Annotated in this window: 78 protein-coding genes (2 of these 78 cut by a window edge); 59 read left to right on the top strand and 19 right to left on the bottom strand. The window is 48.3% G+C overall.

Annotation, left to right across the window (positions count from 1 at the left end):
- The 3 genes in view from HB364_RS12880 to HB364_RS12890 are tightly spaced (at most 33 nt apart) and all read right to left on the bottom strand, a layout consistent with a single transcriptional unit that may run on beyond the window.
- Nucleotides 1–458, bottom strand: partial view of a nucleotidyltransferase family protein gene (locus HB364_RS12880; protein ID WP_167288380.1) — the 5' portion only. It extends 133 nt beyond the left edge of the window; the window shows 458 of its 591 coding nt (coding positions 1–458); it begins with the start codon at nt 456–458; its stop codon lies beyond the left edge, outside the window.
- Nucleotides 455–1,681 carry an XdhC family protein gene (locus HB364_RS12885; protein ID WP_167288381.1) on the bottom strand — a complete coding sequence of 409 codons (1,227 nt, stop codon included), beginning with the start codon at nt 1,679–1,681 and terminating at the stop codon, nt 455–457. Before HB364_RS12885 ends, HB364_RS12880 begins: the two co-directional genes overlap by 4 nt.
- Nucleotides 1,682–1,714: 33 nt before the next feature.
- The gene (locus HB364_RS12890) at nt 1,715–2,182 is read right to left on the bottom strand and encodes an NUDIX domain-containing protein (protein ID WP_167288382.1); all 468 of its coding nucleotides are present in this window, start codon (nt 2,180–2,182) and stop codon (nt 1,715–1,717) included.
- A 678-nt stretch (nt 2,183–2,860) separates the two neighbouring features.
- On the opposite strand from HB364_RS12890, the gene HB364_RS12895 reads away from it, so the two are divergent.
- A complete protein-coding gene (locus HB364_RS12895; RefSeq protein ID WP_167288383.1) occupies nt 2,861–7,189 on the top strand; it encodes an InlB B-repeat-containing protein in 4,329 nt (1,442 codons plus the stop codon).
- A gap of 86 nt (nt 7,190–7,275) precedes the next feature.
- Here the strand turns inward: HB364_RS12895 and HB364_RS12900 are convergent, their stop codons facing one another.
- From HB364_RS12900 to HB364_RS12910, 3 genes are all read right to left on the bottom strand, one after another.
- Entirely contained in the window at nt 7,276–7,449 is a 174-nt protein-coding gene (locus HB364_RS12900) for a hypothetical protein (protein ID WP_167288384.1), read from the bottom strand.
- Nucleotides 7,450–7,463: 14 nt separating this feature from the next.
- A complete protein-coding gene (locus HB364_RS12905; protein WP_167288385.1) occupies nt 7,464–7,910 on the bottom strand; it encodes a DUF6934 family protein in 447 nt (148 codons plus the stop codon).
- A 169-nt stretch (nt 7,911–8,079) separates the two neighbouring features.
- Nucleotides 8,080–8,814, bottom strand: coding sequence for an SDR family NAD(P)-dependent oxidoreductase (locus HB364_RS12910; RefSeq protein ID WP_167288386.1), 735 nt, complete (start codon nt 8,812–8,814; stop codon nt 8,080–8,082).
- A gap of 107 nt (nt 8,815–8,921) precedes the next feature.
- Between HB364_RS12910 and HB364_RS12915 the strand changes: the two genes are divergently transcribed.
- Both HB364_RS12915 and HB364_RS12920 read left to right on the top strand, forming a co-directional pair.
- Nucleotides 8,922–9,917: a Gfo/Idh/MocA family protein gene (locus HB364_RS12915; RefSeq protein WP_167288387.1), complete on the top strand. Its 996-nt coding sequence runs from the start codon at nt 8,922–8,924 to the stop codon at nt 9,915–9,917.
- 50 nt (nt 9,918–9,967) lie between these two features.
- Nucleotides 9,968–10,804, top strand: a complete 837-nt coding sequence (locus HB364_RS12920) for a CvfB family protein (RefSeq protein ID WP_167288388.1) — start codon at nt 9,968–9,970, stop codon at nt 10,802–10,804.
- On the opposite strand, the gene fabF is transcribed toward HB364_RS12920, so the two are convergent.
- Nucleotides 10,805–12,043, bottom strand: a complete 1,239-nt coding sequence (gene fabF, locus HB364_RS12925; RefSeq protein WP_167288389.1) for a beta-ketoacyl-ACP synthase II — start codon at nt 12,041–12,043, stop codon at nt 10,805–10,807.
- 160 nt (nt 12,044–12,203) lie between these two features.
- Here fabF and HB364_RS12930 point away from each other — a divergent pair, with 160 nt between their 5' ends.
- The 38 genes from HB364_RS12930 to HB364_RS13115 all read left to right on the top strand — a co-directional run bounded on the left by HB364_RS12930 (nt 12,204) and on the right by HB364_RS13115 (nt 75,619).
- The gene (locus HB364_RS12930) at nt 12,204–13,238 is read left to right on the top strand and encodes a hypothetical protein (RefSeq protein WP_167288390.1); all 1,035 of its coding nucleotides are present in this window, start codon (nt 12,204–12,206) and stop codon (nt 13,236–13,238) included.
- Nucleotides 13,239–13,275: 37 nt separating this feature from the next.
- Nucleotides 13,276–16,302, top strand: a complete 3,027-nt coding sequence (locus HB364_RS12935; protein ID WP_167288391.1) for a sensor histidine kinase — start codon at nt 13,276–13,278, stop codon at nt 16,300–16,302.
- Between the two features lie 2 nt (nt 16,303–16,304).
- Nucleotides 16,305–17,060, top strand: a complete 756-nt coding sequence (locus HB364_RS12940; RefSeq protein WP_167288392.1) for a LytR/AlgR family response regulator transcription factor — start codon at nt 16,305–16,307, stop codon at nt 17,058–17,060.
- A 122-nt stretch (nt 17,061–17,182) separates the two neighbouring features.
- Nucleotides 17,183–17,938, top strand: coding sequence for a hypothetical protein (locus HB364_RS12945; RefSeq protein ID WP_167288393.1), 756 nt, complete (start codon nt 17,183–17,185; stop codon nt 17,936–17,938).
- A 269-nt stretch (nt 17,939–18,207) separates the two neighbouring features.
- Nucleotides 18,208–18,651 (top strand): MaoC family dehydratase, encoded by a 444-nt coding sequence (locus HB364_RS12950; RefSeq protein ID WP_167288394.1) that lies wholly within the window; start codon nt 18,208–18,210, stop codon nt 18,649–18,651.
- A 5-nt stretch (nt 18,652–18,656) separates the two neighbouring features.
- A complete protein-coding gene (locus HB364_RS12955) occupies nt 18,657–19,823 on the top strand; it encodes an ABC transporter substrate-binding protein (protein ID WP_167288395.1) in 1,167 nt (388 codons plus the stop codon).
- Nucleotides 19,820–20,968 carry a CaiB/BaiF CoA transferase family protein gene (locus HB364_RS12960; protein WP_167288396.1) on the top strand — a complete coding sequence of 383 codons (1,149 nt, stop codon included), beginning with the start codon at nt 19,820–19,822 and terminating at the stop codon, nt 20,966–20,968. Before HB364_RS12955 ends, HB364_RS12960 begins: the two co-directional genes overlap by 4 nt.
- A 3-nt stretch (nt 20,969–20,971) precedes the next feature.
- Nucleotides 20,972–22,135, top strand: coding sequence for a CaiB/BaiF CoA transferase family protein (locus HB364_RS12965; RefSeq protein ID WP_167288397.1), 1,164 nt, complete (start codon nt 20,972–20,974; stop codon nt 22,133–22,135).
- Between the two features lie 42 nt (nt 22,136–22,177).
- A complete protein-coding gene (locus HB364_RS12970; RefSeq protein ID WP_167288398.1) occupies nt 22,178–23,032 on the top strand; it encodes an amidohydrolase family protein in 855 nt (284 codons plus the stop codon).
- A gap of 53 nt (nt 23,033–23,085) precedes the next feature.
- The gene (locus HB364_RS12975) at nt 23,086–24,138 is read left to right on the top strand and encodes an L-rhamnose/proton symporter RhaT (RefSeq protein WP_167288399.1); all 1,053 of its coding nucleotides are present in this window, start codon (nt 23,086–23,088) and stop codon (nt 24,136–24,138) included.
- A 14-nt stretch (nt 24,139–24,152) separates the two neighbouring features.
- Nucleotides 24,153–25,211, top strand: a complete 1,059-nt coding sequence (locus tag HB364_RS12980) for a Gfo/Idh/MocA family protein (protein WP_167288400.1) — start codon at nt 24,153–24,155, stop codon at nt 25,209–25,211.
- Between the two features lie 7 nt (nt 25,212–25,218).
- A complete protein-coding gene (locus tag HB364_RS12985; RefSeq protein ID WP_167288401.1) occupies nt 25,219–27,969 on the top strand; it encodes an alpha-d-galacturonidase in 2,751 nt (916 codons plus the stop codon).
- A 196-nt stretch (nt 27,970–28,165) separates the two neighbouring features.
- Entirely contained in the window at nt 28,166–28,714 is a 549-nt protein-coding gene (locus HB364_RS12990) for a hypothetical protein (protein WP_167288402.1), read from the top strand.
- A 409-nt stretch (nt 28,715–29,123) separates the two neighbouring features.
- Nucleotides 29,124–32,087, top strand: a complete 2,964-nt coding sequence (locus HB364_RS12995) for a SusC/RagA family TonB-linked outer membrane protein (protein WP_167288403.1) — start codon at nt 29,124–29,126, stop codon at nt 32,085–32,087.
- Nucleotides 32,088–32,120: 33 nt separating this feature from the next.
- A complete protein-coding gene (locus tag HB364_RS13000) occupies nt 32,121–33,614 on the top strand; it encodes a RagB/SusD family nutrient uptake outer membrane protein (RefSeq protein ID WP_167288404.1) in 1,494 nt (497 codons plus the stop codon).
- A 183-nt stretch (nt 33,615–33,797) separates the two neighbouring features.
- Entirely contained in the window at nt 33,798–35,006 is a 1,209-nt protein-coding gene (locus HB364_RS13005; RefSeq protein WP_167288405.1) for a di-heme oxidoredictase family protein, read from the top strand.
- Nucleotides 35,007–35,019: 13 nt separating this feature from the next.
- The gene (locus tag HB364_RS13010; protein WP_167288406.1) at nt 35,020–35,463 is read left to right on the top strand and encodes a QcrA and Rieske domain-containing protein; all 444 of its coding nucleotides are present in this window, start codon (nt 35,020–35,022) and stop codon (nt 35,461–35,463) included.
- Nucleotides 35,460–36,686, top strand: a complete 1,227-nt coding sequence (locus HB364_RS13015; protein ID WP_167288407.1) for a hypothetical protein — start codon at nt 35,460–35,462, stop codon at nt 36,684–36,686. The genes HB364_RS13010 and HB364_RS13015 overlap by 4 nt, the downstream gene beginning before the upstream one ends.
- Before the next feature lie 94 nt (nt 36,687–36,780).
- Nucleotides 36,781–38,187, top strand: a complete 1,407-nt coding sequence (locus tag HB364_RS13020; RefSeq protein WP_167288408.1) for a glycoside hydrolase family 28 protein — start codon at nt 36,781–36,783, stop codon at nt 38,185–38,187.
- 9 nt (nt 38,188–38,196) lie between these two features.
- Nucleotides 38,197–39,300, top strand: coding sequence for a glycoside hydrolase family protein (locus HB364_RS13025; protein ID WP_167288409.1), 1,104 nt, complete (start codon nt 38,197–38,199; stop codon nt 39,298–39,300).
- A gap of 69 nt (nt 39,301–39,369) precedes the next feature.
- Entirely contained in the window at nt 39,370–41,793 is a 2,424-nt protein-coding gene (locus HB364_RS13030; protein ID WP_167288410.1) for a glycoside hydrolase family 2 TIM barrel-domain containing protein, read from the top strand.
- Nucleotides 41,794–41,962: 169 nt separating this feature from the next.
- On the top strand, nt 41,963–42,718 hold the full coding sequence (locus HB364_RS13035; protein WP_167288411.1) for a DUF3826 domain-containing protein: 756 nt from the start codon (nt 41,963–41,965) through the stop codon (nt 42,716–42,718).
- Nucleotides 42,719–42,776: 58 nt separating this feature from the next.
- Complete coding sequence (locus tag HB364_RS13040) at nt 42,777–45,947, top strand: SusC/RagA family TonB-linked outer membrane protein (RefSeq protein ID WP_167288412.1); 3,171 nt, start codon at nt 42,777–42,779, stop codon at nt 45,945–45,947.
- Between the two features lie 18 nt (nt 45,948–45,965).
- Nucleotides 45,966–47,813 (top strand): RagB/SusD family nutrient uptake outer membrane protein, encoded by a 1,848-nt coding sequence (locus tag HB364_RS13045; protein ID WP_208419944.1) that lies wholly within the window; start codon nt 45,966–45,968, stop codon nt 47,811–47,813.
- Between the two features lie 41 nt (nt 47,814–47,854).
- Complete coding sequence (locus HB364_RS13050) at nt 47,855–49,516, top strand: pectate lyase family protein (RefSeq protein WP_167288413.1); 1,662 nt, start codon at nt 47,855–47,857, stop codon at nt 49,514–49,516.
- A 164-nt stretch (nt 49,517–49,680) separates the two neighbouring features.
- The gene (locus HB364_RS13055; protein WP_208419945.1) at nt 49,681–52,818 is read left to right on the top strand and encodes a DUF6298 domain-containing protein; all 3,138 of its coding nucleotides are present in this window, start codon (nt 49,681–49,683) and stop codon (nt 52,816–52,818) included.
- 5 nt (nt 52,819–52,823) lie between these two features.
- Nucleotides 52,824–54,218, top strand: a complete 1,395-nt coding sequence (locus HB364_RS13060) for a glycoside hydrolase family 140 protein (protein WP_167288414.1) — start codon at nt 52,824–52,826, stop codon at nt 54,216–54,218.
- A 66-nt stretch (nt 54,219–54,284) separates the two neighbouring features.
- Entirely contained in the window at nt 54,285–55,187 is a 903-nt protein-coding gene (locus HB364_RS13065) for a glycoside hydrolase family 43 protein (protein WP_208419946.1), read from the top strand.
- A 2-nt stretch (nt 55,188–55,189) separates the two neighbouring features.
- A complete protein-coding gene (locus HB364_RS13070) occupies nt 55,190–57,031 on the top strand; it encodes a sialidase family protein (RefSeq protein ID WP_208419947.1) in 1,842 nt (613 codons plus the stop codon).
- Between the two features lie 81 nt (nt 57,032–57,112).
- On the top strand, nt 57,113–58,660 hold the full coding sequence (locus HB364_RS13075; RefSeq protein ID WP_167288416.1) for an MGH1-like glycoside hydrolase domain-containing protein: 1,548 nt from the start codon (nt 57,113–57,115) through the stop codon (nt 58,658–58,660).
- Nucleotides 58,661–58,692: 32 nt separating this feature from the next.
- Entirely contained in the window at nt 58,693–61,479 is a 2,787-nt protein-coding gene (locus tag HB364_RS13080; RefSeq protein ID WP_167288417.1) for a glycoside hydrolase family 2 protein, read from the top strand.
- Nucleotides 61,479–65,297 carry a family 78 glycoside hydrolase catalytic domain gene (locus HB364_RS13085; RefSeq protein WP_167288418.1) on the top strand — a complete coding sequence of 1,273 codons (3,819 nt, stop codon included), beginning with the start codon at nt 61,479–61,481 and terminating at the stop codon, nt 65,295–65,297. Before HB364_RS13080 ends, HB364_RS13085 begins: the two co-directional genes overlap by 1 nt.
- An 85-nt stretch (nt 65,298–65,382) precedes the next feature.
- Complete coding sequence (locus HB364_RS13090) at nt 65,383–66,216, top strand: sugar phosphate isomerase/epimerase family protein (protein ID WP_317170713.1); 834 nt, start codon at nt 65,383–65,385, stop codon at nt 66,214–66,216.
- On the top strand, nt 66,213–68,729 hold the full coding sequence (locus HB364_RS13095) for an L-rhamnose mutarotase (RefSeq protein ID WP_167288420.1): 2,517 nt from the start codon (nt 66,213–66,215) through the stop codon (nt 68,727–68,729). The genes HB364_RS13090 and HB364_RS13095 overlap by 4 nt, the downstream gene beginning before the upstream one ends.
- Nucleotides 68,730–68,773: 44 nt before the next feature.
- Entirely contained in the window at nt 68,774–69,826 is a 1,053-nt protein-coding gene (locus tag HB364_RS13100; RefSeq protein ID WP_167288421.1) for a Gfo/Idh/MocA family protein, read from the top strand.
- A 17-nt stretch (nt 69,827–69,843) separates the two neighbouring features.
- Nucleotides 69,844–71,424, top strand: a complete 1,581-nt coding sequence (locus HB364_RS13105; protein WP_167288422.1) for a sodium:solute symporter family transporter — start codon at nt 69,844–69,846, stop codon at nt 71,422–71,424.
- Between the two features lie 11 nt (nt 71,425–71,435).
- A complete protein-coding gene (locus HB364_RS13110) occupies nt 71,436–73,598 on the top strand; it encodes an alpha-L-rhamnosidase-related protein (RefSeq protein WP_167288423.1) in 2,163 nt (720 codons plus the stop codon).
- A 2-nt stretch (nt 73,599–73,600) separates the two neighbouring features.
- Nucleotides 73,601–75,619 carry an aceric acid hydrolase gene (locus HB364_RS13115; RefSeq protein WP_167288424.1) on the top strand — a complete coding sequence of 673 codons (2,019 nt, stop codon included), beginning with the start codon at nt 73,601–73,603 and terminating at the stop codon, nt 75,617–75,619.
- 35 nt (nt 75,620–75,654) lie between these two features.
- Here the strand turns inward: HB364_RS13115 and HB364_RS13120 are convergent, their stop codons facing one another.
- Entirely contained in the window at nt 75,655–76,197 is a 543-nt protein-coding gene (locus HB364_RS13120) for a methyltransferase family protein (RefSeq protein ID WP_246228485.1), read from the bottom strand.
- A gap of 107 nt (nt 76,198–76,304) precedes the next feature.
- Here HB364_RS13120 and HB364_RS13125 point away from each other — a divergent pair, with 107 nt between their 5' ends.
- From HB364_RS13125 to HB364_RS13150, 6 genes are all read left to right on the top strand, one after another.
- Nucleotides 76,305–77,912, top strand: a complete 1,608-nt coding sequence (locus tag HB364_RS13125) for a sensor histidine kinase (protein WP_167288425.1) — start codon at nt 76,305–76,307, stop codon at nt 77,910–77,912.
- Nucleotides 77,913–78,033: 121 nt separating this feature from the next.
- Nucleotides 78,034–79,437 carry a serine hydrolase gene (locus tag HB364_RS13130; RefSeq protein ID WP_167288426.1) on the top strand — a complete coding sequence of 468 codons (1,404 nt, stop codon included), beginning with the start codon at nt 78,034–78,036 and terminating at the stop codon, nt 79,435–79,437.
- Between the two features lie 17 nt (nt 79,438–79,454).
- Nucleotides 79,455–80,150: a LytR/AlgR family response regulator transcription factor gene (locus HB364_RS13135; protein ID WP_167288427.1), complete on the top strand. Its 696-nt coding sequence runs from the start codon at nt 79,455–79,457 to the stop codon at nt 80,148–80,150.
- A gap of 277 nt (nt 80,151–80,427) precedes the next feature.
- On the top strand, nt 80,428–83,946 hold the full coding sequence (locus HB364_RS13140; protein ID WP_246228486.1) for a glycosyl hydrolase: 3,519 nt from the start codon (nt 80,428–80,430) through the stop codon (nt 83,944–83,946).
- A 38-nt stretch (nt 83,947–83,984) separates the two neighbouring features.
- Nucleotides 83,985–86,300, top strand: a complete 2,316-nt coding sequence (locus HB364_RS13145) for a DUF5703 domain-containing protein (protein ID WP_167288428.1) — start codon at nt 83,985–83,987, stop codon at nt 86,298–86,300.
- A gap of 32 nt (nt 86,301–86,332) precedes the next feature.
- The gene (locus HB364_RS13150) at nt 86,333–87,241 is read left to right on the top strand and encodes an AraC family transcriptional regulator (RefSeq protein ID WP_167288429.1); all 909 of its coding nucleotides are present in this window, start codon (nt 86,333–86,335) and stop codon (nt 87,239–87,241) included.
- A 132-nt stretch (nt 87,242–87,373) separates the two neighbouring features.
- Here HB364_RS13150 and HB364_RS13155 read toward each other — a convergent pair whose 3' ends face one another.
- Nucleotides 87,374–88,114: an SDR family NAD(P)-dependent oxidoreductase gene (locus HB364_RS13155; RefSeq protein ID WP_167288430.1), complete on the bottom strand. Its 741-nt coding sequence runs from the start codon at nt 88,112–88,114 to the stop codon at nt 87,374–87,376.
- 94 nt (nt 88,115–88,208) lie between these two features.
- On the opposite strand from HB364_RS13155, the gene HB364_RS13160 reads away from it, so the two are divergent.
- The 5 genes from HB364_RS13160 to HB364_RS13180 all read left to right on the top strand — a co-directional run bounded on the left by HB364_RS13160 (nt 88,209) and on the right by HB364_RS13180 (nt 92,036).
- A complete protein-coding gene (locus HB364_RS13160; RefSeq protein WP_167288431.1) occupies nt 88,209–88,586 on the top strand; it encodes a winged helix-turn-helix transcriptional regulator in 378 nt (125 codons plus the stop codon).
- A gap of 39 nt (nt 88,587–88,625) precedes the next feature.
- Nucleotides 88,626–89,105, top strand: a complete 480-nt coding sequence (locus tag HB364_RS13165; protein WP_167288432.1) for a GNAT family N-acetyltransferase — start codon at nt 88,626–88,628, stop codon at nt 89,103–89,105.
- A 10-nt stretch (nt 89,106–89,115) separates the two neighbouring features.
- Nucleotides 89,116–89,373, top strand: a complete 258-nt coding sequence (locus tag HB364_RS13170) for a CBU_0592 family membrane protein (protein WP_208419948.1) — start codon at nt 89,116–89,118, stop codon at nt 89,371–89,373.
- A gap of 163 nt (nt 89,374–89,536) precedes the next feature.
- On the top strand, nt 89,537–90,541 hold the full coding sequence (locus HB364_RS13175) for a T9SS type A sorting domain-containing protein (RefSeq protein ID WP_167288433.1): 1,005 nt from the start codon (nt 89,537–89,539) through the stop codon (nt 90,539–90,541).
- Between the two features lie 34 nt (nt 90,542–90,575).
- Nucleotides 90,576–92,036 (top strand): tail fiber domain-containing protein, encoded by a 1,461-nt coding sequence (locus HB364_RS13180; protein ID WP_167288434.1) that lies wholly within the window; start codon nt 90,576–90,578, stop codon nt 92,034–92,036.
- 59 nt (nt 92,037–92,095) lie between these two features.
- Here HB364_RS13180 and HB364_RS13185 read toward each other — a convergent pair whose 3' ends face one another.
- A complete protein-coding gene (locus HB364_RS13185; RefSeq protein ID WP_167288435.1) occupies nt 92,096–92,992 on the bottom strand; it encodes a serine hydrolase in 897 nt (298 codons plus the stop codon).
- A gap of 104 nt (nt 92,993–93,096) precedes the next feature.
- On the opposite strand from HB364_RS13185, the gene HB364_RS13190 reads away from it, so the two are divergent.
- Nucleotides 93,097–93,801, top strand: a complete 705-nt coding sequence (locus tag HB364_RS13190; RefSeq protein WP_167288436.1) for an NUDIX hydrolase — start codon at nt 93,097–93,099, stop codon at nt 93,799–93,801.
- 158 nt (nt 93,802–93,959) lie between these two features.
- On the top strand, nt 93,960–94,577 hold the full coding sequence (locus HB364_RS13195; protein WP_167288437.1) for an NYN domain-containing protein: 618 nt from the start codon (nt 93,960–93,962) through the stop codon (nt 94,575–94,577).
- A gap of 14 nt (nt 94,578–94,591) precedes the next feature.
- Here the strand turns inward: HB364_RS13195 and HB364_RS13200 are convergent, their stop codons facing one another.
- The 7 genes from HB364_RS13200 to HB364_RS13230 form a co-directional block, all read right to left on the bottom strand.
- Nucleotides 94,592–95,563, bottom strand: a complete 972-nt coding sequence (locus HB364_RS13200; protein ID WP_167288438.1) for an arabinan endo-1,5-alpha-L-arabinosidase — start codon at nt 95,561–95,563, stop codon at nt 94,592–94,594.
- 88 nt (nt 95,564–95,651) lie between these two features.
- Complete coding sequence (locus tag HB364_RS13205; RefSeq protein WP_167288439.1) at nt 95,652–97,616, bottom strand: alpha-L-arabinofuranosidase C-terminal domain-containing protein; 1,965 nt, start codon at nt 97,614–97,616, stop codon at nt 95,652–95,654.
- Nucleotides 97,617–97,637: 21 nt separating this feature from the next.
- Nucleotides 97,638–99,170, bottom strand: coding sequence for an alpha-N-arabinofuranosidase (locus HB364_RS13210; RefSeq protein WP_167288440.1), 1,533 nt, complete (start codon nt 99,168–99,170; stop codon nt 97,638–97,640).
- A gap of 135 nt (nt 99,171–99,305) precedes the next feature.
- Nucleotides 99,306–99,983 carry a DUF3823 domain-containing protein gene (locus tag HB364_RS13215; protein WP_246228487.1) on the bottom strand — a complete coding sequence of 226 codons (678 nt, stop codon included), beginning with the start codon at nt 99,981–99,983 and terminating at the stop codon, nt 99,306–99,308.
- Nucleotides 99,984–99,996: 13 nt separating this feature from the next.
- Nucleotides 99,997–101,892 (bottom strand): RagB/SusD family nutrient uptake outer membrane protein, encoded by a 1,896-nt coding sequence (locus HB364_RS13220; RefSeq protein WP_167288442.1) that lies wholly within the window; start codon nt 101,890–101,892, stop codon nt 99,997–99,999.
- A gap of 94 nt (nt 101,893–101,986) precedes the next feature.
- Nucleotides 101,987–105,154, bottom strand: coding sequence for a SusC/RagA family TonB-linked outer membrane protein (locus HB364_RS13225; protein ID WP_167288443.1), 3,168 nt, complete (start codon nt 105,152–105,154; stop codon nt 101,987–101,989).
- Nucleotides 105,155–105,312: 158 nt separating this feature from the next.
- Nucleotides 105,313–105,561: a hypothetical protein gene (locus HB364_RS13230; protein ID WP_167288444.1), complete on the bottom strand. Its 249-nt coding sequence runs from the start codon at nt 105,559–105,561 to the stop codon at nt 105,313–105,315.
- 426 nt (nt 105,562–105,987) lie between these two features.
- Here HB364_RS13230 and HB364_RS13235 point away from each other — a divergent pair, with 426 nt between their 5' ends.
- The 4 genes from HB364_RS13235 to HB364_RS13250 all read left to right on the top strand — a co-directional run bounded on the left by HB364_RS13235 (nt 105,988) and on the right by HB364_RS13250 (nt 111,971).
- On the top strand, nt 105,988–107,658 hold the full coding sequence (locus HB364_RS13235) for a ribulokinase (RefSeq protein WP_167288445.1): 1,671 nt from the start codon (nt 105,988–105,990) through the stop codon (nt 107,656–107,658).
- An 8-nt stretch (nt 107,659–107,666) separates the two neighbouring features.
- Nucleotides 107,667–108,368, top strand: coding sequence for an L-ribulose-5-phosphate 4-epimerase (locus HB364_RS13240; RefSeq protein ID WP_167288446.1), 702 nt, complete (start codon nt 107,667–107,669; stop codon nt 108,366–108,368).
- Between the two features lie 26 nt (nt 108,369–108,394).
- Nucleotides 108,395–109,885: an L-arabinose isomerase gene (gene araA, locus HB364_RS13245; protein ID WP_167288447.1), complete on the top strand. Its 1,491-nt coding sequence runs from the start codon at nt 108,395–108,397 to the stop codon at nt 109,883–109,885.
- Between the two features lie 361 nt (nt 109,886–110,246).
- A complete protein-coding gene (locus tag HB364_RS13250; protein ID WP_167288448.1) occupies nt 110,247–111,971 on the top strand; it encodes a sodium:solute symporter family transporter in 1,725 nt (574 codons plus the stop codon).
- 400 nt (nt 111,972–112,371) lie between these two features.
- Here the strand turns inward: HB364_RS13250 and HB364_RS13255 are convergent, their stop codons facing one another.
- Entirely contained in the window at nt 112,372–113,031 is a 660-nt protein-coding gene (locus tag HB364_RS13255; protein ID WP_167288449.1) for an HAD family hydrolase, read from the bottom strand.
- Nucleotides 113,032–113,269: 238 nt separating this feature from the next.
- Here HB364_RS13255 and HB364_RS13260 point away from each other — a divergent pair, with 238 nt between their 5' ends.
- Nucleotides 113,270–114,955 carry a GH39 family glycosyl hydrolase gene (locus HB364_RS13260; protein WP_167288450.1) on the top strand — a complete coding sequence of 562 codons (1,686 nt, stop codon included), beginning with the start codon at nt 113,270–113,272 and terminating at the stop codon, nt 114,953–114,955.
- Between the two features lie 57 nt (nt 114,956–115,012).
- Here HB364_RS13260 and HB364_RS13265 read toward each other — a convergent pair whose 3' ends face one another.
- On the bottom strand, nt 115,013–115,343 hold the end of the coding sequence (locus HB364_RS13265) for a M61 family metallopeptidase (protein ID WP_167288451.1). 1,205 nt of this gene lie beyond the right edge of the window; only the last 331 of its 1,536 coding nucleotides appear in the window; its start codon lies off the right edge, out of view; its stop codon occupies nt 115,013–115,015.

The raw sequence follows: 115,343 nt of genomic DNA on the forward strand, positions 1-115,343 counted from the left end.
AGTTGTTGCAAGGCCGGAAAGTACTGCTTATCAAATAGTACCGGCGTGCCAATCGTATTGTCATAGCTGCAGCCTACTATTCCTTTGCCCGACCTTTCTTTTTCAGCGATCATTTGCTGCAACAGTTCAGTAGTAATAAAAGGCTGATCGCACACCGCAATGATAAGGGCATCCGGCGTAAATCCTGCCTGTGTCATGCCGGTTACACCTGCAGCCACAGAGGTGCCCATGCCTTCCTGCCATTGTTCATTGGGTATTAACTGTACTTCGTAGTGTTGTAAGGCTGTTGCAATAGCGCGGGTATGTTCGCCGGTGACCACAAAAACAGGTTTGCTGATGGCAGCCGCAGCCGATACCGTATGCTCCAGGAAAGTTTTGCCCTGCCAGGTCAGGAACATCTTGGGCTGTCCCATGCGCGAGGAAGCGCCCGCCGCCAGTAATAGCAGGGCAGTGGTCATACAGTAGATGTATTGTTATTGGATAGTTGTTCCGTGATGGTGCAGCTTACCGGGTCAGTAGTAGGATTGGTAGCTTTAGGATGCTGCAACAGGTATTGCTCATGTTGATGGATAGAACCTTTTTTATCACGCAGGGAATTGCCAACCCTGGCAGACAACACCATTTTTATTTCGGCCATGATGGATAAAGCGATCTCTTCGGCAGTCTCTGAGCCAATATCAAGTCCGGTGGGGCCATAAATGTTGCTGAGCATAGCATCGGTGACGGCGATGCCTGTTTCTTCTTCCAGTTCTTTGAGCATACGCTCCAGTTTTCTGCCCGGCCCCAATACACCTATATAATCGTAAGGCTGCCCGAGCAGTAATTGCAGCATGGACTTATCGTAGTTGTAGTTGTGCGTCATGAGCACAAAGGCTGTTTGAGCGCCTGGCCGTATTTGTTCCATAGCAACGGCAGGCTTGCCGGTAATGATATACCGTGCATCGGGAAACCGCTGCCGGTTGGCATGTCCCGGCCTGCCATCCACGATGGTAGTATGCCACCCAAGTGTGTTGGCCATTTTTACCAGGGGTAAGGCATCATTTCCCGCGCCCACAATGATGAGCGATACCGGTGGCTTTACTAACTCAATCAGCCCGCTGGTAATATTTTCATCCAGCTTGTATTCACGCAATAGGGAGGTGTTGGTATGTAACACTTCCTGTATATCGTTGCCGGTAACTTTTTCCCAAACAGGATTAGCCAGGCTGCTGTGAACAACGCCATTGGCATGCAGTAAACAGGTGCCGGGTTGAATACCATCATAAGCGGCGAGGGAGAACAGCGTTACTATGACAGTCTCCTTTCCTGTTGACATCGCTTTTTCCAGCAACGCTACCGGGTGATTGGTGATCGCCGGATCAATAGGCTCAAAGAGGATGTGTACAATACCATTACAGCCCAACTGTACGCCGAACTGTATATCATCTTCATCGGTGGTATCGTAGGTAACGAGTTTGTTCTGCTGTTGTGAGATGGCCAGTAATGCTTTCCGGAGCGCATCACCTTCCAGGCAGCCGCCACTGATAGCGCCGGTAAGCTCACCATCTTCTGTTACCAGCATCCGGGCGCCCGGCCTGCGGTAAGAGGAGCCTTCCACATGCACTACGGTAGCCAGGGCAGTTTTTTTGCCGGCCTCCTGCGCCTTTTTCCAGGATTGTATAATGTCTTCTATTTCTTTCATAACCTGCCGGTAAATTACTAAAATTAAACAAGGTTAAGCATGCATTAGCTGTTGTAGTTCATCCAGTAAGGCGATCTGCCGTTCATTGATCTTTTCTTTGGCCGCCTGGATGGAGAACCAGGCCGCTTTGGCTATTTCGGGGAATGTTTTCTTTTTACCCGATTTGGGCGGCCATTCCAGCTCAAAGGTATTGCTTACAATGGTGGTGATATCCAGGTCACCTTCTACTACCCAACAATGAACAATCTTACCGCTTTTTTGTTTAATCGGGGTCAGGGAAATGAATTCCCCTTCCGGGCGAAAGCCTGTTTCTTCCTCCATTTCCCGTATGGCCGCCTGTAAAGGCTCTTCTTCTTCTTCGGTAAATTCACCTTTGGGTATTGTCCATTTGCCTGCATCATTTTTCCCGGAGAAGAAAGGACCGCCAGGATATACCAGGAGCACTTCTGTCGCTTTGTGGACTTTCCTGTACAGCAGGATGCCCGCGCTCTGTTTCGCCATTACCTAAAGTTAAAAAATTCCAAAGCAACGAAGCGCATAGTTGTTTTTCCCTAACTTTATATTTCCCACTCACCAAAGAAAAGGAGGTATTCATGAAATCTACAGATCATTCATGGACACTCCAGGTTGGTATCGTCTAACCGGGGTATGATCCATCAAAATATCTGCTGACCAAGGGGTCAGGAAAGCCATCCCGCCATTGCCGGATGGCTTTTTTATTGGGATCCTGTTACAAACTAAGGTGAGCCGCCCTCCTGCGCTGCTTTTGCCACGCTGCAGGGCGACCCACCTTATTACTATTTAGGCTATGGGTTGCCGGGAACGATTGCGTAAATAAAGAACTGGCAATTCCGTATTCCGGTGTTGTTTCTGTCTAACTTAATATTCGTTTTTATTTCCTGCCGGCATTGCCTGGTAAGCGGTGTATCTTATCAGGTAAACGCGACAGGAACCCGATAGCAAACCCCTCCATCCGGTTTATGGTCTCATAGCGATTGCTTGTCCCGTTCCATCCGGAACAGGATTAATCCTCTTATTTGTTTCCCGCTATTGAGCCGCATTTTTTACTGGCATTGAAATACCAGCAGCAAACTGTTTTGCAGAACATTTTGCCCTTGGATGCTCATGCAGACAGGCTGCCTGTATACTTATTTTCTTAACCTTAAAACAGCTTGTCGCATGAAAAAAAATCTATGTCTCTTGTCATGCCTGTTGTTTGCCGTCATGGCTTCATTTGCCCGGCAAACACTTTATGTATCTCCTTCGGGAAGCGCTTCCAACAGCGGTACTTCCATTTCTGCTCCCACCACCTTACAGAATGCCATTGCTACGATTGCTGCCGGTGGTACTATTTATATGCGGGGGGGCACTTATAACATTACTTCCACCATTGTTATTGCAGAATCCAACAGCGGCACTTCCGGCGCTACGAAAAAGATCTTTGCTTATAATGGAGAAGTACCGGTGATCAGTTTTGCCGGTATGGCCATCTCCACTTCCAACAGAGGGATTGTATTGGATGGCAGCTACTGGCATTTTAGAGGTATCATTATTGAAAGCGCCGGCGATAACGGCCTGTTGCTTTCGGGGGATAACAATACTATTGAAAGCTGCATTTTCCGGAGGAATGCCGACAGCGGCTTGCAGTTAAGCCGTTACAACACGTCGTACAATTCTATCAGTCAGTGGCCTTCCAATAACCTCATCCTGAATTGTGAGGCGTATGACAACAAAGACCCGGACAATGAGGATGCGGATGGCTTTGCCGCCAAGCTTACCAGCGGTAATGGCAATGTGTTCCGCAACTGTGTATCCCACCACAATATTGATGACGGGTGGGACCTCTACACTAAATCGGATACCGGTCCTATCGGCGCTGTCACGCTGGAAGGATGTATTGCCCACTCCAATGGTGTACTTACAGATGGCTCTTCTTCCGGCAATGGTGATAAGAACGGATTCAAGCTGGGTGGAGAGGATATCTCCGTGAATCACATTGTGCGGCGGTGCATTGCTTTCAATAACGGGAAGCATGGCTTTACGTACAATAGAAACCTGGGTACTATTGAAGTAACCAACAATACCGGTTACAACAATACAGAGCGCAACTTTAATTTTGACGGAGGTACCAGTGTATTTAAAAATAACCTGTCGTACCTCAGCGGTTCCAACGACAGGATCATTGGCACCGCTACAGCGCCCAATGCTTTCCAGGGGGCTTCCGGCTCCTTCACTGTAACGGCAGCCGATTTTGTAAGCTTGTCGCCAGGTGCTAATGCCAGCCCTGTAAGCAGTGGGTTTCTCAACCTGGCCAATGGCAGTGACCTCATCAACAGTGGTGTAACTTCTACTGGCATTACCTACAATGGTGCTGCTCCTGATCTTGGCGCTATAGAATCCGGCGCTACCACCACTACCTATACCCTTACTACCAGCGCCTCACCTGCAGCAGGTGGCAGCGTAACCCGTAGTCCCAATGCCACTACCTATAATTCCGGCACCGTAGTAACCTTAACCGCTGCTGCGGCTTCCGGCTATACCTTTACCGGTTGGAGTGGTGATGCTACGGGCACATCCACTTCGGTAACAGTTACCATGAACAGTAATAAAACGGTTACTGCCAATTTCACCAACAGTACCGGTGGTACCTATACCTTAACCACTACTGCCAATCCGGCTGCCGGTGGTACCATTGCCCGTAGTCCCAATACGAGTTCTTATGCAGCAGGTACGGTGGTGACTTTAACAGCTACACCCGCCAGTGGTTACTCCTTCAGCAACTGGAGTGGGGGAGCCAGTGGCACCAGCACTACTACCACAGTTACTATGAATGCCAATACCAGTGTAACGGCTAATTTCAGCACCAACTCTGGCGGTACTACTTTGCGTATCAATGATAAGTCTGGCACGGGTACTGGTTATTGCAGTGCGGATGGCTCCAGGCAAAATACCTATACAGGCGCCGATGGTGGTTATTATGTGAACCTCAGCAATTCCAGCGGCAAGGGTATTACCTGGGCCGTGAGGGCCGGAGCAGCAGGTACCTACACCTTGCGCTGGCGTTATGCCAATGCCGGTTCAGCCAGTGCAACTTCCGCACGGGTATTGGTGAATGGCGTACAGGTCATTGCCAGTGTTGCCTTCCCCAAAACAACCACCTGGAGTACCTGGGTCAATACGGCTGATGTAACAATAACCTTAGTAGCCGGTACCAATAAAATACGATTGGAAACAACCGTCGCTGCAGAATTTGCCAATATTGATTGGATTGAGATCGTTGGTAACAATCCTACAGAAGCTTTGTGTAGTGGCGCCGTGGGTAGCAAGCTGATGGTAGCGAATGAGGCGCCGGAAAATGCCTTGCTGGCAGCCGCCGACGCATGCGCTCCTGTTGGCTGGGCTACCCAGAATGGGGGCACTACCGGCGGTGGCAATGCTACACCGGTTACTGTGAGCACGCTTGCCAACCTTACTTCCCAGGCCAATGGTTCCGGGTCAAGGGTGATCTATGTAAGTGGTACCCTGGGTGCAGGCGTGGGAACGCGTGTACGTGTAGCAGCGAATACCACCATTATCGGGTTGCCAGGTGCTACTTTGTACGGCGGTTTTGATGTAAGAGGAAACAATGTGATCATCAGGAACATGATCGTTCGCGGTCCCGGTGCAGTGGATGTGGATGGCGTGGATTGCATCAATATTGATGGTTCGGGCACGACCAATGTGTGGATCGATCACTGTGATATCTATGATGGGCAGGATGGTAACCTGGATATCACCAATGGCGCCAGCTATATTAGTGTCACCTGGACAAAATTCCATTATACCGGCGCTTCCAGTAATCACCAGTTCTGTAACCTGATCGGTAATTCAGACAGCAAGACCAGTGACCGTGGCCGCCTCAAGGTGACGATGATGTACAACTGGTGGACAACAGGCTGCGTGGAACGCATGCCCCGTGTTCGTTTTGGTGAAGTACATGTGGTCAATAATTTATTCGATAGTCCGCAGGCCGATTATTGTGTGCGGGCAGGCATAGAGGCCAACCTGCTGGTGGAGAGTAATTATTTTGATGGCGTTAATCAGCCCATTGACTTTTTTGAAAATGATTTTACGGCTATTACCGCCCGGAACAATGTATTTAATAACACTACAGGCAATACGGCCGGCAGCGGCACTTCCTTTACGCCTCCTTATTCCCTGACCATTGCTCCTGCTGCAGAGGTGAAAGCAGCCGTTACGGCCAGTTGTGGCGCCGGTGCTACTTTGCCATCACCCACTACCTGTGGTTGTGGTACGAATCCTACCACTTATACATTGACCACTACAGCCAACCCGTCAGCAGGTGGTAGCATTACCCGCAGTCCGAATGCCACTACTTATAATGCCGGCACTGTGGTAACACTTACGGCTGTTCCGGCGAGTGGTTATACTTTCGTTAACTGGAGTGGTGGCGCCAGTGGCACCAGTACTACGACTACGGTTACCATGAATGCCAATACCAGCGTAACTGCCAACTTTACCAACAGCACAGGTGGCACTTATACCTTAACTACCACTGCCAATCCGGCTGCCGGTGGCACCATTACCCGTAGCCCCAATGCGAGTTCTTATACAGCGGGTACGGTAGTGACTTTAACAGCTACACCTGCCAGTGGTTACTCCTTCAGCAATTGGAGTGGGGGAGCCAGTGGCACCAGCACTACCACTACCGTTACCATGAATGCCAATACCAGTGTGACGGCTAACTTCGGCACCAGCTCTGGCGGTACTACTTTGCGCATCAATGATAAATCCGGCACCGGCACCGGTTATTGCAGTGCCGATGGATCAAGGCAAAATACCTATACGGGCGCCGATGGCGGTTATTATGTAAATCTCAGCAATTCCAGTGGTAAAGGCATTACCTGGGCCGTAAGGGCCGGCGCAGCGGGTACGTATACCTTGCGTTGGCGTTATGCCAATGCCGGTTCAGCCAGTGCTACTGTTGCACGGGTATTGGTGAATGGTGCGCAGGTCATTGCCAGTGTTGCCTTCCCCAAAACCACTACCTGGAGTACCTGGGTAAATACGGCTGATGTAACAGTAAGCTTGGTAGCCGGTACCAATAAAATAAGACTGGAAACAACGGTTGCCGCAGAATTTGCCAATATAGACTGGATTGAGATCGTTGGTAACAATCCTACGGAAGCTTTGTGTAGTGGTGGAGTAGGCAGCAGAGTTGCTTCACAGGGGGCGACTATTCCGCTGGTGGATGAAGCGCCGGTAGTATTGCCCAACCCATCCCGTGGACAATCATCCCTGAAGCTCACGTTGGCTACGCAGCAGCAAATACGAGTGAACATCTATGCGACTGATGGCCGTATGGTGCAGCAACTGGTCAACAGGTTATTTGCAGCGGGTGTTCATTACCTGCCAATCTCCTATAAAGGATTGAAGGCGGGTGTGTACTTCATATCCGTGAACAATGGAACAAAATCAGATGTGGTGCAGAACCTGGTGATACAATAGTTCCTGTACAAGTGTCTATAAACTTTGAGGGTTTAGCCTGGCTGTTGTGCCGGGCTAAACCCTCAATATTTAATACAGAATGCTCTTTATTTTTTTGTTACAGGAGGAAGCAACTTTGCTTTTTTCAGAATTTCATTAGCCCTGGCGAGTTTCTGGGGAAAGTTGTACGTGGCGTCATCTAAAATGCCTTTAAAAACGATCTTTTCCTCATCCGTAAGATGAATGCGTTTTGCAAAAGATGTTATTTTCTTTTTCTTCATTGGCATACGTAAAGTTAAGTAATTCTTTGAATAAAGTAAAGATTGTATATGTAGAGCTCGTTTGGATTAAACGGCTCTTCTACTAACGAATCTATTCTAAAGCCTGTGATTTTGAAGTGGTTAGAGAACTCATGGTAATAATTTTTTAAGATTCTTCCATAGAGTCTTGTCCTTCCTTCGGTGCTGCCTTCAAAGAAAATTTTGATATTGGGGCGGGAAAGCGTGTATTCCTCTATGATTTTTATTATTGTGGACATCACCATGCCCATATCTCCATTATTGGAGTTTGCCTGATCACTAAGAGTTCCATCCGCTAATAAATCACCAAAGCCAAGGGCGACAATATTCTTTATTTCTGTTTGAATGAATTCTACACGTTTTACAATGTTGTTATTGCCTATACTTACAAATTCGTAGGTTGACTCACCGCATTTACGATACGGATACGCTGGTTTTCTCATACGCTGATTTTCGCAATAGTTAGATTGGTTCAATACCATGCTACTATCGGATCAATCAGAGCCAGTTAAATAATGTATCCGGAGGTAATAAACGTTATATGGACGTGTGTAGATGTTTGAAAGCAATATATTTTAAAGCCAAGTGTTCACGACTACCAGTTGCCATGTTTTATGGCAATTTCGCTACCAATCCTTCCGGCAGCAAGCGCAGGATATTGTAAATGATCTTCCATTTGAAGCCGGGTACTATGGTAAAGCGGTTGGGCGGCTGTACAATGGTCTTTGCAATAAAGATGGGTTCCAGCATCAGGGATTGAGGAAGATCGAGGTGGGCAGTCATTTTGCTGCGGATATAACCGGCTACAATGGCATTGACCCTAATCTTGCGGGTGGAGAGATGTTGGCGCAGTCCGGCCAGGTAAGTAGTAAACGCAGCTTTGGTGCTGCCATATACAAAATTGCTTTTCCTGCCACGTACACCCGATAAGGAACTAAGGCCAATGATCCTTTCCAGGTGATGATTGGAGGCATCCATAGCAATGATGTTCAAAATAGATACCGCACCACAATAATGCACCTGCATCATTTGATAAGCGCCTTTCCAGTTCACCAACGCTTCCTCATTGGTAACCTGGAAGCCGGCGGCATACACAACGATGTGTGGCTTGGCCGGCAGGCTATCATAAAATGCCTGGTGTGTATCAAAGGCTACTGCATCAAAATGCCGAACCTGCACCTGTTCCCCGGCGGTAATATTGTCCCTGACAAAACGCTCCAGCTCACCGGTACTGCGGGAGGCGGCTACTACTGTATGGCCTTGCGCTACGTATAACTTTATAGCTTGTTTCGCCACATCGGAATTGGCGCCCAGGATGAGAATGTGCTTGCGTGCTGGTGTGTGCATGGGCGCAAAGATAATGTTCCGGCAGCTTGCGGCCGGGACCCTGAAAAACTCCCTGTTGCATTCATGACTTCTTTCCTATTTTTAGGGCTTGTACTAAAACAATTACAATGGGCAAGGTTATACGCTGGGGAATATTGGGTAGTGGACATATCGCTAAAAAATTTGCTGCCGATCTTATGCTGGTAAAAGATGCCCGGCTGGTGGCTGTGGGCTCCAGGAGCATGGTAAAAGCCACTGCTTTTGCAGACGCTTTCCCGGTAGATCATCAGCACGATAGTTATGAGGCGCTGGCAGCCGACCCCGAAGTGGATGTTATATACATTGCTACGCCGCATAGCCTGCATTATGAAAATGTTTTATTGTGCCTGCAGCATGGCAAGGCTGTATTGTGTGAGAAACCTTTTGCCCTCAACAGCCGGCAAACCAGGGCCATGATTGAGCTGGCGAGGGAAAAGAAAGTATTCCTGATGGAGGCCCTGTGGTCTGCCTTCCTGCCGCAGTACATCAAAGTGCAGGAGTTGCTGCGTGCAGGTAAATTGGGCACAGTAAAGAGTGTATTGGCCAGCTTTGGCTTCAGGCCCGGTACATCTCCCAACGCACGGCTGTATGATCCTGCATTAGGGGGTGGTTCGTTGCTGGATATTGGCATCTACAATGTTTTCATGGCTATGAGTGTGCTGGGCAGGCCGGATGTTATAGAAGCCAGTATGACGCCTGCGGCTACCGGGGTGGATGAACAATGTGCTGTATTGTTCAAATACAAGGATGGCGCCATGGCCCAGTTGTTCTCCACTTTTGCTACCGACCTGGCCACAGAAGCAGACATTTGCGGCACTGCAGGACGCCTGAAGCTGACTACCCGCTTTTTTGATACCGCTGCCCGTATCGAGTTTTACCCGGGCAGACTGGATACCCTTGAAGTGATAGAAGTACCCAAAGAAGAAGGTTTTGGCTACCAGTATGAAGCCAGGCATGTGAATGAATGCCTGCAAAAAGGGCTTACCGAAAGTCCTGTCAGGAGCCTGGATGATACACTGGCATTGATGGAGGTGCTGGATGCCATCCGGCAGGCGGCCGGAATAAAATATGCTGCTGATGAATAAGAATTACCTTTGACCAGTATTGAAGATTACATTGTAACAGTTAACAGAATATGATAAAGGTAGGGGAGTATAATACATTAAAAGTAATCCGGACAGTTGATTTTGGCGTGTACCTCGAAGATGGGGGCGATGGCATCCTGCTGCCCAAACGTTTTGTGCCACGGGGTACCAAAGAGGGAGATGAATTGGAGGTATTTGTGTACCATGATTCAGAGCAGCGGTTGATCGCCACCACGCAAAAACCTTTGGGGGTAGTAGGCGATATCGTGATGCTGGAAGTAGTATCTGTTACACCCCAGGGCGCCTTTATGGACTGGGGACTGATGAAAGACATCTTCGTTCCCAAATCCAAGCAACTGATGGGCATGCGGCCCGGTGGCAGGTACCTGGTGAAAATATACATTGATGAACAAACAGGCCGTGTGGCTGCCACGGAGAAACTGGAACCCTTTCTCAGTAATGAGGAACTTACCGTGAAGGAAATGGATATGGTTGACCTTACGGTATGGCGGCGTACGGATATTGGCTATGTGATGATCATTAACCACCGGCATACCGGTGTATTGCACTTCAATGAGATCTACCGCCACATTTCGGAAGGCTATGTTTTCAAAGGATATATCAAGCAAATCTCTGCGGATAATAAGATTGATGTGGTAATTGGCAAGCCCGGCTACCAGCGGGTGGAAGATGAGGCGACCAAAGTAATGCGCCTGCTGAAAGAAAACAATGGTTACCTGCCGTATAATGATAAGTCATCGCCCGATGAGATATACAGCTTCTTCGGTATGAGCAAGAAGACCTTTAAAATGACTACCGGTGGACTGTACAAACAACGCAAGATTGAGTTTACCTCCACCGGTATTAAAGCTACAGAAGGAGATTGATTATATTTTCTTAAATACCACGATCCCATTATGGCCGCCGAAGCCAAAGGTGTTGCTCATGGCTACATCCACCTTCTTTTCGATGGCCTTACCACTCACAATCTGCATCCAGCCAGGTATGGCAGGATCCGGATCAGTAAGATTGATCGTAGGCGGCACCAGGGAATTCTTAATGCTCAGGATAGCGGCAATAGCTTCTATGGCACCGGCGCCTCCCAGCAAATGTCCGGTCATAGACTTGGTGGCGCTGATGGATAAATTGTCTTTATCGGTAAACAAACGGGCAACGGCTGCTACTTCACTCAGGTCGCCTACAGGAGTAGACGTTGCATGCGTGTTGAGGTAGTCCACATCGCCAGTATTCAACTCCGCATCTTCCAGCGCGAATTTCATGGCCATATAGGCGCCCAGCCCTTCGGGGTGAGTGGCTGTCATGTGATAAGCATCGGCTGTCATGGCAGCGCCGGCCAGCTCTGCATGGATGGTGGCGCCTCTTTGTTTGGCATGCTCATATTCTTCCAGCACCAGGGCGCCGGCGCCTTCACCCATTACAAATCCATCCCTGTTCACATCAAAAGGACGCGAGGCCGCAGAAGGATCATCATTGCGGGTAGACAATGCTTTCATGGAACTGAACCCACCTATGGAGGCTTCGGTAATGGGCGCTTCTGAACCACCGGTGATCATCACTTTGGCTTTGCCCCAGCGGATATAATTAAAAGCATCCATGATCGCTGTATTGGAAGTGGCGCAGGCCGATACGGTGGCATAATTGATGCCCATTAACCCGTATTTCATGGAGATGAGCCCGGCTGCTATGTTCACAATGATCTTGGGACAGAAATAAGGACTGAAACGGGGTGTGAAATTGCCGGTTGCATATTCCTTCACCTGCTCTTCGAATGTTTGCATGCCGCCATTCCCGGAACCCCAGATAACGCCGGTGGCAAAAGGGTCCATCTTGCTGAAATCAATGCCGGCATCCTTGATTGCCTGGTCGGCTGCCACCAGGGCATATTGGGTAAAAGGGTCTGTTTTACGAATGTCTGCTTTGTCCAGGAAGTCAGCGGCGTTAAAGCCCTTGAGCTCACAGGCAAATTTCGTTTTGAAGAGCGTAGGATCGAAGCGGGTAATGCCTCCTGCGCCACTCTTTCCATCAAATAAATTACGGCCAAAGGTGGCCACATCATTGCCCAGGGGAGTAAGGGCGCCCAGGCCGGTAATCACGACTCTTTTCATAAATTAAACCACCTGTATTTTACAAGTGAATAGCGAATGTACAAAATAAGAAATAGATCTGTTGCCTGACTCTATTTCCGATAGATTTGTAATTATACGGCCGGTACATTATTTTCGTCTTTAACAGGTATCCCTAAGGTAGACCCCTAAAACGATTGATATGTACTTATCCTGCAAATTGATGGCTGTTGCTATATGTCTGCTCTGCACTTTAGCTGCCAATTCCCAACGTCATAAAGAAGACTTTTCCATTGTGCCGCCCGAGCAAAAAGTGGCCAATAGCCTGTACAATCATTGCCGGTTTATTGACGGCCGGAGGGATACTGCTGATATGGGCATCGTACAACTGGGCGCTTTTAACAGGAAGGCCAGGGTGCAGCCGGAGAAGCCCATTGGTCAGCAGGTACAAACTGTTTTTGACCAGCTTATTGATTCGTCTGCGAAAGAAGGGGAGTTCGTTTTTTTACTGCGCAACCTGAGCTTTGCCGAAGTGACGAAGGCCACCAGCGAAAAAGGCTATGTTTACCTGCGGGCAAATGCATTTGCCCAAACCGCTGAAGGGTACAAGCCTCTGGGCAGGATAGATACCGTTGTTTTGGTGAAGTCATTCGATGTTACCCGTGCTATGTTCAGGCGGGGAAGTAAAGCCATTACTGAGTTCATCGGCCAGCATATGGTGCAGACGCCTGACAGCGGACTATTGTATAACCTGGCAGAAGTAATGGCCCTGGACAGTTTGGAGAAGCGCCAGTTGCCTGTTTACAATACCGTTACTTATACAGAAGGGGTTTATAAAAGTTTTGCTGCTTTTTTACAACAACAACCGGAGATCACGAATGCAGCCATCAAGGTAAACAAAGAAGCTGTCCCTGCAACGGTGAAAATAATGAATGAAGCAGGTAAGCAGGAAAAGATAAAATCAAAAGAACTGTATGCACTGGTGTACCAGGGTAAACCTTATATCGCTACAGATTATGGGTATTACCCGCTGGAGAAAAAAGAGGATGATTTTTATTTTACAGGCAAGGCCAAAGTGAATGCCAATAGTGGTGATATTATGATGGCCAGCTTTTTCTTTGGTATCATTGGTGGGTTGCTGGCCTCTTCTGGCCACGATGCACTGTTTTATATGAAAGTTGACCATGTGGGAGGTGGCTTTGTGCGCATCAGGGAGATACCGGTGCCTGTACAGTAAGTACGGCAGAAAAGCATAATCTCGTTATATTTAGGGCATGATTAACCGCTACAGGCAATGTTTTTTGTGCCAGCTCTATTTCCATCCCTGTTGTTGGCTGATCTGTTTCCTGTCATGCTTTTTATCATTATCTACCCGCGCCCAGGATCTCTCTTACCGGCAATATACCATTAAAGATGGACTGCCCGGCGCTGTTGTATACCATAGTGTACAGGATAAAGACGGCTTTATCTGGTTTGCCACCAACCAGGGGGTAAGCCGTTTTGATGGCCGGTCTTTTAAAAACTTTACCAAAAAGGATGGGCTGCCTGATAACGATGTTTTCAAGCTGTATATTGACAAGCACAATACCATCTGGTTTATTTCATTATCCGGTGTGCCGGCTGTTTATTATAAGGGTGTTATCAGGAGTCTGAATTGCCAGGGCGTATCTTCTATTTCGGAAGATAAGGTGGCAGACTCCATATACCTGATAGGACGTTATGGAAAGAACAATGAACATTGGTACGGATATTATAAAGCCGCGAACGTGCCTGGTAAATGGGATTTTGTTAATTGTTTCAGGAAGGCGACCTATATAGAAGGGAGCTTTAACCTTCCTGTATTACGGGCTTCGGTTGCTGAAACCCGGTTTTATTACGCTGTAGTAAATCGTCAGCAAAGCGCACTCCATATAAAAACAACACATGGATATAAAATAAACTTGTTTGACCATGGCGACTTAATTGATCTTGCACCATTCAAGTCCCGGTCTTTCGTGTCAGTAATACCCGGTAAAAAGGCTATTGTATTTTATGACCTGAATTACTTGTATTATGCGGATTCCAATGGTATACAAACATTGCTTTCGTTGAAAAAAATAGGAGTCAATGTAAGCAGGGTCACAGATATGAATTATGTCTATTGTGAAAGTGATAGCATTTTATGGCTATGTGCGCGTGATAAAGGGCTTATAAAAGTGGCCGGTTTTATGAAACCGGAGAAGATCTGCCAGCGTTTCTTTCCCAATAGCTATTGTACCTCTATCCTCAAAGATGCGGAAGCAGGCTATTGGATAACTACCTATGAGGGAATCTATTACCTGCCCAATCTTAACTTTTATACCTTGTCAGACTATAAGGATATTGGAACAAAAGATGTCAGGTGTATAGACGCTTTTGACGACCAAACACTCATTGCCGGATTTACAGACGGGACTATTGCAAAAATTAATCATGCTACAGCAAAACCGGCGATTTTATCGACCTGGAGTTCCCAAAACAAATACAATCGTGTGTTGAATATTAAACGCCGGGGCAAGGAAATATTGGCTGTCACAGATGGTGGACTGTATGCTATTTCACCCAATGAGTCATATAAAAAAATACCCAAGGCTGTCGGTATCAAAGGATTTATAATAGAATCCGACTCTTCTTTTATTATCGCGTCAGCTACAGGCGTACATAAACTTAACCCGGGCACAGAAAAGGTAATAGATATTTATACAAACCGGGCCACCAGTATAACCGGTAGCCATGGGCAATACTTCTGGGGTTCATTGCAGGGCGTGTTCAGTTATACAGGCGATTCCGTGACCGGGCTGGGCAAATATTATCCTGCTTTATCAGGGATCATTAATTATCTAATCCTGTCGCCCGATACTGCTTTATGGGTCGCTACCCAGCAGGGAGTAGCTGTTCTTAAGCATAACGTTACTAATGTCATAAAAGAGGAAAACGGACTGCCAAGTAATAATTGTCGTCATGTTTTGGTGGAAAGTAACAGGGTCTGGGTGTCGACTGATAAAGGCATTGCCAGGATAAACTATCACTGGCAAGGGGAAAAGCTGGTGTATACGGTGTTGAATATTACAGAAAATGATGGTCTTATTTCGGATGATGTGAACCAGGTGGCAAAGGGAGGAGCTTATATCTGGGCTGCTACCAACCGGGGCATTTCTTTTTTTCCTGTGTCCTATAATGGATATTCCATGATACCTCCTTTCATCGCAATTAACAGTGTGAGGGCAGGAAACATCATGATGCCCTCATCGGATACCGTATACCTGGATTATCATAAAAATAACCTCACTGTTGAGATTTCCGGTGTTGCTTTCCACAATGCCAGGAACATGCATTATCAATACCGGTTAAACGGCGTAGACAGTACCTGGTATCCTGCCATCAATAATACGATCTCTTTTTCTGCTTTGCCTTATGGGGAGTATGTATTGGAGATCGGGGCTTTTAATAAAGAATGCAATTTGATAGGTGCTGCCAGGAAAATGGTCATCATTAATGAACCGCCCATCTGGAAATCCACCTGGTTTATGGTGCTTGCTTATATGGGCAGTATTTTATTAGTAGCGTTGTCCTTCTATCTATATTACCGCAGGCGGCAACGAAAGAAAGAACAACTCTATCAGGTAAACAAGAAGGTGCACGAGCTGGAGGTAATGGCTTTGCGGGCGCAGATGAACCCGCATTTCATTTTCAATTGTCTCAACTCGATACAGCATTATATTCTGCAGGCCGATGTGGTCAATGCCAACCTGTACCTGCACCGGTTTTCCCTGCTCATCCGGAAAATATTGCAATTGAGCCCTTCTTCTACGATCTCCCTGCGGGAAGAGATTGAAATGCTGGAATTGTACCTTGAACTGGAACAGATGCGCCTGGAAGACCGGATGCAATACCGGATTAAGATGTCCGGTAACCTGAATCCCGATGATATTTTTATTCCTTCCATGATCATCCAGCCTTATGTTGAGAACGCCATTAAACATGGCATTGCTCCCCTGCGCGACAGGAAAGGAATGATCACTGTTGAGTTCAGCCTAAACGGCGATAACCTGGAATGTTTCATTGAAGATAATGGCATCGGCATCAATACGGCTTTGCAGCATAAGCATGCCGGGAACTACCAGCATATTTCGATGGGCAGTAATATTACAGAAAGCCGTATCCAGGCCATCAACAGCATCCGGGAAAATAAGATTATACTGCACATTACCGACAGGCAAACGATGAATGCATCAACCACAGGTACCCTTGTTCAAATAATATTTCCAGGCCAAAATGAATAACCATGCGTATTAAAACCGTTATCATTGAAGACGAAGAAAAAAGCTTATCGGTGTTAACCGGACTTATCAAACGGCTGGCTGATGACCTGGACATTACAGGTTCTGCCGGTCATGTGCAGGAAGCTGTACAATTATTGGAAGAGACAGAGCCCGACCTGGTATTTATGGATGTGCGTATTGCCGATGGCACCAGTTTTGATGTGCTGCGGAAATTGTCGTACCGCAATTTTGCATTGATCATTGTTACGGCCTATGATAGCTATGCACTGGATGCTATCCGGTTCTCTGCCATTGATTATTTGCTGAAACCTATAGGCATTCCCCCTTTTGAGGAAGCGCTTGGGAGGGCCAGGAAAATGCTTTCCCTGAAAGTACGCCACCATACCATAGAAACATTATTGCACAATGTAGGACAGCAGGGAGGACAGGATAAGAAAATAAGTATTCCCACTATTAACGGGTATGAGTTCGTACCACTTAATGACATCATCTGGTGCCAGTCAGAAGGATCTTATACCATCTTCTACCTGGTTGGTAAATCAAAGGTTGTTTCCTCCCGTAATATTGGTTTTTATGAAGACCTGTTGAATAACCACAATTGCTGCCGTATTCATCATGGCACTATTATCCATATGCGTCACCTGAAAAGCTACCGGAAAGGAAAAGCGGGCTCTGTGATTATGTCGGATGGTACTGAATTGGAGATCGCACAGCGCCGTAAAAATCTCTTTCTCGAGAAGCTTCCCCTTTTAGAGTAGGTCTTTAGGGCAGCACTTATTGCCTGTACGCTATCAATTATTGGTAACTGGCTGCAGTTATCAAATAGAGCTATCGTGCGTATTCTTTGCGATTAAATTGCTGTCAAATCAAAACCATTTTTATGAACAAGCATCTCACAACCTTATTCTTTGGTTCTCTATTGCTGTTGACATTTTCCTGCAAAAAAAGCGACCTGGCCGCTCCCCAGGCAGCAGAAGCCGCCCGTGAAACACCTACAAAGAATGCAAACAGATCAGTAACGCAAGGCCGTTTTAACGGTACGTATGTTGATACCTGGCACTATAGCACGCCTCAATTGTATATTTTTAAGGACAGCCTGTACGCACGTTATGATATTTTGACCAACACCTTCATGGGTACCAATACGATCGCTGCCGGTTACGCCGGTGTTCCGTTTGCTACCATTGATGCCGCTTATGTGGATACCTGGCATTACAGCACACCCCAGTTGTACCTGTTCAGCGGCAATCAGTATGCCCGTTATGATATTTTAACCAACACCTTTATGGGGACCGGTCCGCTCTCCGCTTATACTGGCGTGCCCTTTAGCTCCATCGATGCGGCTTATGTGGATACCTGGCACTATAGCACACCCCAGCTATACCTGTTCAAGGGCAGCCAGTATGCCCGTTATGATATTCTAACCAACACGTTTATGGGGACCAATTCGATCGCTGCCGGTTATGCTGGTGTTCCCTTTAGCTCCATCGATGCCACTTACGTGGATACCTGGCACTATAGTACGCCTCAATTATACCTGTTCAGCGGCAATGATTATGCCCGCTACGATATATTGTCCAATACCTTTATGGGGACCAATTCGATCTCCGCTGGTTATGCGGGTGTTCCGTTTTAGTGTATAGATATAAACGTTCAGGCATAAAAAAGACCGTCTCAATTACTTTTGAGGCGGTCTTTTTTTATTTTTAACCCATTGGTTGTTACCCATTAACTACCCCATATAGTAAAATATTCCATCATTTCAGTAAGACCTGACATTGGCTGCCGGGCCATGTGCTGCTAACTTCATTGTGCCGGAAAACGGGCGTTTTGCAGCCCTTTGGAGCCGGCATGTACGGCTAAACGATTGCATTCATTTAAACACCTTTTCGTACACACCCCAATATGTTCCTGAAAAAATACTTTGAAGCGTTTGAAATTGGTGAGCTGCGTAAAACCTTTGGCAGAACCATTACTGAAACTGATATCGTATTGCATGCCGGTCAGTCCGGCGATTTCTTTCCGCACCACATGGATGAAGAGTGGTGCAAAACCCAGCCCTTTAAAAAAAGGATCGCGCATGGCACCCTCATCTTTACCGTAGCTATCGGGCTCACGGCGCAGGTGATCAATGAAGTGTCTATGACCTATGGTTACGAGCGGCTCCGTTTTACGCGGCCTGTTTTTATTGGTGATACCATTACTGCAAGGGTCTCCATCAAAGCCAAAGGCGATCACAAGAAGCCGGCTTATGGACTGGTGACGGAACTGGTAGAAGTATTCAACCAGCACAATGAGCTGGTGATGGTTTGTGAGCATCTATTATTGGTAGAAAAAGAAGTAAAATAAACAGTATGGCAAGGAAAACGCTGAAAGGTATTACATGGGCGCACAGCCGGGGTATTACCCCCTTACTGGCGGCCGCACAGCGTTATAATGAACTATTCCCGGATACGGAGATTGTGTGGGAGAAAAGAAGCCTGCAACATTTTGCTGATTATCCTTTGGAAAAACTCACTGGTCATTATGACCTGTTGATCATTGACCATCCCTGGGTGGGCTGCGCTGCTGCTACCGGTTGTGTGCTGCCACTGGATGAGTACCTCTCCAAAGACTATCTCGATGAGCAGGCCCGCCATAGCGTAGGGCTTTCCCATGTCAGTTATAACTATGAAGGCCACCAATGGGCGCTGGCCATAGATGCTGCTACACCAGCCGCCAGCTACCGGGCCGACCTGCTGGCCGCTCATGGTGTACCGGTACCGCAAACCTGGCAGGAAGTAATTGCCCTGGCGGCAAAGGGCAGGGTAGCTGTACCGGCCATTCCTATTGACCTGCTCATGAACTTTTATACCTTCTGCATCGCCTGTGGACAGGTTCCCTTTCAGCAGGAGGATGCAGTGATTGATAAAGCCACCGGCCTGCAGGCGTTGGCCGTGATGCAGCAACTGTACAGCCAGGTGAACCCGGTGTTTTTCTCCAGTAATCCCATTGCCGTAGCTGAGCTGATGAGCCGTACCCATGATTACTGGTACTGCCCGTTTGCCTACTGCTACTCCAACTATGCCCGTACCGGCTATGCCAATCACTTATTGCAGTATACCGATGTGGTGCAATTCGGGCTGGGGGAGAAACTGCGTACGACCATTGGGGGAACAGGTCTGGCGGTATCGGCATTCAGTGAGCACCGGGAGGAGGCCATCCGCTTTGCGGAAATGACCGTATCCCCTTCCTGGCAATCGACCCTATATGTGCAGCATGGGGGACAGCCGGGGCATTTACTGGCCTGGCAGGATGAACAGGCCAACCAGCTTACAAACCGGTTCTTCCGGAATGTGCTGCCCGCGATGCAACGGGGCTATATGCGGCCGCGCTATAACGGTTACCTGTATTTCCAGGACCACGCGGGTGATCCTTTGCATCAATACCTCCGGGAGGGTGGCAACCCTGTATCCGTACTGGAATCCATGAATAAACTGTACAGGCAAAGCCTGGCTCAACATGAAACCGTGGCAATATGAAAATACTTCCCTTAGAGGGGCTGATCGTGCTTGAACTGAGTCAATACCTTTCCGGACCTTCTGCCGGATTAAGGCTGGCCGACCTGGGCGCCCGGGTGATCAAAATAGAACGTCCCCAGGGGGGCGACGCCTGCCGCAAGCTATCTATCAAAAACCTGTGGGCAGATGATAATTCCCTGTTGTTCCATACCATCAACCGCAATAAAGAAAGCTTTACGGCCGATCTCCGCAAACAGGAAGACCTGGAACTGGTAAAGCGGCTGATACAAAAAGCAGATGTCATCACCCATAACTTCAGGCCGGGTGTTATGCAACGCATCGGGCTGGATTATAAAGGGGTTCAACAGATCAATCCCCGTATTGTGTATGGGGAAATCACTGGTTATGGCACTGCCGGCCCCTGGAAGGATAAACCCGGACAGGACCTGCTGGTGCAATCGCTGGCAGGATTGATGTATACCACCGGCAATGATGAAAGTGATCCCGTGCCTTTTGGATTGTCCATTGCCGATAGTCTCTGCGGGGCTCAATTGGTGCAGGGCATCCTGGCGGCGCTCATCAGGCGGCATAAAACAGGAAAAGGCGCACTGGTGGAGATCAGCTTGCTGGAGTCCCTGCTGGATTTCCAGTTTGAGCTGCTTACGACGTATCATAACGGCGGACTGCTGCCCAGGCGCAGCAGCGTTAATAACGGGCATCCTTTATTAAGCGCGCCTTATGGCCTGTATGCTACGGCCAATGGCTTTATTGCCATTGCTATGGCCGATCTTACTACCCTGGCTACAGCCCTGCATTGTACAGCACTTTCCCGTTATACAGCAGCGCATGCTTTTGTGAACAGGGATGAGATCAAACAGATCATCTCTTCCCATTTACTGCAGCACAGCTCGCAGGTATGGCTGGCCAAACTGCATGAACATCATTTGTGGGCCATTGAAGTGCTGGACTGGAAGAAGCTGACCAGTCATACCGGCTACCAGAGCCTGCACATGGAACAATCCATTTATGCAGCCAACCACAAAGAGATACGCACTACCCGTTGCCCTATCCGTATCAATGGTAAAATATTAACTTCCGGAAAAGCGGCGCCTGCACTGGGAGCGCATAATGAGGAAATTACCAATAACTTACTCAACGAAAACTGACACATGCAATTATTGCAGGATATTATAGTGCTTGATTTCAGCCAGTTCCTCTCGGGCCCTTCCGCGGCACTGAGACTGGCCGATATGGGTGCGCAGGTGATCAAGATTGAAAAACCAGGTACCGGCGATATCTGCCGTAACCTCTATGTATCGGATGTGATGATGGAAGGGGAGTCTACCATCTTTCATGCCATCAACCGCAACAAACAGAGTTATGCTGCCGATCTCAAGAACGCGGAAGACCTGGAGAAAGTAAAACTATTGATCGCAAAGGCCGATGTGATGATGCACAATTTCAGGCCGGGTGTGATGGAAAGGATAGGGCTGGATTATGAGACGGTAAAGCGCTTCAATCCCTCTATCATTTATGCAGAGGTAAATGGCTATGGAGCAGAAGGACCCTGGAACCACCTGCCGGGACAGGACCTGTTGTTGCAGGCCGTTTCGGGACTTACCTGGCTTAGCAATAATGACAATGAAAACCCTACTCCGATGGGAGTGGCCGTGGTAGATATTTTTGCCGGCACTCATATAGCACAGGGCATACTGGCCTGTCTTTACCGCCGTACCATCAGTGGCGAAGGCGCCCTGGTACAGGTAAGTATGCTGGAAAGCATTCTTGATTTCCAGTTTGAAGTACTGACTGCTTACTACAATGATGGCCGGCAGTTGCCGGTACGCAGCGCGGTGAATGCAGCGCATGCATACATCGCGGCGCCTTATGGCGTATACAAAACAGCCGATGGTTATCTTTCACTGGCTATGGGTAATATCCTTACATTGGCCGGCCTGCTGGGTTGTAAACCCCTGGAGCAGTTTGCCGATCCGCAGGATTGGTTTACCCGCCGGGATGAGATCAAGTCGCTGCTGGCAGCTCATTTATTGACTCAAACAACAGCTCATTGGCTGGGCATACTGGAACCTGCTGATATATGGTGCGCCCGCGTATTGAACTATGAAGAGCTGATGCAGGAAGAAGGGTACAGGGTATTGAACATGGAAATGGTGGTGAAAACCAGCAATGGTTTGTCTGTCACCACTACCCGTTGCCCGCTGCGGATTGATGGGCACATATTATCTTCTGATATAGGAGCGCCTGTATTGGGCGAGCACAATGAAGAAATAGAACGGCAATTTGGCCTGGCGCAGGAAGCCCTGAATGTGTGAGTGTTTGAAGCGACTACTGGCTACATTGCATTATATTGCCATATGAACATTATAGACACGCATATTCATATCTGGAATTTTACCAAAGCCCGGTACCAATGGCTGGAGCATAATACCACCCTGCTCAACAGGCAGTATGAAATAGACGAATTAGCCCCTGCCCGTGTGGAAGCCGGTATTACCGGTGGCGTGTTGGTGCAGGCGGCCAACAATACAGAAGATACCGATTACATGCTGGAAACAGCGGTGGCCACTCCCTGGTTGCAGGGCGTGGTAGGCTGGTTGCCGCTCACCGATCCGGCCCGCACACAACAACTACTGCAGGAGAAATACGCCGCTAACCCTTACTTCAAAGGTGTACGTCACCTCATACATGATGAGCCCGATGCGCAATGGTTGTTGCAGCCGGCGGTTATTGACAGCCTGCGTATACTGGCTGCCCATCATATCGTATATGATGTAGTGGGCGTAAAACCGGAGCACATAGAAACAGTCCTGGAAGTAGCAGAGCGGGTACCGGAACTGTCCATGATCTTTGATCATTGCAACCAGCCGCCTATTGCCACGGGGGAACGATATGGCCGGTGGGGCGTATTGATGAAAGCGGCGGCAGCGCATCCGAAGTTTCATGTTAAAATATCCGGACTGGGCGTCACGGCACAAAAAGGAGCTGGTTGGACAGGCGATGATATAGCGCCTTATGTAGCTTTTGTACTGGAGCATTTTGGGGAAGACCGTGCCTGCGGCGGCGGCGATTGGCCGGTATGCCTGCTGGCAGGGGCTTATGTAGATGCCTGGAAAAATTATAAGGAAGTATTAACGCAATTATTGGATGCGGAGGGGCAAAAGAAAGTATTTTATAAAAATGCTGAAAGGTTTTATAAGTTGAATCAATAACCGCAAACGCTTCTGGATGCTGAATTCAGGATGCTGTATGCTAATATTATACTATGGAAGTATTAACCGGTGTCATGTATCATTCAGTAGGGGCTTCCAGCGCTGCCTTGTGTTATACGCCCCAGAAAAAGGTGAAGGGCTGGTCGTGGCAAACCTATTGGCTGGCGCAGGCGCTGGTGTGCTGGCTGCTGATGCCGGTGCTGGTAGCCTGGCTCACCATTCCGCAGTTATCGGCCGTATTGAAAGAGGCTCCAACCGATGCCCTTTGGAAAACCTTTGTATTGGGCATGGCCTATGGCATTGGCGGTACGGCTTTCGGTATGGCCATCCGGTATGTGGGCTTTTCATTGACCTATGCTATTGCCGTTGGTATTTCCTGTGTGCTGGGCACGCTGATACCGCCGATTATAGGAGGAGAATACAACAATTTTTTCTCCTCCAAAGGTGCAGAATGGATCATTGCCGGCATTGTACTGGGAGCGGCAGGCATTGCCATCTGTGGCGTGGCAGGGCGCGGTAAAGAGAAAGACCTGAAAGAAGCACCTGCTTCCAAAACCGGGTTCTCACTGGCAAAAGGATTACCCCTTTGCCTGCTCGCCGGCATCTTATCGGCGTTCTATGGATTCTCGCTCGATCGGGGCAGACCCATAGCAGTCATTGCTGCACGTTATGGGGCTGGCAATTTCCAGGGCAACGCAGTGTATATATTTTCCAACGCCGGCGCATTTCTTACCACCTTGCTATATTGTATTTACCTGCACATCAAAGAAAAAACATTTAAAGAGTATACTACTGTACCCATGCGGGGACAGTCTTCTTCCTTGTTCCTGAATTTCATCATGGCAGCCCTCACCGGCATACTGTGGTATGGCCAGTTCTTCTTTTATGGATTGGGGCATGTGCGCATGGGTAGTTATAGTTTCAGCAGTTGGGCCATACACATGATCATGCTGGTGCTGTTCAGTTCGGTTGCCGGCTTATTATTGAAAGAATGGAGAAACACCAGCAGGGATACCAGGCTAAAACTGTCAATAGCATTGGTGGTGTTGACGGCAGCAGTGATCGTGATTACTTATGGCAACCGCCTCGGGGGGAGGCAATTTTAACCAAAATCAGCGTAATGCAAAGCAACAGGTCATCCATACCAGTTTACATGATTGGCGCCGGTGGTATTGTCAACGATGCACACCTGCCTGCTTATCAACTGGCAGGATATACCGTAGCGGGTATCTATGATATGGATACTGCTAAAGCGCAGGCTACGGCTGCACGCTTTGGTATTGCGGCTGTATACAATGAACTGCCCGCCATGGTGCTGGCCGCCGGTGATACCGGCATTTTTGACATCGCTGTGCCGGCCGATCACCTGACTGCTGTATTGCAGGTATTACCTGCCAATGCCCGGGTGCTCATGCAAAAACCCATGGGCATGGATTATGCGCAGGCAACCGAAATACTGTCCATTACCCGTACCAAGAAAATGACGGCTGCCGTAAACTTCCAGTTACGCTATGCGCCTTTTATCACGGCGGCACGTAAACTGATTGATGACGGTGTGATCGGTGAGCTCTGTGACATAGAAGTGAATGTCAATGTGCATACGCCCTGGGACCTGTGGAAATTCCTTTATGAATCACCGCGTGTGGAAATACTGTACCACAGCATCCATTATATTGATCTCATACGCTGGTTGGCAGGTAATCCTGTGGGGGTATTTGCCAAAACAGTAAAGCATCCGCTCATGCATGAGCTGGCTTCCGTGCGCAGCAATATTATCATGGACTATGGCGAACTGCTGCGGGCCAATATACTTACCAATCATTGTCATATTTATGGTTTACAACACCAGCATTCCTATATAAAGCTGGAAGGCACCAAAGGCGCTATACGCATTACCATGGGGGTGTTGATGAATTACCCGCAGGGCGTGGCGGATCAATTTGAATATGTGGTATTGGAGGAAGGTAAAGCGCCCGCCTGGAAAACACTTCCCTTACAGGGTTCCTGGTTTCCCCATGCCTTTATCGGCAGTATGCAGCAGGTGATGGATGTGGCGCAGGGAATAAAGTCAGCACCCGATAATAGCGTAGAAGATGTTATTGACACCATGGCTTGTGTGGAAGCAGCTTACCTGTCTGAAGGTCGTCACCGTATTTTATTAAAGGACATCTGCAAATAATTGAATAATGACGAAACGATCTGTTTGTTTGCTGGCGATGCTGGTGATCATAGCGAATGCCATCAATGCCCAGGCTCAAAAAGATAAGGTAGTAATTGTTCGTACTACCATGTCACCCAGAATAGAATATGGGGCAAAACAGTTGAGCGATGTATTGCAGGTGGCTGGTTATGGGGCTCCTGCCCAAAAGCACAATGCAACAAAAAATGGACCGGTGCATAGGATTGTTGCGGGTGTTATTACAGAGGATACCATAAAGGCTTTCGGTAAACAGTTCCAGATAGACTTTACAGCGATCGGTAAAGAAGGGTTTGTGATCAAACGGGAGGGCAATATTACCCTTATTGCCGGTGGTGATGCTTCCGGTGTTTTGTATGGCTGCCTGGAACTGGCTGAACAGGTACGACAATTAAAAGCATTGCCGGCCGACATTCATATCAGCGATAAACCCCAAATGGTATTGCGGGGTACTTGTATAGGCATTCAGAAGCCTTATTACCTGCCCGGCAGAACGGTGTATGAATATCCTTATACGCCCGAAACCTTTCCCTGGCTGTATGATAAACAATTGTGGCTGCAATACCTCGACACGCTGGCGGCTAACCGCTACAACTCCTTATACCTCTGGAATGGCCATCCCTTTGCTTCCTTGGTACGGCTGAAAGATTATCCGTATGCCGTGGAGGTGGATGATGCTACCTTTAAAAAGAATGAAGAGATGTACCGCTTTCTGACTACTGAAGCGGACAAGCGTGGTATCTGGGTGATCCAGATGTTCTACAACATCATTGTATCAAAACCTTTCGCAGAGAAGCACGGTATTAAAACACAGGACAGGGAGCGCCCCATCATGCCGCTCATTGCCGATTATACCCGTAAGTCTATTGCTGCCTTTGTGGAGAAATACCCGAATGTAGGGTTGCTGGTTTGCCTCGGAGAGGCCATGGAAGGCGTAGGCAGGGATGACATAGAGTGGTTTACCAAGACCATCATTCCTGGTGTGCGGGATGGTCTGCAGGCATTGGGCCGGAAAGATGAGCCGCCGATCGTATTGCGGGCGCATGATACGGATGCCCCGGCGGTGATGAAGGAAGCATTGCCCTTGTATAAGAATTTATATACCGAGGCAAAATACAACGGTGAAGCATTGACCACTTATACGCCAAGAGGCCCCTGGGCCGAACTGCACCGCACCCTCAGCCGCATTGGCACCGTACAGATAGAGAACGTGCATATATTGGCCAACCTGGAACCTTTTCGCTATGGCTCGGCCAACTTTATACAAAAAAGCGTACAGGCCATGCATGCCGTTTATGAAGCCAATGGCCTGCATTTATATCCGCAGGCTTCCTACTGGGACTGGCCTTATGCAGCCGACAGTGCACAACCTAAATTATTACAGGTAGAGCGTGACTGGCTCTGGTATCGCGAATGGGCGCGTTATGCCTGGAATAGTAACCGCGACCGTACACAGGAAATCAATTATTGGGCGGGCTTGCTGGCCGGCCGTTATGGTTGTTCTATTAACGACGGTAAAAAAATATTGGAAGCGTATGAAGAATCAGGGGAGATCGCTCCCAAACTATTGCGCCGCTTCGGCATCACAGATGGCAACCGGCAAACGCTTACGCTCGGCATGACCATGCCGCAACTGGTGAATCCTAACCGGTTTGGCTTGTTTACTCTGCTGTACAATTCAGAAGGACCGGAAGGGGAGATGTTGTCGGAATATGCCGCCAAAGAATGGCAGCGTCAGCCACATACGGGCGAAACACCGGTGCAGGTAATGGCAGAAGTAAAAGTGCATGGACAAAAAGCGCTGGATGCCATCTCAGCCGTAGAGCAACATATTACCCGCAACAAAGAAGATTTCCTCCAATTGAAAAATGACATGCTTTGTTACCAGGCGCTGGCCAATCATTATGCCTGGAAAGCGCAGGCTGCGCTGGATGCACTGCGTTACAAATACAGTAACCAGTTGACCGACCTGGAGAAAGTAGTAGCCCCGCTGGAGCAAAGCGTGCAGTGGTATAGAAAACTGACTGATTATACCAAGGGCACTTACCGCTATGCCAACAGTATGCAAACGCAGCAGCGCAAGATCCCTTTTCGCGGTGTGAATGCTACTTATAAGAACTGGTGGGAAATATTGCCCGAATTTGAAAAAGAGTTGAGCCAGTTGAAAAAGCGTATTGATTCGCTGGGCGCTGCAAAGGCGAATACCACTACAGCAGTGAATGCAGCGCTCAAACCGGCAACAGTAACACGCACCAGCAATACCTATTCATCACCTTACCAGCTTATGAAAGGCGCGCGGCCTTTTGCCGACAGTACTTATGTTATTACGAACATGGCGCCTGAATTGCAGGGCTTATCGGGCATCACCACCCGTTGGAACGCACAGGCGCAGCGGGGTTCCCATATTATCTTCTACACGGCCCGGCCGGCGAAATTATTGGTGGGCTTCTTCCAAACCAAAGCGCCCGGTTTTCTCCCGGCGCCTGAACTGGAAACCAACGCCACCGCCAATGATTATGGGCAGGCCGACGTAAAGATTGCCAATGCATTGATCCTGGAGGGGCTGCCTCCCGTGAATATTCATACCTATAGTTTTAAAGCAGGTACTCATTCCCTGAGCCTGGCCAAAGGCGCCTGCCTGCTCCTGGGTTTTATTGACGACAAGGAGCCATTACGGGTATATGATGCCGCTTTGCAGGCGGCGGATGGAAAAAAGGAGGTGGATTGGATATTTGAGTGAGTTTCTGCCCAAAATGCCCATAATAGATTGATCATAATAGTGTTATACTTCTTTAAAAGTTCTGTCATCCTTGTACCATCTATGTGTTAAGTGCGCTTTAACCTACGAGGATGACACAAGGTTGGAACTAGGATGACAGAAGGATTATCGGATGTCTGTTATATTAGTTTATTTGCTAATTTTAAAGTAAATAAACATGGCGCGCTACGACACCATACCACCGGTAACGGGTACCATTGGTCCCATCTGCATCTATAAGATGTATGGGAGGTACTTTTTGCGTTCCCGTAGCTCGCTCACCGGTGATCGGGTGAAGAAAGATCCCGCTTTCCGCAAAACGATGCAATATGCCGCCCTGCTGGCCAAGGCTTCCCGCATCGGTTCAGCGGTGTATGCTTTAGTGCCGGCAGAACGAAAAGAGCATGCACTTTATCGCAAGCTTACTGGTGAAGCCATGACCTGGCTGAAGTACCAGTGGAAGGAAGAAGACATCATCGCTTACCTGGCCAAACAATACACTGGTAAAGAAATACCTGCGCAGGAACCTGCCGTAACGATACTGAAAGCGCCGCACCGCCGCCGCTCACGGCGCATCAGGCGTACAATACTTGATTTGCTGGAAACAAAACCGGCAAAGAAACTATCCCACCACTTGCTTGACTGGCGAGACCGGGACCGGGCCTACCGGCGACGGTACAATGAAACGATTGCTACTTATCCCTGGGGAGAGTATGTAATGACGTAATGGTGGCGAAAAAATCCTGCTGATCAAGCAGCAAACCCAAATTTTGGTTGTCTTCACTATAGTTCCCTTCAGACTGGGATGGGTAGTTGCTTCAGTGAAAGAAATAAGTGCGTCTGTTGGCGGCGTTCGTTTTTTTAATATATTTACTTTCCGGTTGAATACAGCCTTCGTTGTTGACATGCATCAATGAGATTGCTGTTATACCCAATACTCCATTTACCTTATCTATTCTTGCTATACCCGCTGTCTTGCATACGTTCTTACCGATTGCTTGCTATTTGATATTTGTCAACTATCTGCCGCATTTGTAGGCGGCCGGATGTTGCATCAATGATTTTACTGCTTATTAACGATTGCTTTGTCCGTACTGTAACACTGTTTTTTTATTAACAATCAAAACTACTGTCACATGAGTAAACGCCATGGGCTAACTATTGTATTGTCTGTACTTTCTCTTCTTCTCTTTTATTCTTCTTTCGCACAAACACAAAAAGTAACCGGTAAGATCCTTGACAGCAAGAGCGGTTCGCCAATTCCCGGCGCTACGGTGAGCGTGGAAAAAGGCAGCCAGGCTGTGAAGGCTGAGGCTGATGGTTCTTTTACGATCGATGTACCCCCGGCTACAAAAAACCTCGTAATATCTGTTGTAGGTTACAGGCGTTTGGTGATTCCAGTACGCACTACTCCCATCAATGTGGAAATGGAAGTTGAAAGCGCCCTGATTGATGAAGTAGTGGTCACAGGCTATACCACTGTACAACGTAAAAAGTTTGCAGGCGCAAGTGCTGTTGTGGCGGCTGCAGAAGTGCGCAGGCAGCCAATGGCATCCTTCGATCAGGCCCTGCAGGGACAGGCTGCCGGTGTATCGGTTGCTGCCAACAGCGGACAGCCGGGCGCCAATGCTGTGGTGCGCATCCGTGGCAATGGTTCCATCAATGGCAGCAATGTGCCTTTATATATTATAGACGGGATTGAAGTGTCGGCCGCTGATTTCGCTACTGTCAACCAGGCCGACTTTGACCGGATAGAGGTATTGAAAGATGCCGTAGCTACTGCCTTGTACGGCTCCAGGGGCGCCAATGGCGTTATTGTGATCAATACACGCCGTGGTAAATCCGGTCAGTTGCAGTTGAACTATGACGGGCAGGTTGGATTCAGCAAAATGCCGAAAGACCGCCTCGAAGTGATGAACAGCTCACAGAAGATCGATTATGAATTGCAGCGGGGTAATCCTTACGGATGGACAACTGCACAGGCCGATAGTTTAAGAAAAGTAAATTTCAACTGGCAGGATGCGCTTTTCCAAACCGGTGTTACCCATCAACACCAGATCAGTGCCAGCGGTGGTAGCCAGGCCACCCGTGTATTTGGTTCCTTGTCATACCTTGATCAGGAAGGTATTGTAAAAACAACGGGCCTGAAGCGGTACACCCTTCGCGTGAACGTTGATTACAATGTAAAAAACTGGCGCTTTGGGATCAGTACGCAAGGTGGGTATTCAAAAAGAGTGAATACTCCGGAAGCCAATACAACGCTTGCGTCACCATTGAATGCTATTCGCTGGGCGAATCCTTATGAACGGGATATTGATCCAAGAACAGGCGAATACCAGGAAACTTTCGCCAATAAAGGCGGAAGGCTTACTTCCGGCCAGCCCAATGGCGCGATGGAATTATTCCTGAACCATAATTATAGCTTACAGCTCAAAGCGATTGGCTCCAGCTACCTGGAATATTATTTTCCATTCCTGGATGGGCTCTATGCCCGTACCAATTGGGGTATAGACTATGGCCAAACTGAGACAGAAGCATATACCAGTCCGCGCGTTTCAGCAGGCCTGGCCCGGCAGGGAGCACTTACGAGAGGCTTTTCCAGGAACCTCCGGTATACAGGCACCACTTCTTTGAATTACAAAAAAGCATTTGGCAAACATGAAGTAGAGGGAGGTGTGTTCTTTGAAGCCGTGAAGAATAATGCACGCAACTTCAGCTTCACGGGTTATGGGTTTACCAATGGCTTTGAAAACGAAGCCGGCATCACTGCCGGTAGTGTAAGTAATGCCAACTACATTCCGGCTGTTGGCGGCAGTGGCACTGAGAGTGGTTTACAATCGTACTTCTTTGTAGCCAACTATGGGTACGACAATAAGTATTATGTGAACCTGGTAGGAAGGCGCGATGGCTCTTCGCGCTTTGGGTTTAATAACCGTTTTGCCAATTTCGGCTCGATAGGTTTGACCTGGATAGCTTCGGAAGAAGCATTCATTAAGAATATTAGTTTCATCAATGAACTTAAAGTGCGTGCCAGTATTGGCACCACGGCGAATAATGCAAGTGTTGACTATGCTCTTCCCTTGTTGGGCAGGAGCACCTATGCGGGTGTTAGCGGTTGGGCGCTCAGTAGTCCCGGTAATCTTAACCTGCGCTGGGAAACCAATCGTACGATCAACTTTGGGATAGACTTTGCGGTGCTGAATAACAGGCTGGGTGGTACGGTCGAGTTGTATGACCGTGAAACGCGGGACCTGTTTTACGGTGATCCCATTGATTATGCATTGAATGGTTTCCCCAGTATTGATGCCAATTTGGGCAAGCTGAGGAACCGTGGTTTTGAACTTTCATTGCGGGGGGATGTGATCCAGACCCGCGATTTTCGCTGGACCGTTCAGGGTAATATTGCTTATAACCGCAACGAGGTGGTGGAGTTGAGGCGCGACTCTACCATTACCGGCCTTACGGTCCTGTCTATCGGAAAACCAATTAACAGTTTTTACCTCGTAGAATATGCTGGTGTAAACCCGGATAATGGCAATGCCTTGTATACCAAGCGTGATAAATCAACTACCCAGGCATTTAGTGTAAACGATAAGGTGATCCTCGGTACTTCTGATGCGCCCTGGTTTGGCGGTATCTCTACTACTTTATCCTGGAAGGGTATTGACTTTAGTGCGCAGGTCAACTTTTTCCTCGACAGGTATATGTACAATAATGACCGGAATAACATTACCAATCCAACTTATTTCTACGATAATATGACTCCGGATGTTTTAAGGGAATGGAAGCAGGCGGGTGATAAAACGGATGTGCCCAGGCCGAGCAGCAGCGGTGGCAACAGTTACCAAACTCAAACTACCCGTTTCCTGGAAGATGCCAGCTTCTGGCGTTTAAGGAATGTAACGCTGGGTTATACATTGCCTGCAGTATGGTTGCGTAGCGCTGGCCTCCGTAGCGCCAGAATATTTGTGCAGGGGCAGAATTGGTGGACTGCTACCGATTACAGGAGCTTTGATCCCGAAATGACAGGTACATCATTAACCGGTGCGCAATATCCTGCACTGATACAAACCACCATTGGCCTGTCCATCGGATTCTAAACCTAACTCATAATACCTATAAAGCTCTATAGTATGTTGAAAATATTGAAATCTATTGTTGCAGTATCTATGGGAGTGGTTGCTTTGCAGGCCTGCTCCAAAGAGGAACTGGTTGATCTATACCCGGAGTTTAGTCTTGATGCCCTTAGCAATCCTTCCAGCATGAAGCAGGTGGAAGAAGTATTGGGGGGAGCCTATGCCGGTTTCCGCAATGCGAATTATTACAGTTCGGGCAGTGGTACCGGTGCGGGTTGGGCGATCATGCCGGATGTGATGAGCGATAACCTGTACGAAGCGATTGAAACGCTGGCGAATTCCCGCGCCATGGCGGACTGGATCTATCAACCCAATACAGGACAAGTGACCAGTTTGTACAGTGCGCCTTATGGCGTTATTGCCAATGCGAATATTGTATTGCGTGATGTTGGCAAATTCACGACTACCGAAAACCAGTTGCTGGCCAACCGCATCAAGGGGCAGGCTTATGCCATTCGCGCCATGGCGCACTTCGACCTGTTTCGCTACTTCGCGTACAAGTATGACAGGAACAGTACTACCGACCTGGCGCTGGCTTATTCCACCCAACTGATCCTGACACCCGGTGTCAAACCTGCCCGTTTGCCCAACAAGCAATATTATGACTCCCTGTTTGCCGATCTTTCCGCTGCGGTTACTTTATTGTCAAACATTGACAAGCCCATCAATGCCGAGTCGGGATTGATTCGTCCTTACATCGACCTGCCGGCAGTATACGCATTGCAGGCACGGATATATCTGTATGCAGGCATGTGGAGTGAAGCTGTCACGGCGGCTACCAATGCCATCAATGCACGACCGCTGGTAAATCTTAGTCAAAGCGCTTTTTCTGGTATGTACAACCAAACTAACCGGGGAGAGATCATCTGGAATATACAGTTTGAGTCAGGGCAGAGCGGCCCCTCCTTCCTTGCTTATTTTGCTACCAACGGGCGCAGTTATTTCAGGCCGGCATTGGAAATCGCTACGGGCGACAGCACCAGCGGTTTAATACAAAAAGGCGATATCCGCTATGCTGCTTTTTTCACCAAAGAAAATGATGGCAGGCTGGCCCTTACCAAATACAAAGGTAAAAGTGGTCTGTCTGATGGGGCGGCCAACTTCCCGGTATTCCGTACTGGCGAAATGTACCTTATCAGGGCCGAAGCAAGGGCCAGGAACTCCCAGGAAGCGCTTGCCTTAGATGACCTCAATGCGCTGCGTGCGGCCCGTATCAGCGGATATGTACCAGCGGTGGGGTTGACCGGCAACCTGTTGCTCGAAGCTATTGCGAATGAAAGAAGAAGAGAACTGGTAGCAGAAGGCCACCGCTTCTTTGATCTTAAAAGGACTACCCGCTCCATTGTACGGGGTAGCACCTGTGGTAACACAGCCGTTTCTCCTGCCGGTGATTGCACCCTTTCCCCTACAGATCGCGAGTGGGCATTGCCGATCCCTGAAAGCGTACGCAATGCCAACGAAAACGCAGATCAAAATCCTGATTATAATTAATTCCATTAATCCGTACTCCTGTCCCGTTCTCTTAGCAGGGCTGCCCGTTCAGGCAGCCCTGTTGCTATTATAAACCAGCGTCTTATAGACTCCAGGGTCCACCAATTCCTTGTTTATATTTTGATAAGTCATAAAATTTGATTAGACTTGTAAAACTAAAAGTTTAGACAAGCCTAAAAAATAATGGTTTATATATCTAAAAAGGGAATTGTTACCGGAAGCATTATTGCTATCATCTCCCTGCTGATTGCCTGTGAAAAGTTAATGCCCAAAGCGCCGGCAGACGATAGCATACTGGATGGGCCGGTAGAAGGCTTAACACCGGAACAGTCGGTGCAATTCCTGCGCGGCGATGTAGCCTTCAATGATGAAGTGTTTACCCCTGAAACAGGACTGGGGCCGCTTTTTGTAGCCACTTCCTGCGGCACCTGTCATGCCGGTGATGGAAAAGGCCATCCCTTTACCACTTTAACCAGGTTTGGACAAACCGACAGTACCGGCAATAAATTCCTGGATGCCGGTGGCCCCCAATTACAGCATCGTGCTATTTACAATTACCAACCTGAACAAATACCCGCAGGCGCCACCTTCTCAAAATTTATGCCCCCTGCCAATACGGGCCTGGGCTTCCTCGATGCCGTGACCGATGCTGACCTGTTGGCCCTGGCCGATCCGCAGGACTTAAATGGGGATGGCATTTCCGGTAAACCCAACTGGATAACAATTCCGGATTACCTCGCTATACGCGCCAATGCCGCTATACAAAACGGGAAATACATCGGGCGGTTTGGTAAAAAAGCGGCCGCCTACGACCTGCTCCACCAAACCGTGAATGCCTACAACCAGGATATGGGTATTGCTTCTGCCTACGAACCGTATGATACCTATAACCACCAGGAAGTTGATCCGGAAGTCAGCAACCAAACAGTAATAGATGTAGTAGTCTACCTCAAAACACTTAAAGCGCCTATTCAGCGTACACCGGGTAACCCGGATGTACAGGCCGGTAAAAAGCTATTTACACAGATTGGTTGCGCCAAATGTCATATACCTGAAATGAAAACCGGCGCTTCTTCGATCAATGCCTTATCCAATAAAACATTTGCTCCTTATACCGATCTGCTGTTGCATGACATGGGCACTGGGCTTGATGATGGCTATACAGAAGGTACCGCCACTACCGCTGAATGGCGCACGCCACCCTTATGGGGGCTGGGCCTTTCCAGGAACTCACAGGGCGGCCAGTATTTTTTACTGCATGATGGCCGCGCCAAAAGTATAGAAGAAGCCATCCTGTTGCATGGCGGCGAAGCACACCAGAGCAAGGACCATTTCCAGCAGCTAAGTGCCGCCGATAAAGCCAGGTTGATCAAATTTCTTGAATCCTTATAAAGCTATTCCATACATGAAACGACGGGAGTTTATCGTCAGTAGTTGTACCGCCTGCCTGTCCATGACCGGCCTGGCCGCCTTATCATCCTGTAAGGCCACCCATCTTGTAAGTGGCCAATTAAACAAAGACGGCGTGTTGATAGACCTCAATGATTTTAAGGTAAAAAAGAATGCTCAAACTGAGTATCGTTCTTATGTGGTGATAAGAAATGAAGAACTGAAATTTCCCATTTGCGTATACCGCTTCAGCGATACGGATTATACCGCCATCTGGATGCAATGCGCCCACCAGGGGGCTGAACTGCAGGTATCCGGTACACACCTTCATTGTCCTGCCCATGGAAGTGAATATGACAATAAGGGCCGCGTTACCAATGGCCCTGCCGAACGGGATCTAAGGACTTTCCCGGTAACCCTGAACAATGACCAATTATTTATAGACTTAAGGAAACAATGAAACGATCACTACTCATCACTTGCTGCTGCTTAATCACCTCCTCTCTGTTGGCCCAGATAGACCCTGAACTGTTGCGCAGGATACCTGTCAAAAATGATTCCCTGCAAATGAATATGGATGCGGTGTATAACCGGCCTTTTTTACAGGTGGGGAAACTGCCGGTAGCCATCGGTGGCTATGCAGAAGCCAACTACCAGTATTTAAGTGAGAACGGCGTGAGTGAAGGGCACCAGTTTCAAATGAGAAGGGTAACACTGTTTTTATCTTCTTCCATATCCAGGAGAATAAAGTTCCTGACCGAGCTGGAGTTTGAAGACGGCACCAAAGAAATAAACATTGAGTTTGCTTCTGTAGATGTTGAATTTGCACCGCTGTTCAACTTCAGGGGAGGGATCGTGATGAACCCGATCGGTTCATTCAACCAAAACCATGATGGCCCTAAATGGGAGTTTGTAGACAGACCCATTTCCGCTACGCAGTTATTGCCTGCTACCTGGAGCAATGTGGGCTTTGGCTTATACGGCAAAAAATTTACTACTGATTGGGTATACGGTTATGAAGTGTACCTCACCAATGGTTTTGATGACAAGATCATTGCCAATACGGAGAACAGGACTTCTTTACCGGCCAGCAAGGAAAACAAAGAGCGTTTTGAAGAAAGCTTTAATGGCAGTCCTTTGCTCACCGGTAAATTTGCCGTACGCCACAGGAAAGTGGGAGAGGTGGGCCTGTCCTATATGGGCGGTGTGTACAATAAGTTTAAAGAAGATGGGATCGTGCTGGATAAAAAGCGGCGGGTAGATGTAGTAGCTGTCGACTTCAATAGCACCTTACCTGTGCTGAAAACTTTCATCAATGGGGAATGGTCCTGGACTTTTGTAGACTTGCCCGATAATTATACGGAGCAGTTTGGCAGCAAGCAGCGTGGCGGATTTATAGACATTGTGCAACCAATAGTACGCAAAAGGATCTTTGATTGGGACAATGCCGTGATCAACATCGCTTTACGGGCTGAATATGCAGATTATAACGTAGGTAAATTCAAACAAACAGGCGGTAATATTTATGATCATGTGGCAGCCATCGTTCCTGCCATCAGTTTCCGTCCCACTGCACAAATGGTATTCAGGGCCAATTACAGGCATGAATGGCATAGGGACCTGCTGGGCAATCCTGCCACCAGGGTGGCTGGTTTTCAAATTGGTATCTCTACCTATTTTTAATCCCTGTAGTAAAATAGTACATCATTTCAGTAGTTCAGGCCATTGTTGTGCCTGACAGGGCCTGTAATTTTATTTACTAAATAACAGGCGCCATATGAAAAGCACACGCTACAGGCGGTATGCTATCTTTCTATTACTCCTCTTTTCTGCTTATTCTCCGCAGTGTCTCTCCGGCGCAGGCCCGGTGGGTGGCGAGGACGCTGCGGTTTATGCACAGCAATATTATAATGTAGTAAAATACGGCGCTAAGAACGACAGCAGCCGGAAAGTCACGGCCGCTATTGCCAAAGCCATTGCTGCTGCGGCAAAGGCGGGTGGGGGTACCATCTATTTCCCGGCCGGCAAATACCTGACCGGTCCCATACACCTCAAAAGCAATATTACCATCCTGATCGATGTCGGTGCGGAACTGCATTTCAGTGATGACTTTGATGATTACCTGCCCATGGTGGAAAGTCGCTATGAGGGCGTGGATGTGACCAGTTTTTCCCCGCTGTTCTATGCGTATAAGGCAGAGAACATTGCTATTAAAGGGCGCGGTATTATTGATGGGCATGGGAAAAAATGGTGGGACTTTGTAGAAGGCTACGATGAGAAACGGCCGCGCACGAAATGGCAGTTCCTCTTTGACAGCCTCAATAAAAATATCCTGCTGCCTGATGATCCGAAGCAGATGAAAAGAGGCTTCCTGCGTCCGCCTTTTATACAACCCATGTATTGTAAGAATGTACTGATAGAAGGTATTTTGATCCGAAATTCGCCTTTCTGGACCGTAAACCCTGAGTTCTGCGAAAATGTAACAGTAACCGGTGTTACGATCAACAATCCGCCTTCGCCCAACACCGATGGCATTAACCCGGAATCGTGCAAATACGTGCACATCAGCAATTGCCATATCAGTGTAGGCGACGATTGCATTACCATCAAATCGGGCAAGGATGTACCCGGCAGAACGAAAGCAGCGCCGGCACAGAATTATACCATTACCAACTGTACCATGCTCAGTGGTCATGGCGGCGTGGTCATTGGCAGTGAAATGAGTGGCGGTGTAAAGAATATCGTCATCAGCAATTGTATATTTGATGGTACCGACAGGGGCATCCGCATTAAAACCGCCCGTGGCCGGGGCGGTGTGGTGGAAGATATACGGGTGGATAATATCATTATGAAAAATATCCGCGACCAGGCCATTGTGCTGGATATGGAGTATGCCCGGGTACCGGTGGAACCCGTCAGCGAGCGTACGCCGCAATTCAGGAACATCAGGCTGAGCAATATTACGGCCTATGCCAAAACCGCTATGTACATCAATGGTCTGGAGGAAATGCCTGTGCAGGAAATTAGCCTGCATGATGTATATTTCCAGGCGGAGAATGGTATTACGATACGCAAAGCGAAAGACATTGAATTGCATAAGGTGCGTATCCATATAAAGCGGGGAAGCCCCCTGGTGACAGAAAATGTGCAAGGACTGAAAATAGACGGCTTTAGCAGTCAGTAACTTACTATCATGTTGAACATACGATCCAGCATAGCAGGTGTATTGCTTTGTGCGGTTAGTGTTGTAGCTGTACAGGCGCAAAAGCCCGTGCCCGATACAGTAATGCAGCGCATTTATGCGGAAGTAAAAACGCCTTATAAGTATGGCCTGGTGCTGGCGCCGGAGAGCGATGCAAAGAAGATGGATTGTCCTACGGTGTTCCGCAAAGGCAATAAATGGTACATGACCTATCTCGTATTTGACGGCCGGGGTTATGAAACCTGGCTGGCTGAAAGCAATGACCTGCTGCAGTGGACAACCAAAGGACGCTTGTTGTCATTTTCCGATACTACACAATGGGATGGCAACCAGAAAGCGGGTTATCCCGTCTTACAGGATTATACCTGGGGAGGCAGTTACGCCTTGCAACCGTATAAAGGCAAATACTGGATGTCGTACTTTGGCGGCCAGGAAAAAGGGTATGAAGCTGGGCTACTGTCGCTGGGCATGGCGTACACTGCCAAAACGCCCTGGAAGCCCCATGAATGGAAGCGTTTGGATAAGCCCATACTTACTTCCAAAGATGCCGATGTGCGCTGGTGGGAAAATAAAAAACAATTTAAGAGTACGGTGATCTGGGATAAACAGCAAACAACCGGTTATCCTTTTGTGATGTATTACAACGCAAATGGTGATTCTGCTGTCAACAATATTAAAACAAGGTGGTTTGAACGCATCGGTATGGCCGTATCTAATGACATGGTACACTGGAAACGTTTTGGGGCAGAACCCGTCATGCATCACCCCGTAGGCATTACCGGCGATGCAGTGATCCAAAAGATCAATGACGTATGGGTGATGTTCTATTTTGGCGCTTTCTGGACAGGACGTAAGGATGCCTTTAACCGATTTGCGGGTTCCTATGACCTGGTACACTGGACGGATTGGACCGGTGACGACCTCATTAATTCAACGGAGCCTTATGATGATCGTTTTGCCCATAAATCATTTGTGGTAAAACATGATGGGGTAGTGTACCATTTTTATTGCGCGGTGAATAAGAAAGACCAGCGAGGTATTGCAGTAGCTACTTCGGTAGATAAGGGGAAGAGTTCCCTGTCATTTGTAAAGTAATTTTAAAAGGCGAGTGGTGAGTGGCGAGTAGCGAGTACTTGCCACTCGCCACTTGCCACTCGCAATTATATGCTTCGATTGAAAAGATATATCATCTCTCTGGCGCTAAGCTTACCGCTGTTGAAATCTTACGGTCAAACACGCACAGTGATTGATTTTAACAAAGACTGGAAATTTTACCTGGGCAATGACAGTACCGCTATTGAAGCCGGGTACAATGATACCAAATGGCGCGTGCTCACGCTGCCGCATGACTGGAGCATAGAAGGTAGTTTTGAGGAGAAGCATCCCGCCACTACGCAGGGTGGCGCCCTGCCGGGTGGTATTGGCTGGTACCGTAAAACATTCAGTCTGCCGGCAGGCTCACAAAATAAAAGGACCTTCATCGAGTTTGATGGCATCTATCGCAATAGTGAAGTATGGATCAATGGCCATTACCTGGGCAAGCGGCCCAATGGATATATCTCCTTTGGTTATGAGCTTACTCCTTACCTGCATAAGGCACCACAAAAGAATGTACTGGCAGTGAAGGTGGACAATAGCCAGCAACCCAATTCACGCTGGTACACCGGTTCAGGGATTTACAGGAACGTAAGGCTGGTGATCACCAGCCCGGTGGCCATTGAGCAATGGGGCAGTTTTGTAACTACGCCGGTCATAAAACCGGAAGTCGCTACGGTAAATATTGCCCTGTCCATTAGTAAGTCAGCCAATCAACAACAAACCGTGCGGCTGGTTACCAAAGTGCTGGATGCGGCCGGTAAGGTAGTGGCGGCACAAACTTCTGGTGATGTATTGCTGACGGATAGCATCAACGAGGCCGCACAACAATTGCAGGTACCCATGCCGCAATTGTGGTCGGTAGACAGGCCCTACCTGTACAAGGCGGTGACCAATATTGTTCACCAGGGAAAGACCATTGATGAGTATACTACTCCCTTTGGTATCCGTTATTTTCATTTTGATGTAGACAAAGGTTTTTTCCTCAATGGAAAGCCGTTAAAGATACTGGGCGTGTGTATGCACCATGACCTGGGCGCGCTGGGTGCAGCCATCAATGTGCGGGCCATGCAAAGGCAATTGGAAATTATGAAGGCCATGGGCGCCAATGCGATCCGTACGGCACACAATCCACCGGCGCCTGAGCTGCTGGACCTTTGCGACCAGATGGGATTGCTGGTAATGGATGAGGCCTTTGATATGTGGCGGAAGAAGAAAAACAAGTTTGACTATTATGCTGATTTTCCAGCCTGGCATCAGCGCGACCTGGAAGACCAGGTAAAACGTGACCGTAACCATCCTTCCGTTTTTATGTGGAGCATTGGCAATGAGATCCGGGAACAGTTTGACAGTACCGGTATCAGCATCACCCGTGAACTGGTGGGCGTTGTGAAAAGCCTGGATACGACCCGGCCGGTAACGGCGGCCCTCAGTGAATGGAATCCTGCCAAGAATTTCATGTACCAGTCCGGCGCATTGGATGTGGTAGGATTGAACTATCATCATGAAGTGTATGCCGATTTCCAAAAGCATTATCCCGGTAAGGCATTCATTGGCACGGAGAACATGTCGGCCCTTGCCACGCGCGGGCATTATGACCAGCCTTCCGATACCCTGAAATTCTGGCCGCAACGTTCGCCCATGAAATATGTAGAGGGCGGTAATCCTGATTATACCGTATCGGCGTATGACCAGGTGGCTGCCTATTGGGGCTCTACGCATGAAACCACCTGGAAGATCATTAAGAAATATGACTTTCTATCGGGCCTGTTTGTGTGGACGGGTTTTGATTACCTGGGTGAGCCGGTGCCTTATCCCTGGCCGGCCAGAAGTTCCTATTATGGTATTGTAGACCTTGCCGGTTTCCCCAAAGATGCTTATTATATGTACCAGAGTGAGTGGACTACCAAACCGGTATTGCATGTATTCCCGCATTGGAATTGGCAGCCGGGCAGGGTAGTGGATGTATGGGCTTATTATAACCAGGCCGATGAAGTGGAGTTGTTCCTGAATGGCCGTTCATTGGGCACAAAGCAGAAACAGGGCGATGAACTACATGTAATGTGGCGGGTGCCTTTTGAACCCGGTACGCTGAAAGCGGTATCCCTCAAAAACGGTAAGATAGTATTGACAAAAGAGATCAAAACAGCCGGTGCGGCTTATCGCCTCGAGTTAGTGCCCGACAGGAAGATTATCCATGCTAATGGCAAAGACCTGTCTTTTATTGCCATTCGTGTGCTGGATGCAAAGGGCAGCATAGTACAGGATGCAGATCACCTGATTCGTATTAAAATTGCAGGGAAGGCTTTACTGGCAGGGATGGATAATGGCTACCAGGCAAATCCTGAATCCTTTAAAGCTGGTGCACACAAGGCTTACAACGGGTTGTGCCTTGCCATTGTGCAGGCCGGGCATACAACCGGTGATGTAAAAATAGAAGCCCTGGCCGATGGCCTGCAGGGAGCTGCTGTTACCCTCCGGATGGTCCCTTGAAATAGCCGGTTCAGCTATAGCGGTATAGTCTGCTGAATAGTAAAATATTCCATCATTATAGTGAAACCTTACATTGTTTCCGGTACACCTCGCCAGTACCTTTAGCTTACCTGAATGGTACAGGTATTTGGCTGATGGCCATTCGTCCTAACGATAAAAAGATTCTTGCATGAAACGGTATTTGCTTGTCATCAATGTGGCTGTTGCCCATGGGCACAGAGTGGCTGAACTTTTTTATCCTACCTATTCCCCAATCTTTAAAGCAGTCGTTATCTGTTTACTGGTTATAAATGCCGGCAGTGTACAGGCGCAACAGTCTGTTGTTGCTGAAGACACTGCTTATATCAATGCCGTGAATGAGCGGGCCAATAAAATTGCAGGTATGCTGGGCATTACCGATGCATCGAAGCTGAAACAGGTACAAGCTATTATCGCGCAACAATACCGTGCACTCAATCAGCTACATGAAAGCAGTAAAGCGGTAGTTGCCGGAATAAAGAAGTCCACGACTTTAACAAAGGAGGCCATTGCTGAAGCGGTAAAAAAGCAAGAAGAAGAAAAAGAGGCAAAGCTGAAGCAGCAACATACTGCTTATATCGCTCTTTTAAGCAACGATCTGTCTCCTGAACAGGTAGAAAAAGTAAAAGATGGTATGACGTATCGTGTGCTCCCCATCACCTATGCCGCTTACCAGGATATGATACCCCAGCTCACGGATGCACAAAAGCAACAAATATATGCCTGGCTTACAGAAGCGCGCGACCATGCCATGGATGCAGAATCATCTGAAAAGAAACACTGGTGGTTTGGAAAATACAAAGGAAGGATTAACAACTACCTTTCATCTGAAGGATACGATCTAAAGAAAGCGAATGAGGATTGGGCGAAAAGAAGGAATGCAACAAAAACAGGTTCACCGGGTTAGAAAAATTCACGTACTACGCTAACGATTGTAATTTTATACTTAATAAAAAGTGTGTCATATGCCCCAACAACTAACGAAATGCGGCCTGCTGCTGTTACTGCTATTTCTGAGCTGCCTGCCATTATCGGCGCAGCAAAGAACTGTCACCGGTATTGTACAAAACCAGGAAACCCACGAGCCATTAGTGGGTGTAACGGTAGGTGTAAAAGGAACTGACCGTACCACTTTAACCAATGAAAAAGGTGAGTTTTCCATAGTGGTTTCGGGAAATGAAAGCGTAGTGAAGTTTACCTATATCGGAATGGCCTACCAGGAGATCATAGTAGGGGAGAAAAAAGTGCTGGACATCTCGATGGTCAAGGACAATAAACAAATGGACGATGTGGTGGTGGTAGGTTATGGCACACAAAAAAAGATACACTTAACAGGCGCTGTAGCCACCGTGGATATGAAACAGATACAGGACCTTCCGGTAGGAAGCCTGTCGGCCGCTTTAAGGGGGCAAATGCCTGGCGTATCGGTAAGCGGTGGTTATAGCAGGCCCGGTGATAATGCCACCATTACGATCCGCAATCCGATCTTTTTCTCCAAAGATGGCGGTTCTACAGAGCCATTATATGTAATAGATGATATCATCAGGACTTCTGCCGACTTTAATGTACTGGATGCTTCTGAAATAGAAAATATCTCCATCCTGAAGGATGCCGCCGCCGCTATCTATGGCATACAAGGCGCCAATGGTGTAATTGTGGTGAGAACAAAACGGGGCAAAGCGGGTACGCCTAAAATAAATTACAGTGTATCTTATGGTGTGGCGGAAGCTACTGAATTGCCTAAGATGATGAATGGTTTCCAGCAGGCCACCTACCTGAACAATATGCTCATGGCCGAAAAGAAATTCATTGCTGATGGAACTGACGGCTATAAGGCTGACGCTGATTGGTACTCAGATGATGAACTGGAACACTTTAAAAAGAACAGCACCGACTGGCTGCAGGTTGCCTGGCAGCCTGCTATCACTATGCGTCATGCCTTGAACGTAAGCGGCGGATCGGACAAGGCTACTTATTTTGCCGGCGTTTCCTATACCAACCAAACGGCCAACTTTGATAATATCAATACGGATAAGTGGACCTTCAGGGCCAGCACGGACCTTAAACTGACCATGGGCCTTAAGCTGGGATTGTCGGTAAGCGGTGATGTGTCTAAAAACAAGCGCTATTACAATAAGCAGGGCAGTGAGAGCGTGGATAATGATGTGAAAACACTGGTGGGAACACCCATGTTCAATCCCTATTATGTAAATGGGTTACCTGTATTGTTGACCTCCGCTACGAATAGCCAGGTAGAGAATTTCCACTTTTTCGAAATACAGAAATCCAATAATACGACTGTTGCCAGGAATACCGGCCTCAATGTGCAGGCGACCTTAAATTATGAAGTGCCTTTTGTTAAAGGTTTAAAGTTTGGTCTTAACTACAATAAGAACCTCGAAAACGCTTTCGGTAAGCAATATGGTACCAAATATGTTGTGTACCGGTTTTCAATGCTGGGCGATAAAAAGCATATTTACGGAGGTGATGTTGTCAGCGCCATTACCCTCAGCAATGGCGACCGGGTACGGATCAGCCCTTCCTATTCTGATAACTACCAGTTGAATGCTACTGCCATGTATGACCGCACATTCGGCAAACACCAGATCTCGTTGTTTGCAGGGTATGAACAATATGAGGCAGAGACGGACCTGGTGAATGCGATGCGTGAAGGGGCTATTATTGGTGGATTGGATAATATGAACTATGCGCTGGGAACGAATACTACAGATGAGGTACAAACTGAATTTGGCCGGCTTGCCTATATCGGCCGCATCAATTATAATTATGACAATAAGTACCTGGCAGAGTTCACCATACGGGCCGATGCCAACGTGAACTTCGCTCCTGAATACAGGTGGGGATATTTCCCTTCCATGTCATTGGGTTGGGTGGCTTCACAGGAAGAGTTTTTCAGAAGGAATGTCAGTTTTATAGATTTCCTGAAGATAAGAGGATCCGTTGGTGCACTGGGTAGTGACAATACCAAGGGGTACCAGTACCTTACCAACTATGCTGCACAAACAGGCAGGGCGCCGATATTTGGCGGTAATGGCGACCGGGGGTATGTTATTCTTCCCAACGTATCCATTGCCAATTATGACCTGCGCTGGGATGATGCTATCAAATACAATGCGGGTATTGACATGCAGTTTCTCAATAGCCGCTTATCTGTAACGGCAGATGCCTTCCTGGACCACCGCAAAAACCAGTTAACGACTTTAACCTCTTCTGTTTCCCTGTTGATAGGAGCCACCTTGCCTCCTGAGAATTTTTCTGAAACAAAGAGCTTTGGCTATGAGTTATCAGTAGGCTGGAAAGATAATATTAACGGCAACTGGAGCTATACTATTAATAGCTTTCTCTCCTGGAGCGATAATAAGATGATCATTGTGGACCAGCCGGTAGGTAATGTAGGTACCTATCTCGATGCCATTGGCAGGTCCAACGATAGGGGGGTGTATGGCTTCCATTATCTTGGCATGTTCCGCTCACAGCAGCAGGTAGATGATTATCTCGCTAAGAATCCGGGTTATACCATCATGGGCGATGCGCCCAAGCCTGGCATGTTGTATTACCAGGATGTACGTGGCCCCAAGGATATTTCCGGCAAATACACCGGCCCCGACGGAAAGATCACAGAAGAAGACCAGGATTACCTGACACCTAAATCGAGCAACCATTATGGACTGGGTTTCAACTTTGGCGTCGCTTACAAATCTTTGAGCTTACAGGTAGTGAGTGGTATGTCGTGGGGCGGACAGAATGTTATGGAAAGCGCCGCTGTTAAAAAAGGTTCTGCCACTTCCAACCGGCCGGAATTCTGGAAAGATGTCTGGACGCCTGATAATCCCAATGCGGCCTATCCCAATCCTTACTATAGTAATAACTACGACAGGACTTCTTCCTTCTGGTTTGTCAGTTCCTTTACCTGGCGCATCTCGAACTTTAACCTGAGCTATACGCTTCCCTCCCGCTGGGCCAATAAAGCTGGTTTTGGAAGTGTACGTGCGTTCCTGGTAGGTACCAATCCACTTAACTTATACAACCCTTATTCTTACAGGGATAACACCAGCAATTATGACACCTATCCTGCTATCAGGACTTTCTCCCTGGGTTTAAACATTGGGTTTTAATTCAAAATGATTGCAACAATGAAAACGATTAATATCAATAAATACCATATAGCAGCCGGCCTTGCTGCCTTGTTTACCCTCGCTGCCTGTAACAAGGTGCTTGATAAGTATGATCTTAAGACCATTCCCGGCAGCCTGATCTATAATGATTCTGTGCTGGTAAAGATGAACGTGGATTATCTCTATGAGAACAACTTACCGGCCTGGGCAGGTAACAGCAACCTTTCAGGAAGTATTTCCGCTTCGGCCAACAGCCTGTCGGACGATACTTACGGTGAAAGCAAGTATTTTGAAGGAACCCTCACGGCTTCCGATGTGGGCGATATTGGTACTGCTTTAGCCGCCAACAACAACTATGGAAGGATCCGCATCATCAATATGTTCATCAGGGACGTGAATGCCGGTACACTGCCCGAAGGTACCAAGAACCGTTTCAAGGCGCAGGCATTCTTTTTCAGGGCCTACCGTTATTTTGACCTGGTAAGATTGTATGGCGGCGTTCCTATCGTATTAACAGCTATGGACGCTGTAGGAGAGCAGGCTAAGCGGGACGCTTTGTTGCCCCGTAACGCTACCTCGGAATGTATTGCGCAAATTGTGCAAGACCTGGACAGCGCTATTGCTTACCTGCCTGGTAAATGGACTGCTAACGGCGATTGGGGTCGTATTACCAGTGGTGCAGCGGCCGCTTTCAAAGGAAGGGTATTGCTGACGTATGCGAGCCCACAGTTCAATCCCGGTGACCTGGCAGACAGGTGGCAAAAGGCTTATGATGCCAACCTGCAGGCAAAGACGCTCCTCGATGCCAATAATTTTGGTTTGCATAGCTCCTATGATGGTATGTGGTTTGCGGAAGTAAATAACCCGGAGGCCATCATGATCACCGGGTACAATACATCTACCGGCGACCAGGTGAAAAAGAACAATGGTTATGACAATAGCACCCGCCCTTCCTACCTGGGAACAGGAGGCGGTTCTAATCAGCCTACCTGGGACCTGGTGAAGGCTTATCCCATGAAAGATGGCAAGATGCCGGGAGATGCTACTTCTGCCTATACTTACTCCGATCAGTTATTTTATAAGAACAGGGACCCGCGCTTTGACAAGACCATTGGATATAATGGTTGTACCTGGCATATTAATGCCAACGCCAATTACAGGTTGTGGACATATTACTATAAAAATTCTCAAAACAAAGATGTAACTATAGAAAACAAAGCCTCCAATACCGGTTTCTATACCCGTAAGGCGATCAATACTACTGTTGACATCAGCAATGTTCAGTATTCCGGCACCGATTGGATGGAGATACGTTACGCGGAAGTACTGCTGAACCTGGCGGAAAGCGCAGCAGGTATTAACAGGATCGCTGCAGCAGAAGAAGCGTATGCAGGCATGGTAGCTGTACGGAAAAGGGCCGGCCTCGAAGCCGGAGGGGGTAACTTGTATGGTCTGAAAGCAGGTATGAGCAGGGCAGAACTTTTTGATGCTATCTTATTTGAAAGAAGGATAGAGTTTACTTTTGAAGGCAAACGTTTCTGGGACCTGCGCCGTTGGCGGAAAATTGAAGCTGTGTTAAATGGCACACGCCGGCAAAAAGTAACCATTAACCTGAAAACAGGCGCCGGCATTCCTACTGCGGCAGATTTTGCCAACCCTGCCAGTCCCAATTATCGTGATAAAGTAGACCTGGATGTGGCCTATACCAATTATTTCCAGCTTGTAACTGGTAACCTGGATACAAAATATACGATCAACTGGAAACCAGAATATTATTTCTTTGGCATTCCGCTGAATACTATGAATAACAATCCCGGTATTACCCAAACCGATACATGGGGTGGTCCTTTTGACCCATTGAAATAATAACAGCGTGGATTAATCAACTGATTTAACTATAATACTCGATGAAGCGAACACTTGTGAAAACTATTTCCGTTTTAGGTCTTGTAGTCCTATGTCATCAGGCAAGTGCCCAATATCCTACCATACCTCAAGATGTACAAAAAGCTTCTGACTCCCTGCTGAATGCCGCACGTGTACGTTCGGATGAAGCATGGGCAAAAGCATTACCCATTATCAAAGAAGAAGCGACAAAGGGAAAGCCTTATATACCCTGGGCGGGCAAAGCTGATGACCTGCCCCAGGCATCCATACCTGCTTTTCCCGGTGCGGAAGGTGGTGGTAAATATACTTTCGGAGGACGTGGCGGTAAGGTGCTGGTGGTGACCAACCTGGATGATGATGGCCCCGGTAGTTTACGCTGGGCCTGTGAACAGGGTGGTGCGCGTACCATCGTATTTAATGTAGCGGGTATCATCCGGTTAAAAACACCATTGATCATCCGTGCACCGTATATTACTATTGCCGGGCAAACAGCGCCGGGCGATGGGGTTTGTGTGGCTGGTGAAACAGTATGGATCAACACCCATGATGTGATCATCCGCTTTATGCGTTTCCGCCGTGGTGAAACATGGGTGGGCAGAAGGGATGATGCTATTGGTGGTAATCCCATTGGTAATATTATGATTGACCACGTATCGGCCAGTTGGGGATTGGATGAGAACATGAGTATGTACCGCCATATGTACAATGACAGTACCGGCGCTATTGAACAAAAGCTGCCTACCGTGAATATTACCATTCAGAATTCCATCTTTGCAGAAGCGCTGGATACCTGGAACCACTCATTCGGCAGTACGCTGGGCGGGGAGAACTGTACGTTCATGCGCAACCTGTGGGCCAACAATACAGGCCGTAATCCTTCCATCGGCTGGTATGGTACGTTCAATTTTGTGAACAATGTGGTGTTCAACTGGGTGCACCGTTCTATGGATGGCAGTGATTACCGCGGGCTGTTCAATATTATCAATAACTATTACCAGCCAGGCCCTGCTACGCCAAAGACCTCACTGGTAGGTCATCGTATTCTCAAGCCAGAGAGCGGTCGCAGCAAGCTCAAATACCATGTATATGGCCGTGCCTATGTAAATGGCAATATCATGGAAGGCTATGATGCTATTACCAAAGACAATTGGGATGGTGGCGTGCAGGTAGAAGATGAGCCCAACACAGGTGAGCATAAAGCCTATATGAAATGGGACAAGCCATTGCCCATGCCCGCTATTACAATTGTAGAAACCAAACAGGCGCGGGAATATGTACTGGCCAATGCAGGCGCTATATTGCCTAAAAGGGACCCTGTGGATAGCAGGGTTACAGAACAGGTAAGAACGGGTAAGATCGCGTATAAAGAAGATGTTAAGCTGCCGGAAACACAATTCAAGCACCGCCGGTTGCCGCTGGATTCCTATAAGCAGGGTATCATTACCGATGTGAGCCAGGTAGGCGGTTATCCCGAATACAAAGGCACGCCTTACAAAGACAGCGATAATGATGGCATTCCTGATGCTTATGAAAAGCAACATGGATTAAATGCCAATAATGCGGCGGATGCTGCCCAGTATGCTAAGAGCAAAAGCGGTTATACCAATATTGAAGAATACCTGAATAGTGTGGTGCCGGCCAAAAATGTACAGCCGGTAGTAACAGCGAAAAGAGCTTTTTAAGCGTGAAGTCATGAATCTTCTTCCCCGCAGTGTCTCCTGAAAGGGACGCTGCGGACGACAACAACATAATTACTTGCTGCTTTGCCCCTGCTATTGATGGGGGCAAAGTCTTTTTAAGCAGGACGCCGGAACCAGTTAAATTCGGGTATAAAACAGATTGAACATTGAGCGGCAAACGTCATAATATCCTTGTTATAAGCAGTTTTTTCCTGCTTCACCAGGCAGCCCTGGCCCAGAAAGGCGTCAAGCCTCCACCGGCGCCGGTATTTACAGATGCCAACAGGCAATTGCAGTATACGCCAGACTCCCTGGGTAACCGGGTGCTTGATTTTTCTTACTGCGGTTATGCTTCCGGGGAAAAAGCCATTCCGGAGGCGCCTGTTAAGATAGTAGTACCACCTGTCAATGGCGATGCCACGGCAGCCATACAATCTGCCCTTGATCATGTAAGTGGTTTGCCGGTGGATAAAGCCGGTATCCGGGGCGCTGTATTGTTACAGCAGGGCGTATATCATGTAAATGGAAGCTTGCTCCTGCGTGCTTCGGGCGTAGTATTGCGGGGAAGCGGTTATGGTGAGAAGGGATCCATTATTGCCGGCGATGGTAAAGACCGGGAAACACTGATTAAGATAGGGGGGAAGAAAGACATTGTATTACAAACGCCGGTAGCTATAACGGATGAATATGTACCTGTGAATGCCACTGCTATTCGTGTAGCTACTCCCCATACTTTTAAAGCAGGCGACCAGGTAATGGTCACCCGACCTTGTACCGCCGCATGGATTGCGGCCTTAGGTACTGGTCATTTTGGCGGCGGTATCACCGCCCTTGGATGGAAGTCCGGGCAGCGGGAATTGCAATGGTACCGGAACATTGTATCGGTGAATGGGAATACCATCGTGCTGGATGTGCCACTTACTACGGCATTGGATCGGCAATATGGTGGCGCTACCATTGCCGCTTATACCTGGCCGGGAAAGATCACGCATACCGGCATTGAAAATGTGCAACTGGTATCTGCTTATGATACCAATAATCCAAAAGATGAAGACCATCGCTGGATGGCCATCACTATCAACAATACACAGGATGCCTGGGTGCGGCAGGTAAGCTTCCGGCATTTTGCCGGATCGGCGGTAGCGATCTATGAAAAGGCGACCCGCATTACGGTGGAAGATTGCCAATCACTGCAGCCTGTTTCAGAGATTGGCGGCGAAAGACGCAATACCTTTTTTACAGCAGGGCAGCAAACCCTGTTTCAGCGTTGCTATGCGGAATATGGTATGCATGATTTTGCTACGGGGTTTTGTGCGGCTGGTCCCAATGCTTTTGTACAGTGTGAATCACACCTGCCCTACAGATTCAGCGGTGGTATTGACAGTTGGAGCGCCGGCGTGCTGTTTGATGTGGTACAGGTAGACGGACAAGCCATCAGTTTTATGAACCGTGGACAGGACGGGCAGGGCGCCGGATGGAATATTGCCAACAGTGTGTTGTGGAATTGCAGTGCCTCGCGTATTGATTGCTATAAACCTCCTACGGCCAATAACTGGGCCTTTGGTTCCTGGAGCCAGTTTGCCGGTGATGGTTACTGGGGCGAATCTAACAACAGCATAGAACCACGCAGTTTATATTACAGGCAGTTACAGCAACGTATAGGAGACGCAGCCAGGGAGCGTGTACAGGTAATGCCCATAGAAACAGAAGCTTCCAGCAGTCCCTCCGTGGAAGTAGCTTTACAACTCACCAAACAATCAGTGTCGCCTGCCAAAACCTTATTATCATTTATCGATGAAGCGGCGCAGCGGCAACCGGTCAATACCGATCCCAAAGGAGTGAAGACCATTCAGGAGATTGTTCATAAGCAACCCTCCGCAGCAGCTTTTGCCGGCGCCCTGCATGTGCAGAATGGCTGGCTGTTGCGTGGCGCACAACTCATAACCGGTGGTAAAACTGAAGTGCCCTGGTGGACAGGCAGCGCCCGGCCCTATGGTGTAGACAAAGCCAAGCCTGCGATTACCCGTTTTGTGCCCGGCAGAACAGGAGAGGGCTTAACAGATGACCTGGATGCCCTGACCGATTCCATGAAGGAGGCTAATATTCTTTCGCTGGAACACAATTATGGGTTGTGGTATGAGCGCAGGCGGGATGACCATGAACGCATCCGCCGTATGGACGGAGATGTATGGGCGCCTTTCTACGAGCTGCCCTTTGCCCGCAGTGGTGAGGAAACCGCCTGGGATGGATTGAGCAAATACGATCTTACTAAATACAATTACTGGTACTGGAACCGCCTGCAACAATTTGCCACACTGGCCGACCAAAAAGGGCTGGTGCTGGTGAACCAGCATTATTTCCAGCACAATATCATTGAAGCAGGCGCGCATTATGCCGACTTCCCCTGGCGGCCTGCCAATAACATCAACAATACCGGTTTCCCCGAGCCGCCGCCATATGCGGGTGATAAGCGTATTTTCATGGCCGAACAGTTCTATGATACCAGTCACCCCGTGCGCCGTGCTTTACACAAAACCTATATCCGCCAATGCCTGAACAACTTTGTCAATAACAACGGCGTCATTCATCTCATAGGCGCAGAGTTTACCGGCCCTTTACACTTCGTGCAGTTCTGGCTGGATGAAATTGCGGCCTGGGAAAAAGAGACCGGTAAGCAAGCGATCATTGGCTTAAGCACTACCAAAGATGTGCAGGATGCCATCCTGGCCGATCCTGTGCGTGCGGCCGTAGTGGATGTCATTGATATCCGTTACTGGTATTACCAGCAGGATGGAAAAGCGTATGCACCACTGGGTGGGCAAAACCTGGCGCCGCGGCAGCATGCCCGGCTGCTGAAACCCGAATCCGGTTCACCTGCTACGGTATACAGGGCAGTAGCTGAATACAAACAACGCTACCCGGATAAAGCAGTCATTTATAATGGCGATGGGTATAACCTCAGCGGATGGGCGGTACTAATGGCCGGTGGTTCCATGCCTGACCTTACTATTGGTGATACCAATTTCCTGCGCGCGGTGGCTACCATGCAGCCATTGGTATCAAAAGAGGCGCTGGTAAGAGCATGGGTATTACACAATGCACAAACCGGTTATGTTGTATATGACCTGGCAAAAGATAAGGGAACGGTGGAAGCATCCGTTGATGCAGGTAGTTATACAGTAGCATGGATCAATGGACATAATGGTACTGTACGTACTACAAAAGAAACGGTGAAAGGAGGGAAGGGGGTCAAGGTTGCAAAACCTGATCGCGGTAACTGGATATTATGGTTGAAGAAAAGATAAACTGGATGAAGCGCATACAAATTGTCATAGCATTATTAGTGGTAACAATGGGCCTGCAGGCACAGGTAAAACCCTTGCCTAAGCTGAAGGTATCATCCAATGGAAGGTATTTCACTACGCAATCGGGTCAACCTTTCTTCTGGCTGGGTGATACCGGCTGGTTATTGTTTATTAAGCTCACACGGGAAGAAGCGGTACAATACCTCGAACAGCGGAAACAACAAGGATTTAATGTGATACAGGTAATGGTATTGCACGATGTGCGCAAAGCCGTGAATGTATATGGCGATTCGGCCCTTCTCCACCAGAACGTCGCAACGCCTGCCATTACCAAAGGCAATAATTTCAGCGATGCTGCCCAATATGATTTCTGGGACCATGTGGATTATGTGATTGACCAGGCAGCGCAGCGGGGCCTGTACATGGCGCTGGTGCCGGTATGGGGTACCAATGTCAAGAATGGATGGGTACCGGTAGCTGCTGCTAAACAGTATGCCAGTTTCCTGGGTAACCGCTATAAAAACAAATCGAATATTATCTGGCTCAATGGTGGTGATATTCCGGGTAGTGATTCCATCAATACCTGGAAGCAGATCGGCAGAACACTCCGCGCCACCGATAAGAACCACCTCATTACCTTCCACCCGCGTGGCCGTACCACTTCTTCCCGCTGGTTTCACCAGGAGTCGTGGCTTGACTTTAATATGTTCCAATCGGGCCACCGCAATTATGTGCAGGATACCAGCAAGGGCGAAACGCATTACGGGGAAGACAACTGGAAGTACGTTGATGAAGATTATGCCAAAAGACCTGTAAAACCTACGTTCGATGGAGAGCCTTCCTATGAAGGCATTCCACAGGGATTACATGATACTACCCAGCCTTACTGGAATGACAATGATGTGCGCCGCTATGCTTACTGGAGTGTGCTGGCCGGTGGGGCTGGTTTTACCTATGGTCATAATGCGGTAATGCAGTTCTTCCATGCCGGTGATGCGGGCAGCGCTTACGGTGCTGAAAAATACTGGCAGCCTGCTATGCAGGACCCCGGTGCGCTACAAATGAAATATGTGAAAGAGCTGCTATTGTCAAAACCTTATTTGGAAAGAATTCCCGATCAATCGCTGGTGGCTGATAATGGTGAATGGTATGAAAGGGTAGTGGCTTCGCGCGGTAATAACTATGCTTTGTTGTATACCTATACCGGTAATAAGTTTAAAGTAGTAATGGGAAAGATCAGTGGCGCCAAAGTGCGGGCTTACTGGTTTAATCCTAAAGATGGTACTACACAGCCTGCCGGTACCACAGATAATACCGGCGTGAAAGAATTTGATCCGCCGGGCGGGAAAAAGGAGGGGAATGACTGGGTGCTGATATTGGAGGGAGCTAGTGGTAAGTAGCAAGTGGCTAGTGGGGATAGTCCACTCGCTACTCGCCATTTACCACTAGCTGTTTAATTGAATTGCATGAAGAACTATCTATACATACTTGGTTTGCTCCTGGCTTCCTGTGGTACACAGAAAGAAGTATATATGTTCACCTCCTTCCATGAGCCGGCCAATGAAGGGCTGCGCTTCCTGTACAGCCAGGATGGTTATCACTGGAAGGAGGCGGGTAAAACATTCCTGAAACCGGAGACCGGACTGCAAAAGGTGATGCGCGATCCTTCTATCGCTCAGGGACCCGACGGTACCTTTCATCTCGTGTGGACCAGTAGCTGGCGGGGAGATAAAGGGTTTGGTTATGCATCTTCCAAAGACCTGGTGCACTGGAGTGAGCAACGTTTCATCCCGGTGATGGAAACAGAACCTTCCACGGTGAATGTATGGGCGCCTGAATTGTTTTATGATGCGGACAGTAAACAGTTTATCATCATCTGGGCATCGGCCATACCGGGCCGGTTCGACCGGGGTATTGAAGAAGACAGCAATAACCACCGCCTATATGTGACTGCCACGCCTGATTTTAAAACATTCAGTCCCACCAAACTTTTCCTTGATCCCGGTTTCAGTGTGATTGATGCGGTGATCGTAAAGAAAGCTGATCATGACTATGTACTGGTGCTGAAAGACAATACCCGTCCCAACAGGAATATTAAAGTAGCCTATGGCAGCAGTGCCCTGGGTCCCTATACCAACGTGACGGCTGCTTTTACAGATTCCTTTACCGAAGGGCCGTCTGTAGTAAAGACAGGTAAGGAATGGCTGATCTATTTTGATACCTACCGCGAGAAGAAATATGATGCTGTGAAAACTACCGACTTTAAAACCTTCACGCCGCTGAAGGAGGAGATCAGTGTGCCGGAAGGACATAAACATGGAACGATATTCAAAGTGAAGCAGCAAGTGCTGAAGAAAATATTGCATTAATTATGATCACAAAACATAAGCTACTGTTGCTGTTATTGATGGGTTGCGCTGTGGCAGGCCAGGCGCAGCAGGATACGGTGCGTTATACCGGCAGTACGCTGGTGAAGGTGGATTACCATGATGGCCGGTTGCCGTTGGCAATGGGCGTGCACAATATACAGGTAGTGCGGGCGCACCGCGACCTGAAAGAAGCCAGGCATAGCTTTGGCTGGACCTATAACCATGCGCCCATGCTGGCTTACTGGAATAATACATTTTACCTGGAATACCTCAGCAACCCGGTGGGCGAGCATGTGCCTCCGGGACAAACCTTGCTGGTGACCTCCAAAGATGGCTATCGCTGGAGTGATCCCGTTATTATTTTTCCTCCCTATAAAGTCCCCGATGGATTTAAGAAACCGGAGCGGAAAGGAGTAGCCAACAACCTGTATGCGGTGATGCACCAGCGTATGGGCTTCTATACTGCCTTCAATAAAAAATTACTGGCGCTGGCCTATTATGGCATTGCTATGGATAATAAAGATGATCCCAATGATGGCAATGGTATCGGCCGGGTAGTACGGGAAATAAAAGCCGATGGCAGTTATGGCCCCATTTATTTTATCCGGTACAACCACGACTTCAATGAAAAGAACAGTACTTACCCCTTTTATAAAAGCAGCAAAGACAAAGCTTTTGTAGCAGCCTGTGATGAGTTGCTGTCCAAGCCATTGATGATGCAGCAATGGAATGAGGAAGCTGACAGGAATGATCCGCTGATACCCGTAAAGAAAGAATACAAGGCCCTGAGTTTCTATCACCTGCCCGATGGTCGTGCAGTAGGATTATGGAAGCATGCGCTTACGTCCATCAGCACCAATGATGGAAAAAGCTGGTTGTATAATCCACTCCGGGCGCCGGGATTTGTGAACAGCAATGCCAAGATATGGGGACAGCGGACCAGCGATGGCAAATATGCGACTGTATACAATCCTTCAGAATTCCGTTGGCCCCTGGCCCTTTCTCTGAGTGATGACGGACTGCATTACAACAACCTGCTGCTGGTGAATGGGGAGATTTCGCCCATGCGCTATGGCGGTAATTATAAGTCCTATGGCCCGCAGTATGTGCGGGGTATACAGGAAGGGGATGGCATTCCGCCCGATGGTAAACTGTGGGTTACCTACAGCATGAATAAAGAAGATATCTGGATTGCTTCCGTACCGGTGCCTGTAAGGGATAAAGAAACAAAGGCGGTGGAGGAGACCTTTGCCCAATTGCCGGCAGGGGAGGAACTGCAATACTGGAATATTTATAGCCCGGTGTGGGCGCCTGTATCGGTAGAACAAACAATTGCTGGGGAAGCCCTGGTGCTTAAAGATGGTGATGCACATGATTATGCCAGGGCGGAAAGATTATTGCCGGCTGCTGCAAAAATGCAACTGGAATTTTCGGTTACCCCTACACAGGCCAATCATGGTCAATTGGATATTGAACTACAGGATGCACTGGGGGAGGCGGGCGTTCGGTTTACGTTTGGGGCAGATAGTACCCTGCAATCTAAATCAGGTGCGCGGTACCGGACCTTGCTGAAGTATACGCCGGGCACTACCTATCACATCCGGGTAAATATCAATACAGCCGCGCGTATGTATACCATGAACATCAACGGCAAGGATATTAACCCGCAGCTATTGTTTGCTCCCCTGCATACAGTGGAGCGGATCGTATTCCGTACGGGAGAAGTGCGGCGGTTTCCCACGCCGGATACACCGGCTGACAATTTCACCGACCTGCCGGATGCCGGAAAGCGGGTGCCGGAAGCGGTGTATAGTATTGGGTACCTGAAGGCGAAAGCACAATAAGTGCTGCGAGCTTTGAGCTACGAGCCGCGAGCAAAATACAGGCATCAGTGGTTGGCAATAGCTAAAAAGTAAAATAAGACAATGGAGATTATTAAATATATAGCGTTTGCGGGGTTGGTGATCGTAGTAGGCTGCGCTACATCTAAAAATGCGCAGCAGGGAAAAGGTACTGTGCTGAAAGCAGGTAGCTTTAAACATTATGTGGACTACTTCAACAAGATGGAGGAGGAGAATATTGTGCAGGCGATTCCGAATGACAACGCCTGGCAATGGATGCAACGGAATATTCCCCTGTTTGAATGCCCGCAGCAGAATGTGGAAGAGATCTTTTATTACCGCTGGTGGACCTTGCGCAAGCACATCAAAAAAACACCCGTGGGTTATGCTTTTACCGAGTTCCTGGTGAACCGTTCCTATGCTGACAAATACAACCTCATCAGTTGCGCCCTGGGGCATCACCTCTATGAAGGCCGCTGGCTGCACGATCAGCAGTACCTTGACCAATATGTACACGTATGGTACCGGGGCGATAGTGGCAAGCCCATGAAAAAGCTGCATGGTTTCAGCAGTTGGGCGATATACGCGCTCTACAACCGTTACTTCGTGACTGGTGATTGGCAGTATCTGGTAGACCTGCTGCCCGATCTGGTGAATGACTATACAGCATGGGAAGCAGAAAGGCGTTTACCCAGTGGCCTGTTCTGGCAAAGCGATGTGAAGGATGGTATGGAAGAAACCATCAGTGGCGGACGCCGGGAAAAGAATGCGCGGCCTACTATCAATAGTTACATGTATGGCAATGCGCTGGCATTAGTCCGGATCGCGTCTATGAAAAGGGATCTCACTACGGCCGCTTTGTATTTACGTAAGGCCGATACCCTGAAACAACTGATCCAGGGAAAACTGTGGAACGACCAGCAGCAATTTTTCGAGGTGCGCAAGGAAGGAGGCGATACCCTGGCCAATGTAAAAGAAGCAGTGGGTTTTATTCCCTGGTATTTCAACCTGCCGGATGCCGGTTATGAAACGGCCTGGAAAGCAGTAACGGATGAAAAGACATTCTGTGCACCCTTTGGCCTTACCACGGCCGATCGGAGTCATCCGGGCTTCCGCACCCATGGCTGCTGTAAATGTGAGTGGGATGGTGCTGTATGGCCTTTTGCTACTTCGCAAACACTGACAGCACTGGCCAATGTGTTGAATAACTACCAGCAGAACATCATTGCTGATTCCTCCTGGTTCAAATTACTGAATACCTATGTGGAGTCGCAATACTACCGTGGCCGTCCTTATATCGGGGAATACCTCGATGAAAAAACAGGTTACTGGCTGAAGGGGGATGAGGAGCGCAGTCGCTATTACAATCATTCCACTTTCAATGATCTGATCATTACCGGGCTGGCAGGTTTGCGTCCGCGGGCCGATAATACAATTGAAGTACGTCCCTTGCTGCCGGCCGGTAAATGGGACTGGTTTTGCCTGGATAATGTGCTGTACAGGGGGAAGATCATTACCATCATTTGGGATAAGGACGGAACGAAATACAAAAGAGGGAAGGGGCTGAGTGTGTGGGTAAACGGAGTGAAGAAAGGTGCTGCTGATAAACTTGAGAAGATCATTGTAGAATAAAGAATCCAGAATTCAGAATCCAGAAGGTTTGAATGAAGTATATAGATCATAAAATATTACTGCTTTTATTAACGGCGCTGGCCAGCATAGGATCGTTTGCCCAGCAAACAGAGAAACTATATTTATCCGGCACGGGCAATGACCATACCGTAAACTGGGACTTCTTTTGCACGGAAGGACGCAATGCCGGCAAGTGGACCACTATCCCGGTGCCCTCCTGCTGGGAATTACAGGGCTTTGGTAAATACAATTATGGATTTGATAAGGACAGTGTGCGGGGAAAAGAAAAAGGACTGTACAAGTATTCCTTCCGGGTGCCTGCCCGATGGAAAGACAAGATCATTAAGATTGTTTTTGAAGGGAGCATGACCGATACAGAGGTAAAGATCAATGGTCAGTTGGCCGGACCTGTACATGAGGGTGCTTTCTATGCTTTCAAATATGATATTACAGCGTTGCTGAAGCCCGATGCAGATAACCTGCTGGAAGTAACGGTGGCCAAGCATTCGGCCAATGCTTCTGTGAATGAAGCGGAGCGCAAGGCCGACTTCTGGCTATTCGGCGGCATCTTCCGGCCGGTATATCTGGAAGCATATCCGGAATGCCGCATGGAAGAGGTTGAAATAGATGCAAGGGCCAACGGAAGGTTTTTTGCTTTCCTGAATATATTCCGGCCACAGCAGGCTGATAAGTTAATATTACAGTTGTATACTATTGATGGAAAGAAATTTGGCCCTGCTATCAATGCGCCGTTTAATATTAGATTTGGTCTTACCTGGATTGATACAGCTTTTGTAAATCCAAGGCTGTGGTCACCCGAGTTTCCCAATCTGTATGATGCTGTATTCACGCTATGGAAAAATGGCAAACCGGTGCACACGGTGAAACAGCGCTTTGGTTTCCGTACGGTAGAGGTAAAGGAGCGGGATGGCATTTATGTAAATGACGTGAAGGTGAAAATGAAAGGGGTGAATCGTCATTCCTTCTGGCCCACCTCCGGCAGAACAACCAGTAAGGCCATCAGTATCCAGGATGTATTGCTGATGAAGGAGATGAACATGAATGCCGTGCGCATGAGCCATTATCCGCCCGATGATCATTTCCTGGATGTATGTGATTCACTGGGTTTATTTGTGATGGATGAACTGGCCGGTTGGCATGGTCATTATGATACGCCTACGGGTAAAAAGCTGGTAGAGGAAATGCTGGCGCATGATGTGAACCACCCTTCCATTATTTTCTGGGCCAATGGTAATGAAGGAGGGCACAACTTTGAACTGGATTCTCTTTTTGTAAAAGGTGATATACAATTGCGTCCTGTTGTACATCCCTGGCAGTTATTTGGTGGTTTTGATACACAACATTACCGGGAATATAATTACGGCATCGGTAATTACAACAATGGCCGTGAGATCGTCATGCCCACCGAGTTCCTGCATGGCTGGTACGATGGTGGCCATGGTGCAGGCCTGCAGGATTACTGGGAAGCCATGTGGCATGATCCCTTGTCGGCCGGTGGTTTCCTCTGGGATTTCGCCGATCAGGGTGTTGTAAGAACGGATAAGAACGGTGAACTGGATACGGATAAGAACCGCGGCGCCGATGGTATCCTGGGGCCTTACCACGAAAAAGAGGGCAGCTTTTTTACCATTAAAGAAGTATGGAGCCCCGTATATGTAGAGCGCCGGGAGATTACGCCGGCCTTTGATGGTAAGTTCCGCCTGGAGAACCGTTATTTCTATACCAATATCAACCAGTGTTCTTTTCAATGGACATTGGCAAAATGGGAGGGAGGTAAACGAGTGGATGTAAAGGGCACCGCCGTAGCCCCCAATATAAAACCTGCGGGGAAAGGCATATTGAGTGTGGCGCTGCCTGTTAACTGGAAGCAATACGATGTATTATACCTCACGGCCTTTGATCCCTACAAAAGAGCATTGTTTACCTGGAGCTTTCCCATTGTACGTCCCGCTGCTGTAGCTGCTGCATTGGTTGATACAACAGGGAACGGCGCCGTCACTATCACTATAGCTGACTCTTTGTACCAGGTGACTGCCAATGGTATTCAGCTTGTCATTCACCAGCGCACAGGACTACTTACCAGTGTACGCAACGCCAAAGGCGTCATCCCTTTCAATAATGGACCGGTATTACAGGAAGGCGTTAATAATTTTAATGGTTATACGCATCGTTTTGAGGGACAGCAATTGGTTATTACTTCCACCTTCGATAGAAAGAACAGCTTCAATACGCTGGAATGGACTATCTATCCATCCGGCTGGGTGAAAATGCAGGTGAACTATTTCCCCGAAGCATACTTTACCACATTGGCAGGTGTCAACTTTTCTTTCCCTGAAAGCGATATGAAAGCAGTAGAGTACATGGGCAGCGGTCCTTACCGTGTATGGAAGAACCGTATGAAGGGCACGCAGTTTGGCGTGTGGCGTAAAGACTATAACAATACAGAAACAGGCGAAGCGCCCTGGAAATACCCGGAGTTCAAAGGCTATCATGCCAATCTATACTGGTGTAAGTTCATTACCAGTACGCAACCCTTTACAGTGGTGACGGAAAATGAAGATATGTTCCTTCGCTTGTTTACCCCTGCCTGGAAAGAAGACCAGTGGAAGAATTATATGCTGTACTTCCCTTCGGGCGATATCTCTTTTATGCAGGGCATTGCCGGCATTGGCACCAAAACACAAAGGAATGAAACGACCGGACCAATGGGTACTCGACATATCTACTACGATTATGAGAAAGACAGGAGCCGGGCAAAGGAACTGGTGTTGTATTTCAATTTTAATGAAGCACAATAATGAATAACAAACATCTATATAGGTTACTAACTTTGTTCCTGCTTTGTACAGGGATCATGTCCGTGCAGGCGCAGGAAATTAAAGTAGATAGCCTGCGTTGTGAGATGCTGACCGATCCGCAGGGCATTGATGTTACCACACCCCGCCTGAGCTGGATAACAATAGCTCATTATCAGCGCCAGGTGGTACAAACTGCATACGAGATCATCGTGGCTTCCACCCCGGAAAAGCTGGCGGCCAATACCGGTGATATCTGGAACAGTGGTAAAGTATCATCTGATCAATCTATTCACGTTCCTTACGGCGGTAGGCCATTAACCAGCCGCACAGCCTGCTACTGGAAAGTAAAAGTATTTACCAATAAAGGAACCACTGCATGGAGTGAACCGGCGCAGTGGACAATGGGATTGTTGAAACCTACAGACTGGAAGGCCAAATGGATAGGATATGATAAAGCATCCCCTTGGGATAGTGTTACCCAGTTCTCCCGGCTTTCGGCCCGTTATTTCAGGAAAGCGTTCACATCACGGGCTGCTGTAAAAAGGGCCACAGTATATATAGCTGGCCTGGGTCTGTATGAACTGTATATTAACGGACAGAAGATCGGTGATCAGGTGCTGGCGCCCAATCCTACCGACTACCGGAAGTCGGTGTTGTATAATACGCATGATGTAACCAGGCAGCTTACAAAAGGAGCGAATGTAGTGGCTACGGTATTGGGCAACGGCCGTTATTTCACCATGCGGCAGGATTACAAACCCAAAAAGATCAACACATTTGGCTATCCCAAAATGCTGTTGCAACTGGAAATAGAATACACGGATGGTACGCGCAAAACGATCGTGAGCGATGAAAGCTGGAAGCTGCAGGTAGATGGTCCTATCAGGACTAATAACGAGTATGATGGAGAAGAATATGATGCTGCCAAAGAGCTTCCCAACTGGAACAGGGTGAATTATAATGATGCCAGTTGGAGGAAACCGCAACTGGTGAAAGCGCCTGAAGGAAAGATAGTGGCGCAGATGAGTGAGCCAATGCGGGTGATGAAAACCATCCGGCCGGTAGCTGTTAAAAAAGCGGGGAATGGGAACTACATCCTGGACATGGGCCAGAATTTTGCTGGCTGGATAAAGATGAGGGTATCCGGTAAGCGTGGTTCCACCGTGCAACTGCGTTTTGCAGAAAGCCTGCAACCCAATGGAGAGCTGTATGTGGCCAATCTGCGTGATGCGAAAGTAACAGATGTCTATACCTTAAAAGGAGAAGGCGTTGAAACCTGGAAGCCTTCTTTTGTATACCATGGTTTCCGGTACGTGGAAGTAAGTGGTTACCCCGGTGAGCCTACCTTTAGAGATTTTGAAGGGCAGGTAGTATATGATGCCATTGCCACTACCGGATCATTCAATTCATCTAATGCAACCTTGAACCGCATCTGGCAGAATGCCTGGTGGGGTATTGCTTCCAATTATAAAGGCATACCGGTGGATTGCCCGCAGCGCAATGAACGGCAGCCCTGGCTGGGCGATAGGGCTACCGGTGCTTTGGGCGAGAGCTTCCTGTTTGATAATGCCGCACTCTATACCAAATGGCTGAATGATATTGAGCAATCGCAAACAGCAGAAGGCGCTATTCCCGATGTGGCCCCTGCTTTCTGGAATTATTACAGCGACAATGTAACCTGGCCGGGCACCTATATACTGGTAGCTGATATGTTGTATCGCCAGTATGGAGATAAACAACCCATTATTAAGCACTATCCTTCCATGAAGAAATGGATGGGGTACATGCAAAAGAAATACCTGAAAGAATTCATCCTTACCAAAGACAAGTATGGCGACTGGTGCGTACCGCCGGAATCACTGGAGTTGATCAAATCGCGCGATAGTATGCGTACCACCAAAGGAGAGTTGATTGCCACCGCTTATTACTATCGTCTGCTACAGCATATGCAGCAATTTGCGAAACTGGCTGGCCGGGAAGCCGATGTGCAAGCGTTTGCTGCACTGGCCGGAAAGATCAAAGATGCTTTCAACAGCCGTTTCTATAACGTCAAGACAAGGAACTACGACAATAATACGGTAACCGCTAACCTGTTGCCTTTGTATTTCGGCATTACGCCCGATAGTGCCAGGGAACAGGTGTTCAATCATATTTACAATAAGATCAGGATCGAGCACCATATGCATATCAGTACGGGTGTCATTGGTACGCAGTGGCTGATGCGGGGATTGTCGGATTTTGGGCGTTCTGATATTGCTTATACATTGGCATCTAACACTACTTATCCCAGTTGGGGATACATGGCGGCCAATGGCGCTACCACCATCTGGGAATTGTGGAATGGCAATACGGCCAATCCGCAGATGAATTCCCAGAACCATGTGATGTTACTGGGAGACCTGCTCACCTGGTATTATGAAAACCTGGCGGGTATCCGCTCTGATGATACGGAAGTTGGCTTTAAGAAGATCATTATGAAACCGGAGATCATTGACGGGATTAACCTGGTGGCTGGTGTTTACTGCGGTCCTTATGGACATATTATCAGCGTTTGGAAGAAAGACAGCGTGAATGCCAGCTTTCATTGGGAAGTTACTGTGCCGGCCAATACAAAGGCCCTGATCTATATTCCGGCTGATACGGTCAGTAATGTGACGGAAAACGGCCGGCCTGCTGTACAAAGTGAGGGGGTGCGATTCATAAAAGTAGCAGGCAGGTACCTGGTGTTTGAAATTGCATCCGGTACTTATGAGTTTGTTGCACAGGCGCCCTTTAAAAAAGGTATTGTAAAAGATCAGTTCATTTTTGAACGTGCCGGTTTCCCTGAAAGCCATGCTGCCACGATTGTGGAGACACCCAAAGGATTGATCACGGCCTGGTTTGGCGGCACCAAAGAGGGGAATAAAGATGTGTGTATCTGGACCAGCCGCCTGGTGAATGGTCAATGGACGGAGCCGGTAAAAGTGGCTGATGGTGTAATAAATGACACAACCCGTTATCCCTGTTACAATCCTGTACTATACCAGGTGCCCAATGGCGATTTGTTATTATTTTATAAAATAGGTTCCCGCGTGGCTACCTGGAAAGGGTATATGAAACGGTCAACCGATAATGGCCTCACCTGGGGCGAAAGGGAAGACCTGCCCGAAGGGTTCCTGGGGCCTGTGAAGAATAAGTCCATCCTGATCGGTAATGAACTGTTCTGCGCTTCCAGTACCGAAGGCAATGGATGGAAAGTACATTTTGAAGTGACGTCCGATTGGGGAAAGACCTGGCGAAAGATCGGTCCTATCAATGATGGGAAAACCATCAATGCCATACAACCCAGCATACTCACCTATAAAGATGGCCGCCTGCAGGTATTATGCAGAAGCAAGAACAGATCAGTGATAGAATCCTGGTCGGCTGATGGTGGTAAAACATGGTCGCCGGTAGCAGCTACTGCCTTACCCAATAATAACTCGGGTACGGATGCCGTAACATTGAAAGATGGCCGGCAGTTGATCGTGTATAATCACGTGAAGCCGGCAGCCAGTCTGCCCAATGGTAAGGGGGCGCGTACACCGTTGAATGTTGCTATCTCTGAAGATGGTAAGATCTGGTCGGCAGCGCTGGTGCTGGAAGATTCACCCATCAGTCAGTATTCTTATCCCTCCGTCATACAATCAGCCGATGGCATGGTGCACATTGTGTATACCTGGCGGCGGGAACGGATAAAGTATATACAGGTAGATCCAACCAAACTTGAACTAAAACCTATTGTCAATGAAATATGGCCGGGCGTTAAATCGGGTCAGCTTAATGCGAGTGAGGATTAGGAAGCAAGCTTCGAGCTGTGGGCTGCGAGCTTCGAGCCGTAAGTACGGAATAGCTGCCATTGTATGCAGATCTCTGTTGCTTATTGTGTTGTTGCCTTCGGTGTTATCTGCACAGGAGAAGACCGATAAACGATATAAGATTGCGTTGATTGACCTGATGTTGCTGAAACGCCAGAAGTTAGGCGCGCTGCAGCTTACCAAAGACCTGGGAGCTGATGGTGTGGAAGTGGATATGGGCGGACTGGGTAAGCGCTCTACGTTTGATAACCAACTGCTGAATGATTCTGTACGTCAGCTTTACCTGGATAAGATCGCAGCACTCAATATTGAAATTCCTTCCCTGGCTATGACAGGCTATTATGCCCAGTCATTTTGCGAAAGGGAAGAGTACAAGCAAAGCATTGCAGACTGCATTAAAACCATGCAGTTGATGAACGTGAAGATCGCTTTCCTGCCGATGGGCGTACAATGTGACCTGATCAAGCGCCCCGACCTGCGTAGTAAAGTAGTGGAGCGTTTGAGAGAGGCTGGTAAGATGGCGCAAGCGGCGGGTGTAGTGATCGGGATTGAAACGCCTTTATCCGCGAAGGAACAGGTAAAGCTGCTGAAGGAGATTGGTTCACCGGCTATCAAGATCTATTTCAATGTAGCGGATGCCCTGGGCGCTGGGCGCGACCTGTACAAAGAACTGCAAATACTGGGGCGTACCCGTATTTGCCAGATACATTGTACCAATAAGGATGGGGTATGGCTGGAAAATGATCCGCAGGTGGATATGAAGAAGATGAAGGCCACCCTTGATAAAATGAAGTGGCGTGGCTGGCTGGTGGTAGAGCGCAGCCGCGATGCGAAGCAGGCTACCAATGTGAAGGCGAATTATGGTGCGAATACACGCTATTTGAAGACAATCTTTCAATGAAACACCTCAGCATATTATTAGTCTTACTGTTGATTGCATTACTGCCTTTCAAGGGTATTACTCAGATATGGGTGGCAGTAGATGGATCAGACAGGAATCCCGGTACAGCCACGCAACCCAAGGCGTCGCTGCAGGCCGCTTTGCGGCAGGCCAGGGAATTGCGTCGCCTGCAGGATCCTGCTATTGGTAATGGCATTCGTATTATCCTGAAAGGAGGCGTATACCGTCTGCAGGAACCGGTATTCATCAGGCCTGAAGATGCGGGTTCTGCTGCCAGTCCGCTATTCATAGAAGGAGCACCCGGCGAACAACCCATTTTGAGTGGAGGTATTACCGTGAGTGGATGGAAAAAAGCGACGGGTAATCTGCCGGGCTTGCCGGCTGCGGCCAAGGGCAAGGTATGGGTGGCTGATGCGCCGCAGAATGGGGATGCAATAATAGATTTCCGCCAGTTGTATGTAAATGATAAAAAAGCTATACGCGCCCGTGACCGGGATACAGATAGCATGAACCGTATCCTTTCCTGGGACCCTATCAATGAACAGTGTTGGATACCTACCCCAAAAACGCCTGCACTGCTTACTGCAGCGGGTACAGAAATGGTTATTCATCAATGGTGGGCCATCGCCGTATTGCGCATCAGCAAGATGGAAGTGAGGGGCGATAGTACCCGGCTGAGTTTTTATCAGCCCGAAAGTCGTGTGCAAAGTGAGCATCCCTGGCCGGCGCCCTGGATCTCCAAACAAAGTGGCAACTCTGCTTTTTATCTTGCCAATGCTATACAGTTCCTCAATACGCCGGGCGAGTGGTTCCTGGATAAGCAGCAACGCAAGCTGTATTACTGGCCATTATCCGGTGAGGACATGACTACTGCACAAGTAACAGTTCCTTACCTGGAAACGCTGCTAAGGGTAGAAGGAACAGCCGGCAATACAGTATCCCACGTGCATATCAAAGGGCTTTCTTTTCAGCACAGCACCTGGCTGCGGCCTTCGCAGCAGGGGCATGTACCCTTACAGGCAGGCATGTATTTGCTGGATGCCTATAAACTGAAAATACCCGGCACGCCAGATAAGAAAGGACTGGAAAATCAGGCCTGGATAGGGCGGCAGCCGGCAGCAGTACGACTGGCATTTGTAAACAATACTTCTTTTAATGGTTGCCGTTTTGCCCGGTTGGGCGCTATCGGTATTGATTATGTAAAGGGAACGGACAGGGATAGCATTACCGGCTGCCTGTTTACCGATATCAGTGGTACTGCCATACAAGCCGGCACTTTTTCGGAAGAGCCTTTTGAAACACACCTGCCGTATAAGCCTTCCGATGAAAGGGAATTGTGCAGGAACCTCACGATTGGTAATAACCTGATCAGTAGTACTGCCAATGAAGACTGGGGCTGCCCGGGCATTAGTGCTGGTTACGTACGGGACATCAATATCCATCACAATGAACTGTGCGAACTCCCTTATTCCGGCATCTGTGTAGGGTGGGGGTGGACAAAGACTCCCAATGCTATGCGCAACAACCGCATTCATGCCAACTATATCCACCATTACGCAAAGCACATGTATGATGTGGCAGGCATTTATACTTTGTCGGCACAACCCGGATCGCAGATTACGAACAACCGGATAGACAGTATTTATAAAGCCCCCTACGCACATATTCCCTCGCATTGGTTTTACCTGTATACCGATGAAGGCACTGCTTACTATACGGTGAAGGATAACTGGTGCCCGGCAGAGAAGTTTTTACAGAATGCCAATGGTCCGGGTAATGAGTGGGTGAACAACGGCCCCCTGGTACAGGACAGTATTAAGGAGTCAGCAGGTTTGCAGGCCGCTTATAAGCATTTGCTTAATGAGATACCTGCCACGTTTAGCTGGCAATCCATCAATAGGGATTCATCGCAACAAATAATTATCGAGATGGTGACCGATTCGGCGCACCAGATCACCCCCGGGAAGTTGAAGGAATTGTTGAGTTTAACCCATATGTCCATGACTGTATACAAATGGAAAAATCATTGGATCATCTTTACAGAAAATACCATGCCGCCGCGCTTGTGGCAATTATCTCTTCAGCATCTTTTTGCCGGTGTTAGAGTAAAGACGTACGATAATCCTTTTTATGTTTTTAATCGTACTAAATGTGCCGATGCGGTCACTGCCCCGGAATGGGATCATATAATACTCACTGCCAACCTGGTGGCAGATGAACAATTACAACAGGAGTATATTCAGTACCATGCCACGCAATACCAGCAATGGCCCGAAGTGAGTAAGGGGTTTTGTAATGCACAGTTTCAGCAATTGCTGTTATTCAGGAATGGACGTCAGCTTATGCTGGTGATCAGTATTCCCAAAGGAGCTAGTCTGGATACCCTGAATCCTAAAACAACGGAAAACAATCCCCGGGTAGATGAGTGGAACGCATTGATGAAAAAGTACCAGGAGGGAATAGAAGGAACCGCAAAAGGGGAGACGTGGGTAATCTTAGAAAGGCAGTGGTAACGACCTGATTAAATATAACACTATAATATTTGTAATTCATCATCATGTTAAACCTTGGTATTCTCGGATTGGGAGAAGGGCGCAGCACCATGTCGGCAGCCCTGCAAAGTAAGAAATGGATATTGAAAAAGATCTGTGATGTAAAGGAGGAGCTGTGTCTTCAACGCAGCAAGGAATTTGACTTTCCTCATTATACTCTGCGCTATGAAGATATGCTCAATGATCCCTCCATTGATGTGATCGCTATTTATACGCCGGATAAGTTTCATGCCGAACATATTAAGCAGGCCCTGTTGCATAATAAGCACGTAGTGTGTACCAAGCCGCTGATAGATGACCTGTCGAAGGCGGCAGCATTACTGGCTTTACAAAAGCAGACTGGTAAGCGCGTATTTGTAGGACAAAGCTCCCGCTTCTTTGAACCGATGAAGCGTCAGCGGGCAGATTATGAAGCCGGCGCCATCGGCGAGCTGGTAACCGTAGAGGCCTATTATCATGCCGATCACCGGTGGTTCCTGGGCAAGGGATGGTCGCTGGAAAAAGCATTCAAATGGTTGTATGGCGGACTGAGTCACCCGGTAGATTTTATACGCTGGTACCTGCCGGAGATTGAAGCCGTGATGGGCTATGGTATGCTGAGCCCCAATGGCAAGGCCGGTGGCCTGCAGAATGAAGATACCATGCACTTTATTTTTAAGGCAAAAGATGGACGCATTGCCCGGGTGAGCGGCGTGTACAGCGGCCCCGTGCAACCGGTGATCCGCGACAGTGAGATGAGCTGTATCCTGCGGGGGACAGAAGGTTGCAGTCAGGGTGATTACATGGACCTGCGCTATGCCATTACCGATAAAATGGGTGAAGAGAAGATCGTTACCTGGGAACACAAGCTGAAACATTATTTCCGGTTTGAAGGCAAGAGCCACCATGCCGGTGAATACCAGAACTACCTGGAATATTTTGCTGATTCCATTGAGCAGGGTTTTACAGCCTATCCTGATCTGCAGGAAGGGATTGGGACGATTGCGGTGCTGAAGGCGATGGAGCAGTCTTTGGAGACGGGACTTCCTGTGAAGATATCTTCCATCTGGAAGTCATGATATAAACTAACGATTGCATGAGTAATATTTTAGACAAGCTTCAACCCATTGATTTCATCATTGTAGGCGTGTACCTCCTTATCCTGCTGATCATTGGCTACAAAGCCAGTTTTGGGAAGCGTAAACAGGATGAAACGCTTTTCCTAGCTGGTAATTCACTGGGCTGGGCCAGTATCGGCTTCAATATGTGGGGCACCAATGTGGGGCCTTCCATGTTACTGGCTTTTGCCAGCATTGGGTATAGTACAGGTATTGTAGCAGGCAACTTTGAATGGTATGCCTTTGTATTCCTCTTCCTGCTGTGCATGGTGTTTGCGCCGCGCTACCTGGCCGCCAGAGTATCTACCATGCCAGAGTTTATGGGTAACCGCTATGGCGATTCCACCCGCAATATGCTGGCCTGGTACGCACTGATCAAGATACTGATCTCCTGGCTGTCGCTGGGTTTGTTTGCCGGCGGCTTCCTGGTGCGGCAGATATTGAATATTCCCATGTGGCAATCGGTGATTGTGTTGGTATCGTTTGCCGGACTGTTTGCTTTTGCCGGTGGATTGAAAGCCATCGCCAGGGTGAATGTATTCCAGATGATCCTGCTGATTGTGGTATCGTTACTGCTCACTATTATCGGGGTACAAAAAGTAGGCGGTATTGAGGTGCTGTTTCACAAAGCGCCACCGGAGTACTGGAATCTTATTCATGCTGCCGATGATAAAAATTATCCCTGGCCTGCTATTTTATTGGGGTATCCGGTAGCGGCCGTGGCCTTCTTTTGTACGGATCAGGCCATGGTGCAATCTGTATTGGGCGCCCGCAACCTGGAGCAGGGACAGTTGGGCGTGAATTTTATCGGTTGGCTGAAGATCCTGTCGCTGCCTTTGTTTATTGTGCCCGGTATCCTGTGCTTTGAGTTGTTTCCCAACCTGGCCAATCCCAATGAAGCGTATATGACGATGGTGACCAATTTATTCCCGCCCGGTTTAAATGGTTTGGTGATCGTGGTGCTGATCGCTGTACTGGTAGGTACCATTGGTTCTTCCCTGAATTCCCTGAGTACAGTGTTTACGATGGATATTTACCGCAAGAAGATCAATCCCGCTGCCACCAACCAGCAACTGATACGCGTGGGGAGGATGACGGTAGCCGGTGGATGTTTATTTGCTATTGTGATGGCATTGGCCATTGACAATATTAAAGGACTCAACCTTTTTGATGTATTCCAGTCGGTACTGGGTTTTATTGCGCCGCCGTTGTCGGTGGTATTCCTGCTGTCTGTTTTCTGGAAACGTACTACGCGTAAGGCGGTCAACTTTACTTTGTCGGTGGGTTCTGCTTTTAGTTTGGGTGTGGGCGTATTGTACCTGTGGGTGCTTACGCCGGATAAATATCATTTCTGGCCGCATTACCTGTTGTTGTCCTTTTACATTTTTGCCGTGTTGTTCATCATTGCGGTATTGATCACCTTGCTGGACAGGCAACCGGTGACCAACGGGCATGCAGAGGGCGAATTACCTAAGCCTACCCGGCGGGTGTGGACGTTATGGATATTACTGATCATTGTTATGATCAGCCTGTATATTTTCTTTAATGGTCATCATTAACAATTATATCTATGAAATATAGATTGCTGACTATCCTGTTTATTGTTTCCTGTGCTTTGAGTACTTATGCCCAGCAAGCCACCTGGATCTGGTATCCCGGTGATTATGAAATATGGCTGGGCAATAAGATGCAGAACCGCCGTACGGAGAAAGGCGCTTTCTTTCCACCCTTCTGGCGTATGGATGCCCATTATGTATTGATGGACTTTCACAAGACATTTGACCTGGCTGCCCCAGAAGAAGTGGAAATAGTTGCAGAGGGAAGTTATAATGTGAAGCTGGATGCGAAGATGCTGCCCGGTACACCCACTAAGATCACGGTGCCGGCAGGAAAACATAAGATCAATATTAAAGTGCATAACCAGGAGAAGGTGCCGGCTATTTATGTGAAGGGCCGCACGATTGTATCGGACGCTTCCTGGCTGGTAACTTATGAAGACAAAGAATGGATTGATGAAACCGGCAAGGTGAGTGACCAAAGCGGTACTACCTGGCTGCAGGCCGGTAGCTGGCATTTCAATGACCCGCAGACAAAACCTTCCGCTTTCGTTCTGAGCACAACCTTGCAACAGCCGGTGCATACAGAAATAAAAGGCAACAGCCTGTTAATTGATTTTGGCAAAGAGACTTTTGGTTGCATACAATTGAACGGAGTAAGTGGCAAGGGACCTGTGACCATTTATTACGGAGAGTCGAAAGAAGAAGCACTGTCGCCGGAAGGATGTGAAACAATGGACAAGCTGGACATCAACAATGCTGCTAAGGGGCCGGTGGTGACCACACTCTCCAAAGCATTCCGGTATGTGAACATTCAGTATGATCCCGCTGTGAACATTGACTCGGTATCCATGTGGTATGAATTCCTGCCGGTGCAGGAGCGGGGTGGCTTCCGTTGTTCTGATGAACAGTTGAACAAGATCTACGAGGTGGCTAAGTACACGTTCCACCTCAATACCCGCGAGTTCTTTATTGATGGCATTAAGCGCGACCGGTGGGTATGGAGCGGAGATGCTTACCAAAGCTACCTCATGAATTATTATCTCTATTTTGATGAAGCAGCGGTGCGCAGGACCCTGTATGCCCTGCGGGGAAAAGATCCTATCAGCAGCCATATCAATACGATCATGGATTATACCTTTTACTGGTTCCTGGGCATCTATGATTATTATACCTATACGGGTGATAAAGCATTCCTGCAGCAATTGTATCCCCGCATGCAAAGTCTGATGGAATATTGCCTGGGCCGGCGCAATAAGGATGGATTGATGGAGGGGCTGTCCGGCGACTGGGTATTTATTGATTGGGCAGATGGCCTGAGTAAAAAGGGAGAAGTGAGCTTTGAGCAAATGCTGCTATGCCGCAGCCTGGAAACAATGGCCTTGTGCGCGCCTATGGCCAATGATACTGCAGGTGCAGCACGATATCAGAAGCTGGCTGCTGAGTTAAGACAGAAATTGTTTTCCCTTTACTGGAATGAATCGAAACAGGCGCTGGTGCACAGCCGGGTAAATGGTACGCCTACTGATAACGTGACCCGCTATGCCAATATGTTTGGTATCTTCTTTAATTACTTCAATGAACAGCAAAAGCAAGGCGTTAAGAAGAACGTATTACTAAACGACAATATCCAAAAGATCACTACCCCTTATATGCGTTTCTATGAACTGGAGGCGCTGTGTGCGATGGGAGAGCAGCAGTACGTGCTGAAGGAAATGAAGGATTACTGGGGCGGTATGCTCAACCTGGGCGCTACTTCTTTCTGGGAAGAATATAACCCCAATAAGAAAGGCGTGGAGCACTATGCCATGTATGGCAGGCCGTTTGGCAAGAGTCTGTGTCATGCCTGGGGCGCCAGTCCGCTCTACCTGCTGGGCCGGTATTACCTCGGTGTGCAGCCCACTTCGCCGGGTTATAAAACGTACACCATTACACCGGTATTGGGAGGATTGCAATGGATGGAGGGTAAGGTGCCGGTGCCGGGTGGGGAAGTAAAACTGTATTGCAGCACCACGCAAATAAAAGCGACCGGGGCTGCGGGGGTGGGGGCGCTGCGCTTCAGCAGCAAAACCAAACCGGTATGTAAAACGGCTGTGATCACCGCACTGGGTAATAACCAGTATGAAATGACCGTGCAGGCCGGAATGGATTACGTAGTTGCCTATAAAGCCCTGTAAGTATGATCAGACAAATAATAGCGGTCGCCCTGTTGGTAGCGGCTACCACCGCCGGGCAGGCGCAATCAAAAGCACTGGTGAATACCAGCGGGAGCAAATATGCGAAGCTGTATGCGCCGGGGCTGGATGAAGTGCGGTGGACGACCGGGTTCTGGGCAGAGCGCTTTGCCGTGTGCCGGGATTCCATGGTGCCGCACCTGTGGAATACCTATATGGATGCGCGCATCAGTCATGCCTTTAAGAATTTTGAAATAGCAGCGGGGTTAGATACCGGTTCCCATAAAGGACCCTCTTTTCATGATGGTGATTTCTATAAAACATTGGAAGCAGTGGCGGCGATGTATGCGGCGACCAAAGATCCGGGGTTGGATGCCATGATGGATAAAGCCATTGCAGTGATTGCGAAAGGACAGCGGGAAGATGGCTATATCTATACCAAATCGGTTATAGAACAAAAGCGTACCGGTGAGCGTAAACAGTTTGATGACCGCCTCAGTTTTGAAGCCTATAATGTTGGTCACCTGTTGACGGCCGCCTGTGTGCATTACCGGGCTACCGGTAAAACCAGTTTGCTGGACGTGGCAAAGAAAGCAGGTGATTTCCTGATCGGGTTTTATACCCGCGCTACGCCTGAGCAGGCGCGCAATGCTATTTGCCCTTCCCATTATATGGGCATTATAGAATTGTACCGGGCTACCCGTGAAGCGCGCTATTTATCATTGGCCCAAAAACTCATTGATATACGCGGACTCACAGAAGGAACAGATGATAATTCGGACCGTACGGCTTTCCGGAATATGCAAAAAGTGGTGGGGCATGCGGTACGGGCCAATTACCTGTTTGCCGGTGTGGCGGATGTGTATGCCGAGACCGGTGATAGCACTTTATTGCCGGCGCTTTACCGTATGTGGGACAATGTGGTGAACCATAAGATGTATGTAACCGGCGGCTGCGGTTCCCTGTACGATGGGGTGTCGGTGGATGGCACTTCTTATAACCCGGATACGGTGCAGAAGGTGCACCAGGCTTATGGGAAGGATTACCAGTTGCCCAACCTGAGCGCCCACAATGAGACCTGCGCCAATATCGGAAATGTATTGTGGAACTGGCGTATGCTGCAACTGACCGGCGAGGCGAAGTATGCCGACATCGTAGAGCTGGCATTGTACAACAGTGTGCTCTCCGGCGTAAGCATGGACGGCAATCGATTCTTTTATACCAACCCGCTGGCTTTGTCGCAGGATTATCCTTACCAGTTACGATGGATGGGAGGGCGGCAATCTTATATTGCTTTGTCAAATTGTTGTCCGCCCAATACAGTACGTACCATGGCGGAGGTGAGTAATTATGTATATAGTCTGGCCGATTCTTTTGTGCAGGTGAATTTGTATGGAGGTAGTGAATTGCATACAACATTGCGTAATGGTCATTCCATTACCATAAAACAAGAAACCGATTATCCGTGGAGCGGCAGGGTAAAGATCAGTATCAATGGCTTACCGCCTTATGGTATTGCGGTACGGGTACGTATTCCCGGTTGGTGCAAGCGATTCAGTATTAAGTCTGGTGGTACTAAGTATTATACCATGGACAATGGCTATGCGGTCATAAAGCATAAGTGGAATGGTACTAATGATGTAATTATATTGGATATGGACATGCCCGCTACATTACTGGAAACGCATCCGTTGGTAGAGGAAACGCGTAACCAGGTGGCGGTAAAGCGTGGCCCGGTAGTGTATTGCCTGGAGTCGGCCGACCTGCCTGCCGGCGCGCCCGTATTTGATATTGCCCTGCGGGCGAATATCAAACTGAAGCCGCAGCCCATGCAGGTAAATAAGGGTAACCTGATGGCGTTGACGGGAACGGCCCGGCTGTTACAAAATACCAATACTACCGGCAGCCTGTACCGGGCAATCAATACGAAAACCAAACCCGTGGCTATTAAACTGATTCCCTATTATGCCTGGGCTAACCGGGGTAAGACTGATATGACGGTGTGGATGCCGGTGATAAGGTAAGGGATTTTAACGGTGAATAGGTTTTTTGCAGGGATTTAGCTGTCTTTCTGATACGGCTTCATTTTGGGTATCCATCTTGGTACCTTCTCTTTGTAGTCTTTATATTCTTCTCCGAAACGCTTATATAAATCCGGCTCTTCTTTTACTATGAAATAAACAGTATTGATGGTAAAGAAGATAAATGCCCAAATCAATATGTTGAGGGAATGGAAGAATAATGCCTCCCCAATCAGTATAAAAAACACACCGGTTATCATTGGGTTGCGGCAATACCTGTAGGGGCCGGTTATTACCAGTTTCTGTGTAGGTGTCCACGGGGCTAAAGTCCCTTTACCCTTTTTTCTAAAGAGAAAGACTGTATAAAAGAATAATAGGACGCCGGGCGCCAGGAATAGTAACCCCATCACTTTTGTAAGCATATTGGCTGGAATAGTATCCTGTTGGGGATTATAAATGAACCAGGGTGCTATTACTGTGACCGTGAATGGTAGTATGAGGATATCACGAAGATGCTTTATCAGGGAAGGTTGATGCATGAGCGTTGTAGTACTCTCTATGTAAGTTAAATAAATTTTCATTCATCCCTGCCACATTGATCTCATTCCCGTCCCATTTTCCCCCTGTTTCGTCACATTTGCAACAAGCGTTGTTGATTATGGGCTAATCTTGTTGAAAATAATGACGCATGGTAACGCAGGTGAACGGATTACACGAAAAAACAATGGCCAGTCAGGGAAAGGTGCGGTGGAGAGAATATGAGTCCATCCTTGTAGCCATTCTGCTACTCACGTATGTGACCGGTTGTATATGGAAGATGTTGAAACCAGATGCCCAACAACTGGAAAGTGATTATGTAATACCCGCCCAACAGGTTGCTTTTAGCTATACTAAACAGGTATTACTGCCACAGGTGGGAACAGCACTGTTGCTATGTCTTGCTTATTACGGTATTAACTGGATTGTTATTCCTGTCCTGAAGAAAATATCCTTAAAGGGCGAAACCGTTGTCATTTTACGGCAAATTATTGGGGCCGTTGTTGTCTTTTGTGTATTAAGCTGGCTGCTGGCGCTGGGTATTAATGCAGCAACGTATTATGCGCATCCCTGGCTTTTTAACTATAGAGATTTCCAGCTTTTAGCCCTGTTGGGATACAATGATCATCCGCTGGAAAATTTGTGGACAGGTTTTGACCGGGCATTATGGTTGCTGGGCCTGCTTAGCCTGGTTGCAGGTATCCGGGAGGTGATCGTTCATTATGTAGAAAGACCTGGCCCTGGAAAGGCTTACCGGGTGTTAGTGTTGAAGCAAATTACGATAGCTGCTGTAGTGTATTGTTCCCTGCTGGCTGTTATATTGCTGTTCAATGTTTTTTCCGGAGCTGTTTTCAGGATCACTTATGCTGGTTTTATTCCTGCTACCTTCCTCGTATTCATGGTCAATACCTATTGGTTATTTCCACAAAAGGAAGGTAGGGCTTTATTCAGTTTTAAAACGCTTATACAACTGTTGCTGTCTACCTTTCTATGTACGTTTTTGTGCTTTTTATTTGATGGATTTGCCGCCATGCCATCCAAAACGTTCATTTTTTCCATGATCTGCTGGGGTATACAATTGTTTGTTACCACACCCATTTCCTGGCTTATTTACCAACAACGAAGAGACAGGATACTGCAATTAAGAGGGGTAGAGGAGGAGTTGAGCAAATCTAAAGCGAACCTGCAGTTCCTCCGTTCACAGATCAATCCCCATTTCCTTTTTAATGCCCTGAATACGTTGTATGGAACAGCCCTGCGGGAAAAAGCGTCGGATACCGCTACGGGTATACAGCAACTGGGGGATATGATGCGCTTTATGCTGCATGAGAATAACCTTGACTTCATACCCATGAGTAAGGAGATCGAATACCTGCAGCATTATATTGCCCTGCAAAAGCTGCGCATACAGGCTTCCCCGGACATTGTGATCGAACACAATATCGGGGAGCAATCCTGTCATCATCAGATCGCGCCCATGCTGCTAATTCCTTTCGTGGAGAATGCTTTTAAGCATGGGATCAGTCTGCGGGAGCAATCATGGATCCATATATCACTCATTTGTGAAGAAAAACACATCCGGTTTGCCCTGCGCAACAGTGTACATCCACGCCCGCAACATGATCCGGAAACAGGACAATCGGGAATCGGGTTGCAAAATGTGCTGGACAGACTCGCCTTGGTATATCCTGGCAGGCACACCATTAACATCAGTAATAATGAGCGGGAGTTTTTGATAGAGTTGTCCATTCAACCCTGAGTATACCGCAGCGTCCTCTGTCTGCACACAGCGCCTGGCACAGAGAGACACTGCGGAGAAATAAGTTGTCCATTCAATCCTGAGCAATCATTACAATTTAATCAAACCTCAAACATATTGTGTGAAGCGAACACTCGCCATGCTATGGGCGATTGGCATGACCCAATTTGCCCTGGCGCAAGACAGCACGGTAAAAAAGTTAGATGAACTGATGCAGGCTTACACTAACCTGGACAGGTTCAGCGGAACAGTACTGGTAGCCCGGCAGGGAAAGGTACTGCTGGAAAAAGGCTATGGTATTAAAAACTATAAAGACAGTACGCTCAATGACGCCCATACTGTTTTTGAGATTGCATCCATTACCAAGACATTTACATCGGCTATGATACTGAAACTGGTGGAATTGAAGAAGCTGTCCCTGACTGATAAGGTGAATAAATTCTATCCCGGCTATCCGCATGGCGATAGCATTACTGTTGAACATTTATTAACACATACATCGGGCATCTGGGATTATACCCGTGACAATGATTTCAGACTCGCACCGATCCACCGGTCTATACCCATTATGGAAACAATCAATTTTTTTAAGGATAAACCACTTGATTTTCCACCTGGTACCGGCTGGAGCTATAGTAACTCAGGCTATTACCTGCTGGGCTATATCATCCAACAAGTGACTGGTATGCCTTATGAAAAGGCAATAAGACAATATATTTTTAAGCCCCTGGGTATGAACCATAGCGGTTTTGATTTCACGCATTTGGCAAGCCTTGATAAAGCAGTAGGGCATTATGCCGATACCACGGAAAAGCCCACAAAGCCAGCCCCCGTTGCTGATTCCTCAGGGGCTTATGCGGCAGGGGCTATTTACTCTACGGTAGGAGACCTGTACAAATGGCACCGTGGACTGCAGTCGTATAAGATTATTGGCCGGCCACTGCTACAAAAGGCGTATACGCCCTTTCCGCTGAGTCCTCCCCCCTCACACAGCCCTGAACGGGAGAGACTGCAGCGGAGAAATAACTACGGGTATGGCTGGATCACCGATTCCCTGAACGGCAGGCTGATGGTATCGCACAGTGGTGGTATCTTTGGTTTCCGGACCGACTTCGCCCGGGTGCCGGAGGATGATGTATGTATTGTATTGCTGAGTAATATGGAGACCGATAGCCGGGATCAAATTACCAGGCGGCTATTGGCAATCGTTTACGGAAAGCCCTATTCGATACCTGTACACCTGAAAGGGGTGCCCGTACGGGAGGAAGTCCTGAGTAAGTATACGGGTACTTATAAGATTGAAAGGAATGGCGTGCTGGTGAATGTAGTGCTGGAGAACGGACGACTGATGGCCAGGCCACATAACGGGCCACCTTCGGAATTACTGGCTTTGGATGACACCCATTTCTTTCTTAGTAATGACCATGAGTTCAAAATAAGCTTTGAAGCGGATGAAAGGGGCAATATTGTGCGTATGATGATTAACCCGGACGGAGAACCCAAGCCCGCTACCAAGATCAAATAACTGATTGATGATATTGTATGCTTAAAGCAATCGTAATAGATGATGAACCCATAGCGCTGGAAGTGGTGAAGAACCTTTCGGAAAAGATACCTTTCATCAACCTCGCCGGCTGCTTTACCAGCGCTTTTGAGGCCATGGATTATTTGCGGAAAGAAAAGGTAGACCTGTTGTTTCTCGATATCAAGATGCCTGATATATCGGGTATTGATTTCCTGAAGTCGCTCCCCGATCCGCCGATGGTGATTTTTACTACCGCCTATAGCGAGCATGCGGTGCAGAGTTTTGAGCTGGATGCTATTGATTACCTGCTGAAGCCTTTTTCGCAAGCCCGGTTTTTGAAAGCCTGTAATAAAGCGATCCAGCAATTTGAGTTGAAGAAGAATATGGGGTCTGGCGGACCTGCTACACACCCTCTTTTTATTAAGAGCGGCTATGAACAGATACGAGTGGAGCCAGGTGATATTTTATATGTGGAAAGCAGCGGTAATTATGTACAGTTTGTGCTGGAAGACCGGAAGATCCTGTCGCGCCTTACCATGGCCGAAGCGGAAGCCTTACTGCCGGCTGCTGCGTTTGTGCGCATACACCGGTCGTATATTATTGCCAAACAGCATGTCAGCAAATTGGACAAGAACAATATATGGATCGGGAAAACGGAGCTGCCGGTGGGGCCGGGTTATGCCCATGAGCTGGAAAAACTGGTAAAGGCATAGCTGTAAAAAAGCACTTCCTGTACCAGTCAGGGTGATAAAATGAAGCCTTGCCGGGGAGAAATAGTCAAATATTCCATCATCTTGCCCGGATATGCCATTTACCAGGCCGGGTTACCCCTGTAATTTTAACCTATCAAATGATATTATCTGCTCCCGGGCAGTCAAGCGTTTCATATAGCAAAAAGCAAGCAAGTTGGGGTAACGGTTCTCCGTTGGCCCCGTTTTTTTTACAGGAAACCGGTAGTTACCCTAACTTCACACGCGATAAGGCTTTCATATGATGATGCACAAGAGTACAATTTTGGTAGCGGGCTTGCTGTCCTTTTCGTTAACTGGTTGGTGGTTGCCCGACAATAGTACCTCCGTTCCCCCTGTTTCTTCCTCCCTGTATGCAGGTTCTCCTATACGGGAGGCTTCCACCATGTCTTTACAGGAAAATCTTCCTAAATATGCTTTACCGCCAGTGGCTGGCGATACGATTGACCGGCCTACTGAGGAGCTGTTCCGCCATCCCCCTGCCGGCGCCAAACCCTGGGTATTCTGGTACTGGATGCAGGCCGGTATTTCCAAAGCCGGCATTACGGCCGACCTGGAGGCAATGCAACAGGCCGGCATTGGCGGCGCTTACCTGATGAGTATTAAGGATACTACCTCACCGCCGTTGATCAACCCGCCGGTACGCCAGTTGACCCCGGAATGGTGGGGCATGGTGCGTTTTGCCATGGAGGAAGCCAAAAGGCTGAACCTGCAACTGGCCATGCATGTAAGCGATGGCTTTGCCCTGGCCGGCGGTCCCTGGATCACGCCCGAACTGTCCATGCAAAAGTTGGTATGGAGCAAGGAATACGTGAAGGGTGGGGAAATGATCGATATTACCCTGCCGGAGCCGGAGATCAGGGAAAATTATTATAAGGACATCGCTGTAATAGCCTACCCGGCCAGGAGTACCCAGGCTTTCAGTGATACGGTGCTGATACCCAAGGTAACCACCAGTGTGCCCGGTGCAAAAGCACAATTCCTCGCCTTCGACAATGACGGCAAGGAAAGTTTTAAAAGTGATTCCGTATGCTGGATCCAATACAAATACCCCCAGCCTTTTACTTGCCGTTCTATCCGGATCCATACCGGCAGCAATAATTACCAGGCCCACCGCCTGCTGGTGCAGGTGAGCAATGATGGGTATGACTTTACCACGGTCACCCGGCTGGAGCCGCCGCGCCATGGCTGGCAGGATACGGATGAGGATGTAACGCATGCCATACCGGCTGTTACGGCGCTTTTTTACCGTTTTGTGTATGATAAGGCAGGATCAGAGCCCGGTGCTGAAGACCTCGATGCGGCGAAGTGGAAACCTTCCCTGAAGGTGGCCGGCATTTACCTTTCTGATGAACCGGTATTGAACCAGTATGAAAGCAAGAATGGTTCCATGTGGCGGGTGAGCCGGAAAACGACGCCGGAGCAGGTGCCCGACTCGGTGTGTGTACCGATGGAACAAATGAAGATACTCACCGAACTGACAATGAATGGCCGGTTGAAATGGCAGGCGCCTCCCGGCAACTGGGTGATCGTACGGATAGGGCATACCAGTACCGGCCATACCAATGCTACAGGTGGCGCCGGCAAAGGCCTTGAATGCGATAAGTTCAACCCGGTGGCTATAAAGTTGCAATTTGATAAATGGTTCGGTGAAGCAGTGAAAGTGGCCGGGCCTGAACTGGCGAAGGAAGTGATCAAGATATTTCATGTAGATAGCTGGGAATGCGGCAGCCAGAACTGGAGCCCGGTGTTCCCGGAGGAGTTTAAGAAACGCCGGGGGTATGACCTGATGCCTTACCTGCTGGCCATGACGGGCACGCCTGTGCAGAGTGCTGCTACTTCAGAAGGATTTTTGTATGATATGCGGCAAACCATTGCTTCGCTGATAGCGGATAATTTTTATGGTACGCTGGCCAGGCTGGCGCATGAGAAAGGCACGCAGTTCAGCGCAGAAAGTGTAGCGCCCACAATGATGAGCGATGGCATGCTGCATTACCGTTATGCCGATATACCGATGGGCGAGTTCTGGCTCAACAGTCCGACCCACGATAAGCCCAATGATATGCTGGATGCTGTTTCCGGGGCGCATGTGTATGGCAAGCGTATTGTACAGGCTGAAAGTTTTACTACGTTACGCATGACCTGGGGCGAACATCCGGGCATGCTGAAAGCCCTGGGCGACCGGAATTTTGCGCTGGGCGCCAATAAGCTGGTATTACATGTATTCACGCACAATCCCTGGCTGGACCGTAAGCCCGGCATGACGCTGGATGGTGTGGGCCTGTATTTTCAGCGAGATCAAACCTGGTGGAAGCCCGGTAAGGCCTGGATCGAATATTTACAACGCTGCCAGGCCCTGCTGCAACTGGGACAACCCGTAACCGATGTAGCCGTATTTACCGGAGAGGAGCTGCCCCGCCGTGCTGTACTGCCACACAGGCTGGTCACTACACTGTCGGGTATCATTGGCAAAGAAAGAGTGGCAAGAGAGCAGCAACGACTGGAGAATGCCGGTACGCCGCTGCGTCAATTGCCGGCCGGTGTAACCCATTCGGCCAATATGGCTGATCCGGAAGACTGGATTGATCCGTTGCGCGGTTATGCGTATGATGCTATTAACCCGGATGCCTTGTTGCGGCTGGCTACTGTAAAAAATAAACGCATTGTATTGCCCGGTGGGGCCAGCTATGGTGTGCTGGTAATACCAGGGGCCGACAGGCTGAACCCTGGGAAACAGTATATGACGACAGCCATGAAACAAAAGATTGTGCAACTGGTACAGGCAGGCGCTACGGTATTGATGACCGAAAAGCCTGTGCAGTCGCCCTCGCTGGAAGATGTTCTGGAAAAGAAAGTGTTGACGAGTAGGGTAAGTGGTGGTCAAAAAAGAGTGGAAGCAAAAGGCAACCTGATCACGGGAATTTATACAGATGAATCTTTTGCAGCGCTGGGCATTGAAAGGGATGTTGAAGTGACCGATGCACGCGGTAATCATATACCGGGCATCGCGTGGACGCACAGGAAAGGAAAAGATTTTGATATTTATTTTATTTCGAACCAACTGGATAGCAGGCGCATGGTAAATGTATCGGTAAGGCTTACGGGTAAAGAACCGGAATGGTGGGACCCAGTGGATGGATCTATTGAAAAGAATGAGGAGTGGGAGAATAAAGGCAGCCGTACAATGACCGCGGTATCGCTGGAACCATATCAATCCAAATTCCTGGTATTCCGTAAAAGTGCCGGTAACCATATTTTTAAAAGAACCTCCTATAAAGATACAGAAGCATATTCCCTCACAGGTCCCTGGCAGGTAAGCTTTGATAAGACAAAAGTAGGGCCTGCTACCCCGGTAGTATTTGAATCATTGACCAGTTGGACAGAGCAGGCGGATACAAGTATCCGTTATTATTCCGGCACAGCTATTTATACCAAATCTTTCCAATGGGAAAATGCCGATCCTGCGGGTAATACAACTTTGTTCCTGGACAGTGTATATAACATTGCAAGGGTTAAAGTGAATGGGGTGGATTGCGGTACGGTATGGACACGCCCCTACCAGGTAAATATTGCCAGGGCTTTGCGCAATGGTAACAATGAATTGCAGATTGAGGTTACCAATACCTGGGCCAACCGGCTGATCGGTGATGAAAGGTTGCCGGCTGATAAACGTATTACCTGGACTACAGCGCCGTTCCGTTTGCAAGGCAAGCCTTTATTGCCGGCGGGACTGATAGGCAGCGTAATCATAGCGAGATAATTTGAAAACCTGATAATTCCGCAGAGCGGGACAAGCTTATGAAAATTGCCTTTGTCGCTATCTTGCTGTATTGTTTATTGAACTGTTGTTTTACACAGGCACAGCAGACTGGTATTAATTCCTATAACATTGTATGGACTACGCAGAGTAGAAATGCATCGGAATCCATGCCTTGCGGAGGTGGTGATATTGGTTTGAATGTGTGGGTAGAGAACGGAGAGCTGCTGATCTACGCGGCGCGCAGCGGTAGTTTTGATGAGCATAACGGACTGATGAAGGCAGGCAGGCTGCGGGTAAAGTTATTCCCCAATATTCTGGCGGGTACCGGTTTCAGGCAGGAGCTGCACTTGCAGGAAGGTTATGTTACGGTATCCGGCCAATCGGGTAAGCAATCCGGTACCATACGTATCTGGACAGAAGTGTTCAGCCCGGTGGTGCATGTGGAGGTAAGCAGCAGTAAAAAGATGGCTGTTGAAGCGGTGTATGAGAGCTGGCGTTATACCGACAGGCCACTAACAAGTCGCGCCAACTTTGGTAATTCCTGGAAGTGGGCCGCGCCCAAAGGTAATTTCACGCGCCGGGACAGTATTGCTTTCCGTAGTGATGAAGTATTGTTTTATCACCAGAATCAATCGCCTACCATTTTTGACCATACGGTTGCGCAGCAGGGAATGGACAGCGTAAAGCATGAATTGTACAATCCTTTGCAATACCTGGTATCCGGCGGCAGTTTCTCCGGTAGCGGTTTTATAGCAGCGGGCAATACACAGGGCATGTATGCCAATACTGATTATAAAGGCTGGAAGCTGAGAAGTAAAAAGGCGGCATCCAGGCATACGCTCACCCTGCAATTGCATACAGCGCAGGAACCTTCCCTGCAACGATGGCTGCAATCGCTGGATTCATTGAAAGCGGCCACTAAAACCAATGCTGCCAGTACTTTCCCGGCTACACAGGATTGGTGGAAACAGTTCTGGCAAAGAAGCTTTGTACTGATTAATAAAGCAAAAAAGAATAATGCTGCCTGGGAGATGGGGCGCAATTACCAGCTTTTCCGGTATATGCTGGCCTGCAATGCAAGAGGAATATGGCCTACCAAGTTCAACGGTGGCTTGCTGACGGTTGATCCTATTTATACCGATACTGCGCATAAGGCTACACCCGACTACCGCAACTGGGGTGGAGGTGTGCACACGATGCAGAACCAGCGGCTGGTGTATTTCCCCATGATCAAGAATGGCGATTGGGATATGTTGCAGGCGCAACTGGATTTTTATAGGCGTATTCTGCACAATGCAGAGCTGCGCAGTAAAGTATATTGGGGCCATGGCGGCGCCTGCTTTACCGAGCAGATGGAGAATTATGGATTGCCCAATTATGCAGAATATGGACAAAAGCGCCCGCCTGGCTTTGACAAAGGGGTAGAGTATAATGCCTGGCTGGAATATGAATGGGATACCGTGCTGGAGTTTTGCCTGATGATGCTGGAAGAGCAACGCTACACAGGAAAAGACATTAGCCGGTATGTACCTTTTATAGAAAGCTGCCTGCGATTTTTTGATGAGCATTATCAATACCTCGCCCGGCAAAGAGGCGCCAGGGCGCTCGATGAAGCGGGTAAACTGGTATTATATCCCGGTTCCGGTGCAGAGACTTTTAAGATGGCTTATAATGCCAGTTCTACCATTGCTGCACTCACGGTAATCACCGATAGATTACTGCAACTGCCCGCTCAATATGGTACTGCAGAACGACGCGCCTGGTGGCTGGCTCTGTCCAAACGTATTCCCCCCATCAGCTATACGCAATTTAATGGCCATACTACGATTGCCCCTGCACGATTATGGGAGCGGGTGAATAATGTAGAATCACCACAACTATACCCGGTATATCCGTGGGGTATTTTTGGTGTAGGTAAACCCGGACTGGATACGGCGCTCAATACCTGGCGCTATGATACGTTTGCTTTGAAGTTCAGGAGTCATATCGGCTGGAAACAGGACAATATTTTTGCGGCCCGCCTGGGTTTGCGGGAGGAGGCCTGGACACTGAACAGCCTCAAGCTGCAAAGCTCCGGCAGGCGTTTCCCGGCCTTCTGGGGGCCGGGCTTTGACTGGGTACCTGATCATAACTGGGGTGGCAGCGGCATGATTGGCATACAGGAAATGCTGCTGCAGGTTGATGACCGTAAGATCCTGCTTTTCCCCGCCTGGCCAAAAGATAAAGATGTACATTTCAGGTTACTGGCGCCTTATAACACGGTCGTGGAAGCCGAACTGAAAGATGGGAAATTGTTAAACTTAACCGTGCTGCCGGAAAGCCGCAGGGCGGATGTAGTGAATATGTTAAATTAGCAGTATCATCAACGACGATAACTTGTCTGACTATGAATGTGGCAAATAAAATAGGCTCTCATAAAAATATCTGGCACGGGCTGGGCAGGCAGCGGATTGAGATACCGAAAACGGTGATCAAGTCGAAGGTGCAAAACAATCCTATTTTATCTAAGTTGTATGTGTGCAGCCTGGGCTATTATCCCAAGGCGGAGAAGCATTATACGTATCGCAAAAAAGGGTTGCCGGAGAATTTCCTGTTTTATTGTGTGGATGGCAAGGGCTGGTACCAGTTGGAAGACAAGAAGTATGAAGTAAGCGCCAATGAGTTCTTTATCCTTCCCCAGCATACAGAGCATGCCTATGGCAGCAGTGACGATGATCCCTGGACGATTTACTGGATCCATTTTGGTGGAGACAGCCTACCGGAGTTTAATAATATGCAGGTGGTGCAAAAGCATTTTAAGCCCAGCTATGTGAAGATCAGTGAGGAGGTGACGGGCTTGTTTACCAAGATCTATAAATCGCTGGAGCTGGGTTATAGCCTGGACAACCTGGTATTTACCAATATGTGCCTCTCGCATTTTATTTCCCTGTTCATTTATAATCCCCGGCACTATCCCCAGCATACGCAGGATAAGCTGGACAGCATTGACAGCGCTATCCTGTATATGCACCAGCATATCAGTGAAAATATTACGCTCACCGAGCTTTGCAAACATTATAATTATTCTGCTTCCCGTTTTTCCAGCCTCTTCAAGCAGAAGACGGGGTATGCGCCCATTGATTATTTTATCCAGTTGAAGATGCAGAAGGCTACCCAGCAACTGGATTTTACGGATAAGAGTGTAAAGTCTATCGCCATGAGCATGGGCTTTGATGATCCTTATTATTTCTCCAAACGGTTCCGCAAGATTATTGGTATGAGCCCCAAGAAGTATCGTATGACCAGGAAAGACTAGATTTGTATTGATTGCAACAATCGGTCGGATGGTACATACCAATAGGAGCTGAGCGGCATTAAGATAAAATAACCGCCTATCGCAAGCAGGCCGGAACGATGATAACACAGATCATCGTTCCGGCTGTTGTATTTAAGCACTATAGCCTCCATCCATGGTGAGGGAAGCGCCGGTCATGAAGGCGCTTTCTTCACTGGCGAGGTAGGCTACGAGCCCTGCAATCTGTGCCGGGGTACCATATTGCGGAATGGCCATGCGGCTGCGGGCAGCATCGGCGAAGTTGGAGGTGGCCGGGTTCATATCGGTATCTACAGGTCCCGGCTGTACGAGGTTGGCGGTAATGCCTTTGGGGCCAAGATCACGGGCCATGCCTTTGTTGAGACCAATAAGGGCTGATTTGCTCATGGCATACAAGGCGCCATGTGAATCGATTACCCTGTCGGCCATATTGCTGCCAATAGTGATGATGCGGCTGCCCGGTTGCATATGCCGTGCTGCAGCCTGTGATGCCAGGAATACGGCGCGTACGTTGACAGCCATGATATCATCATACTCCTGCAGGGTATACTCCTGCAGTATGTTCATTACATAGATACCGGCATTGTTCACGAGTATATCAATATGGCCAAAGGCTTTTACGGTTTGTTCTACTGCCTGCGTTACTGCTTCGGGCGAATGGTTGTCGGCAGCGATCTTTAATGCTTTACCACCTGCTGCTGTTATTTCCGATACAATGGTCGCTGCTGCTTCGGCGGCCTGCGCATAAGTGAAGGCAACGGTGGCGCCTTCGGCTGCCAAACGTTTAACAATACCTGCTCCAATGCCCCGGCTGCCACCGGTAACCAATGCCACTTTGTTTTCAAGACGTTTCATACTGTATGTATTTTATTGTTTTGCAAAACTACCAGCCTGACCGTACATTTGCCAGTACCGATAAAATTGTTAAGTACTAACAAAAAAGTAAGTAATGAGGAAAGAGTCGTCTACAAACAGCTTAAACAGGAATGCCCTCAGGGAACATTGTGGCATGGTCTTTACGCTTTCAATGATCGGCGGCCGGTGGAAACCCAGCATCCTGTGCCGGTTGGTGCGCGGTAAGCTGCGTTACAGTGAGTTGCGTAAACAACTGCCCGATGTATCGGAGCGGATGCTGGTATTGCAGTTGAGGGAGTTGGAGAATGATGGACTGGTTAGGCGTTTGGTATATGCAGAAGTGCCGCCGCGTGTGGAGTATGAATTAACAGAAGCCGGTATCTCCCTGAAACCGGTGTTGAAAAGTATGTCTGACTGGGGATTGGGTTATCAGAAGAAACGGGGAGTGGCAAAGGCGGTGGTGAGCCGGTAGGGAAGTGAATTCTATTGTTAGTTTATAAAAATACTACTGATGACAAGGGCTATGCTCCGGGAGGATTTTGCTTTTATATATGCCTTGTATATGCATCCGGCCACGAATCCTTACCTGTTGTATGAGGTGATGGATGAGGCTTCATTTGAGCCCATCTTTGCGGATCTGCTGCAGAAGCAGATCATTTATGTATATGAAAGCGGCGGGGTCCCAGTGGGTATGTTTAAGCTATTGCCCCTCACGTACCGCACCTCCCATATTGTATACCTGGGCGGACTGGCTATTGATCCGGATAAAGCCGGTGCTGGTCGTGGAACGGCCATGCTACAGGAGATTATTGAGCTGTGCCGCCAACAAGGATTCTTACGGATAGAACTAAGTACGGCTACGGTCAATGAACAGGCCATACGGTTGTATGAAAAAGCCGGTTTTCAGCGGGAGGGTGTGTTGCGGAATTATACCTGGCTTAAAAGTGACAACCGCTTTCTGGATGAAGTCATGATGTCGTACCTGTTTTAATACAATGATTATGCTGATTGAAATCCTTGGCTGGGCAGGTTCTTTGTTGGTGCTGATAGCCTACGCCCTGAATATGAATAAAAAGCTGCGTGCTGATTCCCTGACCTATTACCTGCTGAATATATTGGGTAGCGCCCTGCTGATCATCAATACTGCCTATCACCATGCTTATCCTTCCATGGCGGTGAATATCATCTGGGTATTTATTCCCGTGGTAACGATCATCCGTCACAAGAGGTGGCAGAAGAATGCTGCAAAAGAGGCCTGAGCACAGACAGGCCCAACAATTCCCTGACGCCTCCGTGATGTTGATGCAGCCGTTTCGCTGTTTCATGCATGTTGGCTTCTACGGCCAGGCTTTAATAGTTATTTTAGATGAATACAGGAATTACCTGTTTTCCTAATTCATGGCTATTTGAATCCAACGTTCTATGATGAAACCATTTCTCTTGCCGGTAGCAGGCCTGCTGTGTGCTATTTCCGTTGCAGCCCAGCCTTCTCTTACCCTAAACGGTACTACCTCTTTGACTATTCTTGCCGGGACACCGGTTTCGATGAATGGGCTGGTATTAACGCCTGCTGCCGGTTTTTCTATTGATGCTCCCAATGCGCTGAATAAAAACACTACGCTTACCAACGGCGCCATGGATGGTATTTATATTTCCAGCGTATATAAATGGGATAATACACTGAGTGCCTTTAATGGCACTGTTGGTTTTTATTATGCCGATGCGGAATTGAATGGACTATCCGAAACCACGCTGATATTACAGCTACATACTGGCGTCAAATGGCGCGCTTTTACTAGCAACCTGTCGAGGAATACCGGCAGTAACCTGGTGAATACGTTGGTGAATAATTATGCACTGAATGAACTCACTTTAACCGATGAGCTTACTGTACTGCCTCTGGAATGGGGTGCTGTCAGGGCTTTCCGCAAGGATGGCAAGGCTATTGTGCAATGGAGTGCTTATGACGCAGAGCCAGGCGATCATTTTATAGTGGAAAGAAGCAGCACTGGTGCCGATTGGCAGCCGGTTGGTGAGCCTGTACCTGCCATTACAACACCGGGTCATCATACTTATAGCATAGAGGACGATCAGGCGCCGGATGCACAAAGTTTTTACCGCATTAAGCTGGTATATGGTAATGGTAATACCGGCGGTATGCGCATGACCATGGTGCCTGCCATCAAGGATGGGCAGGTAACGGTTTATCCCAACCCGGTAAAAGACAAGCTGACCCTGCAATCTTCTGTGGCAGGTATAAGTAGGATACAGGTGTACGATGCTGCCGGAAAGCTGGTACATAGCGTTGCGCCGGGTAATGTGTCCTTTTATTCTTTTGACACACAGGTATTATTACCTGGTTATTACCGCCTACGGCTGACGCTGGCCAATGGCAGGGTGCTGTGGTACCCGGTCATGAAGCAATAATTATTACTAACCCCTGAATATTCAAATCCATTGTATGAAAAGAGCCATTGTTTATGCCTGTATAGGCATGTTGCCCACTTCACTGCTGGCACAGGTAGGTATTGGTACGGCCACGCCCCATGCCAGCGCACAGCTTGATATTACTGCTATCAATAAAGGATTACTGCCGCCACGTGTTACATTGGCCAACCGGCCGGCTTCACCGGCTACCGGGTTGCTGATCTACCAGACAGATAATACACCTGGTTATTATTTCTACAATGGCAGCGCCTGGCAAGCGCTGGCCGGGAGCGGCGGCGGCTGGGCGCTGACCGGGAATAGCAGTGTGTCTACTTCTTTCCTGGGTACTACCGATGCTTCACCTTTGCGGATAAGGGTAAATAATCAACCGTCTGGCATACTTAGTTATGATCCATATTATGGAACCATACTGGGTTACCAGGCAGGTAAAAGTAACACGGGAAGCCATTGTACAGCTTTTGGTTATAATGCATTGTCTGTAAATACGGCTAACTATAACGTAGCTATAGGGCATGCCGTTTTACAGGTAAATACCAGCGGATTTTTTAACATGGGCATTGGCTCTTTCGCTTTAACGTCTAACACAACAGGCCTGGAGAATGCGGCGGGTGGGCATAATGCCTTGCGCTATAATACGAGTGGTAGCAATAATACCGCATTTGGCGGCAATGCGTTAGCTATGAATAATGTTGGCCATAGTAATGTGGCGGTGGGAAAATCAGCACTGTTTCTCAATGACAACGCCAATTACAATACGGCAGTCGGAGCCGGCGCCATGTCTTCTACTGTTGGTGGCGGTGAGAATACTGCTGTAGGTGCGGAAGCATTGCAGGAAAATGTAAGCGGTAGCTATAATACGGCGGTAGGCCGGAAGGCTTTATATGAAGCTACCGGCAGCATGAATACGGCGCTGGGGTACAACGCGAGGCTGTCAGATCCCACTTACACAAATGCCACTGCTATAGGATACGATGCGGTGGTTACGGGCAGCAATATGGTGCGTATCGGAGATGCCAATGTGACCCAGATTGGTGGTGCTGTTGGCTGGAGTGTATTGAGTGATGTACGCTTTAAAACCGATATTCAGCCGCAGGTACATGGACTTGATTTTATTATGCGGCTGGAGCCGATCACTTATCATATTGATGTGCGTAAGCTGAACAGCTTCCTGGGCATCAACAAACAGGAGGCTTCACTGGCTGGCTCAGCAGATAGCGAAGTACGTCGTAAAGAAGCCATCCTGTATTCCGGCTTCAGTGCCCAGCAGGTGGAAGCAGCGGCTGCGGCTGTGCAATATGACTTCAGCGGCGTGCATAAACCAGCAAGCAAAAAGGATCATTACAGCCTGGAGTATGCCGAATTTGTAGTGCCGCTGGTAAAAGCCGTGCAGGAGCAGCAGGCGTTGATTGAGCAGTTGAAAAAAGAGGTGCAGGAACTACGACAATGGAAGGAAGCATTAATGAAACAGCGCTAAGGCATATTGGATGTTCCCTACAACATTCAACTTAGCAGGCCGGTTAATACCGGTCTTTTTTATTGGCTAATCACGTATTGATAGATCATTTCCGATACCCGCGCCATGTTTTCTATAGCGGCCTTTTCATCCTTAATGCCTTTTGATAATATAACCAGTACATATTTCCGTCCGTCGGGCAGGAATACAATACCGGAATCATGCTGTACGCCGGTAATATTGCCGGTTTTGTGGGCTACTTTAACGTCTTTAGGTAGTTTGGCGGGAATGATCTCATTGAATTTTTGGTCCAGCAGTATGTTGATCATGGCCTGGTCAGCGGCGGAATCAACGGCCTGCCCGGTGGCTATCTTGTCGAAGATCACCATCAGGTCATGGGCTGTGCTGGTATTGTTCAGCTTCTTTTGATACGCCTTGCTGTCTTCCACACCCCTTAATACCTGTATATCCCTGGCGCCCAGGTCGCGCATGGTTTGGGTTACTTTTTTGGCGTCTACATATTCTATCACGATGTTGGTGGCCAGGTTGCTGCTCATGATGATCATGTCATAGACCAGCTCGTACAAGGTTCTTTTGGTGCCGATGCGGGTGTACAGGTCCTTCTCACTGTCGTCTTCCGGGTTAAGGCTGTAGGTGCTGCTGTCTACGATGCTGTGGAATTCATTTTTGACCAATATAGAGTCGGACAGGGACAACTTACCGGCTGCAGCCTGCTTGTACACTTCTATGAGTATAGGCGTCTTCATGGTACTGGCGGCATGGAACGATGTGTCACCATTGACCTCCAGCGCAGTGCCCGGACCCAGGTCCTTGAAAGCTACTGCATACTGCCCTTCACTTTGGGCCAGGGTACTGGTAATCGCTTGCTTTAATTGTGCGGGTGTCATGGTTGATTGACAGGAGGCCAGGATAAAAGTGATCAATATAAGTAAAGCCGGGGATAATCGGTAAAGCATACGATTGCGGTTAATGAACTAAAATAGGGAAAATGGGCTATGCTGGTATATAAAAACTTTGTCAGACTGTAATCTTTATTATTTTTATCAATATTTAACTGCACATGAAACGTTACTCTCAACAAACCCGATTGCTTGTGGCCGTGGATTGCATCATTTTTGGCTTTGACGGACAAGAACTGAAACTGTTATTAATACAGCGTGGCTTTGAACCGGAAAGGGGAAAATGGAGCCTGATGGGGGGCTTTGTAAAGCCAACGGAAAGTTTTGAAGAAGCGGCAGCCCGTGTATTGAAAGAGCTGACAGGGCTTAGCGGCGTTTATATGGAACAGTTGCACGCCTTCGGCGATCCCAACCGCGACCCGATGGAGCGTACTGCCTCTATTACTTACTTCAGCCTGATTGATATCCGGAAGTACCAGCAGCAGATCAATGATGAATACCATGCCGAATGGTTCCCCATCCGTAAGCATCCCCGTTTGATCTTTGACCATGAGGATATGATTGAACTGGCCAAGGACCGGCTTCAGTATAAGGCGGCGCTGCACCCCATCCTTTTTGAGCTGTTGCCCGATAAGTTTACCCTTCCCCAGTTGCAAACCCTGTATGAAGGCATTTATGATGCGGAGATAGACAAGCGGAACTTCAGCCGTAAGGTATTGTCTACCGGCTTACTGGTGAAGCAGAAAGAGAAGGAGAAGGAAAGTTCCAAGCGTGGCGCGTTTTATTATAAGCTGGACAAACGTAAGTATAACTCCAAGTTCCATAACTTCCTGAATATTATTCCGAACGCGCATAATCTGATATAGGTCGGATGGCAGGAATTATGCATTTGTGATTTTCCAACCAAACATTTACAGAGAGCGTGTATAAAAAGTAAACGCTCCTTAGGGGAGCGTCGGCCCATAGATACTATCTATGGGGGTGTACAATGCAAATGTATATGTAAATTGGAAAAGAACAAATAATGAACCTGAAAATTAACAGGGTGATAGCTTACGTAGATGGCTTTAACCTCTATTTTGGTATGGTAGACGGCGGTTATGCTTATTGCAAGTGGCTGGATATTAATATGTTGATTAAGAGTAGCCTTTCTGCTAACCAACAACTTGCCGGAATTAAGTACTTTACGAGCCGGGTAACAAACGATCCAGGTAAACAACGACGTCAAACTCTTTATCTGGAAGCTATAGAATCGACAGGTGTGAAAATTATTTACGGTCTTTACAAGGCCAAAGACATTGAATGTAACAACTGTGGGCATGTATGGCAGATTTCAAATGAAAAGATGACTGATGTAAATATTGCGACACATTTGCTAATTGATGCTTTCCAAGACAAATACGATACTGCTATTCTTATTTCTGGTGATAGTGATTTAGTTCCTCCCATAAAATCTGTTCATAATAACTTCCCATCCAAGGCGGTTTCGGTTTTTTTCCCTCCTTCACGTCATAATAATTCTGTTGCTGTCGTAGCTAAGGGTTCAATGATCTTAGGTAGGAAGAAACTTACTTCCCATCAGTTGCCTCATGAAATTGAAAAGACTGATGGGTATAAAATAATAAAGCCGGTTGAGTGGTGAATACAGTCGCTTCGTTAATGCGTCACTTCCGGCCAGCCATTGTTCCAGGTAAGTGGTTCGATGCGCAGTTTTGAGCGGCCACGGTCTTTGGCGTCATAACCATGAAATATGAGGTAGTCGACCCCATCAAAGGTGCATACGGCATTATGGCCCACGCCATGCCAGTCCTTATCGCCCTGCAACAAAATGGTTCCACCGCTTTTCAGGAGGGGGATCCCTGCCTGGTCGGTATAAGGACCCGTAAGCTGTTCCGCACGGCCTACGATCATTTTATAGGTGCTTTGTTCCCCTTTACAACAGTAATCAACGGAGGCAAAGAGATAGTAGTAATTCCCTTTTTTTATAATGAAAGGCGCTTCAATAGCCCCATCGCCCGCAGATGAATCAGGCGCATAATAGTTTAGTTTGCGGCTGGCAATGGAATGCCATTGCTGGGGCGTATCAATGGCCGTAAGGGTAGCATTCAGCTTCACCAGCTTCAGTCCGTTCCAGAAGGAGCCGAAAGCCATCCAGGGCTGGCCCTGCTCATCCCATATAATATTGGGATCAATGGCATTCCACATATCCCTGCCGGGAACAGATTCAATCACTTTACCGTGGTCAATCCATTTGAAAGCGGGGTCTGCAGGATGGAGGGTGGTATTAGTGGCCATGCCAATGCAGGAGGTGTTTTTGCCAAAGGCAGATACAGAATAGAAGAGGTAATACAGGCCATTATGGTAGGAAATGTCCGGCGCCCAGATATGGTTCCTGAAACCCTTCACCGCCTTCACGCCCCAGGGTAGGGTATCGAATACGGGCTTTTCCCGTTGCCATGTTTTCCTGTCCTTCGATGACCATACAGAGATGCCCCGCCCTGTACAGAAGAGGTAGTAAACGCTGTCCTGTTTGATCATGACGGGATCATGAACAGGGATGTTGGTTTGGGCGGATGTGTGTGTAGTTATAAACAGCAATACCAGGAAGAACAAAGCAGGCGGGCGCATAGGAAGGGTTGTGAGTGGTGAGTAGTCAGTTGTGAGTGATGACCGGAGTGCGCTTGCAACTCACCATTCACCACTCACAACTCACTTTTTACAACATCTTTACCTTAATCACCTGGAAGGAATATGGCGCCAACGTTACCGGCACTTTCTTTCCTTTCAGTTTAATGGTTTCCTGTTGCGGGCTGATACCGGCAGGCTGTGCAAATGTGTTGGCCTGCTGCAGGTCGCCGTTTTTCAATACCTCCGCAGTGGCGTTGGCGGCCAGTTTCTTCACCCCTTCAATAGCTACTTCACTGGTTTGCGGTGTAGCGCCGGTGTTTACTATTTTAATGATCACTTCTTTGGCCACGCTATCAATGCAGGCATTGGCATACAGGCCATTTTGCCCCGCGGCGATCTCATTATTCAGGGTCATAGGCACTACATGGGTTCCCTTGTTAAGAGAATACAGCTTTTGTACATAGTAGTTGGGTGTGCCGTAAGCCTGCAGGCTATTGAACCAGATCAGGTCGGGTGTCCACTGCCATCCTTCTGCATGGGCAAAGAGGGGTGCATAGGACGCCATGTGCACTACATCGGCATTGCGCTCCAGGCCGGTCATAAAAGCTGCTTCTGATAAAGCGGATTGCCAGTTGTTGATGTTCTCTGAATTACCAACCCCTTTGCTGTGAGAGGCATATTCACCGGCAAAGATCTTCGGGCCATTACGGTCATAGTCATCATAGCGTTTGGCATTTTTCAGGAACCAGTCTGGCGACCGGTAATAGTGTTCATCCAGTAGGTCCGCTTTCAGTCCACGGAGAGTAGGATTGAGGTAATCAAAAAGGGGACCGTCCGGATTGGGGCCTACACTGCTCACGAGTTGAACGGCAGGATATTTTTCCTTGATGGCTTTGGCAAACAGCTTGTAACGTTCTATGTATTGCTCGCCCCATTGTTCATTGCCTACGCCCATCAGCTTGAGGTTGAAAGGAGCGGGGTGTCCCATCTGTGCGCGTAGTTTACCCCATTTACTATCTGCAGGGCCATTGGCAAATTCTATCAGGTCCAGCGCATCCTGTATATAGGGGTCCAGTTCTTCAGTGGGTACTACTTCGGCTGTATTGAACTGGCAGGCCATGCCGCAGTTAAGGATGGGCAGCGGCTCTGCGCCAATGTCTTCAGACAACAGGAAGTACTCATAAAAACCAAGACCGAAGGATTGATAATAATCAGGAGTAAGCTTGTGACGGAATTCCGTATTCCAACGATTCACGATCACCTCACGCTCATTAATGGCGCCCACCGTTTTCTTCCATTGATAGCGGTTAGTCAGTTCCTTGCCTTCTACAATACAGCCGCCGGGAAAACGCAGGAAGCCGGGTTTCATATCTGCCAGTAACTGCACCAGGTCGGCACGAAGGCCGCCCGGTCTGTTCTTCCAGGTATTTTTGGGAAACAGGGAGATCATATCTGCATCTACCACGCCGGTGCCTTCAAACCAGATATTGAGTTTGGCTTTGGCCTCAGTGGCCTTTGCGGTGATGGAGGCTGTATATTTTTTCCAATCCTTGCCGCTCAGCGTAAGACTGGTCTCACCGATCTTCTCATTGGCGGCATTCACCAGTTCTATTCGCAGTTGAACATTGCCTTCAGGCACACGGGCCAGCAGGGAGAGGTCGTATTGGTTATTGGCGGTAATGCCCATGCCGCGGAAACCTTCATTGCTGATGCCATAACCCGAAGCTGAGCGTACGGTAAAACGGGCAAAGCGTGGGTTAGGTACTTGCTCACCACGGTTAATGATGAGGATGGAACCGTTGGCATTGTTCTGCTTTTGTTCTTTCCATCCCATGAGCGGGGTGGCAAATTCAAATGACCTGTTCTTTACCAGTTCGGCATAAATGCCGCCATCAGCGCCAAAGTTGATGTCTTCGAAAAAGATGCCCCACATGGTCTTCTGCACGGGCGTTTTGAGCTGGTTGGCTTTGACGGTAAATACCTGCGTTGTTTGGGCAGTAAGGGTGCCGGCGCTAAGACAGGCGCCTGTGAGCCAGGCGGTGATTGTTTTCATATACTGTGTTGTGATCATTGTTTATTTTAATTCCAGCACTACTACAGAACAGGGTGGCAGCTTTACAGAGAGGGTGCTTCCTTTGAGGGAGGCGCCGCTGAAAGCTGCCGGTTTTACCTGCTCAGGATTTTCAAAGGTATTGTGATCCTGTATCTTTCCGGAAGCCAATATCCTGCCGGTAACACCGCTGTATTTGCCGCCTTTCAGGTTCAGGGTAATCTCCTGCGCGTTCTTGGCGTCAATGTTTACCAGTGATATATGGGTGGCGCCCAATGAATCTTTGGAAGCGGAGCAAGAAACGGCCGGCAGTTTCTTATTACCCAGCATGTAGTCTTTTGTTTTGATGGCGATGGGCAGCAGTTTGGCATCCTGGTGCACATTGTACATTTCCATCACGTGGTAGGTAGGCGTGAGGATCATTTTTTCTTCATTGGTGAGCAGCACAGCCTGCAGTACATTGATCGTTTGCGCCAGGTTGGCCATGCGCACACGGTCGCAATGGTTGTGGAAAATGTTGAGGGTCACGCCGGCAATCATCGCATCGCGCATGGTATTTTGCTGGTACAGGAAACCAGGGTTGGTGCCGGGTTCCACATCATACCAGCCGCCCCATTCATCCACCACGAGCGCCACGCGCTTATTGGGATCATATTTGTCCATGATGGCGGAGTGTTTGATCACCAGCGAATCCATCTGCAGGGCGCGCTGCATGGTAGTGAAATATTGCTCTTCTGTAAAGCCGGTAGCAGGTCCCTTGCGGCTCCATTCTATAACAGAATAGTGGTGGAGGGCCAGGCCAGCCACCATGTTGCGGGGAATATTCTTCATCAGCACTTCTGTCCAGTTATAATCGTCGGAGCTGGCGCCGGAAGCAATGCGGAAGATACCGCCTTCCGTCCAGCCGGTCATGAAAGTGGCATATTTGCGATAGATGTCTGCATAATATTCTGGACGCATATTGCCGCCGCAGCCCCAGGCTTCATTGCCTACGCCCCAGTATTTTACATTCCAGGGTTTTTCACGGCCATTTTGTTTGCGCAGGTTCGACATGGGACTTTCTCCCGCAAAGTTTACATACTGTACCCAGTCGGTCAGTTCCTGTACGGTACCGCTGCCTACATTGCCGGCGAGGTAAGGATCTGTGCCGATGAGCTCGCACATATTGAGAAAGTCATGGGTACCGAAGCTATTGTTTTCGGTAACGCCGCCCCACCAGGTATTCACGATGGAAGGGCGTTTGTCTTTAGGTCCAATGCCATCTTTCCAGTGATAGGTATCGGCAAAACAACCGCCCGGCCAGCGCAGGTTGGCGATCTTTAATTTCTTTAAGGCTGCTACTACATCATTACGTACGCCGGCCGTGTTGGGTATCTTACTGTTTTCGCCCACATAAAAACCGCCATATACACAGCGACCCAGGTGTTCGGCAAAATGACCGTAGATCTGTTTGCTGATAGTGAGTTTGGCCGCATCGGCATTGACAGTGATCTCATTCTGCGCAAAAGCAGTAAGTCCACCGGATAGTACCAAAGGAAGGAAAAACAATCGTTTCATAATCCTGTATTTTATTAATTGCATCAACATTGATTAAGTGTAATAGGTACGGTTATTCAAATATAATAAGCCTGCCGTAGAAACAGCAGGCTTGTTTGTAATAATCAAAACTACTGCTACGCTAATCTCGTCACTTTATTTCAGTGAAACCTTTTGAGGCGCTGTATAATACAGTTCCTGCACACCTGCCGTTTTTACCCCCAGCCTTACAAAAACATAACCCTTGGTGGTGGCTGCAGCGGGTATGGCGGCGCTCAGCGTTACCGGCTGGGTGATGTCTATAGCGGCCGCGGCTTTCGAAGCATTGGCGGCGTTGTTGCTCTGATCGGTGATCGTCGTCAGACCAAGGTACAACCTTACCGCTTCCAGTGATTTGCTGGTATTAACAGCCTGTACAGTAAATGTAGCATCTATGTTGCTGCCATTCTTTTGAAAGGCCTCATTTTTAATGATGAAATAAGGATCTACGGGTACATCTATTACTGTATTGCCGCTTACTGTTACATCTATAGAGTCTGTATTATCAGCCCAGGGGCCATTACCTTTTAAGCGTACCAGCTTATACTTGCCGTCGAAGAGCGAAGCTGAAAAGGAACCGTCCTGGTCTATGTACACCGGTATTTTGGTAAACAACTGGTAACCGCGCTGCCATAGTTCCAGTTGAACACCATTGGAGCGTACGCCTACTGGTTGCCCCTGGTAAACCACTTTTCCGGTGAGCAGGGAAGAAGGCGGTGCATAGTTGTCTTTTTTGCAGGCAGTCAGCATAATGATGGCCGCCGATGTTATATAGAAGAATGCTTTTATTTTCATAACCATCTTATTATTAGTGGAAAGGATTTCTTACAAGTTTCGGATTGTTGTTGAGAACGCCCTGGTCAATGGCAGAATAATAGTTGCCCATCTGGAAAAAGCGTGGCGCTTTGAAGCGTGGCGCTACCATTTTTACAAAAACGTATTTACCATCGCGGGCTGCATCACCGGGGCGGATGATGCGGTAAGGATACAAAGCATATACTACATTGTCCGGATTACCGGTTTGTCCGTTCCATACCTGGTCGGCAATGCGCCAGCGTTTGAGGTCCCATACGCGGTGATCTTCGAAAGCCAGTTCCACGCGCCGTTCATTCCTGATCCTGTCCATGGTGAGCGTGGCATCGGTAACACTATTGGCGCCAAAGCCGGCCCTTTCCCGCAGGGCGCTGATCCAGGTGGCTGCATCCGCTTTCTGGTTCAATTCAAAAGCAGCTTCTGCCGCATTCAGGTATATTTCAGCCAGCCTGAACCGTACCCACCATATATCGCTGAGGATACCGCGGGTGCTGGTGCCAGCGCCTGCATCCAGGAACTTACGCATATAAAAGCCACTGTTGGTCACTTCCTGGATTGACCGGTGCGGACCGGAACTACCCACCAATAATTTCCCATCGCCATCCGGGTAAGCCGTGCCTCCATATATAGCGCCGAGTTGGCTGCCTTCAATAGTTTGATAAGCAGCGCCATTCCATTTCATCACACCGGCCTGTATCTGCACAGGCAGACCTTTAAAAGTGCTGCCGGGATAAATAACAGTACCGTACAGGCGAGCGTCTTTGTTGGCGAAGATGTCCTGCAGGTTGTCATAATAAATGAAATCACTATTATCCGGCAGGCGGGTCTTCAGGGCGCCATTGGAACCATCGAGGTACTCATAGCTTTCCACCAGGTTGAGGGATGGGGTAATGCAGGAAGAAGAAAGGTTGTCTTCCCGGATACCAAGCGGAATATTATCATAAGAGAAGCCATGTCTTTTGTTCTTGGCCGACAGGAAGTCACGCACAAAGATGGCTTCTTTGTTGCCGATCTTCTTCACTACTGCTTCATAGAAGTTCTCGCCCAGGTTGCCGGTATTGACTTTGTACAAAGCAAACGCACCGCTGGTGATGATCTCTTTGGAAGCTTCGAGCGCTTTGGTAAAGTACTCATTGGCCTTTTCGGCAGGAATGCCTACTTCGCCGCCAGGCAGGGTGATGGGAGAAGCCATGAGGTTGTTGTACTTGGCAATGGAGCCGGCATACAGCATGGCCCTGCTTTTGAGCGCCAGCGCCGTGTATTTGTTGGCGCGGGTATTGCTGGGGGTGCCGTTGGCAATATTCTGCAGGTCTTCTTTAATAGCATCCATTTCACTGGCGATGAAATCATATACTTCTGCTTCTTTGGCCCGTGGGAATTGCAGCGGAGTAGGATCGCCACTGAAATCATAAATGAGCTGCTTGGTTATCAGGGGTACGCCACCCATTCTTTTTACCAGCTCAAAATATACATTGGCCCTTACGAACCGCAACTCAGCAGCGAATTGCTTTTTCTGCACATCAGTGAGCTTAGTGCTGTATTTATCGATGCTTTCCAGCGCCAGGTTAATGTCGCGGATAAGACCATAATCCCAGAAAAACCAGCGTGAATAGGCATAAGAGATAATATTGTTCCGGCCGTCTTCACCGGTATAACCACTCCACATGGCGTCATCATAATCGGCCATATTACGCCAGTTGCCATCTACGCCCATATCAGTGGGCAGGCGGTCATAATAGTTGGCCAGCAGGCCCAGGATCATTTTGGGGTCATTCCATACCTGCTCTTCAAGAATAATGGTCTGCGGCGTTCTTTCCAGCCAGTCTTTTCTGCACCCGGCCATCAGGGTGAGCAGGCTGCTTATAATAAGGATGTTATATATTGTTTTCATCTGTGTCTTTTTTATTTTTTTAATTAGGCCAGATGGAACGCCTGATAATTTCCTTTGTGTCTCAATATTTTTAATTAGGCGTTTCATGATCGTATTAGTTGAATGATACATTAAAACCAAAGTTTACCAGCTTCTGCTGAGGATATACAAGGCCATTGGAGGAACTGATCTCGGGGTCTATCTCAAACTCCCGCACGTTGTCGAAGGAGAAGAGATTCGTACCGTTTACATATACCCTGAGGTTGGATACACCAAACCGTTTGGTGAGTTTTGGATTGAAGGTGTAAGCCAGTTCCATATTCTTGAGCCGGATATAACGTACATTGGTAAGCCAGAAATCATTCTTGCGTGAGAAGTTTACATGGTTGTAGTCTTTGCGCAGGGCAGGATAAGTGCCGGCTATCCACTTACTGTTGGGATCATAGGGGTCTTCCCGATGCCAGCGGTCGGTGAGCATATATTCCGGTGAGTTACCATTATTCTGGAAAGGATTCCTGAGTTCCCAGTTCCTGAAAAAGCTTTGCATGGAAGAGCCTGCGAAATCAACAGCGAGACTGAAGCCTTTATAAGCGATCTTGCCATTAAAGCCGAAGCTGAGGTAAGGTTGCGCGCCTTCGGCATAGCCGATGGGCCTTTCATCCATGCCATTAATGACACCGTCGCCGTTCACATCTTTGAACTTAAAGTCGCCAGGCAATTGGGAGCGGTTGCCCTGGCCATCGTTGTTGATGGTATAGTTGTCTATCTCTTCCTGGCTTTGGAAGCGGCCTATTACCTGGTATCCCCAGTTGATATTGCCCCAGCGTTCTTCCCAGGCGTTGCGGTACAGGTCCCAGGAATTGCCGAAGCGGGGTTTATAGAAATGCAGGTCTTTCCGGCGTGCCAGGGTGCCGTTCACGGAAACAGACCAATCTATTTCACGTGACTTTTTGCTGTACGTCAGCATACCATCTATACCAAGGTTAGCTTCAGAAGTGAGGTTTTCATTGGGCAGTGAATAACCTACTTCACTGGGCAGTAATACATCGTAGCGGCCGGCCGGCAGGCCTGTGCGTTTACGTTGCCATATATCAAATGAGCCGGAGAAGGTGTTGTCGAACATGATAAAGTCGATACCGATATTGGTAGACTGGTTATTAACCCAGGAAAGATTGGTAATAGGCAACCCTCTTGGCCGCAGGCCGATGACATAGGTGCCATCCAATACGGCACTGCCTTGTGAAAAGTTATAACCACCGAGGTAACCAAAGGCGCTGATGCCTACTTCACTGCCTGTTTCACCATAGGAGCCCCTGAGCTTCAGTTCATTCAGGAAAGGCAGTTTGTTCTTGAGGAAGGACTCTTCCGAGATGCGCCAGCCTACGGCGAACCCGGGAAACAAGCCCCAGCGTTTGTCCTTGATATAGAGATAGGAACCTTCATAGCGCAGGAAGGCATCGAGGATGTATTTCTGCTGGTAGTTGTAACTGATCCTGCCGGTATAACCTGCCCTTGCTTCTGTGCTCCATTCGTCGCCGAGATAATCCTGGTTGGCAAAGAACATGGTGGGGATATAGTTATTCGGCGGAATGGAGTGGAGTGCGAGATAGGAGTTTTCCATATCCGATCTTTCATAGGCGGCCAGGGCCGTAATGCTGTGATCACCCAATTGTTTGGCATAGTTCAATTGGAACTGTCCAAACCGGGACCAGATATTGCGTTTGTGTCTTTCGCGCCAGGGATTCTGGTTGCCGGTCCTTAATTCGTATACATCGGTAGACGGGTTGTACGTATAAGCATTGTAGGTAAACTCAAATCCATCAAAATCTTCATTGGTATAACCATAGGAAAATAAAGCTTTGGCCGTTAACCCAAACTTGAAATCGTACTGTGCCGAAAGGTTCACATCCATCGAACGGAATACCTCATCAATATAGCCGGTCACGTTATTTTTATAGGTGGCGGGGTTGATGTTTACGCTGTGACCCTGGTTAATGTAATTAGGGTTGTCATTGGCATAAGGCGGTTCAATGGGCCACATACTGGAGATACTGAGCAGCGGATTGAAGTAGTCATCCAGGCCGGGTACTCCCACGTTGTGGCGGGATTCAATGCGGCCACGGATCTGGGTGCCTATCTGCAGACCTTTGGCAATGCTGGCATTGAGGTTGGCCTGCATATTGGTGCGTTTGAAGTTGAAGTCCCGCAGGATGGCATCCTGGTTGAGGTGGCCGATGGAGAAATAGTAATTCGATTTGGCCGAGCCGCCGGAAGCGCTGGCATTGAGGTAATATTGTGGTACGTTGGGACGGGTTACGATATCCATGTAATCATAACTTTTGTACCCTTTTTCTGTACCAGTTTCCCATTTGGCCAGTTCCTGCGGAGTATAGAGTTTGTTGGGATCATTACCGGCATTTTGTTCCGCTTCCAGCAGGCCCCGTACATACTGGCCGGCATTACCCGGTTGGGGGAAGCGGGTAAAATTCTGCAATCCATAATAACCGCTGATATTGATGCTGGTGCTTTCATTTTTCTTACCCTTTTTGGTAGTCACGAGTACGACGCCATTGGCCGCCCGTAAACCATAAATGGCAGCAGCGCCATCTTTCAGGATGGAGATGCTTTCAATATCTTCCATACCGATCTGGTTAAAAATATTGGTGCCCGATACGCCGGTATTAAAGCCAAAAGCAGTAGTACCATCGTTGTTGCTGTAGGGCACGCCGTCAATGACGTACAGGGGATTGCCCAGGTTCCTGATCTGAATATTGGTGCCATTACCGGGGCGGGCATCGGTGGCGCGGAAAGTGATACCGGGCAACTTGCCTACCAGGGCGGCCGTAGCGGCCACTGCGGGTGTGCGCACGAGGTCGGCCGATTTGATCTCACTGACCGCACCGGTGAGCACTCTTTTTTTCGAAGTGCCATAGCCCACCACGACCACATCTTCGAGCGAGCTGGCGCTTTCCGTCAGCACAATGCGAATGACCTGGTCTGCACTGATGGTATGTGTCTGGGTTTTAAAACCAACACTCGTGATCTCCAGTACATCGCCGGGTGCCGCTTCAATGGTAAAACTGCCATCGGGGCCGGAAGTGGTACTGATCTTTTTCCCTTTCACATTGATGGTGGCGGAAATAATGGGGTTACCATTTTTATCAAGGATGGTTCCCTTCAGGGGATCCCGGGCCATGGCAGCGAGGGAGGCAAACAACAGAAAGGCAATGAGGAGTGAGACGGACCGTCCTCGCTCCCACAATCGTAAGGTAGTGATGCTCATAATAGCAGATTTGGTTTTTTATTAGCAAGAATTGTTACACAAATGAATTGACCAGGCACAAAACATCCCCTTTCCTGTATGCATGCAGGCTTCCCCTGTTCATGCCTGCAGGCGTGCAGCATTAACTAACATCATGAAATGATATGTGATTGCTTAGCTCACCATAAGTCGTATTCTATGATTTTAATAATGGTTTCACCAGGTTTAGGGGTAGGGTGGGGGATATGCAGGATGGTGGTCATCAGGCATTCCCTGTGCATCTTGGTGTTAGTAAAATAGCAATGGAGCTTTTGTAAAAAATAGCCGGTAATGAATTGCTGTAATGAAAGAGCCAGCCGGAACAGGGGATGGCGGAGGCATAAAGCAGGCAGGGCGATCGCCCTGTTAAAAAGGATGGTTCGTTTCATATAGCAGTTACAAGTCATGGCAAATTATAATAATTCTTTAAATAATTGTCATAACTACATTTATTTTTTTCAGTGGTCATACTTTGCCGGTGGCATAAGCCGGGGAAAAATGCAGGAGCAGGCGCATAGAGAATTGGTTATTATCCGTATATGGTAAATCATATTTTGAACCCTGCCAATAAGTTTACTTTATTAGATTTGTGCCGGTAGGCTGTTCCGGACAGGGTAGATCGCTGAAAGAGGTAAGTAGAGCGGGTAAGGTCGCTGAAAGCGACAAAATAGTGCTGCGAGGCTGCAAGCATCGCAGCGTGATAAGCCGCACAGGTCGGTGGATAAGCAAGCCTTACAGAGCTATTTGGTAAAGTCATTTTTTGTTAATTCTTTTGCACATAAATTTATAAGTGTTACCTTGACACGAATTGCCGCATGAAAAGTGAACAATATGTTATAGGAGTTGATTACGGAACAGATTCTGTACGCTCCATTATAGTAGATGCTGCCAACGGAAAAGAGATTGCTGCTGCCGTATTTCCCTATCCCCGCTGGAAAGAGGGGCTGTATTGCAAGGCTGCGGCCAATCAATTCCGCCAGCACCCGCTCGATTATGTGGAAGGCCTGGAGCAGAGCATTAAGAGTTGCCTGCATCTGGCCGGCGCTGCTGTAGCCTCGAAGGTAAAAGCCATTTCCATTGATACCACCGGTTCCACGCCGGTAGCGGTAGATGAGAGCGGTACCCCCCTGGCCCTGCTGCCGGGTTTTGAACAGAATCCCAATGCCATGTTTGTGCTGTGGAAAGATCATACGTCGGTAAAAGAAGCGGCGGAGATCAATGCCCATGCAGAACGTTTTGACGTCAACTACCTGCAGTATGTAGGAGGCATTTATTCGTCAGAATGGTTCTGGGCAAAGCTGCTGCATGTGCTGCGGGCCGATGAACAGGTGCGTAAAGCCTGTTATTCCTGGGTAGAGCATTGCGACTGGATCCCTTTCCTGCTTACCGGTGGCCGCCGGGCTACGGACATCCGCCGGGGCGTATGTTCAGCCGGCCATAAATCATTGTGGGCTGCCGAATTCGGAGGCCTGCCGCCGGATGAATTCTTTACCTCCCTCGATCCGCTGCTAAAAGGATTTACTACCCGCCTTTTTAAAGATACCTATACCGCCGATAAACCTGCCGGCAGGCTCTCTGCCGAATGGGCTGAACGCCTGGGCCTTGCTACCGATGTGGTGATAGGCGTAGGTGCTTTTGATGCGCACATGGGCGCTGTGGGCGGACAGATAGAACCTTACCACCTCAGCAAGGTGATGGGTACTTCTACCTGCGATATGCTGGTAGCCCCCAAAGCCGATATGGAAGGTAAGCTGGTAAAAGGTATTTGCGGACAGGTAGATGGTTCCGTGATCCCCGGCATGATTGGCCTGGAAGCCGGACAGTCGGCTTTTGGTGATGCCTATGCCTGGTTCAGGAATATGCTGGCCTGGCCTGTACAACAATTGCTTTCCCAATCAGCTATCATAGATAAGGATACTGCTGCGAAGGTGGCAGAAGAAACACTGGCAAAGATCATCCCCACCCTGAGTCAGCAGGCGGAGCAACTGCCTTTTGATGACCATAGCGAGCTGGCAGTAGATTGGTTCAATGGCCGCCGTACACCGGATGCCAACCAGTTATTAAAAGGCGCCATCACCAACCTGGGGCTGGGCAGCGATGCGCCCCGCGTATTCAGGGCTGTAGTGGAAGCTACCTGCTTTGGCGCTAAAAGTATTGTAGACCGTTTCAATCAGGAGGGAGTACCGGTAAAAGGGTTGATTGGCCTGGGCGGTGTAGCGCGTAAGTCGCCCTTCATCATGCAAATGATGGCCGATGTCATGAATATGCCTATCCGCATTCACCGTTCTGAGCAAACCTGTGCTGCCGGTGCCGCCATGTTTGCCGCCACTGCTGCCGGTATTTATCCGAAAGTAGAAGCGGCGATGGCGGCTATGGGACAGGGATTTGATGCAGAATACTATCCCGACCAGCAAAAGGTAGCGCTCTATGCGAAGCGTTACCAACAGTACCATTCGCTGGGCAATTTTATAGAAGATCATATTTAGCAATTAACATGAGTGCATATAAACATATTCGTGAGGAAGCGTATGAGGCTAATATGCAGTTGCCGGCCCTGGGCCTGGTGCTGTTCACGTTTGGTAATGTAAGTGCGGTAGACCGTAACGCCGGCGTATTTGCCATTAAGCCAAGCGGTGTTCCCTATGCTTCCCTTTCCCCGGATAATATGGTGATCGTTGATTTTGATGCCAAAGTGGTAGAAGGAACCATGCGTCCTTCATCCGACACAAAAACACATGCCGTATTGTATAAACACTGGGATAAGATCGGCGGCATTGTACATACCCATTCCACCTATGCCACTGCCTGGGCCCAATCCCAGCGTGATATACCTATTTTCGGTACTACCCATGCCGATCATAATACCGTGGATATTCCCTGTGCGCCTCCTATGGACGATGCGATGATCAAAGGCGATTATGAACATGAGACCGGTTTCCAGATCATCAATTGCCTGCAATCAAAAGGATTGAGCTATGAAGAGGTGGAGATGGTGCTGGTAGGTAATCATGCTCCTTTCACCTGGGGCAAAACGGCCGCCAAAGCGGTCTATAACAGCGCCGTACTGGAAAACGTTGCCCAGATGGCCCTGCTCACAGAGCAGATCAATCCCCAGGCGCCGCGGCTGAAGGAGGCGTTGATCAGGAAGCATTTTGAAAGGAAACATGGACCCGATTCATACTACGGACAATCGTGAATATAAAATCAGTAAAAAAACGATAGATGATCAATTTAAAGACATTGGAAGTTTGGTTTGTAACCGGTAGTCAGCATTTGTATGGCCCGGAAACATTAAAGCAGGTAGCTGATCACGCTCAGACTATTGCTAAAGCCTTAAACGCTGCTGCCCAAATACCCGTTACTGTACAGTGGAAACCCACTGTTAAAACACCGGAAGAAATTTACCAGGTGTGCCTGGAGGCCAATTCAACACCCAACTGTATTGGTATTATTGCCTGGATGCATACTTTTTCCCCTGCCAAGATGTGGATCGGTGGACTGAAGATCCTGCAAAAGCCGTTGTTGCATTTGCATACACAGTTTAACCGGGATATTCCCTGGGGCGAGATTGACATGGATTTCATGAACCTGAACCAGAGTGCGCATGGCGACCGCGAGTTTGGTTTTATCATGACCCGCATGCGCCTGAACCGCAAAGTAGTGGTAGGCCACTGGCAGGATGAAGAGGTGCTGGAACGCATTAATGTGTGGACACGCGTAGCGGCAGGATGGCACGACTGGCAGGGCGCCCGCTTTGTGCGCTTTGGTGACAACATGCGCTTTGTGGCCGTTACAGATGGCGATAAGGTAGAAGCTGAATATAAATTTGGTTTTTCTGTAAATACTTATGGCGTTGGCGACCTGGTGAAGGTGATCAATGAGGTGAGCGATACTGCTGTAGACAAGCAAGTGCAGGAGTACAACGACCAATATAAAATAGCCGATGTATTGAAGAAAGGAGGCAACAGTTATGCTTCCCTGCGCGATGCCGCTAAGATTGAACTGGGTTTACGCACTTTCCTGGAGCAGGGTAATTTCAAAGGGTTCTCCGATACGTTTGAAGACCTGCACGGCATGATCCAACTGCCTGGTATCGCTGCACAACGTTTGATGGGCAGCGGCTACGGCTTTGCCGGTGAAGGCGACTGGAAGACGGCCGCACTGGTGCGGGCTATGAAGGTGATGGGACAGGGGCTGCCTGGTGGTAATTCTTTCATGGAAGACTATACTTACCATTTCAACCCATCCAATCCCCAGGTGCTGGGAGCGCACATGCTCGAGATCTGCGAGTCTATTGCAGATGGCAAGCCTTCCTGCGAGATACATCCGCTGGGCATTGGCGGCAAGGCCGATCCTGTAAGGCTGGTATTCAACAGCGCACCGGGTAAAGCACTGAATGCTTCCCTGATTGATATGGGCAACCGTTTCCGGATCCTGGTCAATGAAGTGGAGGCCGTAAAACCTGAACAGGACCTGCCTAAACTGCCGGTGGCAAGGGTATTATGGAAGCCATTGCCCGATATGAAAACTGCCTGTGCCGCCTGGATACTGGCCGGTGGTGCACACCATACCGGTTATAGCCAGAACCTCACTTCGGAGTACCTGCAGGACTTTGCTGAAATAGCAGGGGTGGAGTTTGTGTTGATCGGCAAGGACACCAACCTGTACCAGCTTAAGAATGAATTGCGCTGGAATGAAGCGTATTATAAGTAAGGGGTCTGGAATAGCTGCCCTGGAGGCAGCTTGTACATAATAAATAGCTAATATAATATTAGTTTATAATAGAGAAGAAGGCACCTTGCATTGAGCAGGTGCTTTCATTTTGTTCTGATATTTTTTGCCAGTTGCAGATAGTGGGGATTAAAAAATGATAATCCCGGTGGAAAGATTGACTTTTTACAGAGTAGTTTTAAAAAAATAATCGTTATTTTTCACGTTTGAAAAGTGCTTTGCATATGAAAATAAATACAGTCAGTACTGGTCATGCTAACAGTCGTTATTCTCTGCAGCCGTATAAGCCTTTCACCCATTTTCTAATCATCTTCTAAAACAACCTTCTAAACGGTTACTACATATGAATAACAAACTGGAGTATTACGATTACCTGATCATTGTATTCTACTTTATCCTGGTAGGCTCTTATGGTTACTGGATCTATCGCCGGAAGAAAAAAGCCGCGATGGATACAAAGGATTTCTTCCTGGCCGAAGGGTCGCTGACCTGGTGGGCCATTGGCGCTTCCCTGATCGCCTCCAATATTTCTGCTGAGCAGTTTATTGGTATGAGTGGTGAGGGATTTTTTGTGGGGACTGCGGTAGCTGCGTATGAGTGGATTGCTGCCCTGGCGCTGATCATTATTGCCATCTGGTTTATCCCGATCTACCTCAAGAATAAGATCTATACCATGCCGCAATTCCTCAAAACACGGTACAATGAAACCGTGGCTTTGATCATGGCGGTATTCTGGTTATTCCTGTATGTATTCGTAAACCTTACTTCTATCCTGTACCTGGGTGCAGTGGCCATCAATGGTTTATTGGGCGGTGAGTACCTGCATGCCATCATGCTGGCGCTGGCGGTGTGCGCCCTGATCATCACCCTGGGTGGTATGAAGGTTATTGGTTATACTGACGTAATACAGGTAGCTGTACTGATCATAGGTGGTCTGGCCACTACTTACTTAGCATTAACGATTGTTGGTGAAAAAATGGGTGTAGGTCCGGATGCTATTGCTGGTTTTAAAGCGCTGTTGAAGGATTCTCCGGATCACTTTAAGATGATCCTGGATAAGCCCGCCGCTACTTCCAGTACGCTTGAAAATGGCCCCCTGAATTTGTCGATACAGAAGTATGTGGTATTGCCCGGCATTGCCATGTATTTTGCCGGTCAGTGGATCGTAAACCTGAACTACTGGGGCTGTAATCAATACATTACACAACGGGCACTGGGCGCCGACCTGCAGACTGCACGTACCGGTATCCTGTTTGCCGGCTTCCTGAAGCTCCTGATGCCAGTGATCGTAATGCTGCCCGGTATTGCTGCCTGGGTATTGTATAAAAATGGTCACCTGCCGCAACTGGAAAGCAAGGACGGCGCTTATTCTGCCATCCTCGGCTTCCTGCCCAATGGCCTGAAAGGCTTGTCTATTGCCGCCTTAACGGCTGCTATTGTGGCCTCCCTGGCCGGTAAGCTGAACAGTATCTCCACGATCTACACGCTGGATATCCATAAGAAATATGTGAATAAGGATGTGGACGAAAAGAAGATGGTATGGATTGGCCGTATGACCGTAGTGGCGGCTATTATTATCTCCCTGATCTTTACTTGGGAAGACCTGCTGGGTATTGGTGGCGAAGGTGGCTTTACCTTTATCCAGAAATATACCGGCTTTATCAGTCCCGGCGTATTCGCCATGTTCATCCTGGGTATGTTCTGGAAGCGTACCACCGGTGCTGCTGCCCTGGTAGGGGTAATCCTTGGTTTTGCACTGGCTATCTTCTTCAATAATTATGCGGTAAGTATTTTCGGCAAGGAAACATGGCTGTACACGGCCTATACCTACGAGAAAATGGAAGGTGGCGAAGTGAAGACCATTACAGAAATTCCGTTCCTGATCAATATGGGCTGGTCCTTCTTCTTTACCGTACTCACTATGATTGGTATCAGTCTGAGAGGCCCCAAGGTGAATCCAAAAGCCTTTGAAATTGATGGCTCTATGTTCAAAGTGAAGCCGGCTACCCTGGTGCTGATCGTGGTTACGCTGATGATACTGATTGGCTTGTATGCAAAGTTCTGGTAATCAGTAATTAATAAATACTTTCATTTGAATGACAGCAGGCTGAGAAGCCTGCTGTTGTTATTTGGGGATACCGGTATGCTAACGCACGCAGCCGGGCTGCATATTTACGTCAGGAAAAGGGGTAAATCCGGGCCTAACCGCAGAATAATAGCTTGTTGTCAGTATTATATCCATCAATTATTACAGTAATATAAAATAATTAATAGACAAATATTTCAGAGATATTCCAGACCTTTTAGAGGTGGTATATCTCTGGAATATCTCTATGTTATATGTGGATTATCTCTGGATTATCCTATCTATTACTGACAGCGAAGTAGGCTGTAAGGTCACACTATAACCTCGCTATAAGGGTGCTATAACTATGCTGTAATACCGCTATGAGGGGCGGAAGGCTGCGCTATACGGGCGCTGTAAGCACGGTTTCCTGCAACCAGGGGGCAGTATAGTCTTCTATAAACCCGATGATGTTGGTGTAAGCGCCAAACTCTTCTTTAGTATGCATGGTGGTAATGACTACTGATTGCATACCGGCATTTTGGGCAGCTTCCACGCCTTTGGGGGCGTCTTCAAAAACAATACAATTCTCCGGTGCTATACCCAGTTCGGCGGCACATGTAAGATACGTCTCCGGATCGGGCTTGCTTTTTATTACATGGTCGGCACTTACAATGCTGCTGAAGTAATGCCGGATGTTGAGCCCGTCCAGCACAAAATCAATGTTGAAAGTAATGGCAGCAGAACCAATGGCCATTTTGATGTGTTGCCGGTGAGCAGCGGCCAGGAACTGATCGAGCCCTTTGATCAGTTGAAGGTGGGGCCTGAACTCCCGCTGGTATTGTTCTTCTTTGGCATAGCCAATCTTGTTTTTTTCTTCTTCAGAGAAACGACCGGGGAAAACGCGTTCCAGCAGTTCCCCGTTCTTGCCATAACATTCTTCTTTGGTACGCTCCAGGGAGATATTGGCGCCTAAACTATTGAGGAGGGTGTGCCAGGCTTTTATGTGATACCCCATATCATCGATCATCGTTCCATTCAGGTCGAACAAAAATGCTTTCATAGGGCGCAAAGGTAAGAAAAGGGAACGAGGCATCAAGGCATTGAGGCAATGAAGCATCAAGGCATGAAGGCAACAAGCAGGAGAAAAATATTCTTTTTCATTTGTTGATTAAGTTAACGCTTAAGTGTTAAATTGACACTTGAACCGATGAGTTATTGCCATTCTTTATATCACGTATGCAAAGGTTAATATAGGATAAAGGGTGGTTAATTGAGATCGGGCTAAAACACTAACGAATATGAAACACCTTATCAGGGTGGCGTTTTTGCTGGCCATTACCTTCCTCTCCGTGCAAATGGATGCACAAAATATTCCTGTTACCATCCAGGTTGATCTTTCCAAAACTACCGGTGATATGAAGCCCGTATGGGCATGGTTTGGCTATGATGAGCCCAATTATACTTACATGAAAGATGGGAAGAAACTATTATCGGAGCTGGCAGCGCTCAGCCCGGTGCCTGTATACGTACGGGCGCATAACCTGCTCACCACAGGCGATGGCGTGGCTGCTTTGAAATGGGGCTCCACCAATGCCTATACAGAAGATGCACAGGGCAATCCCATTTATAACTGGCGTATTGTAGACAGTATCTTTGATACTTATGTGCAGCGGGGCATGAAGCCCCTGGCGCAGATCGGTTTTATGCCGGAAGCGCTCTCTTCCAAACCGCAGCCTTATCGTCATTACTGGAAACCGGGAAATCCTTATGGTGAAATTTTCACAGGCTGGGCCTATCCTCCCAACAACTATGTAAAGTGGGGAAACCTGGTATATGAATGGGTAAAGCATTGTGTGGCACGGTACGGTAAAAAAGAAGTGGAAAGCTGGTATTGGGAAGTGTGGAATGAACCCAATATCGGTTACTTCAAGGGGAAGGTGCAGGACTATTGCAAGATGTATGATTATGCAGCCGATGGGCTGAGGCGGGCGCTTCCCTCCGCGCGGATTGGCGGTCCTCATTCTACAGGCCCCTCCTGGGATGTGGCGGAAAAGTTCCTGCGTACGTTTCTCAAACATTGTGAAAGCGATACCAACTATGCCACCGGCAAAATTGGCGCCCCCCTCGATTTTATTGCCTTCCATGCCAAGGGCGCGCCGAGGGTAGTGGAAGGACATGTGCGCATGGGTATTGCCAATCAATTGAGGGATATCAGCAAGGGTTTTGATATTGTCGCTTCTACACCTGCTTTCAAACACCTGCCCATTGTGATTGGTGAATCTGATCCTGAAGGCTGTGCTGCCTGTGGCATGGCCACCAATCCGGAGAATGCTTACCGCAATGGCACTATGTATTCTTCTTATACGGCTGCTTCCTTTGCCCGCAAATATTTACTGGCCGATCATTATGGCGTCAACTTCCTTGGCGCGGTATCCTGGTCTTTTGAGTTTGAGGACCAACCCTGGTTCTATGGTTTCAGGGACCTGGCTACGAATGGGGTGGATAAACCGGTGCTGAACATCTTCAGGATGTTTGGCATGATGAAAGGCAAGCGGGTGGCAGTGGCCAGTGATCGTATGTATCCTTTATTGACCATCCGTGATTCGGGAGTACGCAAAGTGACGACCGATATTGGCGGACTGGCTGCCAAAGATAAAAAGATGGCTACCGTGATGGTGTGGAATTACCATGATGATGACCTGGAAGGGCAGCCGGAGAATGTAGAAGTAAGAATTGACGGCCTGCCTGCTAAAAAAGTAAAGCTCACACAATATGCAGTAGACAAACAACACAGCAATTCTTATGAAGTGTGGAAGCAGATGGGATCCCCACAGCAGCCCACGCCTGAGCAGATCAGCCAGTTGGAAAAGGCAGGACAGTTGGACCAAACCGGCACTTCTTCCGAAAGGGTACAGGATGGCAAACTCACCGTGAATGTAAGCCTGCAACGGCAGGGCGTGGTATTACTGAAACTAGAATGGTAAACTGCCTTGGTTCGTGTCCCAAATCGCCTTGGTTCGTGTCCCCCACGAACCAGTACATTATTTCCCCAACCAGCTTTCCAATATCTCTTGCTGCAACCCATCCGGATTGGCTATCCGCGTGATCTTATAAGTTGGTGCCTGGCCACTGTTGTCAATGGTTAATCCGGCATAGCCCAGGTACTTGTTATAATCCAGCTCTTTGGTGGTATAGATATAATCAAACAATTCATTCAGTGGTCCGCCGGCTGTTTGTTCAATCACTTTGCGCAGCTCTTCCTCTGTAAAGCCTCTTTTCTTCTTTTGGTAATATTCCCGGTAGAGTGTGCGCATCACATCGTCCAGTGATTTCTTGTTGCCGGTATTATGCCGGATGGCAAAATCAAACAAC

The sequence above is a fragment of the Paraflavitalea devenefica genome, from assembly GCF_011759375.1.
GTDB classification, from domain to species: Bacteria; Bacteroidota; Bacteroidia; order Chitinophagales; family Chitinophagaceae; genus Paraflavitalea; species Paraflavitalea devenefica.

What these genes read in the sequence shown, in the direction of transcription:
- HB364_RS13195 (WP_167288437.1), top strand. Translation starts at nt 93,960, where the DNA reads ATGAACCTGAAAATTAACAGGGTGATAGCTTACGTAGATGGCTTTAAC.
- HB364_RS12900 (WP_167288384.1), bottom strand. Translation starts at nt 7,449, where the DNA reads ATGAAGAAAAAGAAAATAACATCTTTTGCAAAACGCATTCATCTTACG.
- HB364_RS12970 (WP_167288398.1), top strand. Translation starts at nt 22,178, where the DNA reads ATGAACATTATAGACACGCATATTCATATCTGGAATTTTACCAAAGCC.
- HB364_RS13155 (WP_167288430.1), bottom strand. Translation starts at nt 88,114, where the DNA reads ATGAAACGTCTTGAAAACAAAGTGGCATTGGTTACCGGTGGCAGCCGG.
- HB364_RS12895 (WP_167288383.1), top strand. Translation starts at nt 2,861, where the DNA reads ATGAAAAAAAATCTATGTCTCTTGTCATGCCTGTTGTTTGCCGTCATG.
- HB364_RS13060 (WP_167288414.1), top strand. Translation starts at nt 52,824, where the DNA reads ATGAAGCGCATACAAATTGTCATAGCATTATTAGTGGTAACAATGGGC.
- HB364_RS13140 (WP_246228486.1), top strand. Translation starts at nt 80,428, where the DNA reads ATGATGATGCACAAGAGTACAATTTTGGTAGCGGGCTTGCTGTCCTTT.
- HB364_RS13125 (WP_167288425.1), top strand. Translation starts at nt 76,305, where the DNA reads ATGGTAACGCAGGTGAACGGATTACACGAAAAAACAATGGCCAGTCAG.
- HB364_RS13185 (WP_167288435.1), bottom strand. Translation starts at nt 92,992, where the DNA reads ATGCTTTACCGATTATCCCCGGCTTTACTTATATTGATCACTTTTATC.
- HB364_RS12990 (WP_167288402.1), top strand. Translation starts at nt 28,166, where the DNA reads ATGGCGCGCTACGACACCATACCACCGGTAACGGGTACCATTGGTCCC.
- HB364_RS13115 (WP_167288424.1), top strand. Translation starts at nt 73,601, where the DNA reads ATGATCAGACAAATAATAGCGGTCGCCCTGTTGGTAGCGGCTACCACC.
- HB364_RS12890 (WP_167288382.1), bottom strand. Translation starts at nt 2,182, where the DNA reads ATGGCGAAACAGAGCGCGGGCATCCTGCTGTACAGGAAAGTCCACAAA.
- HB364_RS13145 (WP_167288428.1), top strand. Translation starts at nt 83,985, where the DNA reads ATGAAAATTGCCTTTGTCGCTATCTTGCTGTATTGTTTATTGAACTGT.
- HB364_RS13205 (WP_167288439.1), bottom strand. Translation starts at nt 97,616, where the DNA reads ATGAAAACAATCACCGCCTGGCTCACAGGCGCCTGTCTTAGCGCCGGC.
- HB364_RS13255 (WP_167288449.1), bottom strand. Translation starts at nt 113,031, where the DNA reads ATGAAAGCATTTTTGTTCGACCTGAATGGAACGATGATCGATGATATG.
- HB364_RS13020 (WP_167288408.1), top strand. Translation starts at nt 36,781, where the DNA reads ATGAAAAGCACACGCTACAGGCGGTATGCTATCTTTCTATTACTCCTC.
- HB364_RS13175 (WP_167288433.1), top strand. Translation starts at nt 89,537, where the DNA reads ATGATGAAACCATTTCTCTTGCCGGTAGCAGGCCTGCTGTGTGCTATT.
- HB364_RS13215 (WP_246228487.1), bottom strand. Translation starts at nt 99,983, where the DNA reads ATGAAAATAAAAGCATTCTTCTATATAACATCGGCGGCCATCATTATG.
- HB364_RS13025 (WP_167288409.1), top strand. Translation starts at nt 38,197, where the DNA reads ATGTTGAACATACGATCCAGCATAGCAGGTGTATTGCTTTGTGCGGTT.
- HB364_RS12885 (WP_167288381.1), bottom strand. Translation starts at nt 1,681, where the DNA reads ATGAAAGAAATAGAAGACATTATACAATCCTGGAAAAAGGCGCAGGAG.
- HB364_RS13220 (WP_167288442.1), bottom strand. Translation starts at nt 101,892, where the DNA reads ATGAAAACAATATATAACATCCTTATTATAAGCAGCCTGCTCACCCTG.
- HB364_RS13085 (WP_167288418.1), top strand. Translation starts at nt 61,479, where the DNA reads ATGAATAACAAACATCTATATAGGTTACTAACTTTGTTCCTGCTTTGT.
- HB364_RS12935 (WP_167288391.1), top strand. Translation starts at nt 13,276, where the DNA reads ATGATTAACCGCTACAGGCAATGTTTTTTGTGCCAGCTCTATTTCCAT.
- HB364_RS13015 (WP_167288407.1), top strand. Translation starts at nt 35,460, where the DNA reads ATGAAACGATCACTACTCATCACTTGCTGCTGCTTAATCACCTCCTCT.
- HB364_RS13100 (WP_167288421.1), top strand. Translation starts at nt 68,774, where the DNA reads ATGTTAAACCTTGGTATTCTCGGATTGGGAGAAGGGCGCAGCACCATG.
- HB364_RS13075 (WP_167288416.1), top strand. Translation starts at nt 57,113, where the DNA reads ATGGAGATTATTAAATATATAGCGTTTGCGGGGTTGGTGATCGTAGTA.
- HB364_RS13010 (WP_167288406.1), top strand. Translation starts at nt 35,020, where the DNA reads ATGAAACGACGGGAGTTTATCGTCAGTAGTTGTACCGCCTGCCTGTCC.
- HB364_RS13160 (WP_167288431.1), top strand. Translation starts at nt 88,209, where the DNA reads ATGAGGAAAGAGTCGTCTACAAACAGCTTAAACAGGAATGCCCTCAGG.
- HB364_RS13260 (WP_167288450.1), top strand. Translation starts at nt 113,270, where the DNA reads ATGAAACACCTTATCAGGGTGGCGTTTTTGCTGGCCATTACCTTCCTC.
- HB364_RS12905 (WP_167288385.1), bottom strand. Translation starts at nt 7,910, where the DNA reads ATGAGAAAACCAGCGTATCCGTATCGTAAATGCGGTGAGTCAACCTAC.
- HB364_RS13120 (WP_246228485.1), bottom strand. Translation starts at nt 76,197, where the DNA reads ATGAAAATTTATTTAACTTACATAGAGAGTACTACAACGCTCATGCAT.
- HB364_RS12995 (WP_167288403.1), top strand. Translation starts at nt 29,124, where the DNA reads ATGAGTAAACGCCATGGGCTAACTATTGTATTGTCTGTACTTTCTCTT.
- HB364_RS12945 (WP_167288393.1), top strand. Translation starts at nt 17,183, where the DNA reads ATGAACAAGCATCTCACAACCTTATTCTTTGGTTCTCTATTGCTGTTG.
- HB364_RS13210 (WP_167288440.1), bottom strand. Translation starts at nt 99,170, where the DNA reads ATGAAACGATTGTTTTTCCTTCCTTTGGTACTATCCGGTGGACTTACT.
- HB364_RS12940 (WP_167288392.1), top strand. Translation starts at nt 16,305, where the DNA reads ATGCGTATTAAAACCGTTATCATTGAAGACGAAGAAAAAAGCTTATCG.
- HB364_RS13105 (WP_167288422.1), top strand. Translation starts at nt 69,844, where the DNA reads ATGAGTAATATTTTAGACAAGCTTCAACCCATTGATTTCATCATTGTA.
- HB364_RS12950 (WP_167288394.1), top strand. Translation starts at nt 18,208, where the DNA reads ATGTTCCTGAAAAAATACTTTGAAGCGTTTGAAATTGGTGAGCTGCGT.
- HB364_RS12985 (WP_167288401.1), top strand. Translation starts at nt 25,219, where the DNA reads ATGACGAAACGATCTGTTTGTTTGCTGGCGATGCTGGTGATCATAGCG.
- HB364_RS13040 (WP_167288412.1), top strand. Translation starts at nt 42,777, where the DNA reads ATGCCCCAACAACTAACGAAATGCGGCCTGCTGCTGTTACTGCTATTT.
- HB364_RS12930 (WP_167288390.1), top strand. Translation starts at nt 12,204, where the DNA reads ATGTACTTATCCTGCAAATTGATGGCTGTTGCTATATGTCTGCTCTGC.
- HB364_RS12975 (WP_167288399.1), top strand. Translation starts at nt 23,086, where the DNA reads ATGGAAGTATTAACCGGTGTCATGTATCATTCAGTAGGGGCTTCCAGC.
- HB364_RS13180 (WP_167288434.1), top strand. Translation starts at nt 90,576, where the DNA reads ATGAAAAGAGCCATTGTTTATGCCTGTATAGGCATGTTGCCCACTTCA.
- HB364_RS13225 (WP_167288443.1), bottom strand. Translation starts at nt 105,154, where the DNA reads ATGAGCATCACTACCTTACGATTGTGGGAGCGAGGACGGTCCGTCTCA.
- HB364_RS13005 (WP_167288405.1), top strand. Translation starts at nt 33,798, where the DNA reads ATGGTTTATATATCTAAAAAGGGAATTGTTACCGGAAGCATTATTGCT.
- HB364_RS13050 (WP_167288413.1), top strand. Translation starts at nt 47,855, where the DNA reads ATGAAGCGAACACTTGTGAAAACTATTTCCGTTTTAGGTCTTGTAGTC.
- HB364_RS13170 (WP_208419948.1), top strand. Translation starts at nt 89,116, where the DNA reads ATGCTGATTGAAATCCTTGGCTGGGCAGGTTCTTTGTTGGTGCTGATA.
- araA (WP_167288447.1), top strand. Translation starts at nt 108,395, where the DNA reads ATGATCAATTTAAAGACATTGGAAGTTTGGTTTGTAACCGGTAGTCAG.
- HB364_RS13095 (WP_167288420.1), top strand. Translation starts at nt 66,213, where the DNA reads ATGAAACACCTCAGCATATTATTAGTCTTACTGTTGATTGCATTACTG.
- HB364_RS12910 (WP_167288386.1), bottom strand. Translation starts at nt 8,814, where the DNA reads ATGCACACACCAGCACGCAAGCACATTCTCATCCTGGGCGCCAATTCC.
- HB364_RS13200 (WP_167288438.1), bottom strand. Translation starts at nt 95,563, where the DNA reads ATGCGCCCGCCTGCTTTGTTCTTCCTGGTATTGCTGTTTATAACTACA.
- HB364_RS13030 (WP_167288410.1), top strand. Translation starts at nt 39,370, where the DNA reads ATGCTTCGATTGAAAAGATATATCATCTCTCTGGCGCTAAGCTTACCG.
- HB364_RS12980 (WP_167288400.1), top strand. Translation starts at nt 24,153, where the DNA reads ATGCAAAGCAACAGGTCATCCATACCAGTTTACATGATTGGCGCCGGT.
- HB364_RS13080 (WP_167288417.1), top strand. Translation starts at nt 58,693, where the DNA reads ATGAAGTATATAGATCATAAAATATTACTGCTTTTATTAACGGCGCTG.
- HB364_RS13230 (WP_167288444.1), bottom strand. Translation starts at nt 105,561, where the DNA reads ATGAAACGAACCATCCTTTTTAACAGGGCGATCGCCCTGCCTGCTTTA.
- HB364_RS13250 (WP_167288448.1), top strand. Translation starts at nt 110,247, where the DNA reads ATGAATAACAAACTGGAGTATTACGATTACCTGATCATTGTATTCTAC.
- HB364_RS13150 (WP_167288429.1), top strand. Translation starts at nt 86,333, where the DNA reads ATGAATGTGGCAAATAAAATAGGCTCTCATAAAAATATCTGGCACGGG.
- HB364_RS12965 (WP_167288397.1), top strand. Translation starts at nt 20,972, where the DNA reads ATGCAATTATTGCAGGATATTATAGTGCTTGATTTCAGCCAGTTCCTC.
- HB364_RS13110 (WP_167288423.1), top strand. Translation starts at nt 71,436, where the DNA reads ATGAAATATAGATTGCTGACTATCCTGTTTATTGTTTCCTGTGCTTTG.
- HB364_RS13190 (WP_167288436.1), top strand. Translation starts at nt 93,097, where the DNA reads ATGAAACGTTACTCTCAACAAACCCGATTGCTTGTGGCCGTGGATTGC.
- HB364_RS13240 (WP_167288446.1), top strand. Translation starts at nt 107,667, where the DNA reads ATGAGTGCATATAAACATATTCGTGAGGAAGCGTATGAGGCTAATATG.
- HB364_RS13035 (WP_167288411.1), top strand. Translation starts at nt 41,963, where the DNA reads ATGAAACGGTATTTGCTTGTCATCAATGTGGCTGTTGCCCATGGGCAC.
- fabF (WP_167288389.1), bottom strand. Translation starts at nt 12,043, where the DNA reads ATGAAAAGAGTCGTGATTACCGGCCTGGGCGCCCTTACTCCCCTGGGC.
- HB364_RS13000 (WP_167288404.1), top strand. Translation starts at nt 32,121, where the DNA reads ATGTTGAAAATATTGAAATCTATTGTTGCAGTATCTATGGGAGTGGTT.
- HB364_RS13235 (WP_167288445.1), top strand. Translation starts at nt 105,988, where the DNA reads ATGAAAAGTGAACAATATGTTATAGGAGTTGATTACGGAACAGATTCT.
- HB364_RS12955 (WP_167288395.1), top strand. Translation starts at nt 18,657, where the DNA reads ATGGCAAGGAAAACGCTGAAAGGTATTACATGGGCGCACAGCCGGGGT.
- HB364_RS13135 (WP_167288427.1), top strand. Translation starts at nt 79,455, where the DNA reads ATGCTTAAAGCAATCGTAATAGATGATGAACCCATAGCGCTGGAAGTG.
- HB364_RS13045 (WP_208419944.1), top strand. Translation starts at nt 45,966, where the DNA reads ATGAAAACGATTAATATCAATAAATACCATATAGCAGCCGGCCTTGCT.
- HB364_RS12920 (WP_167288388.1), top strand. Translation starts at nt 9,968, where the DNA reads ATGATAAAGGTAGGGGAGTATAATACATTAAAAGTAATCCGGACAGTT.
- HB364_RS13065 (WP_208419946.1), top strand. Translation starts at nt 54,285, where the DNA reads ATGAAGAACTATCTATACATACTTGGTTTGCTCCTGGCTTCCTGTGGT.
- HB364_RS13070 (WP_208419947.1), top strand. Translation starts at nt 55,190, where the DNA reads ATGATCACAAAACATAAGCTACTGTTGCTGTTATTGATGGGTTGCGCT.
- HB364_RS13165 (WP_167288432.1), top strand. Translation starts at nt 88,626, where the DNA reads ATGACAAGGGCTATGCTCCGGGAGGATTTTGCTTTTATATATGCCTTG.
- HB364_RS12915 (WP_167288387.1), top strand. Translation starts at nt 8,922, where the DNA reads ATGGGCAAGGTTATACGCTGGGGAATATTGGGTAGTGGACATATCGCT.
- HB364_RS12960 (WP_167288396.1), top strand. Translation starts at nt 19,820, where the DNA reads ATGAAAATACTTCCCTTAGAGGGGCTGATCGTGCTTGAACTGAGTCAA.